This is a genomic window from Aquiflexum sp. TKW24L (assembly GCF_023502205.1).
Lineage (GTDB): Bacteria > Bacteroidota > Bacteroidia > Cytophagales > Cyclobacteriaceae > Cognataquiflexum.
On record NZ_JAMFLG010000006.1, the window covers coordinates 1 to 115343 of the forward strand.

Below are 115343 nucleotides of genomic sequence, written 5' to 3' on the forward strand. Positions count from 1 at the left end.
CTTTAATAAAAATGAAAGAAAGCTTGCAAACCTTCAGAAATGCCAATGTGTCTAGATTGGATATCGCCGTGGAGGTGGTGAGTTTATTGGTACTCATCCTTCTCTGGGGAGAGACTTATTTTTTCCAACATCAAAGTTTTGAATTAGCCCCTGAGGGATATGATTTCTTTTCAAATCCAAATGAATATTGGGCTAGCAAAATGACCTATTCTCTTCCTTTTGTCGCCACGATTTTATATGTGGGGTTGACTCTTTACAATCGGAGGGTGCAACAAGGGAATTTTGCAGTGGAAATCACTAAAGAAAAAGCGCCTGTCTTGAGCCAGATAAATAAAAGGTTATGGAGATGGCTTAAACTAAATATCCTGATCATGTTTGTCGTAGTGGAATACTTTTCTTTCCATACAGGATCAAATGCAGGTTCAGGAATTTCGGGCTGGTTTATATTTATGTTTCCCCTTTTACTTTTTATTCCTGTGATAATCTTCTTTATTGAATTTTCTAAAAATCAGCTAGAATAATTCAGTTTAGAATTATGAATTATTCACTAAGTCAGCAGACCAATCTTTCTTAATGTGGATTTTTGACCCAATATTCATTATATCTTTTTGTTTCTAGTAAGATAGATCGTAAACAATTAACCAAATAATCCTTAACCAAATAATCCTTTCCTAAATATTAAACCAATAATTCAGCTTCATCACCAAAGCCCGCTGTTTGGATACAAAAGTCGAAGGGAAGTAATTGTCAGTATATACAATAAAAAGATCCGAAACAGGTGCATACCGCCATTGGATTCGTGTATTAATGTTGATATTGTCAATCTGATTGTTGTATTGAAGGAAGGTTGTCCAAAACAGTGTTTTGGTAAATGTCAGATCTATCCTTGGCCCGATAAGGAATAAATCGGCATCATTTTGAGGCTCAGGAAGCCTAATATTGTTATAGCTCAGGTTCATCGAAATATTGGCAATATAGCCCATTCTCCAGCTCATCGTACCCTGCAAGGTTTTGATATTTCCCGTGAAATATTCCCCAATCTCTCCCCTCAACGAGACGTTAAACTTATTTCGTGGATTGCTGATATACCTAAACCCCCATAAGAAATTGTTGTAATCCGTTCCGGCCAAGAGCGGTTCCCCTCCGGTCCTGGTAGGATCAAAATCCGAAAACAGGTAAGTATACCGGTTGCCGGCAGTGACAGTCAAAGTGGACAGGGATTGGAATTGGATTCTATAAAATAGGGCATGCTGCCCATCTGTAATGCCGAGACTTTCATTCCATAATGTCTCTGTTTCAAAACCGGGACCATGCCTGTTGATCAGCTTTGATTTTGGGAAAAACTGGTAGGCAAAAGTCGCAAAACCCCTTTTGTAATCATTTCTAGGTGTGAAACCCACTGCAGGATTGTAATTTTCCCCAACCTGCGAAATAGCCACCGATGCGGCAATTGCTGGAGTGGCAAAGTTCAAGGCTGCATGGGCGGTGGCAGTATTGTCTAAATCTTCTTTTTCGAAAGTTTTGTGGTAAAAGAACTTACCCGTCCACTTGTTGTCCTTGGAGGCAAGGTTATAATCCACGCCGATCAATCTATTCGATAGGCTGTCATTGAACAATGGGATGTCCAATTGCTCATTCAAAGTCTCCCTGTTGACAAAGATGACCCCAATGTTTGACCTAGTAAAAACCCGTCTCTGAACTGCTGCTACTGAGAAGTTTTTGCCAACAATTCCCCTTTCTTCGTCATTGGCTGTTTGCATGTTCAAGGCTCCGATCCGCCAATTGTCATCCAATTTTCCACTGAGTCTCCCTCCAAACAGGATCTGGTTCTGCACATTTTGGCCGGTATTTTCATCCCTGTCCACACCTATCCTTCTGGAGAAAAACGGGCGGAGGTTGGTTGCACCAAAATCCGCAAACAAGTCGGCGTTTTCAAGGAAAAACTGCCTTCTCTCAGGGAAAAAGATCTCAAATCGGTCCAGGTTGGTCACCTGCTCGTCCACTTCTACCTGCGAAAAATCCGGATTGACCGTGAGGTCTAGGTTCAATGCCGGACCCACCCCGATCTTGGCATCGCCTCCAAAAGTCGGTGTCAAAGGATTGGAAGTCCCTTCTAAAAAATTCCTATCCGTTGCCATTGCCGCATAAGGGATCAGCGACAGGTTGGTGCCTTCCTTTTTGAGAGGCTCAGAAAAGATCAGTTTCCTATTAAATGCTAAATTGATGACATTGAAGTTTCTGGGAATCGGTGACCAAGTACTCCTTTCATTGTATTTGCTGTCGATTCGGTAAAAATTAACATTCCAATTGCTGGCGCCGTCATTATACCTCAGGGTAGAAAAAGGAATGGCTGCCTCGATGATCCAATGGTCTTCGTAAATCTTTGCCTCAGAATACCATTTGTTGTCCCAAGCGAGGTTGAGGTCGCTGGACTGCATGCCTCCATTGGCTATCAGGGATTCCCGCTGTACGCCAAATGGGTTAATGCCAAATTGAAAACCACTGCTGTAATCGTTGAAGGTGTCAAAGACAAAGCTGACACCATCGTTTTGCTCGCCTCGATAATCCCTTCTGAGTGAGGTGCTTACATATTCTTTGGGCGTACGGGGCCCCTGATTGTACATGATAGCAGCGATATATAAGAATTTGTCATCAAAGGCTATTTTCACTTTTGTCTTCACTTTTGCAAGAGAAGTGTCAGAAGGAAAGAACTGAGTGAAATCGGTAGCCCATCCTTCCTGCAGCCAGATTGGTTCATCCAACACCCCGTCAAGCTTGATCTCCATTTTGATTTTATCGGCAATGAGAGGGGGCAAGTCTTTTTTTGGTGACTGCCCAAAGCCAATTCCAATATTCACAAATAAGAGAAAGATTAATAAACGCTTCATTTTTCAGGCAATTCGTTCGAAAGTAGGGCAATTACTGAAGCTTGATTTGCTGAATTATATCAATGGCAAAAAATGATTTTAAGTCTGCGATCTGACATTTATGAATAGCTAAAATCGTAAAATCGCTATGACTGAAAATATATATAATTTCATGAAATCTCAAATCATGATGAATTTCAAGCGATACCAATTGCTATCAATGTTGAAGGTTGGAAACTTGGTTATTTTTTCGATCAATATTAGCCTTATAAACATATAGCTTTAGTATTTTTGGCAATGATGAATTGGGAAAAATTATTGAGTTCGGATAGGTTTGATTCTTCCAAAAAAGATATTGGTGCCTCTGAATCTTTTAGAAGTGAGTTTGAAATCGACTATGACAGGATTATTTTCTCAGCACCCTTTCGAAATCTTCAGGATAAAACTCAGGTTTTCCCCCTTCCTGAAAATGATTTTGTCCATACCAGACTTACCCATAGCCTTGAAGTATCGAGCGTAGGAAGGTCTTTGGGAAAGTCAGCAGGGGAATATTTGATCAAAAAATATCCTCAACTCGCAGAAAAAGGAATCCATTCCTCAGATTTTGGTGCCATCGTGGCAGCTGCGGCTTTGGCACATGATATCGGAAATCCACCTTTTGGACATGCTGGGGAGGAGGCAATCTCAGATTTTTTCAAGCACCATCCTTATGGCTACATCTGGCATTCCCATGTCAAACCATATGAATGGGATGATCTGACAAATTTTGAGGGAAATGCGCAGGGATTTAGGATGTTGGTTTCCAAGGACAATGGATTGAAACTATCGTATGCAACTCTCGCGGCATTTACCAAGTATCCAAGACCATCACACATTTTTAAAAGAGACCACAACCGCAGAAGTCAGAAGAAATTCGGCTTCTTTTCTGACCAACAAAAAGACTACGCCCAACTTGCCTCAGAATTGGGATTGATAAAAATAAATGCGGAATGTTGGCTGAGACATCCTTTGGCTTTTTTGGTAGAAGCCGCCGATGATATCTGTTACAGTATCATCGACCTTGAAGACGGCTGCACCATGGGTTTGGTGAGTATCGACCAAACCATCGCATTGCTTGCTGAGATCTTGGGGGACAAATTCAAACCTGAAAAATTAGAGAAATACAAAACCGACGCCCAAAAATTGGCCATACTTCGGGCCATGACAATCGGAAGTCTGATCACCGAAGCGGTTGAAGCTTTTTGTGCCAATGAAGAGGCGATGCTCACGGGAGATTTTGACAAGGCATTGACTGACATCATTCCCTCAGCAAGTGCGCTCGAAAAAATATCTAAACTTTCTGTGAAAAAAATCTACAGGTCCAAACCTGTTCTGGAAAAAGAAGCCGCGGGATTTCAGGTTTTGGAGGGATTGCTGGAAGTGTTTTCAAAAGCACTCAACCATAAATTCTATCAGACTGAGCTTTACTCAGGTAAAGACAAAAGTATCTTGAGATTGTTGCCTGAGGATTTTCCTTTAGACGGTTGGGAAATAAAAGTCAATCCCTATCCACTGCTTCGGGCATTGGTTGATTTTATCTCAGGAATGACAGACCGATATGCCCTGTCACTGTATAGACGGGTCAAAGGTATTGCCCTGCCGGGAACGTGATTTTGACAGACCAAACTGATTTTTAAACTCCAAATTGCCTGAGGTGGTGGTCCACATGTCTCCACACAAATATTCCCCATTGCTGATGTGTCAGAGGTCCAAAAACAGGATGAGACGCTTCCAATGTGTAATCTATTTGGGGGTATTTACTCAGGATATGCACAAATTTTGACTTTTCTTCCTCATAAGAAGCGTCGGGAGCATTTCCTGCTGTTTGAAATCTCTTTGGACCTTTGGCCAATTTTGGAAATTCACTTCTGATATTGAAAAATATAAACTTGAACATCAGCTGTCTGAATGTCGCACTTTTGTCAGATTTGGGAGCTTTGAGAATTCCCTGATGGGCCAAATTACAGTGGACAAGCATCTCGGTAGCGGTCATCAGACCCCAATTGGCTTTCGTAACAGGATTCAAATTATGGGCTCTCTCGATCAACTGTTGCGTATCGGTTTGGGTTAAAACACTTTTTTTCACAAAAATCAGGGATGTTACAATTCTAAATTTAAGCTTTTCTCATTTTGAAAAATTAATTCAAACCAAAAATTATCTGTCAAAAACCTGAATTCTGCGGGAAGCTATCCCTATTCGCCCAAAATCTCTTAACTTTGTGCCTGCTTTTGAAAGGGTTAGTTATTTGGCTCTTTTGATATAGACATATCCACCCAAGGATCAATTCAGAAATTAGGAGATTTGGCTGGGAAAAAATAAACCTCAAGGAATACCGTGAAAAAATACCAAGAGTTCAAACAAGTTGATTATCCCAAAATAGGAGTTGATATCCTCCAATTCTGGAAAGAGAATGACATTTTTAAAAAATCTGTGGACAACAGAGATGGTTTCGAAACCTTCACTTTTTTTGAAGGACCGCCTTCCGCAAACGGCACGCCGGGTATTCACCATGTGTTGGGGCGCACGATGAAAGATATTTTCTGCCGGTACAAAACGCTCAAAGGATTCCAGGTCAAAAGAAAAGGCGGTTGGGATACACACGGACTTCCTGTTGAATTGCAGGTTGAAAAAGAACTTGGCATCACCAAAGAGGATATCGGAAAGAAAATCTCTGTCGAAGAATACAACCAAAAATGCCGCGAGACGGTCATGCGTTTCAAACATGAATGGGATGACCTCACAGAGAAAATCGGCTATTGGGTGGATTTGGATGATCCTTACATCACTTTCGAGCCTAAATACATCGAAAGTCTTTGGAGCCTTTTGAGGAAGCTTTATGACAAAGGCTTACTATATAAAGGATATACGATTCAGCCTTTTTCTCCTGCGGCAGGTACAGGTCTGAGTTCGCACGAACTCAATCAGCCCGGCACCTACAAGGACGTCAAAGACACTTCCATCACGGCACAGTTCAAAGTCAAAGGACAGGACAATACCTACATCCTTGCCTGGACGACCACGCCTTGGACCTTGCCTTCCAACTCGGCTTTGGCCATCGGCGAAAAACTCGATTACGTCAAAGTCAGGACTTTCAATCCCTACACCTTTGAACCGGCAAATGTCATTTTGGCAAAAGCCAGAATGGGCGCTTACCTCAATCCAAAGGCGCAGGAAATCGCCATGGCGGATTTCAAAGCCGGAGACAAACTGATCCCTTATGAGATCATAGAAGAATATAAAGGCAAAGATTTGTTGGGTTGGGAATATGAGCAACTTTTCCCGATTGCAGGTTTGGCTTTGCCGCATCCGGCATTTACGGTAGTGGCGGGCGATTATGTGACGACAGAGGACGGTACCGGAATTGTGCACTTGGCAAAAGCCTTCGGTGCGGACGATTTTAGGACTTTGGTACAACAAAATATACCCGGTGTATTTGTCAAAGACGACTTAGGAAATGACATTCCTGTCGTAGACAGACAAGGAAAATTCTTGGCTGTCGTTGGTGAATACCTCGCTGCAAAAATGAAAGAACATGGCATCAGCGCCCACAAGGAATTGGGAGCGAATGATTTCTATGTCAAAAATTACCTCGAAGATGATGAGAGCAACAAGGAGTACAAAAGCACCGACGTGATCATCTCCATTATTTTGAAGAATGAAAACAAGGCTTTCAAAGTAGAAAAATACGAACACACTTATCCGCATTGCTGGAGGACGGACAAGCCAATCCTTTATTATCCTTTGGAAAGTTGGTTTATCAAGACCACAGCGTACAAGGACCGATTGGTCGAGCTGAACAAAACCATCAACTGGAAACCGGAAGCTACGGGAACAGGCCGATTCGGAAACTGGCTAGAAAATTTGGTGGATTGGAATTTGAGCCGCTCCAGATTTTGGGGTACGCCGCTTCCGATCTGGAGAACAGAGGACGGAATAGAAGAAATGTGTATCGGTTCGATCGCCGAACTGAATGAAGAAATGGCTAAGTCTATTTCCAAAGGATATATGAAAGCTTCTCCTTTTGAGGGAAAAGAAATTGACCTCCACCGTCCTTATGTGGATGAGGTGGTATTAGTTTCTCCCAAAGGCGAAAAAATGTTCCGTGAACCGGATTTGATCGATGTTTGGTTTGATTCCGGTGCGATGCCTTATGCACAATGGCATTATCCATTCGAAAATGAGGAAATCTTCAAAGCCAATTATCCTGCAGATTACATTGCCGAAGGCGTGGATCAGACTAGGGGTTGGTTCTTTACTTTGCATGCCATTTCCGGGATGCTCTTCGATTCTGTTGCATTCAAAAACGTCATTGCCAACGGTTTGGTCTTGGACAAAAACGGCAACAAAATGTCCAAGCGATTGGGCAATGCTGTGGATCCATTCAAAACCCTGAATGAATATGGCCCGGATGCGCTCAGGTGGTACATGCTGAGCAACGCCAATCCATGGGACAACCTCAAATTCAACCTTGATGGCGTGGCCGAAGTACAAAGAAGGTTCTTTGGTACCCTCCAAAACACCTATAATTTCTTTGCGCTGTATGCCAACTTGGATCATTTTGTCTATGATCCGGCCAAAAAAGTACCTGTAATCGAAAGAGCGGAATTGGACCAATGGATCATCTCCAAGCTTCAGTCCCTGATCTCCGAAACAGAGGCCGCCATGGACAATTACGATGCGACCAAGGCAACCCGTGCGATCATGAACTTCACCGTCGACCAACTTTCCAACTGGTACGTAAGGTTGGCAAGGAAAAGATTCTGGAGAGGAGAAATCAACAAAGACAAACAGGCGGCTTATGAGACTTTACATGAATGTCTTTCCACGCTGACTCAGTTGATGTCTTCTTTTGCGCCGTTCTATGCAGATTGGTTGTACCAAAACCTCATTGAAAGCAGCAGAGAAGCCGGACAGGTTTTGCCTGAATCCGTCCACTTGGGTGATTGGAATTCTGCTGATCCAAAACTGATCAAAGAAGACCTAGAAGCAAGCATGCAGTTGGCGCAGGATATTTCTTCTTTGGTCCATTCATTGAGGAAAAAGGAAAAACTCAAAGTCAGACAGCCTTTGCAAAAAGTCTTAATCCCTGTTTTGAATGAGAAAACAAAAGCGCAGATCCAACATGTGGATGACTTGATCAAATCAGAAGTCAACATCAAGCACATCGAATACATCGACGATACCTCGGGAATCTTGGTAAAATCCGTTAAGCCGAATTTTGCGCTTCTTGGAAAACGTTTTGGACCGAAACTGAAGCAAGTGTCTGCCGCGATCAATGCTTGGGGAAAAGAAGAAATTTCATCCATTGAAAAAAATGGTTTATTTGATATGACCTTGGATGGGGAAACGGTGAATTTGACCTTAGAAGATGTATTGATTTCTTCACAGGATATCCCAGGCTGGTCTGTTGCATCTGATTATGGTGTGACGGTTGCCTTGGATGTGACTTTGACTGAGGAGTTGAAACAGGAAGGAATCGCAAGAGACTTGGTCAACAGGATCCAAAATCTGCGCAAGGACATGGGACTCGAAGTTCAGGACAAAATCACCATCAAAGTCGCCAAGCACGATGACATGGTCAATAGCGCTTTGGAAAACTTTGCTTCTTATATCCAAACCGAAACGCAGGCGCTCTCGTTGGAAGTCAACGGTTCAGTAAGTGACGGAACCCTGCTTGATATGGACGATTTTGAATTGACGGTTAAAGTACAGAAAGTATAAAATTAAATAAACACGCCACAGATAGGGGAGATTCTACAAAAATTCCTTAAATCTGTGGCTTTATAATGCTATCGATGAAGTATTTAAAATATTTTGGAATTGCCTTATTGGTGATTATTATAGATCAGGCAGTTAAAATGCTCGTCCATTACGAGATGGATTTTGGAACTCCGGGTCAGATTAAGGTGATTGGTGAATGGTTTAAGCTGCACTACACCACCAATCCTGGAATGGCATTTGGAATGGAATTGGGATCTGAATATGGTAAGTTGATGTTGACTTCATTCAGGTTGATCGCCATGTTCGGTATCGGGTATTACCTTTACTACATCATCCAAAAGAATTTACATACCGCTTACATCGTATGCATTTCCATGATTTTGGGGGGAGCAATCGGTAATTTGATTGACAGCGTGTTTTATGGAGTATGGCTAAACAATGCACCTTACAACGCTCCAACACCTTGGCTTCACGGTCAGGTGATTGACATGTTTTACATTGATATCTGGGAAGGATTTATCCCAGAATGGGTACCTGTCTGGGGCGGGAGCTATACCGCTCTTTGGCCGATTTTCAATATCGCGGATGCATCGATATTTGTGGGAGTTACCATCATTCTGATATTCCAAGGGAAATTTTTCAAAGAAGAACTTTCTCCTAAAAAAGAAGAGGAAGTAGATGAAATCCAAAAGCAATTTATAGAAGGCGAGGAAAACGCCTGATTCTAAATCCCTTCTGATAAATTCTGAAGGGATTTTTTTTGACCATGAAAGAAAATGTAATAAATTGACGTAGACTTACGTTTTTTGCTTGTATTCAGACATCAGCTATGAGACGGTTATCAATTCTAATTCTGGTCTTTATCAATTTTTCCTGCATCAGGGATAATAATCCAGTGATAACCGAAGAAGTTATTGAAAAACCGGGAGAGGAAAGGAAGCGTGGGGTTTGTGACTTTGACCTTTCTGATAAAGAAGGGGAGTTCTCTTTTTTGAGAACTTGGGAGTTGGCCGGATTTCAAAACTTGAAGGATGGAAAATTGGATCATCTTATCTGCCTTGCGAGAGTTGCCGACTTTGCACTAAATGGAGAGGATTGGGATAACTTATATAAAGTCACTCTGACATTCACTGAAATCCCTTCTAAGTTTGAAAGTTGTCAATCAGATTTTACTTTTGAAGCCATCAGTTTTGGGAAGAAATTCACGGGATGTTACATTGAAAACGAGGGAAACATTTCTTTTCATGTTCCTGATAATGGGATTGAACTTTTACCCAATCCGGCAAGAAATACTTTGCCCATAGTACAATTTGATTATGATTTTTTAGAATACCTCAAAGAAGCAAAAGTATATCAGATCGAAAAGAACAAGCTTTACATTTACGGGAAAGCCGGTGATTATAGGATGACTTTTGTGGCTTTGGAAGATTAATTCCCCTTCAATAATTCCCCGCACACTTTACAATAATTCGCATCCAATTCATTCCAGTTATTGCAGTCCTGACATTTTTTCTTTTTCCCGTCTGCTTGGTCTCTTTTGGCTTGGGTCAGTTCAGAACTTACAATCCCCGTCGGTACAGCGATAATCGCATAACCCAACAACATGATCACTGCTGAGATGAATTTACCCAATGCTGTAACAGGAGTAATGTCTCCATAACCGACTGTGGTCAATGTCACAATCGCCCAATACATGGACATCGGAATACTCGTAAATCCACTTGTGGGTCCCTCCACAATAAACATCACAGTTCCTGCGATCAATACTATCGTCAAAACAGAACCAACAAAAAGTTGGATTTTTGTCCTGCTGCTTCTAAGTGCACTTTTTAGGGTTTCTGCTTCTTTGACATAGCGGCCAAGTTTCAGGATCCGGACAACCCGCAACAACCTCAACCCGCGGATGACGACCAAAAATTGGGTATTCAACAGAAACAAACTGAGGTAACTCGGGATAATGGCCAAAAGGTCTACGACTCCATAAAAACTGGTGACGTATCCCCACTTTCTACTGCTTAGCCAAAGCCTAAGGGCATATTCCATCGTGAAAAGAATTGTAAAAATCCATTCCAAAATATACAACTCATTGTGGTATTGTCTGTTGATCGATGGCTCCGAATCCAAGATGACTACTGTCACACTTGCTAAAATCAAGATCAAAACAGTCAGGTCAAAATTACGGGATGCTCTATCGTTGTGTTCAAAAACGATATGTGCCAAGCGGGCTTTGGAAGGAAAAATTGACATGGGGATTGGTTTATCCGAATTTAGTCTGATGGTGGTAGAAATCCAAAAAATAATTACCCTCCAAGGGTTCAAAACCCTTGGAGGGTTGCTGGTTAGTTGATTCCCAGCCTCAGAAAAGCAAGCTCATCATCGACATTTTCATAGATCCAGATTTTGCCGTCTTTGACGAAATGCTTTGCGGGGCTGCTTTGTAGTTCTTTGACAAAGGTTTCTCCCAAGACTTTGAAGTCCTGATCCAAAATCGTCAGGTAGACTTTACTTTTGGCTTTTTCTTCTTCATCCTGAAGATTCTCTTTAGGCAAGGCTTCAAATGAGAACCTATAGTATCGTTGGTTTTTGCTGTCCCAAACTGGAGATCTAAAATTGATTTCCTGACTGATTTCATTCATTGCATTGTTAAAATCCTTTTCGGATTCCACCTCCGTAATGTATTTTCCTGTTTTGCCGCTTTTGGTAAGCTTGTTTTCATAATTCACCTGATACAAGGAATCCTTTGCCATATCATAGACAATGATGGTATTGAAGGCCGAATTGGAAATTATCAGTTTGCCTTCGACCTCGGTGATGAATTGGTCTTGGGCGGAAATCATAGTCATTTGATTTGATTGGAGCGTAACAGAGTAGTCCGCTAATTTTTCAAAACCCGGAAGTTCATGTTTTTTTAAGGTTTTATTTTAGGTTTTTTTTCATGAAATAACATATTTAAGTTAATTTTCTATAAGGTATATTCGTCCTTGAAATTTTAATAGCCTCCTATCCTCCTTCTGTCTGTCAATACCAAAAATGATCCCAAAATCAAGACCAGCTGTACCTAGGTTTTATTGAAAATTGGAAAAAAAACCAATCTTATGTTCTATAATCTTTCGAAAAAGAAAATAACAAATGAGAAAGGAATTTAAGATGGCCATACCTAAAATAGACATAAATATGGCCAAAAAAATTAATAATCACTCCATGTTTTATTGTAAAACACAACCACCACTTCCTCCACACCTATTTAAAGTAAAACTTATCGCAGCATTCATACTGGGAAAATACCCTGCATTAGGATTGAATGTGTCGTTACCACTAATACATTTACAATAATAAACGCTCCACCCATACCCACCTGTAATCTTCTTCATCTGACTTCTTTGAAGCACTTCATCTGAAGTGAGCCTCAGCATTTCTAAACTTAACTTTTTCATGTTTTTTAAATTTATAAGTTATTTATAACTCCAGACATTTAGGTCAGCTAGAGCTTCCGACCATTCATCGCGATAGAATATTTTGAAAACCATGAAATTGAATCAATCAATAAGAGATCATGAAGTGTCTTTCTTCAGATTGATATGTAATGTCGATACCTTTTCTGGACTTGATTTATCAGTATGGAGTAATTCAACTAAGGTACTTCGGCAGAGTCCAGAAATACAGCACTCTAAGTTCTTTTTTTAAAAATCATTTGGAGTGTCATCACTCTTGGACAAAAATCCAAAAAAGAGCTTCATTCGCTTCTTTAAAAAAAAATATTTTTCTTTTCCTTATTGAATCAGAAATGTCCCTATTCTCGGAAGGATAATCAGCTTGGCAATTTACCCAGCGGTCAGTATAGTCGTGTTGATTGGAAAAAGGGGAATGCTTTAAACTTATAAATAAAAAGAATGGAAAGTTCAAAAATTAACACAATTAGTTCTAGGTAACCTCATTTAAGCTTCACAATCCCGATTATAGGATTACTCTCTTCTGTTTTAGAGTTTTCATATTTTACCTCTTTGACAAAGTAGAATATGTCTTTTGACAAATCAAGAGGCCTTAACAAAACCTTTTCTCCATCACTGTCTCTAATTCCGCCTTTTAAATTATATCCTACTTTTTTTTTCCTGTCGAACAAAAACAACATTATTTGATTTTCATTTTCATATTCGCAAAACAAATATGATTTTGAGTTTACAATGTTGTATACATTAGTAATTTTGAATCCCTCACTATTCAAAGATTGAGGTTTTTCAAATTTTAATTTTATATGGGGTATCAATTCCTTACCATTAATTTTATACAATGTATCCCGTATCAAATTTTCAGGAGTTAGGACAGGCTTATATAAAAAATTATCTTTTTCTACTACAGATATGTAATGTTTAAAAGGATAACCGGAAATGATTCTTTCCGGGAGAACTACGTTTCTGATTTGAAGACTATCAACAATTTTTAAATCACTATCCAATTCAAAAAGATTAGTCTGGTTCGCGAAACCATTAAATACCTTTGTCCCTAATGTCTCAGAAATTATGATTGGCCTATTATTTAAGATACTGATATATTGTAGAAGTATAGGAAATTTTTTTTCTTTAATAAATTGTAGATTAGAATTATAAACTTGAAGTTTCCTTTCTGATGCAACATAAATCAAACCGGATGAATGGTCAATAGCCACAGAATAAATAATACCATATTCCCCAGGTCCATCACCACTTTTTCCAAGAATATTTAAAAAATTTCCCTTTATGTTAAAAACGGAAATCTTATAGGAGTCATGAATAAATAGTTGGTCTTCTAGTTATTGAACATCTAAAACATAACCTAAAAGCCCATTTTTTATGGTTTCCAAAGGAATAAATTCTATCGATTCTGCTATTTCCGGTAAAAACAATTCAGAACTTACGTTGTTAGAAACATGTATGGTTTCCAATTTAGGATTAGATTCTTTTTTGCCTCGGTCACAACTTAAAATAACAATAATTAATATAAGAATAAGAAAAATTCGTTTCTGAAAAAGATGATTTATGGTCATAGGAAAAGAGAGATTTAATCTAATAATATTTAAAAACATTAAGGAACTGATTGATCAGATTGATTTCTAAAAATTAAATGGGGCATAGAAAATAATGCCCCATTTTTTTCATCTTACGGTTGAGGAGCAGGACGACAAGTTGATCCAGCTCCACCCGAACAATGAGTTGCTGCTGTTGGATCACCATCAGTCCAAACAGTGAACCAAGGCCCATCGTTTCCGCATCTACAATGCCATGTAGAGGTTCCTCCAACGATATGTTTCATCTGATTTCTTTGAAGCACTTCATCAGAAGTGAGCCTCAGCATTTCTAAACTTAACTTTTTCATGTTTTTAAAATTTATAAGTTTTTTGAAACTCCTGACATTAAGGTCACCAAGAGAATGTGACCATTCATCGCGACAGAATATTTTGATAACCATGAAATTGAATCAATCAATTAGGGATCATGGTGTGGTTCTCTTTAGATTTTAATGTAATCTCGATACCGTCTCTTGACAAGATTTATCAGAATGGATTAATTCAACTAAGGTACTTTGGCAGAGTCCAGAAATACAGCACTCTAAGTTCTTTTTTTAAAAATCTTTTGGGGTGTCATCACTCTTGGGCAAAAAACCAAAAAAGAGCTTCATTCTCTTCTTGTAAAAATAGGTTTGCCTCTTTTTATCATATTCAATCTCCGTTCCCAATTCCTTAAGAACATTCAACTCCTGCATCATCAAACTCCGGCTTATCCCAAGTTTATCCGCAAATTCCTTAGCTGTTCCAGTGGCTTTCATACTAATCATCTGATCCATCTGTTCCAACCGCTCGATATATTTGTGTATAGCCATATCAAGTAAATAATCTTTAAAAATAACCTAAGAAACCATAAATTGAATTAATCCTCATATGAATACTCGTCATAGAAAAAGGCTGATTTCCATCAGATTTTCTCCTGCCTATTTCAAGTATTCTTTTCAGGCAACCTTAAAATCAATACACCGCTATATCCCATAAACCTGATCGCTTCTTCCAGATAAACCAGGATTTGCTGTTCCCCAGTATTTTCAAAAAATGAATTCATTTCTTTAAAGACCTGAAAAATAGGAAGGAAATCATCTTTGGAAAGAAGCGACAAAAGATAAGCTTCAATAGGTCCTAGCAGGTATTCGATTATTTCTCCATGATGCTTATCAAACAGTAATAAGGTTTGGTAGTAATGTGGTGGAATCAGGAGATTATTTTCAAAACTATTCCCTTTGACACGGGTAAACAATACATGGTTTTGTGCCCAATCCCATTCTGATTCTATGGTATTGCAGAATGGAGATAGCCTTAATTCCGCACTTTCTAGGAAATTGTTTTCTTGGAATACCAGATTTGCCCCGTCAATGCACTTAGCTTCATTTTCCCAAATAATCTCATCTGAGGGCAATGATTGGATTAACCTCATTTTCTCTTTTTCAAACCCAAATACATCATCAAGACAGGCAACAAAGTTGGAATCAATCAATTCCTTAACCAAAAATTCTTTATACTGAAAAATTGTGAACCCACTAATATCCACAGAGATTGCTGCCTTTTCACATGTAGACATTATGATTTGCTCAGTTCTGTAAAACCTTTCACCCTCAGATTTTGCCAAATATTTCTCTTTTAAACTTGCACCTTCTGTATGAGGTTTCTCTGAAAGACCGGAATTGTCGCTTTCAACGAAATCGCTCCCTTGGGATTCAAAGAGTCTGAGGATTCTATAATAATATTCAGGATACTCGATCCTCAGTCTATTTGCCAGTTGGTCACAAACCCATCCGTTTTTCTTATAGTCCCCCAAAGCATGCATAAATGAAATGTCATTGGGCAAATAGTGAAAATTGGCAAAGGCTTCGAAAAAAGAAGGATCGTAAACAGTATCTAGCAGGTAATTTACCTCCACATTCCTATCACTGCTTAGGCAATGAAAGATATACTGCTCTACCACTGCATTGAAATTGACCATTTGGGAAGGGGTCAATTGGTTGATTTTTTCCTTGTTTTCTTTAACAAAGTCAAGAACAAACTTGTAATAAGCTGAAAAAAAACGGTAATCATTTCCTCCCAAAATTCCGGCATTACTTGCCTGAATGGGTATTAGGCTTTCAATCTGTCTTTTTATGGGAATCGGGACAAAGTCAAAGGAGTTATTAACCAAATTGACAAGTTCTTTGTAGTAGTCAAAATCCTGTTCAATATTTTGGGCAATTAAACCACCTGATAAAACATGTTTAGGAAAAGGTTTAAAAATAAAAACATCACCGTCAACATTTAGAAACGGTTCATCATGGAGGGTATAAGAATATATTTTTTTCATTACCCACAGTTGTGGGCTGCAATCAAAATCCAAGTCATCCAATTCTACCCTGACATTCTTATAGGGCAATTTGAGCTTATCTACCAAAAGTTCTTTTCCCTTCGAATCCGTTATCAATTCTACTTCGGTATAAAATTTAGTCAACTGAAGGCTACTAAGTGCCCAGCTCATGAGATGATATTTTGCACTGCACCAACCAAATGGTGATTCCAAAGGATTCTTCCCACTGTCAATCCAGAAAGTCTGTACAAATTTCATCTGATTAAATTTTATTTTATAATGGACAGATGGAACCTCGCACAATTGCCATTACTATTTTTCGTAATGTTATTGTAGCGCTCGGTTTCATATCAATACACGATCAATGACCTAAACTTGAAAAAAAGCCTTTCGGCAACACTCAATTCCTCTGTGATGATTTCTGCATTTCCCAAGAGCTCCTGGTCAAATGGGATTTCTCTTTTGTAGGAAGTCATCGTACCCTTTGGCAGGTTTGCATAAACCAAATAATTGAATTCATCATCAGGGGAAATAGAGATGTTTGTAATTTTTCCCGTCAAAGCCCCGAATTGCTGAAATGGATAATTGTCCAGCTTTATCAAGACGCGCTGCCCCACTTGTACCTTACCCGCATTTTGGGCAGGTATTTTCATCGAAGCCAAAAATTCGGTTTTGTTTTCCGGAAGAACAGTAAAGACGAGTTCATCCGAATTGACCTGTTGGTTGGTTCCCCAGATTCTCTGAAAGCTAACAATGCCATCTATGGAGGATGTCATAAGATAGGCATATTCCCAGTCTCTCACGGCGCGTTTAAGGCTATGGTAGGATTGTACCATATTTTTAAGTGTACGTGTTTCCTCTTCCTGCTTTTCGATTGCGGTGGTTCGCCGGGTTTGGTTGGCCATACTGAGTGCTTCCTGCATTTGGGATATCGCAATGACCATGTTATTGACCTGCTCTTGCATCTGTAGGTATTCTATCTCCTTGGATTCAAAGTCTTTGTCAGCAATAATCCCATCTTTGTGTAGTCCTCTGTTACGCTCATAGTCAATCTCTACAAGCCTAAGCCTTCGTTCCAATAATTCCTTTTGAGAGATCTGACTTTTGATCCTGTTATTGATTTCTATTAAGGATATCTGATTGCCTTCCAACTGACCTTTGTGTGGTTGCAGCTCCTTCAGCAACCAATATTCCATATATGCCCTTTCAAATTCCAGATAGGCAATTTCAACTTCCCCAAAAACAAGGTCTGAAAGAGAATCTATCGGAAAAAAATAATCATTGTCTTTCCCAAAAGGAGTGGATTCTATAGTTCTCTTAAGAATCAACAAATCATCCAATTTTGCGGTGCTTTTCAATCCGGCCAATGGCTGACCGGCTTGGATTTGTTGCCTATTCCCTACAAATAACTTTTCAATTTGGCCAGATACCCTTGCTTCTACCCGCTCAATGGGTTCCATTGTAGTCACCAATACCTTTGCCTGTACATAATCCGGATACTTGATCAAAAATGACAAAAAAAGAACCAGACAAATAAGGATAAATACAATGGTAATTCCCCAGCGGACCAGCCAGGTAGGAGGTGTAGCAATGATCTCTTGGACTTCCTCTGACCTTAGATGCAGGTTATCGGTGGGGTTGGATATTTCCGGCATGGTCAGGTTACATTAATATTTTCAAGTTCTAGTTGGTTTTTTACCAGGTCGAAGTAGACTCCTTTTGATAAAACCAATTGCTCATGTGTCCCCTGTTCTGATATTTTCCCTTGGTCGATGACTACTATTTGATCAGCGTTTTTTACTGTACTCAGTCTGTGGGCAATGATGAATACTGTTTTGCCCTGCATGAATTGATTCAGGTTTTCCATAACCTGCCGTTCATTTTTGGCATCCAAGGCCGATGTTGCCTCATCAAAAAAGAGAATCTCAGGATCTTTATATACCGCACGGGCTATAAATAGACGTTGTTTTTGTCCTGTGCTCATGCCAACACCTTCATTGCCAATTTTTGTGTTGAAGCCAAGAGGCAATGATTGGATGTAGTCAAGGATATTGGCGATTCGGGAAGCTTTCAGTAGCTTTTCCTGGTCTATCCGGTCCTGTCCAACAGCGATATTTGCAGCAATCGTATCATTGAAAACATAACCCTCCTGCATTACTACCCCGCAGTGGTTTCGCCAGCTTTTGGCTGCAATGGATTTCAGGTCATGGCTTCCATATAAGATATCGCCGGTGGTAGGGTCATAAAATTTCAATAAAAGTTTCATCAAAGTGGTCTTACCGCTTCCACTCGCTCCGACTACTGCTGTTATTTTTCTCGGTAGTACCGTAAGGTTGATTCCATTGAGCACATTTTCATCCGCGCCTTTATACCGGAAAGAAAGGTTCTTGAGCGACAACTCCTCATCAGGATTGATATTTCGGATAAAACGGTTATTCTTTTGATCCTCATCCTCTTCTTCCGTGTCATGGATTTCGTTGAGTCTCTCCAGACTGATGCTTGCATCCTGATATGCCCTGATAAATCCGACCAATTCGGCTATGGGACTGTTCAATTGCCCGATGATGTATTGGAGCGCCAACATCATCCCCAGGGTGAGGTTTCCTTCTATGACCAGGATAGCAGAGGTGAATGTGATCAGGATATTCTTCAGTTCGTTGATCACAGAGGAACCGACCTCCTGTGTCTGTTCAAGAGTCAGTGATTGGATAGAGACACTAAACAACCTTGCCTGTACAAATTCCCAGCTCCATCGTTTTTGCTTTTCGGCATTATGCATTTTGATTTCCTGCATGCCGTTGATCAGTTCTATCACTGTGCTTTGCTCCTGACTCAACTGGGCAAAACGCTTATAATCCAATTCCCTGCGCCGCTTCATAAAAAACAGGATCCATACAATATAAACAATACTGCCTCCCAGAAATATCAGGAAGATAGTCAGGCTATAGTAAATAAGGACAGCTCCAAACACGACAAGATTGAAAAAAGAAAAAAGGGTATTGAGGGTGGTTCCTGTAAGCAGATTTTCTATTCTCCGATGATCCCCGATTCGCTGCATGATATCACCGGTCATCCGGGTATCAAAGTAAGAAATGGGTAGGTTCATCAGTTTGATAAAAAAGTCTGACACAAGGGAAATATTGATCCTCGTGGTAAGGTGGAGCAAGATCCAACTCCTCAGCACTTCCACGCTGGTCCTTCCTACAAACAACATGATCTGTGCAAAAAGCACAAGGTATATAAAACCTATGTCCTGATTTTGAATCCCAACATCCACAATACTCTGGGTCAGGAAAGGGAAAATCAACTGCAAGAGACTACCCACCAATAATCCAATGCAAAGCTGAATAATCAGATTCTTATAGTTGGTCAGGTACCTAAACAGGAAGCCCAATGACCGCTTACTACTGTCCTCCCATTTTAATTTTTTGAAGTCGGGGGTGATTTCCAACAGTAGGGTGATACCTTCTTTGGAATTCTCATCAGCGTTGTTACCTATCCACCTTGCAATAAATTCTTCCTTTGACAAACTGATCAAGCCGTAGGCCGGGTCGGAAATAAAGACAACATCTTTCCTTATCCTATAAACAACAACAAAGTGGTTTTTATCATAGTGAACAATCAGGGGAAAGGGTGCATTTTTCAGCCTTTCAAAATTCAACTTAGCCCCGATGGTCCTGAATCCCATGGCCTCTGCAGCCTCACTCAACTTAAGCAAACTGCTACCCTCCCTTGTCGTCTCTGAAATATCCCTTATCTCCTGCAGTGATATCAGCTTGCCATAGTGCTTGGCAACGATGCGAAGACAGGTAGGCCCACAGTCCTTGGAATCGGGTTGTTTGTAGAATGGGAAGGTGGGTTTCAAAATGTGTTTGCTAAGTAAGTTTAAGAAAAAACCGAAACTATTTACCCTGTCATTTTATTTACTTAAGTTAATTCTAACAAAACCCATTTCGTCATCTAAATTTATAAATACCCATAAGCTCCCATTTTTCGCAAAATACAAACCTTGGGTATAAGATAAATCAGGTATTTCTAATTCGTTTATAAGATTAAATTCCGCATCAAACACAGACAAATAATTCTTTATTTCTTTTGTCTTTGGAACTAAAGCCAGATCATTATCAATCTCATGAAAAACTCTAGTAGATGACAGGCGCAAATATTGTTTATTTAATGAATCCCATACAGGTGGGTAATATTTTACTTGCTCTAAAAAAGATTGAAATTCTTTTTGCATATGCGCCCTGGAGGCGATGTTAATCCCATTCATGCTTTTTACGATTTTAGGAGTCTTTTTTGGACTATAATCTATAAATTTCAGAAAATCCTCTTTAGGATCGAACAATACGATTTCATTAGAAAATTCAAAACTCACAATTATGGTGTTGTTTTCGTATTTTAAATATACCTCGGGGTCAATAAAAATAGATGTATTTTCAATCGCCAAAATTAAATCAGCATATGATTTTTTCGAATTAAGGTTAAATCTTTTAAATGTGTCATGTTCAATTGACAACATATCCAGGTAAACTTCTTTTTTAATATTATCGTACCCAAGACCAAAAACCTTCAATTCGTTTGATTCCACAAAAACTTGATTACGTGGAATCTCACCATAAATGGCCCCACCCAAATCTTTGGAATTGATCCAATCCACACCTTGCTTTAAGCTTCCGTTGCAATCAAAGATCGAAGACTTTTCATAAGACATTATAAAAAATCGACAATCTTTCATAACATTGAAGGTGTAGAAGTATTCACCTGTTCCATTAGGCCCTTCTTTTTCAAATGAATATTTCTTTGCAAATGACAGTGTATTCAAATCCAATTCATCTACGGAATGATCAAATTCATTATAGGAGAAAATTGAGTTTCTTTCATTATCCAAATCCGAAATAGCAAGGAACCTAGTCAAATCCAGATTTTTACCATTTGAATTAATTCTCACAGTATCAAGTGAATAATTAAGTGATTGATACTCATTTTCAAGTTTACCTTTTGTACAAGAGATCGAAATCCATAGTATTGCAAAAATTTTTAAATATTTCATAAAGATTGTTTCAGCTAGAAAAAGAAGCCAAAAAAACCTGGCTTCTTTTTCTAATTTAAGAATTGGATTAAGTTTAGGCTTTCCTACACCACCCATTTTCGGAAGCATCACTACAAGTATCTCCAGGACAGCATCGAACCGTAGATGAACATCGTGTTACACTACATGGTGATCCAGAACCCCCATACCCTCCCGTAATCTTTTTCATCTGACTTCTCTGAAGCACTTCATCTGAAGTGAGCCTCAGCATTTCTAAACTTAACTTTTTCATAGATTTTTTTTTTTGATTGTTGAACATTTATTAAATCGGTATTCGACGCTAATCTTGCTCAGGTTATTTGGGTCACCCCGAGCTGTGACCATTCATCGCGATAGAATATTTTTAATACAATTATTTTAAACTTTTATACCAAGACATATTTCAGATCCTCCACAGTATAGCTCTCTGGCAGCTCATGCCCATTGATAAATATCGTTGGGGTATGGGTAATCTGCTCTGCTTCACACCATTTTTCCATCTTTTTTATGATTTCTTCCTGTCTTTTCAGTTCCCCATTCAAGGGGTATTTTGAGGCAAATACAGAGTAGTTCTTTTCCTTTGGGATATACCAATCATCCAAGGCCCGCATTGTATAAGCTAAATCCCCTTTGGATGCTACTCCCATCAAGTGCCTGACAGTATTTAGTTTAATTTCACAATCCCAATTATTGGATTTTTCTCCTCAATTGTTTTGTCTTCAAATTCAAATTTTTTGATATAATAAAAAAGGTCTTCCTTCAAGACCAATGGCCTCAAAAACACAGGATCACCATCTTCATCGATCAGCCCACCTTGAAGATTATAACCCTTCTTATTTTTTTTGTCATATAAAAACTTAAACCGCTCCCAATCTTGCTCATATTCCAAAATATAATAGGAGGTACTGTTGAATATATTAATAAGCAATAGGGTCTGGTATCCACTTTCGTCTAATGATTGCTTCCTTTCAAATTGGAACTTTACTGCCGGCACTACAATATTGTTCTCCATGACCTGATACAAAGTATCGCGGATCATGTTTTCAGGTGTAAGGACTGGCATAAACATATACAGTCCTTCTTCAATATCAGATAACCAAAATCTAAATCCCGCTCCTCCGATATGGACATGATCCAAAATGATGGTTCTAAACGGAATGGTATCAGAAATTTGGTAAGCATCATCCAGCTTGTAAATATTGGTTTGATTAGCAAAGTTATCACCAATCTTTATCCCAATCTCCTCAGAAACTGTCCACAGCTCTCCATCCAAAATTTTTAAATAGTTGAGGTGATAATCAAGTTTTCTTTCTTCGATCAACTGATAGTTCGAGTCATAGACCATCAATTTGTTCCATGCCGAAACATAAATATTGCCTGTAGCTTCATCAATATCCATAGAGGTAACACTCTTATACTCCCCAGGCCCTTCCCCTTGCTTACCTAAGAATTGGATAAAGTTCCCTTCCATATCAAAAATTGAAATTCTTTTGATGTCGGAAATTAATAACCTGTTCCGATGTAGCTTAACTTCAAAAATATGCCCTAAAAAAACTCCGTTTTTGGTTTCTAATTGAATTCTAGCTTCTTCTTGAGACATTTCAGATAAAAGAACCGGTGCATGAACACTATTGGGTATTGGTATGGTCACCAAGCCAGAATCAGGGCTTTCCTTACAACCTGCCATGACTATACTTATAATTAAATAAGTGCAAATTTTTTGTGAAATTTTTTTCTTTAGCATGTTTTCAAAGATTTTTTTAACTAAAAGGAGAGCTTACAAGCCCTCCTTTTATCATTTTTCAACTTTAATCTATTCCTTAAGATTGAGGAACACAATGACCATTAGATCCATAAACTACTCGACATATTTCCGTTGGGTTCGTTGTACAATCGTAAAGTGTAAAGAGTCCAGATCCACAACTGCAAACCCATTTACAAGTAAACCCCCATACCCTCCCGTAATCTTCTTCATCTGACTTCTTCCCAATACTTCATCAGAAGTAAGCCTTAGCATTTCTAAACTTAACTTTTTCATGTTTTTAAAAATTAAAATGTTATTTGGAACCCCAGACATTAAGGTCAGCTAGAGCTTCTGACCATTCATCGCGATCGAATATTTTTAATGCCATTATTTTAAACTTTTATACCAAGACATATTTCAGATCCTCCACAGTATAGCTCTCTGGCAGCTCATGCCCATTGATGAAGATCGTTGGGGTATGGGTAATCTGCTCTGCTTCACACCAGGCTTCCATCTTTTTTACAGTGTCTTCCTGTCTTTTCAGTTCTCCATTCAATGGGTACTTTGAGGCAAATACAGAGTAGTCCTTGACATTAGGCAAATACCAATCATCCAAAGCCTTCCTTGTATAAGCTGCATCTCCTTTGGATGCTACTCCCATCAGGTGCCTGACAGTATTCAGTTTGACTTCATCATTGCCGCCGGAAAGAAATAAAATCTGTAGGTCGATATTCCCTGCTTCATACAGTTCCTCTAACAAGGGATGGGTTTTGGCACAGGGACCGCAATAAGGATTGCATACTTTGAGGATATGGTACTTTGAAGATTCACCTTTTAGGAAGATTCCCAAACCTTCAGGATTTGACGTGATTTTTCTGGAACCGGAAGCTAAAAAATCGAATACTTCCCTATTTGACATAAACTTAGCCAATTTACTTTTATACCTATATTTCTCGCCTTTTGAGAGTAGGAAAGGCTTTAACTTTAACCAGATCAGGATACTTGCCAAGGAAAGAAAAGTAAATAGGCTCAACTCCATCAATCCTGTAGGATCAAGGTTGGTCAATAGCATCTGACTTGAGACAAACTCCAAGATCAGTACCCCGGAAATCCATAGGCAGAGCAGACACCATTTTTTGATTTTCACTCCCTGATAGTATAGCGAAATGGGTACAATTACCAAGCTTGCAAAACTTAGGGTTTTCAATAATTGCAAGGCTGATCCGGAAAATGAGGTTATCATCAATAAGGAAACCCCTGAGAAAAAATAAGCGAATGCTATACTGCTGAGACTGATTGATCCGCCGAGTGAAAATGAATCCAAAACTGTATTGCAGTCCACAGTTTTTCCCCCTGAGCAGAATTCTTTTATAGCAGCATTTTCCTTATCAATTTCGGTCCAGAGTAAGACTGCTGAGATCAGGAGGCCAGCGGATTTTAAGAAAAATAAAGACCACACACCGATCAAGTAGCTTACATTTCCATCCAAACTTCCCAATAATCCAATAAGCCACAAAATCCCTACTGTTCCCAGTAGGAAGATTAAAGAAAGATATGTCAGGTTTTCTTTTCTCCTTTTTTCATACCCCGGCTCCGAAGCATTTTCTTTTTTTTCTATAAGGAGGGTTATGCCTGTCCACTTTGTTACAAATTCCTTTCGGGAAATCTCAGAAATTTTTCCTTTTTCATCCAAATAAGTCACCTTATCTTCAGAGACTTTAGATACGCAACTGAAAATAGGATAGGAGTCTCCATTCATTTGGACCACACTAGGCAGGGGAATCTGATCTAGCTTATCTTCCCCGATCTGAATGGCGAGGCTGTCAACTTTGTATTTGGTAAGTGTATCTGAAATGGATAGTAGACTCTCTTGCTCTGGGTGTGAATCAATAAGATCATTTAAAAAATGGCTTGTAAAAGGGATTTCAAGCAGCTCAAGCAACTTTCTTGTGACTAAGTAGGAATTTTTCATACTATAACATTGCCTTTAAAAGAAGATGTTTTTGTAATAGAACTTGTTTAAACCACAAGTAACTAAACCTAAATATAATTTATAATATATCCAAAAGATGAACTCTAACCAGACTCTTTTTACCAGTCAAAAATGGACGTTCAGATTTCTAAAAACCAAACAATCTTCTAAACTCATCGTTGTACCCCCCCCCCACCAACAACTAAACAGGAAGTAAAATATGAGATTCCAGAATAAAACTTTTTTTGCAGTTGATCAAAATAAAAAATAGAAATATACCTTTGGTGAAATATGGTAGAGATAGGCTGCGCGAGATAAGTGGGAATAAGCAATGCGATATCATATTGTGAAACCCTCCAAGGGTTTCGAACCCTTGGAGGGTTAGTTATTCATAATTGATGCTCATTCTCACAAAACCCAATTCGTCATCTACATTGACGTAATACCAGATTTTACCGTCTTTGACGAAAGCATAAGTAGGCACACTTCCTAAATGGCTTAGATCGGATTCACCGAGAAGATTGAAATCTTCATCCAAAATACTTAAATACAATTTGGATAATGGTTTTTCCTCGGCTGATAGGAATAAGGGCCAATCAGTGTTTTCCATAGGGGATGTTTCGAAGGAAAACCTGTAAAATATTTTTTTTATTTCATCCCAAATCAGTGGCTGAAAGTTGATTTCTGCATGAATGCCCTGAATGACTTCCCTCAGATGCTCAACTGACTTGACTTCTGATGGATAGCCACCTTTCTTAGCTTTTGCCGATAGTTGAGGAGAATAATCAACATGGTAAACACTGTCATTTTCCAAATCCAAAATATATAGATCTGTATAGCCTGTGCTGGATAAAACCAGCTTGTTGCCAAATTTTTGGATGGTTTTTTCAGAAGTAATAGTCGTCATCATTTGGTCCGAATTTAACTCCACGGTATATTCCGGCAATTCCGCTTCACCAGGCAATGTCATTTTTTTGATGGTTTTGGATTCAAAATCTACTTTCGACATTGATTTTTTTGCGCTCTTCCAAGGGTTTAACAGCAAACCGTAAACCACACTTCCGCCTGCTATAGGAAAAGATTTGTTTTGAAAAATTTCTCCTTCTAATAAACTGTCTCCTTCAAATTTATCCTTCTCAAGCTTCAGGTCCGATAACTTTTTGCCATTAAGGTCAAAGATGCCCATTCCCTGAAAGTTAGCGAGGAGAATTTGATTATCGTCCAGCAAACTCATCCAATTGACATTGGACCCGACTCCATTTGGCCCTTCTTTGTCGAAAGGAACTTTTCTCTCCAATACCAATTCATCAAGACCGATAATGTCTAAAGTAAAAGCCTGAAAGTCCCATAGATAAAGCTTGGATTTATCCGAATTCATTGTGCTAGACCACAAGCCACCTTTCAAATTGATGATTTCATCACCTGAATCCACCACGACCGTGTCCATTGTCAGGGTGATTTTTGAGTAATCTTTGACATCTTCTTTTACTGAGTTATCACAGGAAAAAAGAAAAAGCATTGAAATCGGAAAGAGTATATTTTTCATGGGATAGGATTTTGATTGGTTAGATTTGATAATTGGATTTGGGCAAACCCTCCAAGGGTTTCGAACCCTTGGAGGGTTAGTTATTTATAATTGATGCTCATTCTCACAAAACCAAGTTCATCCTCCACATTGACATAGGACCAGATTTGGCCGTCACGGACGAAAACAGTATTGGGGACATGTTTCAATTCATCCAAGAGGGTCTCTCCCAACAGGTTGAACTTTTCGTCAAAAACACTGAGGTAAACCTTGGAAATGGGTCTTTGGTCTGCACTCCGTAACAAAGGACCTTCGTTGATTTCACTAGGGAGGGTTTCAAATGAAAAGCGGTAGAATTTTTGGTTTTTCTCATCCCAAACCGGCGGCTGAAAATTGATTTCTTCATCAATTTCTGCCATCAATTCTTTAAAGCGTTTTTCGGAATCCAGCTTTTCTGGATATCCTCCCTTTTTTCCCGTTGGTGTAAGCCTTGGGGAATAATTGACCTGATAAATCGAATCTTGTTTCAAATCCAAGACATATAATCTGTTATAAGCCGAACTGGAGAGTATAATCAAATCACCGACTTTTTTCACACTTTTCTCTGAGCCAATTATGGATCCCATATTTCCGGTTGTAAATACAATTCTATAATCCGGGAGTTCCTGAGATCCTTCTAAATCAAATCTTCTCAATTTCTTTTCTTTGAAGTCAGCCTTAGAAAAAACAAAATTATTATCCTTGAAATTGCTCAAATACCCGTAAAATATATCTCCGTTCTCTATTATAATTGGATTTTTGAGAAAATATTCATCTTCACTTAAACTGTCTTCTTCAAATATTTCTTTGGTGTTTTTATACTCCCGAATTTTTTCTCCCCTCAAATTGAATAGGCTGAATTTTCCCATACTTGACATCAAAATTGTATCTTCATTTAAAAAACTCATCCAGCCCATATACACGCCAACTCCATTTGGACCTTCTTTTTCAAACTGAATTTTTTTCTCCAACCTCAATTCTTCAAGGTTGATTTTATCCAAAGTGGTTTCTCCTTGATTCCACAAAAAAAGAAATTTGTTGTCTTCACTCATGGTATTGTTAAAGAGCCCATATTTCAGATTGATGATTTCATCACCCGGATCCACCACGACCGTGTCCATTGTCAGCGTGATTTTTGAGTAATCTTTGACTTCTTCTTTGACTGTGTTCTCACAGGAAAAGAGAAAAAGCATTGAGATCGGAAAGAGAAGATTTTTCATGGGATGGGGTTTGATTGGTTTTAGAAAACCCTCCAAGGGTTTCAAACCCTTGGAGCGTTACTCTTGGGAATCGATACTCAATCTGATAAAGGCCATTTCATCGTCGATATTTTCAAAAATCCAGATTTTGCCGTCTTTGACGAAGTGGAAATTAGGTCTTTTGTCCAACACATCAACCACTGTTTCGGAGACCAGATTAAAGTCTTGATCCAAAATAGATAAATAGACCACTGCCTTCTCATTGACACTTTTGCCTTCCTCTTCTTTGAATTCTTGCAAAAAGGAAAACCTAAAATATACCTGCTTTGCCGGATCCCAAACTGGATTCATAAAAGTAATGCCTTCACCAAAAGTCTTGTTTAAAACATCAAACTCTTCTTTGGATGCCGCTTCAGCCGGATAAGTCCCTGTTTTTCTATTGGCTGTCAATCTACTTTCAAAGGTTTCAAACCAAAGGGAATCAGATGCAAAATCATAAATATATAGATCAGAGGAAGCATTATTTCCAATAATAATCTTGCCGTTTTCCTTGTTTGCCCAAACCCAAGGAACTATAATTGCAATAGGATAACCTTGGTCACCATTTAAAACAGTTGTGAAATTCTTTAAAAAATCAAACTCTTTTATGGCCTTATCTAGATAGGTCTTTTGCCTAACATCAAGTATTCCAAAAGTAGTTTCACTATTAAACCAATCCCTGAAGACACCAATAATTTGGTTTGGCTTTTCATCAAATACAAACCCGTACGCCAACCGATTTTGAATCGGCAGGGAATCACCTTGGAGTTCCTCATACTTAAAATTCAAATCGCCAACCTTCACACCCTGCAGATTGAAAATGCCATTTTTGAGGTTGGAGTTGATGTAGAAGCGCTCTGCGGGTAAATACTGGATCAGTCCGATATAATCACCAATTCCATTCGGTCCTTCTTTTTCAAAAGGAAATCTCCCCACAAATTCAAGTAAATCAAGATCAATTTTTTCTATACTATGGTCATAACTGCTGAAATTGTAGAGGTATTTTTTGTCAGTAGAAAAATCAGATGACCAAAGCCCTGATTTCAGATTAAGTATCTCATCCTTCGAATCCACCATAACTGTATCCAAAGAAAAAGTCATTTGGGAGAAATCAGCTTTCTTTTCGGTATTGGAACTGCAGGAAAAGAGAAAAAGCATTGAAATCGCAAAGAGTAGATTTTTCATTGGATGGGGGTTTGATTGGTTTTAGAAAACCCTCCAAGGGTTTCGAACCCTTGGAGGGTTATTTGGAATCGATGCTTAAGCGGACAAAAGCCATCTCATCGTCGATATTCTCAAAAATCCAGATTTTGCCGTCTTTGACGAAATGGGTTGTTGGAGCTCTTTTAAGCTCGGGAACTTTAGATTCTCCTATGATTTGTAGATTTTCATCTAAAATCGTCAAATAAACTTCATCGTTACTTTCAGGTAGGTCCAGTGGTTGATCCCCTTCATTTTCTTTTTCTAAAAATCGTTTAAAATAGGAAAATCGATAGAAAATCCGATTCTCATTATCCCAAACAGGTTTACTGAAATTAATGTCTTCTAACGACTTTTTATAGAGTTCTGATAAAGCTTCAATAGACTCTACTTGGTTTATTGAATACTCTTTTTTTCTATTTGGTGTCAATGAACTTTCCAGCTTTACATATTTAAGTAAGGGTTCATTACTTGCCAATACATAAAATTCATTGGCAGTATCATTGCTCAAAACAACTTTATTATCAGAATTGGAGATACTTAAAGATGGTCCTACGCCACCTGCAGGGTTTCCATCCAAAACCAATTCAATCTGATATTTTTTCAGTTTATCAAACTCAGGAAGATCAAATCTTGTATTGGTGATTTTTTCGATATCGACTTTATTGAAGGCGTGTTTTTTGGTTTCCCAATCGACGGAAAATCCATAAAAAATTCTAGGATCTGATACTAATAATATCAAATCCATCATATACTCACTAGGCGGAAAACTACCTTCCTCAAAATCGGCATACACCAATTTCTCCAAGATTTTCAGCGCAGAATCCAGTATAAAAAATCCGGAATAACCCTGAACCAAAAACCTCTCACTCCCTAGAAGGTAAAATTTGGAAAAATTACCTCCTATTCCGTTTGGTCCTTCTTTTTCAACTTTGATTTTTCTTTCGAGTTCTAGCCTGTCAAGGCTGATTTTTTCCAGACTGAATTCCTGTTGATTGAAGTTGTATAAATATTTCAAATCCTGACTGAGGCTTGATTGCATCAGGTTGCCATTCAGGTATAATATCTCATCCTTCGAATCCACCATAACTGTATCCAAGGAAAAAGTCATTTGGGAGAAATCAGCCTTCTTTTCGGTACTGCTTCCGCAGGAAAAGAGAAAAAGTATTGAAATTAGAATAAGGTAGTTTTTCATAAAATTTGGGATAAAACTAAAAATAGTGGATTCGTAATGAAATCCAAAAATCAAACCGTTAAAAGTTGTTGGGTGCTCAAAATACTTCAATTCTTTCGATTGAAAATTGAGAGAGAAGCAAAAAATCAAACTTCCATTAAAAGCCATATCCGATATTTTTACTAGTCTACTAGGTAAATTATCCGATATTTTTACTAGTTGACTAGATAAATTATCGGATAATTTTACTACTCTTATAAAATTTCCATTTATGAATTCGTACATTTGACTAGGAAATCCTGCGAAAATGAAAAGGAAACTCTACGAAAAGCTACTCCAACATCTCCCCAAAAAGGAATTTACGATCCTGACAGGTGCAAGGCAAACGGGGAAAACCTCCTTGTTGCTAGACCTGAAGACATATTGTCAGGCACAGCAAATTCCCCAGATTTTTATCAACCTCGAAAACAAATCCTTATTGGCGGAGCTTGATGCCAATCCGCTGAACTTATTGGCATACCTCCCGGCGCAAGATCAAAAAACCGTGGTCTTTATGGATGAAATCCAATACTTATCCGACCCTTCCAACTTCCTTAAATTGATCTATGATGAGTACAGTCACCTGATCAAAATCGTCGCAAGCGGTAGCAGCGCTTTTTATATTGACAAAAAATTCAGGGATTCATTGGCGGGAAGGAAAAGGATTTTTCACCTCATGACCTGTGATTTTGAGGATTTTTTGATGCTTCAGGGCAAAGAAAATCTTTGGCAGGAAGTAGTCAGAATAAGAGAGCAACCTGAAGCAAAAAGCTTGAAAATAGATTTACTCCGCTTGGAATGGGAGGGATATATGCTGTATGGCGGTTATCCCGCTGTCATCACCGAACCTTTGGTCAGTGAAAAGATAGAAATCCTCAAAGAAATCAGGGATTCATTTATCAAAAGAGACATCATAGAAGCAGGCGTTCAAAATGAACTTGTATTCTATCAATTGTTTCAAATCCTTGCTTCGCAAACAGGCCAATTGGTCAATGTCAATGAATTGAGCAACACTTTGAAAGTCAGAAACGAAACCATTCTTAGCTACCTTGAAGTGATGGGGAAGTGTTTTCACCTGTCATTAGTAAAGCCGTTTTTTGCCAATATCAGAAAGGAATTGGTAAAGATGCCCAAAGGGTACCTGATGGATACGGGTCTGAGAAATTCCTTGCTCAACAATTTTACCCCTGTCAATCAGCGGCCTGACAAAGGCGAATTGTGGGAACAGACAGTATTTAGGGTGTTGGCCGACAGATTTGGAACTGATGGAATCCGTTTTTGGAGGACGGCAGATGGGAATGAAATAGACTTTGTTCTTCCTGATGAAAACCCACCTTTGGCCATAGAAGTAAAATTTGATGAAAGAATGGCCAAAATCAAAAAATACCAATTGTTTTTGGATACCTATCCGAATTTTAAATTTCAGTTTGCTACGATTCAGCCATGGACCGAAGATTTTTTTAGGAAGTTAAGCTGAGAATAAAGGACACTCTCCCTCCGGTACCAATGATATCACCGGAGCTGCGGACATCATAATTCTGTCTCATTGTTTTGGCTAAAGCCGATTTTTTGCGCGGCACTTATTTGTGAATGGGCTAAAGCCACATTCCTATTGACACTTGACACTTCGTACCCACCACCTCTCACCTCATCTTTTTCGTACTTCCGCCTTCCAACTTAACCCTTCAAAAAGATATCTCCCTATGGTCGATATGACAAGGAGAGGTTTATTTCACCAATTACCCTTTCCCTTTCGGATACTTTGTACTTGGTACTTGATACTTCGTACCCTCTTCCTCTCACCTTTTACCCTTTCTGACACTTGATACTTCGTACCCTCTACCTTTCACCTCTTACAAAAATCAAATCCAATATTTTCCACACTCCCTTACCTTCGAACTTTCTAACCCAAGTCAAGGCATGAACAATAACCGGACAAAAGCCAACTCATCGTCAATATTCTCATGGAGCCAAATGCCATCATCCTTCCAGAAATATACTTGGGGTATTGTGTTCATTTCAGACATGAATGTTTCACTTAAAAGCTTAAACTCCTTGTCGTAGGCCACCAAATGAATATCAAATTTTGCGGGTAATTCATCTGTCTTCTCTCTTACCTTCTGCATAGCAAATCTATAAAAATTGCCATTTGATGGATTTCTGACAACCTCCTTATATTCGATTTCAAAATACATCCTTGTAAAAATTTCAGCAAACTCATCAAAATTATCAATTTCCTTTTTGTACGTCCCGGATTTTCCTGCTGGTAATTTATTGGCTTCAATGGTTAGATTCTTGAGTTCTTGTGTTTGAATATGATATGTGAAAATGTCATTGTTGGCAGAATTGGAGATATAGATCAAGTCATCCACTTTTAACATGTTAACAGGTTGGATAATCGACCGCCGGGAGTTACCGCTTTTAAGAGTAACATTAAAGTTGTTGATTACTTTTAATTCCTCAAATTCTATTTTTTCCAATCGGTCTCCTCCAAGGTCCACCAATGCGAGGAATTTAAAATCATTCTCTTTGGAATATACAGGACTTATAAATTTTGCGCCTGAATTCAAAAAACAAAAATTATTGGTAAAATGATCTGCTGCCTCTTGTAGTTCTTTGAAAAATTCAAAATCAACGTATTTAATTCTTTTGACTTTACCGGATGATTTCTCTAAAAAACTCAAACCAAAATAATTATCAAAAACAAAGATGCTATCTCCTAAATAATAAAACCTGTGGACATTTTTTCCCACACCAGTCGGCCCTTCCGGCTCTAAATTTATCCCATCCTGTATGGATAAATTTCCAAGATCTATTACTTCAACTTCTGCAGTTTTATTGTTGTAATGGTAAAGAGTGGTTTGCTTTTTGTCAAAATCACTTAAAAACAGATTAGTCGCTCCCATGATTATTCCACCTTTGGAGTCGACGACCACCGTGTCCATTTTATAATCAATTTGTCCGTCAGTACCAGCCTTGGGACTGCAAGCTAATCCACACATCAAAAAAACAATCGCAAGGTTTCTCATAAATTAATTATTTCGGCTAACGTAAAGATATGTTTTTGAAAATGAAAGAGGAATACTTGCTAATTGGAAAAGGTGTTCACAAATTTCATTTGCTAGCAACTTTATACCCTTGAAACTTTTCAACTTTAAAACCCCACCACCTTTCACCTCTTACCCTTTCCCTCTCGGATACTTCGTACTTCGTACTTCCCTTTCATCCATCCAGCCATTCCTTAAAATCCCCTACCTTCTCCCTGCTGATCAGGATGTCGTTGTCGGTACAGTTTGCCAATTTGATTTTCAGGCGGCTGTTGGAGTAGGTGTGGATTTCAGCTATTGAGGAAAAGGAAGCTATATATTTTCTATTGAGTCTGAAAAATTTCCTTGGGTCCAACATGGCTTCCAACTGGTCAAGGGTATAGTCCAAAATATATTTTCTCCCTTCCACAGTTTGCAGGAAAGTGACTTTTTCTTCACTGTAAAAAATGGAAATATCCTCCGTCTGTACGCTTTGGATCTTTTCGCCAAACTTCACCAAAAACCTGCTTTTATGATGGCTTGAATTGGGGGAAAGCAATTCCCGTATCTGATGGAGTTCTATGCTCGGCTTAATTTGTAGAGACTGGAATTTTTGGATGGCTTGCGCCAATTCCTGTGGGTCAATGGGTTTGAGGAGATAATCTACCGAATTTAACTTGAATGCCTTGATCGCAAACTGGTCAAACGCCGTAGTGAAAATAATCGGAGAACTGACCTTTACCCTTTCAAAAATCTCAAAGCTCTGCCCATCGGCCAATTGGATATCGCAGAAAATGAGATCCGGGAACACATTTGATTCGAGCCACTTTACCGCAGAAGTAATGCTATCCAGATGCCCAAAAATCTCCGCATTTGGAAGCAAGTCTAAAACCAACTGCCTCAACCTGTTGGCAGCAGGCCGCTCATCTTCAATAATCAGAATTTTCATGATTTTTCAAGTTTGAGGAGTGGCAACTCGACAATAAATTCAGTTTCGGTCTTGGTGATTTTTGGGCTTTTGTCGCTGAGAAGTGCATAGCGCTTTTCGATATTCTCCAGACCAATTCCACTGTCATCCATTTCTTTAGTGAGTTTGGGTTGGAGGTTATTCCTGACGATCAGAGAATCCGGAGTTTGCTGGATAAAAATTTTCAATGGCAGCTCCATACTCGCAATGTTGTGCTTGATGGCATTCTCCAAAAGCAGCTGCAACGAAAGCGGCGGAATGTTCCAACCTTTCATCTGATGGACATCGATGAAATATTCCAGGCTTTGCTCAAAACGTATTTTCTGGAGACTCAAATAATTTTCTGCAAAAACCACTTCCTTCTCCAAGCCTACGAGTTCTCTGTTTTGGACATCGAGCACATACCGGTAAATCTTGGAAAGCTGTTGGATAAATTCCGCCGACTTGTCCGCACTTTCATAGACGAGGTTGGAAAGTACATTCAGGGAATTGAACAGAAAATGGGGATTGAGCTGGTCTTTGAGGGATTGGTATTGGCTGGCAAATTTTTCGGATTTGAGCTGTTCGGCTTCGATGGCCGCAGACCTCCATTCGTACAGCCAAGACCTTGAAATGAAAATAGTTATGATAATTAAGGCAACTGATATCGGCATCAGGGTATTATTCAACATCCGGATCCAACTGATGTTCGACAGCGTGACCCCCTCCACAGTGACCAAAACATACCCCAACACCAAAATAAAGCTGACGATAAAAGAGTAAACCATGTAAGCCAAAGCTGTTAGGACAAGTCTTTTTACAGGTTTCTCGATCCAGGATATCCTAGGGTCAAAATACTCCTCCACCTTGAATCCCCCCATACTCAAAGAAGCGGACATCAAAAATGAAAAAACCCAGTCCGGGATAATGGATGAAATGCCTTCCAAAGACAAAAAACAGCTTGGGCAGAAAATCAGCATTATTATCGTGGAAATCACAAAATTCAGGATGAAAAACCGCTTGGCGGAATTGAAGATAGTGGCCGAACTGTAGAAATTTTTGCTCATGGATTTTTCCTTAAATGAGGTTTATTTTGAGAAATTCCTATTTGAATCTAAATGTATCAATCCTTTTTTGCTTTGGAAGCCAAAATCCCCCAACCGCCGGAGCCGATCAGAAAACCCAACCCATAGAAAAACCCAGTATTGTTTACCGCAAACATGGCCACTTCCTTGTCAAACAGACTGATCACCAAACTGATCGGGGCGATGATCCCATGCCAGATTCCCCAAAAAAACCCGTAGGTCTGTCCGGTCAGGCATTGGTCTACAGGCACATTGTCAGCGCAAGAAGACATCAAAATCAGAAGTAATACTCCTGAAAGGATTTTGGTGGTATTCAAAATTTCAAGTCTCTTCTTCATTGTCATTAGGTTTTGAAAATTATCAATTATGTATCAATTTCGTTTAGATAAGCTTTTGCATTATACAAACCTTTTCCAAAGTTGGGACCAGTCCATGAAAATCTTAAAACATCCATTCGGAACTTTGGAAAAGTTTATCGAACCCCCTAACTAAACGACCTTGAATTATGTGTAGCCGTTCGTTGCACGAAGCCAAACCAATAATGGTTTGCGATCAATTTTGCGTGGCTGTCGACTGTCGTCTGTGGACGTTTACGCAAATTCACCCTTGCTTTTCTTTAGTTTTGGTATCGTTCCCATGATTTTCATCCATTTGGGCTTGTAAAACCCGAATACAATTCCGCCTATTACCATCACCCCACCCGTAGCCACTGCGACCATATTGTACAATGGAGTCTCGGGAATCCTCGTCATCATCTCACTTACAAATGCCCCATATAGGCCCATCACCGACCAATACATAAAGGAGAAATGAAGATAAGCCCAATTTTTGATTTGATTTCGCAAGAAAATCGGAATCATCCCCAAAGCCAAAGTGAGAGAACTGACCACTGCGAAATAATGAAAAATCCCCCATTTGCCAAATAAATTGTAAAGCATAAAGGCCGTCACCAACAAGACCGCCATGCTTGCCACATAGAGATATCCCATTCGGATATGGGTTTTGCTTCCTTTGGTCATCAGCAACACTGCCGAACCTAATCCCAAAGCCAAAACGGAGGCTATAAAATGGATTAAACCGATTTCATTATTGAAGATATGCTGCATTTTTGAAATTTCAGAAAGATAGAGAATGGGGCAGGTCCAGTTCGTGGCCTGCCCAAGTATTCATTTAATCAAAAGGGAAGTTGCCTTATCATGAGGCAAGACCACTCTCAAATCATTTGCAGGTTCTTTCTTTCATTTCTTCAGCCATGCCTTTTCCCCAAGTCGGATTGAGATTACCTTCTTTGGCTTCTGATGATTCCTTGGCAAAAAGTTCCAGACTAGAACCTACCAAGCCACAAGCTTTCTCAGGTCCCTGACCAAAAAACTGAGCCATCCCATATTCCATCTGAGCCATCAAAATGATCGCTCTTGGGTTTTGTCGGTTTAGTCCGATGGCTTTGCCGAAAGTCTGCATCGCCAAACCGGATAGGCTTTGTCCTCTAGAATTGGAGTCGGCTGCGAGTTCTCCCATGATGATATAGCCTTCCACAGCTACGATTTCAGAATTATTTGGGGAAATTGCATTGGCCTTCTCGATGTGTTTTTTGGCTTGGGCATAGTATCCGTCTTTTTCTTCCAATCCTCCCTCAGTCCTGAATCCCATATTGGCATAAGCCAAAGCAGCATAATAGTCCGGCAGCCATTCCCCGGCATTCATCTCTGCAATTCTTGCAAAAGAGTTGGCACTTTTTTGAAGTTCAGAAACAGGCCCTGCCTTACCCAAAGCTTGGATTTCTTTCAGCATGGCTTTTTCGTAGGCTTCATTTGTGGCGTTTGCAATAGAGGCAATGAACATCAATAATGCGATAAATAGGGTGTGCTTTTTCATGGTTTCTAGTTTTATAAGTTGTTTAAATTGTTTGCTGTTTTGTCTTTGGAAAGTGTCAGAAAGATGCCTACGAATATGAATCTTGGAGCAGTCTGTCTGATGGGAAGGCTCTCGTATTTGCCTGATTCATTTGGAGTGGGACTGAATTGGTAACCGAAAATATTGTCTCTGCCCAATACATTGGAGCAGGCAAAATGGATGATCAGATTCGGTTTTGGCAGGTAACTCCAGCTCAGACTCAAATCCCGGAATCCTTTGGTCTTGGCATTCATCTGCCCTGCAAAATTCGGATCCGTGTAAGTATAGCCATCGTTGATCGCAAAGGAACCTCCGAGTTGGGATTTCAATCCTGACACAAAATGCTTCACTACGATCGAGGCATTATGCCTTGGCGCAAAACCCGGCTGAACCATTTCTGTAAATTGCGCAAACTTTCGCCTGCTGTCCACAAAGCTATAAGTCACCCAGAAATCCGTGTTCTTGACGGTCTTCTGATCCCTGTAGAATACATCGAAACCCTGCGCATAGCCCGTTCCGTTTTGCTGGATGTTTCTGTAGAAATACTGTGTTCCTTCATAAGTCAGGATCTTTTTGTAATCCTTATAAAATGCTTCCGCGCGGATGGTCCTGCCGTTTTTGGTGAGGAAATAATTTAATATCAAATGGTTCGCAATCGTATTTTGAACTTCAGGGCTGGCAATCCTCAATTGTTCCACGGGCATTTGGCTGAATTGCCCGGCAGCCAAGGAAACCTGCCCTTCATTCTCAAACTTGTATGCAAGAGAAAACCTTGGATCCAACCAAGTCTGATCTGCCAACACGCTGTGGCCAGCCCTCAGTCCTCCTCTGAAGATCAGTTTGTTGCTGACATAATAATCTCCTTCGGTAAAAATATTTGCATGGAAATCATTGAAATCCCTGATCAGGTTTTCTGATTTCAATCCTTCCTCATAGCTGAAGAGATAGGTTTCCAAACCTGTCTTCAAGGAAAACTTATCCGAGAAACCTTTCAGTGCTACTGCTTTGCCATGGATTACTTGGTTTTGATTTCTGATATCAATTTGATCCAAAGTAAATTCATCCACATTGTTGGAATAAGAAATGCCACCGTAATAGCTCCAATCGTTTTTGCCGATTTGCTTAAAAGATCCAGAAGTGAAAGTGTAATGATTTTTAAGGTCAACCAATTGGCCGCGGCCTTCCGAACCGGGAATTTTCTGCCAGATTTTCATACCGCCCGACTCGGTGTGGGCATAGGCTTTGACCATGCCGCTTTTGCCCCACTTTTGTCTGAGAGATACTTCCGCATCGAAGCCGTAAGGAGCCCTTTCCCAATCAAAATTTTGAGTAACCATGGCTTGATAAGGTGACAAGTCCATGTAATTTGCTGTTGCGGTCAGGCTGTTTTTCTCCCCAACCAGAGTCTGAGAATATCCCACGCCAACGGACATCAAGCTGATATCTCCTTGGTTTCTGACCGGAATGTCCACCGTATTGAGAGCCAAAGCCGAAGAAAGCGCATGTCCATATTCTGCGGAATAACCTCCTGTACTGAAGAAAGAGCCCTTAAAAAGGTTGGGATTGAAACGTGTTCGGGTAGGGACATTGGAAGCCGTGGTGCCAAAAGCATTTCCGACTTTCATCCCATCGATAAAAATCGAAGTCTCCGAGGCATCTCCCCCGCGGACAAAAAGGCGTCCGTCATTTCCCACATTGGCAGTTCCGGGCAAAGTCTGAAATGCCCCGATGATATCTCCCATCGCCGAGGGCACAGTCACAATATCGATCGGTCTCAAGACAACCGCTCTTTTCTCATCTGAAGCTTCCATCGCTCCAGCGGTGATGGTCACAGCCGTCATTTCGTTGATGGTTTCTTTTAGGATGGGATTGAAGGTCTGTGCAGAACCGTTCAGGTCAATTTCAAATTCCTGGGATTTGAAACCCATTGCTTGAAAAACTAAAATGAACTTTCCTGTTTCGTCAGTTTCCAATTCATAGCTTCCATCGACTTCTGAGGAAGTTCCTTCGTAAGTTCCTTTTAGAAAAATATTCACGCCTGGAACAGTCTCTCCCTTATTGTCCTTGACAATCCCTTTGATCGTGGTTTGGGCCAAGGTCAGGTTGACGAGAAAAAACAAACAGATAGTGAAAAGTGCCTTCATTGCTTTGATATTTGATCCAAAAGTGTGGAGAAAGGCAAAGCCAAAAAATTAAAGCTGACTGAAGTGTAGGATTAGGTGGATGAAGTGTGGGAAATGCCGGATTGTCAATGGGAGTCCATAGTCTATGGTCCATAGTAGGTTTTATGGAAATTCAAAACCTATTTGATTTGGTTGGCGGTAAGGAAGAGGAAAAGTATTGATTACTGTAACCGCCATTACTGTAACGGTGGTTACAATAAATTTCAAAAATCATATGTACTTCCCGTATTGTATTTAAGAATTTATGTGTTTAACCTTTCGTGCAATTAACCATCTAAAACCCGAATTGAAGTTCCATTGTAGCAGCTATGGACTGTCAACTGTCGTCTATAGACTTTTTTTCAATCATAAAACAAAGAAGGAAGAAAAAGGGAAATTCCCGGCACAAAGGTCACGAGCATTAAGACAAACAAACTTACCAAAAGAAAAGGAACTCCAGCCTTGGCAATTTTTTCCATGGGAATCTTACCGATACTGGAAGCAACAAAAAGACATACCCCGACAGGAGGCGTGGTAAGTCCAATGACCAAGTTCATCACCATGATCATCGCAAACTGAATCGGGTCCACTCCGATATGTACAGCTACTCCGAGCAAAACAGGAAACAGGATCAGCAAAGACGCAATCGTCTCCATAAAAGCCCCGACTATTAGCAGCAGCAGATTGATGAGCAAGAGGAGGAAAATCTTGTTTTCAGTAAGACTCAATAAACTTTGAGCAATCATTTGGGGAATCTCCTCTACGGTCATGATCCAAGCAAAGAGATTGGCAAAGCCGACCAACACCATCAATGAGGCAGTCATCTTAGCAGAATCCAGGATAATCTTGGGAATCATCTTGAACTTGAGTTCACGGTAGACAAAAAGCCCAATCGCCATGGCATAAACCACCGCTACAATGGAAGCTTCTGTCGGGGTAAACACACCTCCAATTATTCCAAAAAGAATTAAGAGCGTCATCAAAATTGCCCAGAATGCCTGGTAAAAACTCATGGCCATTTGCACAAATGGGACACGGGGATTTTTGGGATATTTTCTTTTGACTGAAATGATGTAAGTGACAAGCATCAAACCCATTCCTAGCAAAAAACCTGGGATTATCCCAGCAACAAATAACTTCCCTACTGATAGTCCGGTCAAAGTGGCTGCAATGATCATTGGTAAACTTGGAGGAACAATTGGTCCGATTGTGGAGGAAGTTGCAGTTACTGCGCAGGAAAAGTCCGTGTCATAGCCTTCCTTCTCCATGGCTGGAATCATCACCGAGCCGATACTCGCCGTATCAGCAATAGCAGTTCCTGATATTCCGCCAAACAACATCGAAGCACCCACATTTGCCAATCCCAAACCACCCCGGATATGTCCGAAAAGCGCATTACACAATTGAATGATCCTGTTGGTGATGCCACTGGCATTCATCAGATTACCTGCCAAAATAAATCCAGGAATGGACAGCAATACAAAAACATCGAGCCCCGCATACATTTTTTGAGGAATGACAATCAAGGGCAAGTCCGAAAATAGGATATAAACAAAGGAGGCCAATCCCAAGGCAAATGCAATGGGAAATCCAAAAACCAACAACAGCAGAAAAAGTATGAATAGCAGGATAGTCATTGATTCTGAAGGATTTTTTTAAAATTTCTCTGAATCTCAATCATGGAATAATAGGCCACAAAGAAGGACATGCATGTCATAGAAAAATAAATGAAAGCCATATTGACCTTCATAGCAGCGGAATCTTGCAGACTTACAATCTTCATCAATGGAATGCTAAAACCAAACATGATCATCATCAATACGAAAATGGAAAGAAGGATTAGGGTATCCATCCAAATCCGGCTTTTTGTAGTCAGGCGGTCTAGAAAAATAGAGACATTGATATAAGCCCTATCCTTGACCGCTAGACCTGCACCCAAGCTGACCATATAGATAAAACAGAACCTTGCCATTTCTTCTGTCCAATGTGGTGACCAAGGCAAGGCATATCTGGCAATTACCTGTAACATGACTGTCAGGATCATCAATATGAAACTGATAGTGACTGCCCATTCCAATATTTTATCCATGGTAGTTTGTGAGATTTGAGACATGAGATACTAGATTTGAGATGTGAGAGTTGAGATAGGTGTGGCATTCTTGAAAATAGGTGCTTTCCTTTTAACCTAGCTGATTTTCATCTTACTTCCTGGATTCTTTTGTACAGCTCTTTTTGTTCCTCTGTAAAGCTTGCCATGACCGCAGCGCTTGCCATTTTTTCAAAAGCTGCTTTGTCTACTTCGATAAACTCCATTCCTTTTTCTTTCAAAAACCTGGAGTCCAATTCTTCTTGTTTTAGGTATAGCTCATGTTCATAAGCTTGCATGACATTGGCTGATTCCAAAATGATTTGCTTCAAATCAGGCGGCATACTTTCAAATTTCTTGTTCCCCATGACCACATAAGCCCATCCTTTGACATGTTCGGTCAGGTTACAATATTTCTGAACTTCATAAAGTCCTGCATTCCGGATCAAAGCAAAAGGATTCTCCTGACCGTGGATGGTCGATTGTTGCAAAGAAGTGAAAACTTCAGAAAATGCCATGGGTGTGGGTTTGGCTCCCAAAGCGCTCCAGGTAGCGACGTAAAGAGAAACATTGGGAACCCGAATAATCAGACCTTTGAGGTCGTCCGGATGTCGGATAGGTATATTCGTTGTCAGGTTTCTTGCTCCCCTTTCAAACCATGCGATGGGTTTTAATCCTGCCACTTGGGTGATATGGGCCTCGATTTCTTTGCCGATTTGCCCACCGGCTACTTTCTTGAGGTGATCCGAATCTCGGATAGCATATGGCGTGGCGCAAAGGATGGCCAAAGGAAGACTCCAATTTTCCAGAGATTCTGCAGTGACCATGAGGTCCACGCTCCCTCCCAATATCCCTGTCAGCATATCCATTTCCTTTCCAAGTTGCTCGTTGGGGTAGACCTTAACTTGTACCCTTCCTTCAGATTTATTATAAACTTCCTCTGCAAATTTTAAAGCTGCTTTGTGCCAGATGTTGTTTTCATTGGCAAGATGGCCAAATCGAAGGGTATATTCTGGTTTGGATTTTGAATCTTGTTGCTTACAGCCGATGAGGACTAAAGCAATTAAAAAAATGTAGGGAAGGCTTTTTATCATTCTGGGTTTTGTTGGTGATTCTTTCGCAGAAGCTAAGGATCAATAATTTATTGAAAAAAATCTGCTTTCTAAATAAATGGTAGACTATTCCCTGTTCTGTTGAAAAATATTGGATTTAAACCAATACCTCAAAATTTCAATCCAATCTCGGCAAACTCAATTTGTATCTGACTGCAATCAATCGGATACTGATAATCACAGAAATAGAAACCAGCAGGTTGATGTCCCTGTGAACACCAAAGTAATTCAAAACCAAATAAAGAATAGCTCCTGCCAAACATGCGGAGGCATAAACTTCTTTGCGGAAAAGTATCGGGATTTCATTGACCAAAGTATCGCGGATGACACCGCCCATCACAGCCGAAAACATGCCCATGATGGCTGAAATCTCAGGTCTGAATCCTAGACTCAAAGATTTTTCAACACCAAGGACTGTAAAAAACCCTATCCCAAGGGTGTCAAATAGAAACATGGTTTTCCTCAATTTCAACATGATTTTCGGGAAAACTAAAGCAGTAAAAATCCCTGCAAAAATTGCATAAAGAAAATAGACATCTCCTATCCAAACCAAGGGATAAGATCCCAACAACACATCCCGCAGTGTTCCTCCTCCGATAGCGGTGATGAATCCCGTGAATCCTGCTCCAAAAATATCATGCTCGCGATCCCTGACTGCCAAAGCACCGGAGATGGCAAAGACAAAAGTTCCAACCAATTCTAGGGGATATTGAAGATCCATTTCAACTTAAAATATTTATCAAAGGAAACTCATTTCGGGTCTTCATAAAAGTGATTGTGGGTTTTTTGAATTTATATGGTAAATTCCTAACTTGAACAAAGCCAAAAACCCCTAAATAATATGAGAGAAAGACTGAATGTATCGATCCAATCCGCTAGTTTGATTCTTGTTGCAGCCGGACTTGCTTGGGTGGTATGGTCCAATGATACCACCATGAAAGACATGTTGACTTATTTGATCATCCTCATTTTATTGATAGAGGGATTGAGTCTCTTTCTGATCGGAAAAGTATATCCTGAAAGTCACACCACTTTCAAAACAGGAATATTGGCTTCACTCCTGATACTTTTTGGCGTTAAAATCATGGTGCCGGATCTGTTTATTCCTTTGACCATCACCGTTTTCGCTATCAATTTTATGTATAATTTTTATACCAATGGAAAAAGAAGACAAGGAACCTTCAAAAGAAAAACAGGAAATAAATTAAAAACCAGGTAGGTCGATGATCGGCATAACTTTTGAAAGGAAGTAAGTAAATTAAAACCATAAAATGTTGAAAAGATACCTTTTAATTATTTTGTTCCTTGCTCCTTTCACCCTTTTTGCCCAAGCCAAATTGGATAATCTAGTATCCGAAAGGACCAAAATGCATGCTGCATGGAAAACCTCAGAATCCAAAAAAACAGGGATTTTTGGTAACCGCACTAAAAAAGACATGATCGAAACCAATGAATGGATGGAAAGGATCATCCAAAAGGACAATCAGATCATGGATGAATTGAAGATGCTCAGCGAGATCCAAAAAACTGAAATCACCTACGAAAAGAATGATTATAAATTTATCTCCCAAAAACAGGAAAGAGAAATCGCCATGCTCAAAAGGACTTTGGCTGAAAAAGAGGGGATGGTAACAGAGCAAAAATCAGAAGGAAGAACCTATGAGTGGTTGACATTTATCTTCTTCCTAAGCACTTTAGTTTTGGGCCTTTTGCAGTATAAAAGGGTAAAAGGTTAAGATTACATTAGCCTAACAATCGAAGTCCTTTCCCCCGCTTTCAATTCCAACAATAAGCCATTCAATTACATCTCCCAACAGGGCTTGAGTTTCTAAAAATAGCTTTGCTTTAACCCGATACTAAACACCATAAATGAGTAGTTGAAGGGTTGATTACTATGTAGAAAGAAATTGTAGCGCGTACTCAAACTAATTGAGGTTACTTTATCTATCGGTAGATCTATACCCGCTTGCGGGGTAAGGGAAAAACTCATGAATTTTCTTTGATCTTCATAAAATCCAACCCGCAGCACCTGATTGGAATGAGCGGTTCCGATTCCCATTCCCACCCATGGCAAAATACCTCCATCATCGATAATGGTGTAATGTACAGTTCCTTGAATCGGGAAGGTGTTTATCGTTCGAAACTGATTGCCATGGATAGCGGCATTGCCATTGTTTAGCTCTTGTGTATAATTATCAAAGCGCTGCGCAAAAACTTGCCAGCCAAGCAAAAAACCAACAGTAATTTTGGGTTTAACAGCCCAGCGATTTTCTATACTGACTCCTCGCCACGACATGCTGCTGATGAAATCATTAGACATTTGACCAAGAGGAACGGCGATATCATAGTTTATACGAAAGTTATTTTTCCTAAAATTGGGCACCCGAATTTTATTCGTTTGGGCATTTGCTGAAATTCCAAAAGCGATGATTGCGATAAAAACCAGAACTTTTTTCATCGTTTAACGAGTCAGGTAAGGTGATTGTAAAAACATTTGATCAATGGCTCCCAACGTGCGGTTAGTTAGGTTTGTGACGTTACCCCTAAATAGCCCGGTACCTACGCCATACCATACCTCAGGAATGACTTGGTTTCGTTTGGGGAGCGATTTTCCATCCAGTAGCTCCACTATAATAGCACCGGTGCGAATATTGGAAGTAGTGACTTGGGGTGGAAAGAAGCAACAGCCTCCCCAGCCCCAACCTCCCCAACCTCCCCAGCCGCCCCAACCTCCCCACCAAGTGGAGAAATAGTTATCGGAACGGTTTACACTTACTAAAACAAGGTAGTCGGCCTGTGTAGCCAAATTACTATCTGAAATTTCTGTGTAACCTGCTTGGTTCATATTAAATCGTACCCGATTTAAAACGAGACGCAGATCAATTTCAAGGTCCGTATTAGATGTACCAGGATCGGTTAAAACAATGACCGTATCTGCCAAATAATAAGTATCGATAGCGGGATTGCTGAAATCAAAATCAGGGTCTGATTTTTCGGTGAATACCGAATCATAATCTGATACAAATTCCGGTTCGATGGGGTAGCAACTGCTGAACAGCAGGATGGAAAAAAAAGTGAACCCTGTTAATAGATTGGAAAGTTTTTTCATTGAAGCATAAATTGATGCCAAATCTAAGAATAAACGCTAAATCCAATCTTAATTTTACTCCATTTCTTAAACTATTGATAATTAACCGTAAATCGCAGTCATTGTCAGAGGAATAAACCTTATCTAACAAAAAATATTTCTTTATCGACTCGGCGAAGTTTAAACGTTTATTGGGATAGAATTCTAATGAAATTTCAAGTTCTTTTTATCTGTCCTCGCGATTACAAATCACGAAGAGCTCAATCACTTTAACCTTGCAATCGGTGTTCTTCCACCTTTGGTTTTTTCATCCATGCTTACCAAAACCTCCGCATCCAAAGGTAGATAGACGTCTACTCTTGAGCCAAATTTGATAAATCCGAATTCCCCGCCTTGAGCTAATGGGGTTCCTTCCTTGACATACCATTTGATCCTGCGTGCCAATGCCCCTGCAATCTGACGGACAAGGATCTTCACCCCGCTTTTATGCAAAAGGACCATAGTGGTTCTCTCATTTTCAGTACTGGATTTTGGATGCCATGCTACAAGGTATTTTCCTGGATGATATTTAAAAAACTCCACGACACCGGCTATCGGCGAGCGGTTGACATGGACATTGATCGGAGACATGAATATCGAAACCTGCATTCTCCGCTCATTAAGGTATTCGGTTTCGGTAGTTTCTTCGATGACGACTACTTTGCCGTCGGCAGGAGCAAATACCAGTTTATCTTCGTTGGGAAGTGGAATGAATGGGTTTCTAAAAAACTGGAGTATAATTAAATAAAAAACAATACTGACCAATAATATAACATTGAGAACGGTCTCCTGCTCAGGTATCCACCTGTTCAACCCAAAATTGACCGCTACTAAAATTAGCAATAGCCAAAACAACAATGTCCTACCTTCTTTGTGAATACTCATGAGCTATAAAATTGAAAAGGCGTGAAAGTTGACTTCCACGCCCCAAATATAGTAAAAACTTTTTTTTGACCTTAAAAACCTCCCCTATAGGTGTAGGTTTTAGCTACTTTGTCTATCGCAACAATATACGCTGCGATTCTCAATGGAACTTGGTACTTAATAGAAGCCTCATACACATGGTCAAAGGCGTCTTTCATGATCCTGTCAGACCTTCTGTTGACCCTTTCGGCTGTCCATTTGTAACCGAGTCTATTTTGGACCCACTCAAAATAGGAAACCGTAACACCACCGGCATTTGCCAAAATATCCGGTACTGCCATGATGCCTTTGTCATTTAGAATGGCATCTGCCTTTGCCGAGGTAGGGCCATTGGCACCTTCGACGATCAGCTTAGCTTTGATTCTATCAGCGTTGGCAATGGTGATGACGTCTTCTACTGCAGCTGGAACAAGGACATCTACTTCCAATTCAAGCAAATCCATGGCGTCAGCTAATTTCTCAGCACCTTTGAAATTCTCAAGTGTCCCTTTATTGCTGTCTCTGTAGGCGATGGCTTCCTGTATGTTAATGCCATCAGCATTGTAATATGCTCCGGAAATATCAGAAATCGCTACAATTTTCAACCCTCTTTCTTCTAACAGCAATGAAGCCCATGAACCCACGTTTCCAAATCCCTGTACGGCACATGTTGCCTGAAAAGGATTGATTTTGAGTTTTTGCATGGCAGCCAAGGCGGTTACCATGACGCCACGACCGGTGGCTTCGGTTCTTCCCAATGAACCGCCCAATACCAATGGCTTGCCGGTAACGACAGCATTGACAGTCATGCCATGTGCTTTGGAATATTCATCCATCAGCCATGCCATTTCTCTTGGTCCTGTTCCCATATCCGGGGCAGGTATATCTTTATCAGGACCAAAGACATCGATCATCGCAAGGGTGTAAGCCCTCACCAATCTCTCAATTTCACCGGCTGACATTTCCCTTGGATTACACCTCACACCACCTTTACCTCCGCCATAAGGAATGTCCACGACGGCACATTTCCAAGTCATCCAAGCAGCCAATGCCCTGACCTCATCCAAGTGGACATCGGGTGCAAACCTAATCCCTCCTTTTGCAGGTCCTAGGATGTTGGAATGGATTACCCGGATCCCTTCAAAAACCTTGATTTTACCATTATCCATGGTAATCGGAAGGGAGACGATGACTTGTTTGGCGGGATTTTTTAGCACGTTGTAGATCTCTTCTGAAAGACCTAATTTTTCTGCTGCAATGTGAAATCTTTCCATCATGGACTCCAGCGGATTTTCTTTATCCTTGATTGGAGCCGGTTCAATGTAAGCCATATTGGGTTATTTTAGTTGACTGTTGATTAGGGTACAATATTAAGGAGTTTTTTAATATGCCATAGGTAAAATTAGAAGATTTTCAAAAAGGCGGCTATAAATGGGGCCGATAATAACAATCCGTCAAAACGGTCCATAAATCCACCATGTCCCGGAAGGGATTTTCCTGAGTCTTTGATCTCAATGCTTCTCTTGAAAAGTGACTCTATCAAGTCACCGTACGTGCCTGCGATGATGATAATGGTTGCCATACCCAGCCATTGCCATTCTTCGATGGACTTAAAATTTTTACCCAAAAAATAAGCAACGAGAAAAGCTGCGGCCGCTCCTCCCAAAAACCCTTCCCAGGATTTTTTTGGGGATACCCTTTCAAACAGCTTGGTCTTGCCAAATTTGGTTCCGGCAAAATAAGCGCCCGAATCCGAAGCCCAAAGAATGAAGAGCGCCCCAACAATAACCTCATAATGAAAGGACCCATCCACTGAAAAAGCCGCAACGTTTAAAAGAGAAAAAGGAACCGCCACATAAAATAACCCTAAGAAAGTAAAGGCAATTCCCGTAAAAGGTTTCTTGTCCGTTTTCCTGTACAATTTGATAAAGAAAACCAGAGAGGCTAATGGGAAAATCAGAAAATAATATTTCTCATTTAAGTGCTCCATCCCTATAAAAAACGAGAGAGTAAAAATACTAAGCCCCAAAAATGTTCCAAAGCTTTTGAGCGGCAACATGCCGTCGAGTCCAGAAAGCTTGTAGAATTCCATTTGGGAAAACGCCAATATTAACCCAAATATCAAGAAATAAAGCCAAGGACTGATGATCGAGCCTGCCACGATGATGCCCGCTCCGATGATCCCTGTGATTACCCTTTGGCCAAGATTACTGTAATTATTTATGTTAAATCGGTCTCTGACTCTAAAAGGAGATCTCATTCTTGACAATATTTAATGCTTTTGAAAACTCAACCTGGGGCACCATCACCTCATATTGTCCGTGTATCCTGTACACCGATTCTATTTTATTCATCACGACTGCAGGAATCCCGTTTTCCTCCAAGACTGATTTGACAATCTCTGCCCTTACCGGAGAGCCATCTGAAAATACTTTCTGCCAGTTATCCATCTGATTCAATAATTTGAGATTTCTCTTTAAACATTCTAAAACCAACAAGCAAAATCAACAATCCTAACATTGCGAGTGGTACCGATACCTGATCGGTCTCTTCTATATTAAAATCCAGTTTGCCCAATTTATTCAAATAAACCAACACCACTGTGAAAGTATTGTTGAGAATATGTCCGACAATAGGATATAACAGACTCCCCGAATATAAATAAAGGTATCCGAAAATTGCTCCAAGTACCATTCTTGGAAAAAATCCATAAAATTGAAAATGGATCGCTGAAAATATAAAAGCAGATAACCAAATCGCTATGTGTGCATTTCCGGTAAATAAATGAAGCTTAGGCTGTAGCACTCCCCTAAAGAGAAATTCTTCCCCTATTCCTGCCAAAACCCCGATTACCAAGATTCCCGCAAGAAACTCCCAAACATTTTCAAAATCTGTCAAATATTTGGTCAAAGCCATCAATTCATCCTCTTTGGACCTCATCATCTGTTCCAGTTCGCTCAGAAATTCCGGCAGGATGATTTTGGCATTCCAGTCAATCAACAAGCTATTGAATAGAATTGATCCCACCATGATCACTATAGTCAAAGCAAATCCCATGAACTTAAACCTTGACAATTGTTGTTGCCATCCAAAATCAGCCTTATCTATTACCTTGGCTATCAGAATACCTGCCACCAAAAAGCCAAGTCCGCCTCCAAGTCCCTGCACAAACAGAAAAGCCATTCGGCCATTTGGATGATTGGATTCTGCTGTGAATAAGGCTGTCAGCTCGTCAAGGGGGATATTAAAAAGGAAGGGAATAAGTAAAAGTCCGAGGCCTTGCAAAAGAATTAATACGCCAAAAGTAATCAAAACCATCACTACAATAGACAAAAGCCAATTACTTTTGGTTGTGATGGGTACTTGGGTTTTATATATATCCATAATTGGGGTAAATTTACACGAAAATTAGAATTAGGAAGTGGTTAAAATTGGAAACATAGAATTAGGGGATTTCCCCTTGCTACTCGCTCCCATGGAAGATGTGAGTGATCCTCCCTTTAGAGCTGTATGCAAAGACAATGGGGCGGACCTCATGTACACAGAATTTATAAGCTCGGAAGGATTGATCAGGGATGCTGCCAAAAGTATCCAAAAACTGGATATTTTCGAATACGAGCGTCCGGTCGGCATTCAGATTTTTGGGGCCGAAATAGAATCCATGAGGGAAGCAGCTGCCATTGCTGAGGCTGCCGGACCGGATATATTGGACATCAACTATGGTTGTCCGGTGCATAAAGTAGCATGCAAAGGTGCAGGTGCAGGGATTTTACTGAACATCGATAAGATGGTGTCCATGACAGCCGAAATCGTCAAGCGTGTCAATATTCCTGTCACTGTCAAAACCCGACTAGGTTGGTCTCATGATACAATTCGTATCGTGGAAGTTGCGGAGCGACTTCAGGATATCGGTATCCAAGCGATCAGCATCCATGCCCGTACCCGTCAGCAGATGTACAAAGGTGAAGCAGATTGGTCATACCTCAACTTGGTGAAAGAAAATCCAAGACTGCACATTCCTGTTTTTGGGAATGGAGATATTGATACTCCTGAGAAGGCAAAAGAATACCGAGACAAATACAATGTAGACGGCATGATGATCGGCCGTGCATCCATCGGCTATCCCTGGATCTTCAATGAAATCAAGCATTTCTTCGAAACAGGAGAAAAACTAGCAGGTCCTGATCTGGAACAAAGGATCAATGTCACCAAAAAGCACCTTGACTTTTCAGTCAAATGGAAAGGCGAAAAACAGGGAATACTTGAAATGAGAAGGCATTACACCAATTACTTCCGCGGCATGCCTAATTTCAAACCATACAGAAGTCAGATGGTCACAGCGGAAACCTACGATGAAGTAGCTGTTCTTTTGGATGAAGTAGGAGAAGTTTTTGCCGATTATCAATTTTAAAGCAGGATTCAGCGAAAATTTTCGGATTTTAACATTCCAAATCACTCCTATTCTTCCTATTTCATAAAATGACTAAAGACATCCAAGCAGAAGGCGCCTTGAAGGCATGGGGTTTTCTTATTGTATTGGCGCTGATCTGGGGAAGTTCTTTCATTTTGATCAAAAGAGGATTGGAGATTTTTTCGCCGGGAGAAGTTGGCGCATTCAGAATCGTGGCAGCAGGTATGGTCTTATTGCCGCTTTCATTGCCAAGATTGAAAACCCTGAAAAAAAGACAAGTCAAAAACCTGATCATAGTCGGGTTCATGGGCAGTTTTATTCCTGCTTTCCTATTTGCAAAAGCCCAAACCCAACTCAGTTCTTCACTTACCGGAGTTTTCAATGCGATGACTCCCTTATTTGTGGTCATTATCGGGGCGTTGTTTTTTCAGGCAAGGATTACCCGAAGAAACAGCTTTGGTTTGGCCATTGCTTTTGTTGGGGTCGTCATTCTGTTGATGGTGAAGGAAGGGACTTATTTTGGGGATTTTTCTGAGATCAACTCCTACGCCTTCTATGTATTGCTTGCCTGCCTGTGTTATGGGTTCAACCTGAATATCATCAAGTACCGCTTTGTTGAACTCAAACCTGTGGCGATCACAGCCATTTCACTGCTGATGGTTTTGCCGATGGCATTGATTTACCTGTTTGCCTTTACCCAGTTTTCCTTCAAGATCCTTCATGTCGAAGGCGCAGTCGAAGCAGCCGGCTACATTACCTTACTTGGGGTTCTCGGTACAGCCATTGCTTTGATCTTGTTCAATATCATGGTAAAAGTAGCAACTCCGGTATTTGCGAGTTCAGTTACCTACCTTATTCCGATTGTGGCCATCATGTGGGGATTGTTGGACGGAGAAGTATTATTGCCCGGTCATTATTTTGGGATAGTGGCTGTGATTTTTGGGGTTTGGATAGGGAATAGGAAGTGATTCCTATAAGTGGTGTAATTGATACAACTTTAGTAAAACAAAAAATCAAATGAAACTCAACTTTAGAAAAACCGGAACCGGTGAACCCCTGATTATCCTTCATGGACTTTTTGGATCAGCAGATAACTGGTTCAGTATCGCCAAGGAACTTGAAAAAGATTATACGCTTTACCTTGTGGACCAAAGAAATCACGGGGATTCTCCACACAGTGAGGACTGGAACTACCAAGTAATGGCAGAAGATATCAAGGAACTGATGGAAACGGAAGGCATTGAATCTGCTTACCTCATGGGGCATTCCATGGGAGGCAAAACGGTGATGGCTTTTGCATTACAGTTTCCGGAAAAAGTTAAAAAACTGATTGTGGCTGACATTTCACCGAGGTACTACCCGCTTCACCATCAGGAGATTTTAAAGGGACTCAATGCGATTCCCATTGAGGAAATCAAGTCCCGCAAAGAAGCAGATGATATTCTTTCCAATTATGTCAGCAATATGGGGATCAGACAGTTTCTGCTCAAAAGCCTTGGTAGAAATGAAAAAGGAGGATTTCAATGGAGAATCAACCTTAAAACCATCACCGAAAAAATTGAAATCGTAGGAGAGGAAATCGACTCAGACAATTCTTTTGAAAACCCGACGCTTTTTATGGGTGGGGAAAATTCAAACTATATTTCTGATACTGACAAAGTATCTATTTCCAAATTATTTCCAAACAGCAACATCATCCATCTCAAGAATGCAGGGCATTGGCTTCATGCCGAACAACCGGGGGCTGTGATCGAAACAGTCAGGGCTTTTCTGGGATAATGATTTAAATATTCATCCTTTTGTTCCCCGTACCATCTCATTTTTGCCGGGAGGGCCGGGGAGGGTTTCTACTGTCAAACCTAATTCTTGGAGGGTTCTTTTGAGTTTGCCTGTGGCGCAGTAGGTAACGAGGATTCCTCCGGGATTCATGGCGTCTATAACCTTATCCAAGATCTCTTTTGTCCACAATTCAGGTTGTTTTTTGGGTGCAAAAGCATCATAGAAGACGATATCTGAAGGGTACAGAATGGCTTCTTCCAAAGTGGTCTGATCCTTTTTCATGTTGAAATACTCGGAATAGACCAAGCCCTCATTCCACGGAGATTGGTGAAGTTTCTTGAAAAAATGGGCATAATGGTAGATAGAGGTATCTACTTCTGTGTAGTTCAATTGCTCATAGATTTCTTTTTCCAAAGGAAAAGGTTCTATGGTATGGTAGAGGACCGGTACTTTATACTGCTCTGCCCAGACGAGCGTAAGCCATGCATTCAGTCCCGTGCCAAATCCAACTTCAAAAATCCGGATGGGAAACCTGTCAGGATTGCGCATAAACCAAGCTTCGAGTCCATACAGCATAAAGACATGGATAGATTCTCGGTAAGCGCCATGAAACGAATGGTAAGATTCCTTCAATTCGGGAAGGTAGAGGGAATGTGACCCATCGTCAGTGGTGATGATTTTGACTTCTCTTGCCATACTTCAGGCTTTATGGATCAGCACTACGCAATAAGCGGAAATACCCTCCTGTCTTCCTACAAAACCCAATTGTTCGGTGGTGGTGGCTTTGATTGAAATGTTGGAAATATCCGTTCCCATCACTTCGGCAAGGCAGGTTTTCATGGATGGAATATGTGGATTCAACTTTGGAATCTGAAGACAGACTGTCGAATCGATATTTCCTATTTCATAGCCTTCTTTTCGGACAAGCGCCATCACTTCCCTGAGCAGGATTTTGCTGTCGATGCCTTTGTATTTTGGGTCTTTGTCCGAAAAGTGGTAACCGATATCCCTCAAATTGGCCGCGCCCAAAAGCGCATCACAGATCACATGGATCAATACATCTGCATCTGAGTGTCCGACAGCACCTTTTTCATGTTCCAATTTGATGCCTCCCAGCCAAAATTCATAGCCTTCCTGGAGTTGATGCACGTCATAGCCGAAGCCGATTCTGAAATTTGCCATAAAATAGACTTTAGTCCCGATAGCTATCGGGATGAGACAAAGGCTAGGTCTTTCCATTTTTAGCCTTGTAATAGACGACGGAAGAGTTTTCTTCGATAAGGATTTTATTCGCCTGTTTTATTATTTCTTCTGATGGGATTTTGATTTTCTTTTCGTATTCTATTTGCTGGTAATCAGGGTTGCCAAGGTGGGCATTATATGCCAGACTCATGGCCCTATTCAGCAGTTGTACAGATTCATAGGTTTTCATGGCCTCTGCCTGATTTTTGATTTTGGTTAGGGTATTTTCAGAAACGGTGGAGGTAAGAAATGCAGCCACGACTTCATCCAAAGCTTTTTCAGCAAGTTCGGCTGATTGTCCTTTTTCCATTTTACCTGAAAAAACCAACAATCCCGGATCCACTGTGCCGAAGATATAAGAGCCAATGGAAGCAAACAGGTTACCGTTTTTGACCAATTGCTGTTCAAGGATAGAGGAGCGGCCAAACCCAAGAATATCTGTGATCAAATCCGATTCAAGATAGCCATCCTGTAATTTTCCCGGCATGTGATAGACCTTGTACAAAGCATCTGTAGGTACATCTGCTTCTACAACTTTTGTTTTCTTGCTCTTTTGAGGCAATTCCTGTAAAACCGTATCCTTTGGAATTGGCGCTGAGGGAATATCTCCAAACCATTTTTCGGACAAAGCTTTTACTTGTTCCAAAGTCACGTCTCCTGCTACGACCATGACCGCATTGTCGGGACGGTAATGGGTATAGTAGAACTCTTCCACATCCGCTTTTTGGTAGTTGACGATGTCCTCTAGGTTTTTGCCGATGGTGGGCCATTGGTAAGGATGCCTTTCGTAAGCCAATCCCCGGATATGGTGGTGGACATCTCCATAAGGTTGGTTGATGTACCGCTGCTTAAATTCCTCGATCACCACTTTGCGCTGGGCTTCAATGGTTTTTTCTGAGAGGTTGAGGTGGAGCATCCTGTCCGATTCGAGCCAAAATGCGGTCTCAATATTGGTAGCAGGAAGGGTAATATAGAAATTGGTGATGTCGGTATTGGTAAAGGCATTGCAAGAGCCCCCGACTTTTTCTAGTTCTGTGTCAAATACGGGTACATTCTTGGAGCTGCCAAACATCAAGTGCTCAAAATAATGGGCAAGTCCTGTTTTTCCGGCAATTTCATTTCTTGAGCCTACTTTGTATAGGATGTTCAACACGGCTATTTTGGTACTCTTGTCCTCATGGACGAGCACCTGAAGGCCATTGTCCAGTACAAATTGTTGGTAGTTGATCATTGAAAATTTTCGGCAAAGCTAAGAAATAAAAGCAATTTGGAGGGCAATTGTTTTAGGAAAGCAGTTCCCCTTTGTATCCGGAGTTTTCCAGGGCCTGAATGATCTCGTCGGCATTTTTCTCGCTTTCTACAGTGAGAATCCTGTCTGGACTTGTCAGGTCAACCTGCCATGAACCGGCGGCGATTTTTTCCATTTCGGGAGTGATGGTGGCCACGCAGGCAGCACACTTGACGTTGGTTTTAAATTGATTTTTCATAAAAGAGATATTAAATGTGAGACGTGAGATTTGAGACAGAGTAAAATTCTGAATTAATAATGAAGAATGAATAATGGCGAACACAGAAGACGAAAGATTGTGAAAGATTTCACCTTGTCTTTTCGAAGGAGGTACGACTGAGAAATCTTAATTAGAACCAAGTCCTTCGACTTCGCTCAGGGACCAAAAGAACCCAGAGACAAGAGCTGGTATTAATATAGTTTGTTTGTTGAAAGTAAGTGTCATTTTCTAAGTCGAAGGCTATTGGTGACAACTGAGACTGAACTGAGTGCCATGGCTGCCCCGGCGATCATGGGGTTTAGCAGGAAACCGAACACCGGATACAGAACCCCTGCAGCAATTGGAATCCCGATGATATTGTAAATAAAGGCCCAAAAGAGATTCTGTCGGATAATTGTCACTGTTTTTTTGGTCAGTTGTAGTGTTTTTGGGATTTGAGATAAGTCCGAATGGACCAAAGTCACCTCAGCGACTTCCATCGCGATATCAGTTCCTTTTCCCATGGCAATACTGAAGTCAGCTAGACTGAGTGCCTCGCTGTCATTGATGCCGTCACCTGCCATGGCCACATGTTTTCCCTGTGCCTGCAAATCCTTGAGGTATGCTGCCTTATCCTGTGGCAACATTTCTGCCTTGAAATGAACGATACCTGTTTCTTTGGCTACCCAAGCTGCGGTTTTGGTTTGGTCACCCGTCAGCATGTGAATGGCAATACCCATTTGCTTCAATTCGGCAATGGCTTTTTTAGATGTTGCCTTGATAGGGTCTGCAATTTTGAAGACGGCTATCAGATCAGCATTTTTTGCTACGAATACGACGATGGCACCTTCTTCAAGGGCCTTCGCCGATTCGGTCATCAGTGATCCGGTCAATTCCACTCCCAAGCTTGCTAACCACTTCGTGGTACCTATGCGGTAGGTATCCTGACCGCCTTTTGCGCTTACACCTTTTCCTGTTTCACTTTGGAAATCAGTGATATCGTTTTCTAGATCTACTTTCTCAAAATAACCTGAAATGGCTTTGGCCAAAGGATGTTCGCTTTTGGATTCGATGGCTTTGATGACAGCGGCATCTTGCTCGGTCCATTTTTCACTGTAAAAGGCCCCGATGACTTTCGGGTTGCCTTCTGTAATTGTGCCAGTTTTGTCCAAAATCAAGGTGTCAATGGTTTTTCCTTTTTCAAGGCTTTCGGCATCTTTGATCAAAATACCCATTTCAGCGCCTTTGCCCATGGCAGCCATAATCGCTGTCGGCGTAGCCAATCCCAATGCACAGGGACAGGCAATCACCCACACGGTAATCAAGGCGAGCATCCCCCTCAACCAAGAATCCTCGATTCCACTGAAACCCCAAACAAAGAAGGTGATCAGCCCAATAGCCAATACCACAGGTACAAATATCCCTGCCACTTTATCTACCATTTTCTGGATTGGGGCCTTGGAACCTTGGGCGGCTTTGACTCTTTGAATGATTTGGGCTAGGAAAGTATCACTTCCAACTTGCTCTGCGGTGAAAGTGAAACTTCCCGAACTGTTGATCGTTCCGGCAAAAACTTGGGTGCCTTTTTCCTTTAATACAGGAAGCGGTTCGCCCGTAAGCATACTTTCATTTACATAAGAAGAACCTTCGAGGACTTTTCCATCCAATGGGATTTTTTGACCTGGTTTGATTAAAATAACCTCTCCTTTTTTGACCTCGCTGGTTTTCATGGAGATTTCCTTTCCATCTTTCAGGACAATCAGGTCTGTCGGCTGTAGGTCCATTAATTTTTTGAGTGCTGCGCCGGTACCGGCTTTGGCGCCTGATTCAAGGGTTTTTCCCAAAAGAATAAAGAAAATGATCACAGCCGCCGCTTCGAAATACACATGGACTTCAAGGCCTTTGGAAGCAAGGTATTCAGGAAAGAAGGTGTTAAAAGTGCTGTATATATAGGCTATCCCTGTACTGAGGGCGACGAGCGTATCCATATTCGCCTGTCGGTTTTTGGCTAATTTCCATGCTTGGATGAAAAATTGTCTTCCCATCACAAGCAATACCGGAGTGGTCAGGGCCCACATGATGTAATTGCCATAGGGCATGTGCATCCAAAACATGCCGATCAGGAAAACAGGCAAAGCTAAAATGCCTGCATACAATGTTTTTTTCTTGAGTTTTTGATATGCCTCGAGTTGCATTTTTTCCAAATCCTCCTGCAAGACATCTTCTATCATCAGGTCGTAACCTGTAGATTGGACTTCTCTCTGAAGTTTTTCTAAGGTTACAACATCATCTTCCCATTCTAGCAACGCCACGTGATTGGCATAATTGACGGAGGCAGATTTCACCCCTGGACTCGTGGAAAGCGTTTTTTCTATAGAAATCGCACATGCCGCACAACTCATTCCTGTAACAGGTATTTCTTTCTTCTTCATTTTTCTAGATTTTACTCTCAATACAATGTCATCAACTTCCTATTTCCTAACTCACTTCCTCTCCACTTCCCACCTTCACTCTTACCACTTACCTCTCACCATTAACCTCTCACCTTTAACCTCTTACCACTTACCTCCCGCCATTAACCTCTTACCATTAACCTCTTACCACTTACCTCTCACCACTTACCTCTCACCTCTTACCACTTACCTCTTACCTCTTACCTCTCACCCTAATCCCCCCCCCTCATCCTTTATTCTCACAAATCTACCTTACCAGAAGCCCTCCTCTGTCATACAATTTTTGAAAAAATTAAACGCCACTATTGCCATTCTTGTAATAAGAAAAAAAATGCGAACTTTATCATTTGTTGCGAAGTTACAAACACTTGATTCGTCAAAGAGAACGTTGAACCCCAAATCCATGATAAAAAGCACAGTTGATCCGGATTGTACCGGACAATTTTCGGCCCTATTTTTAGATTATATTCACCAAAAGCCCGAGATTTTTCCTTTCTACAACCAATTCCCCACAATCGAAAATTTCAAAAAACTCATAGAAGGAAAGAATTTTAAAGATGCACACCGAAAGGTATTGGTAGAGGCCTTGACCCAACAGTACCACGGAATCGGGGATAGTGAAATTACAAGTCACCAAATCAACTCCTTGGCAGATGCTAACACTTTTACAGTCACTACAGGACATCAGCTCAACCTTTTTACCGGGCCGCTTTACTTTATCTATAAAATTGTATCGACGATCAATCTTGCAGACAGGTTGAATGAGGCCTACCCGAATAATCATTTTGTCCCTGTCTATTGGATGGCGAGCGAAGACCATGATTTTGACGAAATCAATTATTTCAAACTAGACGGCAAAAAATACCAATGGAAAACAGATCAAGCGGGCGCTGTTGGAGATTTTGAACTGGATGAAAGTTTCAAGGCTTTTTTCAAGGAAGTATCGGGTTTTGTTCCAGATTTTTTTAAAGAAGCCTACCAAGGCTCCTCCAAATTATCGGAAGCAGTCAGAAAGTATGTTCACCACCTATTTGGCGAAAAGGGACTTTTGGTTGTTGACGGAAATGAACCGGCATTTAAAAAGATTTTTGTACCTGTCATCCAGGAGGACCTGTTTCAACATACTCCGCAAAGTCTTGCTGATTCCCAAACAAAAAAACTGGAGGACCTTGGCTATAAAAGTCAGATTTTTCCTAGAGAGATCAATTTTTTCTACATGGAAAAGGGAATCCGGGAAAGAATCGAAAAATCCGATACTATATATAAGGTGTTGAATTCAGAGATTTCATTTAGCGAAAATGAGTTGATGGAGGAAGTGGAGGCACATCCGGAGCGCTTTAGTCCCAATGTCGTGCTTCGTCCGCTGTATCAGGAAATGATCCTTCCTAACCTTGCCTATCTAGGCGGGCCGGCTGAAGTAGTGTATTGGCTTCAACTGAAAGGAATCTTCGATCACTTTGATGTGTCGTTTCCTACATTGATGCCACGGAACTTTGCGGTTGTTTTGGATAAAGCTGTCGAAAAAAAAATCGAAAAACTCAGTCTTTCAGATGAGATGCTGTTTCAATCGGTAGCTGAGTGGAAAAAGGATTTTATATCCGGCAATGCTTCGATGGATATCAGACTTAATGAGGAGAAAGAAGCCTTGTCATTGATTTTTGAAAAATCAGGAAAAACAGCAGCTGAGTTGGAGAAAAGCCTTGGCAATGCTTTTGAAGCAGCTAAGGTTCGTACTTTGAAGATCTTAGATCACTTGGGACAAAAGGTGAGGAAGGCGGAAGAACGCAAGTGGGATATTCAAATCAAACAACGGGAAGCCATCTTCCAATACATGAATCCGGGTGGAAGTCCTCAGGAACGGGTGGAGAATTTTATGAGGTTTTACCTCCAAGATAATAATTTCATGGACCAAATTCAGGAGATTTTCGATCCTTTTGACTTTTCATATATGGTTTTGAGAGTTGATCATGGATAAATCTGCCATTAGGAAAGAATACCTAGCCCTTCGAAAGGCGCTGCCAAATGAAAAAAGGGAAGCATATTCAAACATTATATGCAATCGGATTCTTGAATACCTACATGCCAATCCGTCTATCAGGCATATCCATATTTTTTTATCCATTTCCAGATTAAATGAGATTGACACTTTCCCCTTGGTGAAAAAGTTACAAGACCTTGGATACCAGCTATATACTTCCTATGTGAATCCCGAGAGCAAAGTTCTAGATACCTTGGATATTACCCATACCACCGAATTTGAATCAGACAGCTTTGGAATCCCCATTCCAAAAGACTTTGTTGTGGTCACAAGTGATCAGATTCAATTGGTGTTGGTTCCACTTTTGGCCTTTGATGAAAAGGGAAATAGGATAGGGTATGGCAAGGCCTTTTATGATATATTTTTAGCAAAATTGCATCATGAAGTAATTAAGGTAGGGTTGTCCTACTTTTCACCCGAAAAAGAAATTCCTGCCGAACCCCATGATATAAGGCTTGATATTTGCATTACGCCCGAAGAGATTTATCATTCTAGCCATTTTTGATGGTATTTATTAAAATTATTAATTTATTTCGCCCTCATTATTTATTTAAACTTAAATCCATTTGAAAATTTATGAAAAAACCAATTCTAATTCTCGCAGTCCTGTTTTCATTACTTTTTGTAAGTGAATCGAAGGCACAGTACAATACCGGAATAGGCCTAAGGCTCGGTTCAGGCAACGGTATCACGGTTAAGCATTTTATCAGTGATGGGGCCGCTATAGAGGGAATCCTTTACACAAGATGGAATGGATTTATCATCACAGGCTTATACGAAGTCCATAAAGACATTGATGGGGCCAAAGGTTTACAGTGGTTTTATGGAGGGGGTGCACATATAGGATCTTGGAATTCCAACAACCGTAATACGCCTTGGGGGGATAACAAATCGAGTTCAACTGTAGTAGGCTTGGATGGTATCATTGGTCTGGATTACAAATTCGACAATGCACCGATCAATTTATCCCTTGACTGGAAGCCTTCTTTCAATATCGTAGACAATGGAGGATTTTGGTGGGATGAAGTGGCATTATCTGTAAGGTTTACCTTCTAAAAGGCTATAATTTTGAGGATCGCATAAAGATGCAGAGGGAAGAAATCCTATCTGCATCTTTTTTTTGATATGTGCTTCAAAAAAGGCTTGTTCTGACTAAAAATGAATACCAAATATTATTTCGAAAAAATTAAAGTGCTAAAAGTGTCCAAAGATTCTTTTACGGATTGAAATGTTAACTCAAATACCATTGATTTTTACTAAAAATCGATTTTAGGTTAAAATATAGGGCCAAAACATATTTTTTTATGCCAGATCGAAAAAATCTAGTTCCAAACAGGTAAAATACTCAGATGGTAAAATATTTTTTGCATTAAGTAAATCAAAGAATCATTCCTTTTCTTTTTGATTCGATCTAATTTATGAATTATAATTATAATGGGTAAAAAATTATCAAATAATTAATTAATCGGCATATTCTATATCAGATATGCATTAACAGTAATTTTTTTTTATAAAAAGCTAAATTTTTTTTTCAAGCACAAACAGAATTAAATTCTGCGGATTAAGTTTGTATCTAATTTAAAAAAACTGATTGTTCTAAAATAAAACGAATTCCAAATAATTCACTTTTTAGACCGCTTAAATAAGAATTTGCCCGTAGGTGCCAGTAATTTTATGATATTTTAACTTTAACAATAATTAACATAAAGGATTATCATATGTATTTCCATTAAATATAAAAAAACAATTAAATAATAATAATTAAATAATATCAAAGGCCCTATTTTCCTTATTTTGAAATGTGACGGAAATAAATTTTATTTACAGATCAACTAAACTAAAATACCTTATGAGAAAAGCTTTACTCTTTGTTTTTGCGCTTTTCACCATGACACTAAGTATCGAGGTGTCGGCGCAACAACGGGTAATTACCGGAAAGGTAATTTCCGATGAAGATGGGCAGGGCCTCCCAGGCGCTACCGTCCTCGTGAAGGGTACAACAGTAGGTACTACCACCGATTTGGATGGTAATTACTCTATTAATGTACCTGCCGGATCCAATGTATTGATTTATTCTTTTGTGGGTTTAAAAGCCATGGAAGAAGCAATCGGTAACAGATCTGTGATCAATGTAACCCTCACTACTGATGCCTCCCAACTATCCGAAGTGGTAGTAACGGCTATCGGTATTGAGAAAGAAAAGAAAGCCTTGGGCTACGCAGTAACGACTGTAGGGGATGAGCAAATCCAAAACAGACCGGAAGCTGATGTTGCCAGGGTTCTTCAAGGTAAAGTAGCCGGTGTGAATATCACTGCTACAAACGGTATGTCAGGTGCTGGTACAAACATCATCATCAGGGGTTATTCTTCAGCAACCGGCTCAAACCAGCCTTTGTTTGTGGTTGATGGTGTTCCTTTCAACACCAATACGAATGCCACCAACGGTTTTACAACAGGTGGAGCAACTACTTCAAGCCGTTTCTTGGATATTGATCCAAACAACATTGAAAACGTTACAGTGCTGAAAGGTCTTTCCGCAACGGTATTGTATGGTGACCAAGGTAGAAACGGTGTAATTTTAATTACCACCAAATCAGGTGCAAACAAAAGGAAGTCTGCAGAAGTCACTGTGAACCAGTCCTTATTTACCAACCAAGCGGCGTCCCTCCCTACTTTTGGTAGCGAGTACGGCAATGGTTTCCATCAATTAGCGCCTCCTCCATTCTTTTTCTCTAACTGGGGAAATAGGTTGGACATTGGGCTTACACATGGGCACCCAATTGCATTGTCAAATATTGCGGGTATAAGAAACGCATTCCCTGAATTCTTTGTACCTAACCCTGATGGAACCCCTTCTACTACGCCTATTTCTTATGATTACAAGGCTTATGAAGATGTGAGTACTGCTTATTTCCAGACAGGCCTCGTTTCTAATACTTCTGTACAGATTGCAGGTTCTTCAGATAGGACGGGTTATTCTGCATCTTTCGGTTATACGGACGATGAGGGATTCTTACCGGGCAATAACCTAAAGAAATACAATTTTGGTTTGGGTATCAATTCTGCGGTGACTGACAAATTTTCCGTAAATTCTTCTTTCACTTTTGCAGTGACAGATTTGGTATCTCCTCCTGTCAATGCTGCTTTCGGTTCAGGCCCTAGTAATGGTATTCCTTCAGCTTTTGCAAATACACTATATGCACCAAGATCTTATGATTTGGCCAACCTACCTTTCGAAAATCCGGTCGATGGAGGTAATGTGTATTATCGTTCAGGTGGTGATCAATTGAATCCAAAATGGCTTTCAAAAAACTACGTGGAATCTTCAGTTGTAAACAGGTTCTTCAACTCAACCTCATTGAATTATGATTTCAATGACAACTTCTCTGTTACTTACAGGGTGGGATTGGACACTTATTCTGAAAACAGAGAAAATAAATACAACAAAGGTGGTGGAGGTGCAGTCAGTACCCTGATCAATACCGGTTATTATAAAACCCAGTATATCAGAAACACCATTTGGAACCAGGATCTGGTATTGAACTACAGAAAGACTTTGTCTGAAAAAGTTTCCATTTCTGCCCTATTGGGAGGAAACTCCAGGTATGATACCTATGAGCAGGATGGATTGGTTTCCACCGGTCAGTTGGCATTCAACCTTTTCAGACATTCCAACTTCCTTCAGGCTTCATCACGTGATCCGCTTAACGGCGCAAACATGCAATACAAGCAAGAAGAAAGAAGAATGGGTATTTATGGAGCAGTAACTGTTGATTATTCAAACTTCCTTTTCTGGAATATTTCAGCAAGAAATGACTGGACTTCTACAGTTGAGCCTGAAAATCAGAGAATACTTTATCCAGGTACTTCTGTTTCCTTCTTGCCTTCAGAAGCTTTCAATTGGAATTCAGCAGTGGTCAACGACCTTAAGTTGAGATTAGGTTATGGAACCTCAGCAGGTTTTCCTACTCCATATAATACCAGAAATATTTTGAATCAAAGTGCAAGAGCATTTCAAAATGCAGGCGGAACAATGTTTCAGACCCAATCAGTAAGTACAAATTTGGGAAATCCAAACCTGAGACCGGAATTGCATGAAGAAATAGAATTTGGTGTTGAGGCCACCATGTTCAATAATAAATTAAGATTTGACCTTTCTTTGTATCAGAAAAACACAAATGATCTGATCACAAGAGCCCCGATCGATCCTGCAACAGGATTTACCTTTACCAATATAAACATCGGTAAAATCAGAAACAGGGGGGTTGAATTCCAGGCAACTGCCACGCCAATTAGTACTGCGTCAGGATTTACTTGGGAATCTATTGTGAATTTTACTTTGTATAGAACGGTGACAATGGAATTGGGCGAAGGCCTTGAGGAAGTTGTAGTAGCCGGATTTACAGATTTGGGTAACTTTGCAATCCCGGGTCGTCCTTTCAACGTGATCAAAGGCTTTGGAATTGCAAAAGACGATCAAGGAAACAAAATTGTCCTTCCTAATGGTCAATATGAGCGTACCGCTAGTATCGTCGAATTGGGTGATCCAAACCCAAGATGGAATGGGTCATGGATCAACACCTTAAGGTATAAAGGCTTCTCTTTGAACTTCATGCTTGAATACAGACATAAAGGAGTAGTTGTTTCACAGACTGTAGCTGCTACTTTGGCTAGGGGTGTGACCAAAGATCCTGTGACTGACAGAGAGATGACATTTATCCTACCGGGTGTTAGAAATGTGGGGACAGCTGCGGAACCAAATTATATAGAGAATGATATTCAGGTGACTGCTGCTAACTACTTCTTTGACAATTATTTCTTTACGGACGAGGCGAGAACCTTTGATGGATCTACTGTTAGGTTAAGAGAGTTGTCTTTAGGGTATGATTTGCCAAGGACCGTGTTATCAAAGACTCCTTTCAAACGTGCTACAGTTGCCTTGAGCGGTACCAACCTTTGGTTTAGAGCCCTTAACTTCCCTCCAAATATGAATTTTGACACAGATGTGTTGGGTCTTGGAGTTGGTAATGGTCTTGGTTTTGACTTTGTAACAGGTCCTAGTTCAAAAAGACTTGGTGGTACAATTACTTTAGCATTCTAATCGCCAAAAGACACTACAATGAAAACAAAATTATATAGTTTATTTATCGCCCTTAGTTTATTGGTGGTAAGTGCCTGCGATTTGGATTTGCAAGATGATCCAAATGCTGTAACCGCCTCAACGGCAAATTTGAATTTGGTGTTGAATAGAATCCAATTGGATTTTGTGTCATTCTTTGATCAGACATCAGATAATGGAATGCGCTTGACCAGGATGTTGAACCAAGCAGACAACCTTTATGGACAAGCTTACCAACCCATTTCCTTCAATGGGATTTGGACTACGAGTTATGCGAATGTGCTCAACGACATCAAGTTTTTGGAACCATTAGCGGAACAGGCAAATTTTCAGAGACACTTGGGAATCGCCAAAGTGATCAAGGCTTATGTATTGATGACGTTGGTGGATAATTTCAATGATGTACCTTATTCTGAGGCCTTGGATCCTAATAACTTTAATCCAAAATATGACTCAGGACCAGCGGTATACGCGGCTGCGCTTGAGGCTTTGACTCAGGCAAGGGGACATTTTACTGCAACAACGGTAGGTGCTCCACAGGATTTGTTCTATGGTGGTGTTTATGCCAACTGGATCAAATTGATCAATACCTTGGAATTGAAATACCACTTGAACAGAAAATTGATTGACGCCGCAGGAAGTGCTGCTGCCATCAATGCTTTGATAGTGAGAAATGATTTCATCCAGCCAGGTCAGGAATTTGTGTTCCGATATGGGACCAACCTCACAGATCCTGATTCACGTCATCCTAGTTTTGGAGGTAATTATACACCTTCAGGTGCAGGAGATTATATGTCTACTTGGTACATGTATGCATTGACTGAAAGTAAAGTTTCGGGGGGAAATCCACTTATTGATCCCCGTGCGAGGTTCTATTTCTATCGTCAGCAATTAGTCAACCCAACCAATCCTCAGTTTTTAAGGTGTGTGGGAGAATTCGCTCCAGGACATTATTTGGCAGGCGGATTTCCATTCTGCTTACCCGGAACAAGAGGTTATTGGGGTAGGGATCACTTGAACGGCGAAGGTATTCCACCTGATGGCTTATTACGGACCACATGGGGAGTCTATCCTGCGGGTGGTCGATATGATAATGATACAGGTGCCCAAATCAGTCCATCAGGAGCAGCGGCTGGCTCACAAGGTGCAGGTATTCAGCCTATCATGTTGCCTGCTTTTGTTGATTTCATGTTGTCAGAGGCTGCGCAGACCATACCGGGTGTAACAGGTGATGCAAAGGCATTATTGTTAAGTGGAATTACCAAATCGATCAATTATGTAAGAGCTTTTAGCCTTGCATCCTCCACCACTGAAGCTGCTGCAATTAATTCTTACCTTCCGCAAGCCACATTCACAACACAATCTACAAATTACATTAACTATGTGACTGCGGAATTTGATGCAGCCCCGGCAAATAGGAAGATGTTTGTGATTGGAAGAGAATATTGGATTGCGCTTCATGGAAGTGGCAATGAGGCTTACAACCTTTACAGAAGAACTGGTCAACCTGACGGAATGCAACCATCTTTGTTGCTTGATGCTGGGGATTTTCCAAGATCCTTCTTTTATCCAAACAACCATGTTGCTACCAATACCAACGCGGTTCAGAAGGCTTCACAAAGGCTAAGGGTATTTTGGGATACCAATCCTGAAGGAAACGGTTGGGTTAATTAATTCTCTAAATGATCGATATTATGAAAATGATAAAATATAGTTTCGGATTGATCGTGACATTGATGTTGTTCATCACGTCTTGTGCCGATTTTGTCGAGCCTAATATTCCTTATGCCACCTTCAACAATGGGGCATATTTGAGGACAATAGCTAGGACAAGCACCTCTTTTAATTTCTTTGATTTGGCCAATGGCAAATTTGATATTACTGTAGAGGCTGTCGACAATGAAAATGGCGCCACTGTACAAACAGTGGAAGTAAGGGTGAGGCATAGAAGATTGGTACCGGGTGTGGGATTACAGTATATCCCTGCGGCTGGTGCCAACAACCTTGTAAACGATGTGCTTGTCAAAACTTTGACACTTGCTGATTTTAAACCAAATGACAAATCAAAATTTCTGAGGGCAGGCATTTTAATTACTTCGGCTGAAACATTGACTGCACTTGGAGTAACAGCAGCTCAGATAAACGGTGGTGATGCGTTTGAATACAGATTGAAATTGACAGATAAATTTGGCAGGGTATTCAATGATATCAATGCCAGTGGTGATGTCAAAGGCGGTGCTTTTTTCGCATCTCCATTCTTGTATAACGTTTCTGTAGTTTGTCCATCTGATTTAGGCGGAACCTTTCAATATTCATCGTCTGAAATGGATTCAGCGTTTGGATCCTGTCCTGGAACAATAACAGGAAATGTAACATTTACTCCTGTGGCAGGTTCCACTTCTTATACAGTTTCTGATGCTACTTTTGGTCTATGGGCTTGTTATGGTGACACCTTTGGTGGAAATGTTAGGCTCAATGATGCCTGCGGTGTATTGTCTTTCTCAGGTACGGATAAGTACGGTGACTCTTATACCTTTAACTTCATCAGTGTTACACCTGCTGAGCTAACATTTACATGGAAAAACTCATCCAATGAAACGGGCAGAGTAGTGTTAAAATCCAATGTGGGCAAACCATGGCCTCCAGGATTGAGATAAATTTAAATTATAATCTAATTGAAAAGCAGCATCTTCGGATGCTGTTTTTTTTTGTCTTTTCGTCAATTCAGTTTTAGATTCAGCCTCTGTATTTTATTCGTATGAGGTGGAATCAGATTGAAAAAAAATATTACATTTGGGAAAACGAATATACAGTTTTTAAATGTCTTTTTTTGAACTTACATTTGTCTGATTGACAATAATAACAATGGACAAATTTTCCTTTATCGCAAATGCACATGTGGCTTACATAGATGAGTTATATGCAGATTACAGAAACAACCCAGAATCAATAGACCCAAGTTGGAAGGATTTTTTTAATGGGTTCGATTTCGCAGTGACCAAATATGGTGAAGATGCTTCGACTGTAGCTGCTCCAAAAAATGGGGAATCTTCTAAAGAAGCTGTGAATGGCTCCTTGCTTACCCCCGGGACTATCATGGATATGGAGCAATTGCCGAAAGAAATTAAAGTCAGGGCTTTGATCCATGCTTACAGATCTAGGGGTCACCTCAGATCCAAAACCAATCCTGTAAGGGAAAGGAGAGACAGGAAAGCATTGTTGGATATTGAGGATTTTGGATTAAGTCAAAATGACCTCAATACAGAATTTCAGGCAGGGAAAGAAATTGGGATTGGTACGGTAAAACTGTCAAAACTGATCGAATCCATGAAAATCATTTATGAGGGAGCCATTGGTTTTGAATATACCTACATCAGAGATCCTGAGATGTTGGATTGGTTAAAGACCAAGTTTGAAATGGAAGCCCTGTCTTTCAATCCAACCGTAGAAGCCAAGAAAAGGATTCTTTTTAAACTGAACCAAGCCGTAGTTTTTGAAAATTTCTTGCATACCAAATACCTTGGACAAAAGCGATTTTCACTTGAAGGCGGTGAAAGTACCATTCCATTTTTGGACGCTGTCATCAATTCCGCCGCAGATCTTGGGGTAGAAGAAGTAATGATTGGTATGGCCCACAGAGGAAGACTCAATGTGCTTTCCAATATCATGGGAAAAACATACGAGCAGATTTTTTCGGAATTTGAAGGTACAGCGAAGCCTGACCTGACTATGGGCGATGGTGATGTCAAATACCACATGGGTTATTCCAGTGATATCATTACAACAGGTAATAAAAAAGTTAACCTAAAACTCGCACCTAACCCTTCACACCTCGAGGCAGTCAATCCCGTAGTTGTTGGATTTTTGAGGGCAAAGATTGATTCTCAGCATCAGAATGATTCCAATAAGGCACTACCAATATTGATCCATGGAGATGCGGCAGTTGCCGGTCAGGGGATCGTCTATGAGGTGACCCAGATGGCAGGCTTGAAAGGCTATAATACGGGAGGAACCATCCATTTTGTTATCAATAATCAGGTGGGATTTACCACTGATTTTGATGATGCAAGGACTTCAATATATTGTACAGATGTAGCCAAAATCATCGATGCTCCTGTAATCCACGTCAATGGAGACAATGCCGAAGCGGTAGTTTTTGCAGCCAATATTGCAGCGGAATTCAGGCAAAAATATAGAAAAGACATTTTCATAGACATGGTATGCTACAGAAGGCATGGCCATAACGAGTCCGATGAGCCAAAATTCACCCAGCCGGAACTTTACAATATCATCTCCAAGCACCCTAACCCACGTGAAATCTATGTCAAGAGATTGACTGAAAGAGGCGATATAGACGCAGAGATTGCAAGGGTGATGGATGAAGAATTTAGACAATTGCTTCAGGACAGGTTGAATATGGTCAAAGAGAAACCTTTGCCCTACCAGTTTACCAAATTTGAATCCGAATGGCAATCACTTAGAAGATCCACTCCTGAGGATTTTGACCAATCCCCGGAAACTGGTGTTTCCATCGAAAAAATCGAAAAAGTAGCGGAGGCGGTTACTACCATTCCGAAGGGATTCAGGCCGATCAAGCAGATTGAAGTACAGCTGAAACAGAGGAAAGACATGTATTTCACAGCCAAATCCCTCAATTGGGCAGCAGCGGAATTGCTGGCTTATGGATCCTTGCTTCTAGAAGGTAAAACAGTGAGAATCACCGGTCAGGATTGTCAAAGAGGAACATTCTCTCACCGACATGCGGTAGTCCATGATGCGAATTCTAACAAGCCCTTTAACTTCTTAAAAGAACTGAAAGACAGCAAAGGGCAGTTTCATATTTATAATTCCCTGCTTTCGGAATATGCGGTGCTAGGTTTTGAATATGGCTATGGCATGGCCAATCCGCATTCACTCACGATCTGGGAAGCACAATTCGGAGATTTCGCGAATGGTGCACAAACGATGATTGACCAGTTTATTTCTTCAGGAGAATCCAAATGGGGAAAAATGAACGGCATAGTCATGTTGTTGCCACACGGGTATGAAGGTCAGGGTCCAGAGCATTCCAATGCCAGGCCAGAAAGATTTCTTCAGCTTTCTGCAGAATACAACATGGTGGTAGCCAACATCACAGAGCCTTCCAACTTCTTCCATTTATTGAGAAGACAACAGACCTGGGATTTCAGAAAGCCTTGCGTAGTCATGTCTCCCAAATCTTTATTGAGACATCCAAAGGTTGTTTCTCCATTGGAGGAGTTCACAAAAGGCAGCTTTAGGGAGATTTTATTGGATAAATCAGTAAAAGCCGAAGAAGTAAAGCGGGTCTTGTTGTGTTCAGGCAAGATTTTTTATGACCTTGACGAAGTTAGAGAGAAAGAAAAAGTGTCCGATGTGGCTATCATTCGGATCGAGCAGCTACATCCTCTACCTAAAAAACAGATTTTGGAAGCCCTTCAGTCATATAAAGGTGCCGAAATCGTATGGGTACAGGAAGAACCAGAAAATATGGGTTATTGGAATTATATTCTGAGAATGCTTTATAAGGAGATTCCGATGGAAATCATTGCCAGAAAGCCATCTGCTTCCCCGGCCACAGGCTACAATAAAGTCCATGTGGATGAACAGGGTAAGATTGTAAGAAAGGCTTTGAAACTTTCCTAATCCACCTTTTGCACTGGAAAATTTCCTTGAACAGTGGATTGATTTAGGATATCAAGAAAAATTTGGCCGATTAGGCCTAAAAGAAATAAAACAATGAACCTAGAAATGAAAGTCCCCACTGTAGGGGAGTCAATAACCGAAGTAACCATTGGTCAGTGGTTTAAAAAAGACGGTGATCAAGTCCAGATGGATGAGGTAATCTGTGAGTTGGAATCTGACAAAGCTACTTTTGAGCTGACAGCAGAAGCTGCCGGTACTTTGAAAATCAAAGCCCAAGAAGGGGACACTTTGGAAATCGGAGCAGTTATTTGTGTGATCGATACCATATCAAATTCAGAAAGCAAAGAAGAAAAATCTACAGTTATGGAAGCATCAAAATCAAGCCAAGGAGGCAAAACAGGGGAAATCAAAGATATGATTGTACCTACTGTCGGGGAATCAATCACTGAAGTGACATTGGCATCATGGTTGAAAGCCGATGGTGATTATGTGACTTTGGATGAAATCATCGCTGAAGTGGACTCCGACAAGGCTACTTTTGAATTGCCTGCTGAAGCCAATGGAATCCTCCGCCATGTTGCCAAAGAAGGGGATACTTTAGAAATCGGTGGCTTGATCTGTAAAATCGAAGTAGTCGAAGGTGGTGCTCCGGCGACAGCTGCTTCTGCTCCCGCTGAAACAGAATCCGCTAAAACAGCTCCATCGGGAAATGAAACCTATGCCACCGGCCATGCATCTCCTGCTGCAGCCAAAATTATTGCCGAAAAAGGCCTTAATACTGGTGATGTCAAAGGAACAGGAATAGACGGACGCATCACCAAAGAGGATGCAATGAGTGCAGAAGCCAAACCTAAAGAAGCTCCAAAAGCTGTTGAGGTGAAACCTGTAGCTCCGAAGGCAGAAGCACCTTCTGCTCCCAAAATAGCCGGCAGCAGAGAAAGTAGGAGAGAAAAAATGACCTCTTTGCGAAGAACTGTTTCCAGAAGATTGGTGGCCGTGAAGAATGAGACTGCCATGCTGACCACTTTCAATGAAGTCAACATGGGTCCAATCATGGATATCCGTAAGAAATACAAAGATCAGTTTAAGGAAAAGCACGGCGTCAACCTTGGCTTCATGTCGTTCTTTACCAAAGCTGTTTGCGTGGCACTTCAGGAATGGCCCGCTGTCAATGCCATGATCGATGGCAACGAAATCATCTACAATGATTTCTGCGACATTTCCATCGCTGTTTCTGCACCAAAAGGATTGGTCGTGCCAGTCATCAGAAATGCAGAAGCCATGTGCTTTGACCAAATCGAAAAAGAAGTGGTAAGATTGGCTGTCAAAGCAAGAGACAACAAATTGTCGATAGAAGAGATGACCGGCGGTACCTTTACCATCACCAATGGTGGAGTTTTTGGTTCCATGATGTCCACTCCGATCATCAATGCGCCTCAGTCCGCCATTCTCGGCATGCACAATATCGTAGAGAGACCGATGGCTGTCAATGGCGAAGTCAAAATTTTGCCAATGATGTACCTTGCCCTTTCTTACGACCACAGAATCATCGACGGCAGAGAGTCAGTCAGTTTCTTGGTACGCGTCAAGCAATTACTCGAAGATCCGACAAGACTGCTTTTTGGAGTTTAAGGGAAGTATAAAGGATCAATGGTGAGGAAGAAGTAGGAGAGTAGGAGGTAAAAGGTGAGAAGTAAGAGGTGAAATTGAGTACAAAGTATCATGTACCAAGAACCAGGTATTTAAATAGTCGAATAAATTAGGTCCTTGAGAAAGTATAGGAGTGAAGGAAATTTAAAATTCAGTTAAATTATCCCTTCACTAAAATCCCAAGGAAAATGCACAGATATAAAGAGTTGAAAGTTTGGCAAAAGGCCATTGACTTAGCAGTTGAGGTTTACAAGCTCACTGAGAAACTGCCGAAAGATGAAAGATTCGGTTTGATAAGCCAAATGAATCGGGCGGTGGTTTCAATTCCTTCCAATATTGCTGAGGGTGCAGGTAGAAACGGCAAAAAAGAATTCCATAATTTCTTAGGAATTGCTCTTGGATCTTCAATCGTATTGGATACGCAAATGGTGATATCAAATCGCCTGAATTATCTGAATGATGAGGATTTCAAAAATATTGAAAAAGAATTGAAGCATGTGCAAAATATGATTGTAAAGCTTAAAATGAGTTTGAACATTTATACTTAATTCGAATCTTGATCCGGAATACATCAGCAAGATTTAAATATACTTGGTACATTGTACTTAGTACTTGGTACTATATATATCAACAAAATTCAATCTTCAGTGATACCAAGTCTCACGTTTTGTGTCTCATCCCGATAGCTCGGGACTAAAATCTAAAATAAATGTACGACGTCATAGTAATCGGTTCAGGCCCGGGAGGATACGTAGCAGCCATCAGGGCGGCACAATTGGGTATGAAAACCGCCATCATTGAGAAATACCCCACGCTCGGAGGAACATGCCTCAATGTAGGCTGTATCCCTTCCAAAGCACTTTTGGACTCTTCCGAGCATTATCATAATGCTGCCCATACTTTTAAAACCCACGGCATCAACCTCAGCAACTTGGAGGTTAACCTGGAGCAGATGATTGCACGCAAAGCTGATGTGGTCAAGCAAAACGTGGATGGCATCCAGTTTTTGATGAAGAAAAACAAAATCGATGTACACCACGGTTTGGGTTCTTTTGTAGATGCCACTACCGTCAAAGTCACCAAAGACGACGGTTCATCTGAAGAAATCAAAGGAAAAAATATCATCATTGCGACAGGTTCAAAGCCTGCTTCTTTGCCATTTATCAAAATCGACAAGGACAGGGTCATCACCTCTACCGAAGCTTTGAAACTGAAAGAAATCCCCAAGCACATGATCGTCATCGGCGGCGGAGTGATCGGAATGGAATTGGGTTCTGTCTATGGCAGGCTCGGTGCAAAAGTATCTGTAGTAGAATACCTCGATGCCATCATTCCTTCCATGGACCGCACGATGGGCAAAGAACTTCAGAAGTCTTTGAAGAAATTGAATTTCGACTTTTACCTGAAACACAAAGTGACGGCTGTGGAAAACACAGGAAAAGAGGTCATCGTCAAAGCAGAAAACAGCAAAGGGGAAACCATCGAAATTGTAGGCGATTATGTCTTGGTTTCCATTGGGAGAAAAGCATATACCGAAGGACTGAATGCCGAAGCGGCAGGAGTGAAGATCACGGAAAGGGGATTGGTCGAAGTGGATGCACATCTGCAAACAAATGTCCCAAATATCTACGCCATCGGAGACGTGGTCAAAGGAGCGATGTTGGCGCACAAGGCAGAGGAGGAAGGCGTCTTCGTAGCAGAGACCATCGCCGGACAAAAGCCGCATATCAACTACCTGTTGATCCCTGGAGTTGTTTACACCTGGCCGGAAGTGGCTTCAGTGGGATATACCGAAGAGCAGCTCAAAGAGCAGGGAGTCAAATACAAAACAGGGAAGTTCCCCTTCATGGCCTCAGGCCGCGCAAGGGCTTCCATGGATACGGATGGCGTAGTCAAAGTTTTGGCAGATGCCAATACGGATGAAATCCTCGGAGTACACATGATCGGACCAAGGACTGCCGACATGATTGCTGAAGCGGTTGTTGCTATGGAATTCCGTGCTTCTGCTGAAGACATTGCAAGGATGTCGCATGCGCACCCAACTTACACAGAAGCTTTCAAAGAAGCCTGCTTGGCCGCCACGGACAACAGGGCATTGCATATTTAGAACCTGAACCTTTGAGGTCTTTTTTTGACCTCGAAGGTTTAAAAAAAGACAGAAGACCATCGGTCTAACTTAGTTGAAAAAAACCTGTCAGAATTTAATTCTGACAGGTTTTTTTTTGGATAAAGAATTTCTAATTCTTAAGTTTAACGATGCTCAAACAGATCTGTATAATTTTCTTTTTTCTCATTCATATTCATAGTATTGCCCAAGAGAATCTGAGAAATGATTTTTTGAATCAAATATTTAATACCATTTCAGATGATCCAATAAAGTGTTCCTCAGAAATTCCTGATTGGACTTATCGTAAGGTAAAAGAAGTCTTGGAGACAGACGGCACTGGATTTTCCCCTAAAGGCCAAAACCAAAAATGTGATCTTTCAAATGAAGACCGAAAATTCCTTTTGGACTTAATAGAAAATAAAAAGATCAAGGCTGTCTATGAATATGGATCAAGATTGAGTGTGGCTTCCAATGAGGATAAAAAGAAGTTGGCTAATTGGGAGGGAAGTCAGATTTTCACTTTTTCCGAACCTGTTTTTTTCAGGGACAGTTCAATGGCCCTCTTCTTCCAATATCGATTTTGCGGTTCCAGATGCGGAGAGGGAAGATGGTCTGTCTATTTTAAGGATTCTGGAGAATGGAATGAATGTTTGATTCTTTTAAGCATGGTATCTTGAAATATTTCTTTTGATGAAAAAAGTCGAAGACATTCTCAAACTCGGTGATCCCCGCCTCTATGAAAACTGTGCGGCACTGACCCATGATGAACTTCCTTTGGTAGAAAATTGGGTGAAAGACCTGCACGAAGCCATGGAAGATATCCGGAGAAGATATGGATTTGGGCGGGGGATTGCTGCACCTCAGTTGGGGATCATGAAGCGCTTGTTTTACCTCCATCTCGACAGACCCTATATCATTATCAATCCTGAAATCGTCAATCCAAGTAAAGACATGTTTGAACTTTGGGATGACTGCATGAGTTTCCCGAATCTGCTCGTCAAAGTAAAAAGACACCAAACCCTGACCTTGGAATATTTGGATGAAAATTGGGAAAAGCAGTCTTGGAGCGTCGAGGGTGCGATCTCGGAACTTATCCAACATGAATACGATCACCTAAACGGCGTACTATGCACCATGCGGGCCATTGATGATAAGTCGTTTAAATGGAAAGAATGATTTATGAGGTTACGATAATTACCCCTTGCAGCTCTGCAGCCAGATTGCGCAGCGTTTTTTCTATTTTTTTTGCCTGCTCGATAGAAGGGCTTTTTACTCCTGAGACATATTGTCTTAGCAGCCCTGGATTCATTCCGGCATGTTCAGCTATGGTGGAGATTTTCAGAAAGTCAAACTTCTGAAATAATGCATAGATGTCATATTGGTGAGTGAATTCCACATATTCTGGAGCTAGTTCCTCAAAGTCCCACAAGAGTGCTTTGATTTTAGCTTCCAATTCTGATATAGTTTCAGCAAAGTCTGTGATAAGATTATCGTTGTACACGATTCGTCCCCAAAGTTCCTTGCCCGTCTGTCTTTCGATCGTCAATGGGATTTTTACAATTTCCATTTTTTCCTGCTTGTTATGTGTCTTGTTGTTGTATAGGGTATAGCGAAGTTGGCAAGGGTTACTTAAGTCCCGCTTGTTTCAGAATGGAGTTTAATGTACCTACTGGTATATCCCCTCCATGAATGGGGACAGTTACTTTTCCCGGTTTAGTTGGGTGGACAAGCTGGAGGTGACTTCCCTTTTGTGTTTTTTCTGACCAGCCATCTTGCTTGAGTAACTTCAGCAAGTCTTTAATTTTCATACGGTCAAAGTAGCAAATAAGTTACTTATTTGCAAATGACTCGGCATCTTTTCAGCTAATTATTCATGTAAAATTTTGTCTATTCTCTTTATAAATTGAGAATTAACCCAAACGAGTCACTATATCTTTAGCCCCGCGCAAGGTGCTTTTCTAATTTTTTACTTCAACCAATCGACTATCACCGCCTCCCCTTCGACCAACAGCCCCGAAGTGGGCTGAATAATAATAACCCCGTGCAAGGTGCTCCCCTTGTTTTTATACTTCAACAAATCTCCCTGCACCGCCGCTCGGGGTAATGAGAATGCAATATCTCTGGTTTTTGGGAGCATAAAGGTGAAGTGAGGAATTGTGTTTACTCCAAAAACAAGAATGCCTGATTGATCAGTTCTTTTTAAATTTCTCCCGCTAGCTACCCGCATGTTATTCCACCCTTTTATCCCTTCCATCCGCGTCATCGGGATGTAATTGGAATTACATCGCATATCCTAACCAAAAGGTAAATTTCCCACCTCCAACAAAAAACAGTTCCAAATATTCCGAATTGCAAATTCCACTCCATTCAAATAATCTTTCTGCCCTTTTTTTGGATACGGTCGGGCTACTTAAAATTATTTCCCTAATTTTGGACCAATTTAGCCGTAAGTATTTAAACCTCTTAAAACCTCTTTTGGAATGCCTAAGGAAACTAGCATCAAGCACACACTCATCATCGGTTCAGGACCCATTGTCATCGGTCAGGCATGCGAATTTGATTACGCCGGTTCGCAAGCTGCAAGGTCCCTCAGGGAGGAAGGTATCAAAGTCACTTTGATCAATTCCAACCCTGCCACGATCATGACGGACCCCGTGACTGCCGACAATGTGTATTTGCTGCCTCTCGACAAGAAATCCATCATCAAAATCCTCCAAGAGCATCCGGATATCGATTCGATTTTGCCTACTATGGGCGGACAGACTGCGCTGAACCTTGCCATTGATTGTGATAAATCAGGCATTTGGAAAAAATACGGTGTCAGGATGATCGGTGTTGACATCGATGCTATCGACACTGCCGAGAACAGAGAAAAATTCAAAGCGCTGATGGAAAAAATCGGGGTAGGTGTTTGTAAAGGAGACACGGCTACTTCTTTCCTTCAGGGAAAAGAAATCGCCCAGGAAATCGGTTTTCCCCTTATCATCAGAGCATCCTACACCCTCGGGGGTGCAGGTGGTGCTTTTGTAGAAAAAGAAGAAGATTTTGAAAAAGCCCTTGTTGCCGGACTTCAAGCTTCACCTGTCCATGAGGTGCTCATTGAGCAAAGTATTACAGGTTGGAAAGAATATGAACTCGAGGTCATGAGGGACAATATCGGCAACATGATTGTCATCTGTTCCATCGAAAACTTTGATCCGATGGGCGTGCATACCGGGGACTCCATCACCGTGGCGCCGGCGATGACATTGCCGGATACGGTTTACCAAAGGATGAGGAATTATGCCATCACGATGATGAACAGCATCGGGACCTTTGCCGGAGGCTGCAATGTGCAGTTCTCAGTCAGTCCTGACAATACCCAGATTATCGGAATTGAAATCAACCCAAGGGTATCCCGTTCTTCTGCATTGGCCTCCAAAGCCACAGGTTATCCGATTGCCAAAGTAGCGGCAAAGTTGGCCATAGGTTATAACCTTGATGAGCTGACCAATTCCATCACTGGAAATACTTCTGCGTTTTTTGAACCTGCCATTGATTATGTGATTGTCAAAATCCCAAGATGGAACTTTGACAAATTCAAAGGTGCTGACAGGAGATTGGGATTGTCCATGAAAGCTGTCGGTGAGGTGATGGGTATTGGGCGCAATTTTCAGGAAGCTTTGCAAAAAGCCTGTCAATCTCTCGAGATCAAAAGAAATGGATTGGGTGCCGATGGCAAAGAACTCCGCGACCAACAGAAGATTTTATATAGCCTTGCCAACCCAAGTTGGGACAGGCTTTTCCATATTTACGATGCCTTCAAATTGGGCATTTCCTTCAGGACCATCCATGACCTGACCAAAATCGACAAGTGGTTCCTCAGGCAGATTGAAGAACTCATCCACGTCGAGGACCAGATCAGCAAATTCAACCTCAATACCATTCCAAGGGAATTGATGGACACAGCCAAGAAAAAAGGTTATGCGGACCGTCAGTTAGCCCATCTATTGGGTTGTTTGGAGAGTGAAGTCTTCACCAAACGCTATGACGAAATGGGCATCAAGCGGGTTTACAAACTCGTAGATACCTGCGCTGCGGAATTTGATGCACAGACTCCTTATTACTATTCCACTTTTGGAGAAGAAAATGAATCTCCGGTTTCCAAAAGGAAAAAGGTGGTGGTTTTGGGTTCAGGGCCAAACAGGGTAGGACAGGGGATTGAGTTTGATTACTCCTGTGTCCATGGTGTTTTGGCTGCCAAAGAATGCGGCTATGAAACTATCATGATCAACTGCAACCCTGAAACGGTTTCTACGGATTTTGACATTTCTGACAAGCTTTATTTTGAGCCGGTCTTTTGGGAACATATTTATGAAATCATCCTGCACGAAAAGCCTTTGGGCGTGATCGTGCAATTGGGGGGTCAGACAGCCTTGAAGCTTGCGGAGAAGTTGGATAAATACGGCATCAAGATCATCGGGACAAGTTTCGAAGCTTTGGATTTGGCGGAGGATCGAGGGAGGTTTTCCACTTTGCTAAAAGATAACAATGTTCCTTATCCAGAATTCGGCACCATCCACGATACGGATGAAGCTTTGGAATTATGTAAAACAATTGGATTCCCACTTCTGGTAAGACCATCTTATGTACTCGGTGGCCAAGGAATGAAAATTGTCATCAATGAAAAAGAACTCGAAGAGCATGTTGTAACAGTGTTGCGGGATATTCCAAACAATGAGATCCTTTTGGATCATTTCTTGGAGAATGCCATTGAAGCAGAAGCAGACGCAATCTGTGATGGAGAAAATGTATACATCATCGGCATCATGCAGCATATCGAGCCGGCAGGAATCCACTCTGGAGATTCCTACGCGGTATTGCCTCCTTATAATCTTGGCGACTATGTAATGCGTCAGATTGAAACCTACACCAATAGAATTGCATTGGCGCTTAGAACAGTTGGTTTAATCAATATTCAATTTGCGATCAAAAACGACAAGGTCTATGTCATCGAAGCCAATCCACGGGCATCCAGGACTGTTCCTTTCATTTGCAAAGCCTATCAGGAACCTTATGTCAATTATGCCGTAAAGGTGATGTTGGGTGAGAAAAAAGTAACCGATTTTGAATTCAATCCTGTCAAAAAGGGTTATGCCATCAAAGAACCGATTTTCTCTTTCCACAAATTCCCCAATGTCAACAAAGAATTGGGACCTGAAATGAAGTCAACTGGAGAAGCCATTTACTTCATTGAGGATTTGATGGATGATTACTTCTTGAAGATTTATTCTGAAAGAAACCTTTACCTTAGTAGATAAAGAGCCGAGAACCGAGAGCCGAGAACCAAGATTTGTCTTGATTCTCGCTTCTAAAATCTAAAAGTCTAAAAAATGGGATTTATTTTCAAATTTCTTCTGATTGCCATTGCCTTGTCTTGGATCTTCTCCAAGTTGCTACAGTTTTTTGTAAAAAGTAAGCTGAAGCAGTTTGTCAATCATGCCAATGACTTGAAGCGAGAAGATGACAGAAGAAGAAAGCCTCCTGGGGCAAATGTCAATGTCGACCATATTCCAAAAGAATATGAACAGCAAAGGACAAAAGAAATCAAAGGCGGAGACTATATCGACTATGAAGAGGTGAAGGAATAATCCTTCACTTTTTTAATTTTTAATGGAATCCCATTCCGACTTAAGGCTTGAGAGGATTTTTGAAACTTCCTGAATCGTCTCTACCACAACAGTTTTATTTTCCTCATTAAGGACAGTCAACAATTCGACACCTGTGGAGGTGGCCACCAAATTCTTAAAGTCAAGATTCAGGCCTACCCCTTTTAACGCGTGTCCGGTTTGCTTTACCCCATGCAAGTTATTCTCATCGAGGTGATTGATCAGAGTCAATTGAAGTTTCTCAATATTTGAGATACTTACCTCTAGCAATTCCTTATAAAACTCAGGATCGGAAAGCCTATATTCTTCAAATTTGGAGGAAGCAAGAATTTGGGAGGAATCAGGGGAAGAGTTCAGGTATTTTTCGATCATTCCTGATATATCCGAAACCAACACAGGTTTGCTCAAATAATCATCCATGCCAGCTTCAAGACAGCGTTGGTGTTCACCTTTAACAGTTCCCGCCGTCAATGCCACTATTGGGGTCCTGACATCTTTTTCTATTTTCCTGATTTCTTTTGTTGCCTCATAGCCGCTCATTTCAGGCATTTGAATGTCCATAAAAATCAAGTCAGGCTTTTCTTTTTTGTACTCTTGCAAAGCTTCTAGGCCATTGAATGCTTCAAAAACCCGAGAGCTCGGTAATAACTTTTTTACAATAGCTTTGGCGAGTAACATATTGACGGGATTGTCATCTACGAGCAAAATTTTAAAAACCATAGTAGATCCATGATCCTTTTTCGAATTAGACGTCAAGTTACTGCCGTGCATTTTCTGCTCGCTTTTTGAAATGACCATTTCTTCCGACACAGGCATATCAAGCTTGAAATAAAACTTACTTCCTTTGCCAAGGGCAGTTTGAAGTTCGAGTTTGCTTTCCATCAACTCCAGTAATTTGCTACAGATCGTAAGTCCGAGTCCTGTTCCTCCGTATTTTCTTGTGGTCGAATTGTCTTCCTGCGCAAAAGCTTCAAAAATTGTACGTTCTTTTTCTTTGGAAATACCTATTCCGGTGTCTTGAACTGAAAAAACAATAGGCAAACTACCATCTTGCGAGACTAGGCCATCTACTGTTACAGACAGAATAATCTGCCCTTGATGGGTAAATTTCCCTGCATTGCTCAAGAGATTGATCAATATTTGTTTGATCCGGGTAGAATCGACAAAAACAGATTTTGGAAGTTTTTCATCGAGAACTAGGTCAAGCTTTAGGTTTTTTTCACTTGTAGTTGGGTGGATGATTTTTAAAGTGTCGGTGGCCAAGTCTTTGATATTGACCCATTCAGGACTCAATTCAAGCTTCCCTGCTTCGATTTTTGAAAAATCCAAAATGTCGTTTATCAAATCGAGGAGGAGTGTGCCTGACTGTAAGATGGATTTTAAAAATCCTTTCTGATTTTCATCCAGGTTGGTTTTCATCAATAAGTCAGAAAAACCAATTACACCGTTTAGAGGAGTTCTGATCTCATGGCTCATATTGGCCAAAAATTCAGATTTGGCTATACTCGCTTCATTGGCAGCTTCCATGGATTTAACAAGATTACGCTCCATGTTTTTTCTTTCGATGGCATTGGAAATACTGTCCGCAAAACTTATGAGCAACGCTGTCTCTGCCTCACTCCACTTCCTCTCATTAGTACAATCATCAAATCCAACAAAACCCCAAAAGTAATCCTCAACATAGATTGGGATAAGGAGAATGGATAGGATATCCTGGCTCTGCAACAATTCCTTTAACTCCGGATCATCCTCCATATTATCCACAATAGCCTGATAAAGGTTGCTTTGGGCCATCACCCTAGAGCCCTCTCCAAAAAGCCCAATCGGTAATCCCTGAAGATTAGGATTATCTATTTCAGCCGGAACACCCGATGCACTCCATTCAAATCGCTGTGAACTTAAAATATTCCCGTTTTCATCCAGACTATTTTCAAAAAGGTAAGCCCTATCTACTCCTGCACCATCTCCAAGTAAGGTAATCGCTTTTTGGGTGGCTGTGGCAAAATCATGGTTGGAGAGCAATTCCTTGGTTGCAAAAGCAATTGAGGTAAGCATTTTTTCATTTCTGATAAGGTTGCTGTTGACATTTTGTAGTGTCAATTCGTTTGCCTTAATCAAATCCTCAGTGGATTTTTGCTCAGTGATATCCCTTAAAAAAAGATACTGGAAGTTAGGCGCATCTATACCCACTGTTTCCTCTACAATACTTTTTAGATAAATCTCAAAAGTTTTTCTCTCATTAGGGAGGTATAATTCAATTTTCTTATTGGGTGAATTGGAATGAAACAAGTCCTCAAACTCTTTGGAGACCTCTTCCAGCTGACTTCTTTTGTAGATTTTTCGTGGACTTAATTTTGAGAAAAATTTTCTTGCCGTATAATTCATCGCCACTACGTCCCCAAGCCTATCTAAAATCAGAATCCCGTCAGAGATGTTTTCAAAAATAGTTTTGAATGCTATTGGATTGGCTCGAAATAGTTGGTATTGAAACAATGCCCAAAACAATGTGACTCCACTTATAGCCAAGCAAAAAGGAACAGGATCAAGTCCAAATGGATAAAATCCGAAGACTACAAATAAGTAAGCAATCCATGGGATTAAAGTTCCAAAAAACATAATCAGTACCTGTCCCCTATAAATCTCAGGGATAGAAAAAAGCATCCTGAAAAGCAGAAGATTGGAGAATATGATCAAGATTGAGTTGTAACTCGCATACATCCAGTGAAGTATTCCCCTATCGAGGGAAACCGACATAAAATATAAATTATTTGCTGCCGAAATTTCCTTGTAAAAAAGGTTGTGGTAATCGTTGGTAAATACCATCAAAAGGAAAAATGCAGATATCCCAAAAATCAAAACGAGCCAGTTTTTATTTATAAGCTTTGCCCGGTCTGTGTATTTTAAAACAAAAAGAAACAAAAACGGAGTAACGAAAGCACCCCCCAAATACTCCAAAATATAGAATAATTTTATTCCTTCAGGTGTAATAGAAAGTAACTCAATGCCGTAAAAAAACGAATAAACGAAGCAGCTTAATAGGAAAAATGCAAAATAGCGTTCTCCGTGCTTGTTATTTTTGTTAAAAGAAAAAAATGCCAATACCAAAAACAGCAAACTCGTCAGAAATATTGGAGTAGCAAATGGGTTAAAAGAAAATTGAATGTTCATAAAATGCTTATGTTCAAAAGAAAAAGAATTTGTCTTCTGGGGTTCAGGTGATTAAACATAGTAAAAATAATTCTTTTACCTTCTTAAAAAAACATTATTATGCCAAATTTAATTATTACAAAATTGTTGGTTTGATTAAAGAAACTTTCATTTATAAAAGTAACCAAAATGAAAATTATAGTATTTATTATTTTGTCGGTACCAAGAAAGGATACCCATTATCTCAGGTTTCCCACACCTTAGAAGTACACGTAACTATATAGATTGAAGAAAAATTATGACAATAAGGCTGATTATTGCAGCCTTTTCTTGATTTTTCAGACATTTTTTCAGCTTTTTATAGTTTTTATGTTTTGGTTAATGATTTGATGAAGTGTCTGAGAGACTCTTTCTGATGCTCAAAAAATGCTTTAACCAACCTAACCAACTATAAAATGGACTTTAAACAATTCACCATCAAATCGCAGGAAGCCATTCAAAAAGCTGCTGAGCTTGCCATGGCCGAACAGCAACAGGCCATAGAACCGGCACATATCCTGAAAGGTATTTTCTCCGAAGATGAAAATGTCACAGATTTTATTTTCAAAAAGCTCAATGTCAACAAAGGTCTTATTGCGCAAAAAACAGATGACATCATCAAATCTTTGCCCAAAGTAAGCGGTCAGCAACCCTATCTTTCAAACGCCTCAAACCAGGTATTGGCCAAAGCAAAGGATTATCTCAAAAACTTCGGGGATGAATTCGTAGCCATCGAGCATTTATTGTTGGCCATATTAGGGGGATCGGACAAAACGGCCCAATTATTAAAAGACAATGGTCTATCGGAAAAACCGCTTATTGAATCAATCAAGGAACTAAGAAAAGGAAATAAAGTGACTGACCAAAACGCAGAATCTAAATATCGGGCTTTGGAGAAATACTCCAAAAACCTGAATGAACTGGCCAAAAAAGGGAAAATTGATCCTGTCATCGGAAGGGATGAGGAGATCAGAAGAGTCTTGCAGATTTTGGCAAGACGAACCAAAAACAATCCGATTCTCCTTGGTGAGCCGGGTGTAGGAAAAACTGCCATCGTGGAAGGACTGGCACAAAGGATCGTCAGCGGTGATGTGCCCGAAAATCTTAAATCAAAATTGCTCATATCTCTTGACATGGGTTTGTTGGTGGCAGGCGCCAAATACAAGGGAGAGTTTGAAGAAAGATTGAAAGCAGTGATCAAGGAAGTCACTGACTCCGAAGGTGAAATCATCCTATTTATTGATGAAATCCATACCCTGATCGGCGCTGGAGGCGGAGGAGAAGGTGCGATGGATGCCGCCAATCTGCTGAAGCCTGCTCTGGCAAGAGGAGAATTGCATGCCATCGGAGCCACAACTTTGAAGGAATATCAAAAATACATTGAGAAAGACAAAGCCCTTGAAAGGAGGTTTCAATCAGTGCTGGTCGATGAACCGGATGCAGCTGATGCCATTTCGATCCTTAGAGGGATCAAAGACAAATATGAACTTCACCATGGTGTGAGGATCAAAGATGATGCTGTCATTGCAGCCGTAGAGCTTTCCCAACGCTATATCTCGGATAGGTTTCTTCCTGACAAAGCCATCGACTTGATGGATGAGGCCGCCGCCAAACTGAGAATGGAAATAGATTCCCTTCCCCAAGAGCTTGACGAACTCAACAGAAGAATCATGCAACTCGAAATCGAAAGGGAAGCAATTCGAAGGGAAAACAACAAAGACAAAGAAACAGTCCTGAGCAAGGAGATCGCAGAACTCGGGGAAAAAAGGCAAAGTGTAAAAGCCAAATGGGAAAGTGAAAAAGCGGTGATCGTCGGTATCAGAAATGAAAAAGAGAATATTGACAAACTGAAACTCGAAGCTGAACAAGCCGAAAGAGCAGGAGATTTCGGGAAAGTCGCGGAAATCAGGTACGGCAAAATTGTTGAATCTGAGAAAAGACTCGAAGGATTCAAATTCCAGCTTGAGGAAATGCAGCAAGGTTCGCCGTTATTGAAAGAAGAAGTAGACAATGAAGACATAGCCGCTGTAGTTTCCAAATGGACTGGCATACCGCTTTCCAAAATGATCCAAAGTGAAAGGGAAAAACTCCTACACCTAGAGGACGAACTTGGCAAAAGAGTTGCCGGACAACAGGAAGCCATTGTTGCCCTTTCGGATGCTGTCAGAAGAAGCCGGGCAGGATTACAGGATCCGAGAAGGCCGATTGGTTCCTTTATCTTTATGGGTACCACAGGCGTCGGAAAAACCGAATTGGCGAAAGCCTTGGCAGAATACCTCTTCAATGATGACAATGCCATGGTGAGAATTGACATGTCTGAATACCAGGAAAGGCACTCCGTCAGCCGCTTGGTGGGAGCGCCTCCGGGATATGTGGGCTACGATGAAGGAGGTCAATTGACCGAAGCAGTAAGGAGAAAGCCCTATTCTGTGGTACTATTGGACGAAATTGAAAAAGCCCATCCTGATGTATTCAATATCCTGCTTCAGGTGTTGGATGATGGTAGATTGACTGATAACAAAGGAAGGATTGCCAACTTCAAGAATACAATTATCATCTTGACTACCAACATCGGTTCTCATTTGATCCAAGAACGCTTTGCCGAAATGGAAGAATGGAACAAAGAGGAAATCATGGCGAAGACCAAAGCTGAAGTTTACGATTTACTCAAGAAATCCGTCAGACCTGAATTCCTCAACAGGATCGATGAGACGATCATGTTTGAACCGCTTAATAAAAAAGTGATCCGAAAAATCGTCGATATCCAGTGGAGAGAAATCCAACAGCGATTGGCAGAATCCAATATCGAGATAGATGCTACTAAGGAAGTTTTGGATCATTTGGGAGAAGTTGGATTTGACCCGAACTTCGGTGCAAGGCCTTTGAAGAGAACCATTCAAAAGTTGATTCTGAATGAACTTTCCAAGCAGATTCTATCCGGATATATCAAAAACGATTCTGCGGTTTTGGTAGATTTGGATGCTGAAAGTCAAGTCTATTTCAAGAATGTAGAGCATGCCGAGATGGTATAACCCACTGGATTGTAAAAGTCAAACAATAAATAAAACCTGCACGGAATCAGATTCTGTGTAGGTTTTTTGTTTGGTCCCCAAACCAATATCTTCGGATCAGGTTTACATCCTGAATCAACAAATCAAAATATATGCTATTCACTCAAAAGAATTCAGTAGAGGAAGTTTTTCAAACAGTAAAGCATGAACTGCACCGTGGCGCATTGGACGCCAAGCATCCTTTTCGTTTTGTTACGCTTGCAACACAATCAGAAAATGGAGTTGATGCCCGGTATGTGGTTCTCCGAACTATCGATCAAGAAATGAATTTTTTTGTTTTTACAGATGCGCGGAGCTCAAAAGTGGCTCACCTGCACACCAATCCAGATATGGTTCTTTTGTTTTATCATCCTCACAAACGCACCCAAGTCAAGGTGAAAGGCAAAGCAGAAATCATATCGGGAGGGAAGACGAAAGCTGCATTTTGGTCAAACATCCAAGGCGAAGCCCAAAAATCCTACAACCAGATGTTATCGCCCGGCACAGTCATTCGAGATCCAAGTGGGGCCTACAGCTGGAATGAACCTATGACGGATTCAAATTTTACTGTCATCCAAATCAGGCCATTCGAAATCGAAGCGCTACAACTGAATGGGAACGAACATTTAAGAATCCTCTTTTCTTTGGAAGGGAATGATTGGAAAAAAAACTGGATCGCACCCTGAATAATCATTTTGTTTTTGGATAGAGATTTGTTGGAAAATTATTTTGTATTTTCATGATTGACAATTCATCAATCTATGGAAGAAAATATCACTGAAAAGAAAATAAAAGATAAAACGGAAAGAGAGAGACAGACTTTCTTTAGAGTCACTTTCAAAAACAACTGCAACTTGCTTCAGATTGCCGATAATAAGGCAAATATGATCATCAGTATCAATGCACTTGTGATCTCCTCCATTATCGCCATCACCGGCTACGGCACCATTTCCAACCAATTGGATATTAAGGGTCCGCTAACCCTCATTCCGATTTTACTTTTGCTTTGCACCTGCCTATTTTCCACCATTTTGGCAGTGCGTGCAGCTAAACCAAAAATCATTGGCAAAAATCAAAGAACACAGGAAAAGGGAAAATCCAGCATGCTGTTTTTTGGGGAAAGTTCTACCTATAACCTCGAGGAATACCTGGAAGAAATAGACCGTATCCTTCCTTCTAAAAAAGAAATACACCAACAAATGTCCATTGCCCTATTTTACCAAGGCAAAGTTTTGAACAGGAAATACAAACTTCTAGGCTATGCTTACAATGTATTCATTTTAGGATTAGTTGTAGGGGTCATTACTTTTTTGATCTATATGTTGGTGTTCATGTAATTTGATTATGGATTAGGATTGCTTCAGAATTTTAGTTGTGATGAAAAAAATTGAAACCTTATGAAAAAAATATTTTCAATACCCGCATCTCCGGAAGGTTCTTGTTCCAAAAGAACTTTCAAAAATTCAACAAGTAGCCATTCGGAAAATAAGGCTCTTCACTATAAGATAGTGCTCCCAATTTTTATTATTGCTTTTCTTTTTTCAATCTCTGATTCCTTTTCTCAGGAGAAAGAAGACGTTTCCAAACTTTTCAGGAGTGAAGAGGTCTTGGATCTTAAATTGGGCTTTTCATTCAAAGACATCAAGAAATCAGACAAAGAACAAGCTGTATCACAAGAATGGCTTTACTACAAAGACAAAACAGGCGAATGGGATTCCCTGAAAATAGACTTGTTTGCCCGGGGAAACTTCCGAAAAGACCATTGCTTCTTTACACCACTCAAAATCAAGATTGCTAAAAAAGATAGAGAAGGGTCGATTTTTAAAGGCAACAAAACCCTGAAACTGGTCATGCCCTGTCAAAACAACAAGATGGCAGCTGACCTGACTTTAAAGGAATACATGATTTATAAAATGTATGAGGAAGTTACTCCCTATCATTTCCATACAAGATTGGTCAATATCACCCTCACAGACAGAGGCGGAAAGCAGGAAAAATCATTCGAAATCAAAGCATTTCTGATCGAAGATGATTCCGAAATCGCAGATAGGTTTGAAGCAACCATGAAAAAAGAGATGGAGATCAACCCCTTTAGATTTATGGACACAGTCACTATCAGGCAGGAATTTTTCCAGTTTATGATAGCCAATACCGATTGGTCGACAACGGCCCAACATAACGTTGCCGTCATGCAACTGCCCAACAAATCCTACATTCCGCTGTGCTATGATTTTGACATGGCCGGATTTGTAAATGCCCCATATGCCGTGGTCAATCCCCTGATTCCGATCAATTCCGTGACCGAACGGTATTATAGGGGATTATGCAGAGAGGAGGGCTTGTTTCAAAATACAAGGGAACATTACCTGTCCATCGAAAACAACATTTGGAATGCCTACGGCAAAGTCTCCCCCATGCTGAGTCCCAATGAACAGGAGACCACCAAAAAATTCCTGACCGCCTACTTTGACATCCTAAAAAATGACAAAAAATTTAGGGACAATATTTTTTCTAATTGTAGGAAGTAGGGGATAAGCGGCCTAATATTTCTAGCTACCACGACAAAAAAAAGACCCACATTTCAGTGAGTCTTTGGTGGAGGATAACGCCTGCACTACGACAGGCAGGGATTCGAACCGATGACCCCTGCACTGGCAGCGTTTGCTAATTATTTTTTTGAATGCATAAAAAAAAGACCCACATTTCTGTGAGCCTTTGGTGGAGGATAACGGATTCGAACCGATGACCCCTACACTGCCAGCGTAGTGCTCTAGCCAGCTGAGCTAATCCCCCATTTACGTTTTGTTCTAGCCATCCCGATGGCTATCGGGACAATCCCCCTTTTTTAATTGGTCTGCAAATATAGAAATGCTTTTGGATCAGACAAAAGAAAATCACTATTCGGCAGAATAATTTACACGTGTCAGGATACTCCTTCCCAGGGTCACCTCATCGGTATATTCCAATTCTCCGCCGACAGGAATACCGCGTGCAATGGTACTCACATTGACTCCAAATTCCTTGAGCCTTCTGGTAATGAAGAATGAAGTGGTATCCCCTTCCATGGTAGCCGGCAAGGCAAGGATGACCTCTTTTACCTTTTCATTTTCCGGACTATTTGCAATCCTTTGTATCAGCGATTCGATCTGCAAATCATCCGGCCCAATCCCCTGAATCGGGGAAATCACACCGCCTAGGACATGGTAGAGACCGTTATATTGAGAGGTATTTTCGATGGCAAGGACATCCGGGATGTCTTCTACGACGCAGATGATACTTCTTTCCCTCCTTCTTCCCGCGCAGATACTGCAAATCTCAGTATCTGAGATGTTGTGACATAGGCTGCAATACTTGATGTCTTTTCTGAGGGAAAGCAAGGATTTCGTCAGCTCTTCGGTGACGGTTTCTTTTTGCTTGAGGAGATGGAGGGCAAGCCTGAGCGCCGTCTTTTTGCCGATTCCGGGCAGACGGCTGATTTCATTGACTGCTTCTTCAATCAGTTTGGAGGGGAAATTCACTTTTCCTGTAAAAGTTAGACGATGGTAGCTTGGATTCCTGCGTCCAAAATCGCCTCGCACATGGGCTTCAATTTGGAACGGCTACCCTTTTTGACGGAACATTTTCCTTTGTAGTGTATGATCAAAGTGCACTGCTCGGCCTGTTCAGGGCTATGCTGACATACTTTGATAAGGATCTTGGCTACGTGTTCAAAAGTATTGAAATCATCATTAAACACCACCAATTCGCATTCGTCTGTGTCGATCATTTCCTCTACAAGGACCTCGACCTCTTCTAACATGGGATATGTCTGAGTATGGTAATTCATTTTGCAAATTTAATAATTATGGGCAATTTAGCGAAATCTACCCTTAAGCCACTATGGATCCAAAGTTAGTTCTAATCGTAATAAAATCATATTTTGCGCTCTTGTTTTTGATATCTTGGTTTACTTCAAGAAATGTTTCCAAAGACACTTTTTTTACAGGAGACAGACAATCACCTTGGTTTTTGGTTGCTTTTGGGATGATCGGCGCTTCACTATCGGGAGTAACTTTTATTTCAGTTCCGGGTGAAGTCGGCAATACCAGTTTTCATTATTTCCAGGTAGTATTGGGTTACACATTGGGATATTTTGTCATCGCTAAGGTACTCCTTCCGCTGTATTACAGGATGAACCTTGTTTCTATTTATGCCTACTTGGAATCCAGATTTGGTTTTTGGTCATATAAAACGGGCGCCTTCTTCTTTATTTTATCAAGGACTTTGGGTTCCTCTATCCGGGTATTTTTGGTAGCAGGGGTACTTCAATTGGTTTTGTTTGACAATTGGGGAATCCCATTTTGGGTCTCTGTATTGATCACAGTATCATTAATATGGCTGTATACACATCGCGGAGGGATCAAAACAGTAGTCTGGACAGATACTTTGCAGACATTGTTTATGTTGTTGGCAGTTGTCATCAGTATTTATCTGATTGGTAAAGACCTTGGGATTTTGACAATCAAACAGTTTATAGGCACCATTGCCGATGATCCCCGTTCCGAAATTTTCAATTGGGATTGGAAATCGGGAACCAATTTCTTCAAGCAATTTGCCTCCGGTGCTTTTATCACCATCGTCATGACAGGATTAGATCAGGACATGATGCAGAAGAACCTGACCTGCCGCAATATCGGAGATGCCCAGAAAAACATGTTTTGGTTTACCATTATCTTGGTAGTAGTCAACTTGCTTTTCTTGTCTTTGGGAGTTCTTTTGTACCTCTATGCGGAGACAAATGGCATCGCACTTCCCACCAAATCCGATGATTTGTACCCTCTACTTGCCACTACCTATTTCAGTTCCTTTGTTGGGATTGTATTTATCTTGGGTATTACCGCAGCTGCCTATTCGAGTGCTGATTCGACTTTGACAGCATTGACCACCTCATTTTGTTTCGATTTTTTGGAAATAGAAAAGAAATTCAAAAAAGAAGATCAGGTCAAAGTACGCAAGCAGGTTCATATTGGCTTTACGGCATTGATGTTTTTGGTAATATTGATGTTCAGATGGATCAATGACCAAAGTGTCATCAATTCAGTGTTTATCATTGCGGGATATACCTATGGTCCATTGCTTGGATTGTATGCTTTTGGCTTGTTTACCAAGTGGGAAATAAAGGACAAATTTGTGCCATACCTTGCAGTGGCCGCACCATTAATCGCATTTACTATCAGTCAAAACTCTCAGGAGTTGCTTTGGGGATATAAGTTTGGTTTTGAAGTCCTGATTTTAAATGGATTATTGATGTTTACAGGACTGTATTTGATCAGAAAAAAGTAATCAGAGTTCCTGCTTTGCGATAAGTTCATTGATTTTCTTTAATTTTTGAATGTTGCTTTCCAGTTTTCCGGAGCTTCCGTCAAGGTCAACCAAAATAGAAACCAAGCCACTTTGATTTTTTTGCGACTCCTGTAAGTGGTTTACGGTTGGTATTTTTGAAATCAATTCCTGCACGTCCACCTCGTACAAGTCGGCAAGCCTGATGGCATCCTCCATTTTGAGGTTAGATCTACCCTGTTCGTATCTGGAATAGGCAGTATAATCTTTCTTGCCTAAATATTCTGCTATATATTCCTGTGTATACCCTCTCAAAACCCTATGCTTACGGAGGTTTTCTGCGATGTGACTTTTCAATGCTGTTTCCATATTCTTAAGATTTAGAATAGATATTGCAAAAAGCATACACATTTGTTCAGGCTTGGTAAAAAATCTATAAAAAAAAACGAATTATACGTTTTGAAGCCGAAAAAATGAGGATTTAGTCTTCCAATTTTATTTCGATAGGATTCCAAAAATGATGGTCAAAATTCTGAATCTTATCGTTTACAACCACAATCCCTTCCGATTCCAAGAGCTGTTGCATTTTATATGGTGGGGAGAAATGATGCTTGCCTGTCAGCAATCCATTCCTATTGACAACCCGATGTGCAGGAATATCTGGATGCGCATGGCATGCGTTCATCGCATATCCTACCATGCGGGCACCACTCTTCAAGCCAAGATAGTTGGCAATGATTCCGTAGGAAGTCACCCTTCCTCTTGGGATCAATCTGACTACTTGATAGACCAGGTCAAAATAGTTTTCTCTTTCAGGCTTCATTCAGAAGATTTAACAATGACTGATGCAGTTCCATTTTGATATCTTGTGCTTGGGTCAAAGAGGAATCCAAGGAAACTAGGATACTATAAACTTCCTTTTGGATAGAAACCAATTCTACTTTGATATTGCTTACTTCATTGTTTTTAATCCTTTTTTCAAAAGCTGAAGTAAGTTGGGATTCTATTTCGGCTAAGGTAAATTTTTGGTGATAGGGTAATTCCATTTGAAAATTAATTTTTCTATGGTCCAATCTGCTTAAATTAGTGACTTGAAGTCCAAGGACAAGGTTGTTCGGGATTATCGTTTTATACCCATCTTCCTTCAGAATGACCACATTGAGCAATGTAATATCCTCAATGACACCGGTGTTTTCGCCGATTTTGATGGTATCTCCCAAAGCAAATTGGTCTGTAAACATGATAATCAGGCCATTGATGATGTTATTGACATAATCCTTGGTGAGGATGGCAATAGCCGCAGCTACGATGGTCAGGCTAGTCAAAAATTCCAAAGGCTGGATATCAAAAGCAAGCATTACTGCTATGACAAAAACGACTGAATTGAGTATATTCGAAATCCAGGCAATGCCGAGTAGGAAGTTGCCATGAACCTTTTCATCAATTGTTTTCCTTATATATAGTCGAGCTGTGATAATCCTGCCAAGTGAAATAAGGATATTGCCGCCCAATAAAAACAAAACGGCACGATGGATGCTGTTTAAGCCTGGAAACTTGGAAAGAGAATACTGGATTTCAGGGATAAATTTTGCACCAAGAAGAAGGAAAAGGTAAATGACCAATTTTAGGATAAAGACCCTTTTCTTTTGGGACTCAATAGTCTGGATAAGGGATTTTTGTATTTTCATAGAAAGAAAAATATAGGCTAATTTTGGCAAAAGTAATAGAAACTCAAAAACTTTGATTTATGGAAAGGAATTTAATTATCACGGGTGCTGCCGGGAATTTGGGAAAAGCAGTCGTTGAAAAATTTAAGAGGGAAGGTTATAGAATTATAGCTACGGTTTTGCCCGGTTCAGGGGAAACAGTAGAAGAAGCGGATGATGTATATGAGGTAGATGTTACGGATGAAAATGGTGTCAAAGATTTTGCAAATGACTTTATTATGCAATATGGAGAAGTAGATGCCATAGGATTGCTTGTAGGAGGATATGCAGGTACTGATATTGAACATACGGGTCTTGAAGATCTTGACAAAATGATCAAACTTAATTTTTATTCTTCATTTAACATGGTCAAAAATTTTTTGCCATTAATGAAGAAAGCTGATTTTGGAGATTTTTTGTTCATTGGAGCGCGGCCTGCCTTACAACCTGAGGATGGAAAAAACGTTGTGGCATATGCTTTGAGTAAAAGCCTTGTCATACAACTTGCCAATTATGTTGCGGAGGATGTGAAAAATACAAAGATCCGGGCTCATGTATTTGTCCCAAGCATCATTGATACTCCGGAAAACAGAGCTTCCATGCCTGAAGCTGACTTTAGCCAATGGGTAAGTCCGTCAGAAATAGCAGAGGCTATGCACTATGCGGTCAATAATCCATCCCTTAGGAATATGACATTCAAATTATATGGAGGAATCTAAACCAATCGTTAAATATGAAAATGAAAATTAAACTTATTCTTGTTGCCCTGATTGCTTTCGTCGGAGTCAGCAATGCCCAGACCCAAAAGGACACCAGGCCTTTAAGGGAATTCAATGTGGTAAAAGTTTCCAATGCCATCAAAGCGGAATTGATTAGGGGTGAAGAAAATAAAGTTGAGATAACCGCAAGCGGAATCGATGTGGGAAAAGTAGAAACATCTGTCGTTGGAGATGTTTTGGAAGTAAGACTTGCAAGGGGTAATTATAGAAACCATGCTGTAAGAGTGGTGGTTACTTATGTGGATATTCAAGGCATAGAAGCAACCTCAAGTGCTCAGGTAGTTGCAAAATCTAGGTTGGATGCCAAAGAAGGTTATTTGATAACGTCCAACAATGCTTACCTGGAAGCCACAATCGAAGCAGATAAGTTAAATTTGAATGCTTCTACCAATTCCCGGATTTTTGTTAATGGAAATGTCAAGCAATTGGAGGCAAATGCATTTACCAATGCTCAAATAGACGGATTTAATTTAGTTGCTGAAAACGTAAATGTATTGGGGAATACCACTGCTAGTATCAGTTTTACGGCAAAAAACTCCATCAATGGATCGTTGGCGACTGCCGCAAAAGTAGAGTATGATGGCAATCCCGCCGAAATTAATGTAAAAACCGGTACAGGCGGAAGCATCAAGAAAAAATGAAAAAAATTCTAATTGCTTCACTGATTTTATTTTCACTTTCATCCACCTCCCTTTTTGCACAGCAAAATGAGGAAGTAAGGAAAGTGATTGCTTCTTTGTTTGAGGGAATGAAATCAAAAAATATTGACCTGATCCAAGCCGCTTTCCATCCTGATGCTACCATGCAGACAGTAAAAACCTCTGAAAATGGTTCTGAATTGGGTTCTAATTCAGTAGCTGATTTTATTACTAGGATAAGTTCTACTCCGGCTACCACAATTTTGGATGAAAGAATCCTTGATTATCAGATCAAAGTGGACGGAGATATGGCAGCAGCTTGGACGCCTTATGAATTTTATGTCAATGATAATTTCAGTCATTGTGGTGTCAATTCATTTCAATTGATCAAAACACCGGAAGGTTGGAAGATCACTTATATCATCGATACCAGAAGAAAAGAAGGCTGTAAATAAAATCTAACAGACCTCAGATTTTTATAGGTAATATGAGTGACTTAGATTTCTTAGTATAAAAAAAGGAGAGGTTTGACCTCTCCTTTTTTTACGATTTTTTTTTAGAATAGCCGAAACGGAGCTTTTTCCTCTTGGAAATTTCTATTCATTGATTCCAATTACTTTGAATTCGGTCCTTCTATTGGTCTGATGTTCCTCTTCAGTTTGGGCATTTGCGATAATCAACTGTCGCTTGCCATATCCTTTGGCCACCATTCTGCTTGCATCGATTCCTTGAGATACCAGATATGCTACAGCTGATTCAGCCCTTCTTTGTGTCAGGGCATCGTTATATTCATCTGTTGCACGTGCATCAGCATGCGAGCTCAGCTCAATACGGATACTCGGATTGTCTTTCAGGATTTTGACCAGCTTATCCAACTCAAGCGCTGCGTCCGGTCGGATATCTGCTTTGTCAAGGTCATAATAAATATTCTCCAGAACGATTGACCTTTCCAATATCAAGGCATCTAAGACTACTGTAGTATCAAGGGTGATATTGGTGACCTCTTGGATCAAATCCTCTGGTTTGGGAGTTTTGCCAATTGTCGTGTAGGTAATGCTTTTGCTGAAATAGCCACTTTTCGAGGCGATAATAGAGAAATTCTCCTCGGGGGTTAATGTAAACCTGAGTCTTCCGTTTTGGTTAGAGAAATCGCCTCCGACGTTTTTATTGGTTCGGTCATACAGCACCACTCTTGCTTGGGGTAGAATGACTTCTGTTCCATCGTCTTTTTTCTCCTTGGTAGTTACATTGAGGAACACGTTGACGATTTTTGGTTTTGGAGTTTTGTCCTCAAAAAAGTAGATATCATCATCCCCTAAGCCCCCTTCCCTGTTGGAAGAAAGAAATCCCTCTATGGGATATTTGGTAAAGAATATTCCAAAATCATCCGCCACAGAATTGATATTTGATCCCAGATTCTTGATTTCCCAGCCATTTTCTGTCCTTTCTGCTACAAATAGATCCATTTTTCCAAATCCGGCATGTCCGTCTGAAGCGAAAAATATCTTTCCATCGGAAGCGATATAGGGGAACATTTCATTGCCCGGAGTATTGATCTGATTTCCCATATTGACGGCATTTCCAAAATCTCCGTTGGCAAGCTTGGTAGCTTTATACAAATCCAAGCCTCCTTTTCCATCAGGTCTGAGAGATGAAAAATAGAGCTCGTTTCCATCTGGACTAAAGGCCGGAGTGGTATTGGTGTAAAACTCATCTTCATTGACCGGCATCCAAATCGGTTGGGTGTAGCCACCGCCGCGAAAGTAGGATACAAACAACTGAACATCAGGTAGGTCTTTTGTAGAAGTTGAGTTTCCCCTGGCGTAGATCAAGGTGTTTCCATCAGGACTCACAGCCATCGAGCCTTGGTTTAAATTGTCCTCATTACGGAATTCTGGAAGTTGCTGTATACTTTGGACATCTACTTTTATACCCTCGGCTCTAGTACGGAACATTTTCAAGTAAGGCGTTCCTGTGGAGGCATATATGCCACTGCTTTGTCTATTGCTTGTGAAATACAGAAAGCCTGCATTTACTACCGGGGAATATTCTGCGAGTGGAGTATTCAAAAGTTTGTAATTTTCTACCTGAACAAACTCCCAATAATTCTGGATTTCATCAATTTTCTTGAGATTGGAAAGCTCAAGGTTGACAAGTTGGAGAAATTTATCATCCAAAGTCAGGCCTTTGGCTTTTTCAAATGCTTCTGTAGCCTGATCGTATTCGCCTTGGCTTTTTAGACTTTGACCCAATCGAAAATAGGTATCGAAAGTTTCTTCCTCCGCGACTACCTTTTCATAATAGGCTTTTGATTCCTCAATCCTATTGGAAAGCCTGTAGCTTTCTGCTACATAAAAATTAGCCTGCTTGTTTTCCGGTTCTTTTTCAAGAATTTTCGAAAAAGTATTGATTGCGATTTGGTATTCACCTGACTGGAACTGGTTTTGGCCTTTTTGGTACATGCTAGTGCAAGCACCTAGCAGTATGGGTATCAAAACAAGAAATAAAGCAATTCGCTTCATAGGTATCTTGGATGTTTCTTAATGATTTAAATATAGGGTATTTATCAAAATTAATTTTCAAAGAATTTGTTCAGCCAACTTTCTTTTGCGCTGATTTTCCAATTTTTTTCCAAATCGGACTTTCTTTGGATTACAGGATTCAATACGATGGTTTCGGCATGAAGGATGCCTGTTGTCACTTTTGACTTGATTCCAAGAATTGGATTTACTTCGAGATTATTAGCTTCGTTAAGAAAAGAAACCTTTCCCTGATTGAGAAGATCGATGTTCATTTCAGTTTCGATTTCCCTTAGCAACCTAACTGAGGAGTCAATGGAGCAACCGCTTGCTCCCAATTGGCTTTCATCGACTGCTAAAATAATCACCTGATCAAACCTGATATCATAAGAAGTGGGCATCAATGCACCATGGGTATTCCATTGCTCACAAAATTTTGAAAGCCTGGAAGAAATGATTTCCAATTCTTTGTTATCGAATTTTCTAGTAGATGTATAAGTCCAGATCCTGGCATCGCTTGGCATCTGATCAAAAGGTTTGTACATGATTCGGAATTTTTGGCTAAGATAAAAGCGTTTGGAGACTATTTTTGTTCCCTTAACCTAACGCTTATTTTTTACTTGCGGGTACTCTTTATCAAACAAAAATCAAAATAAAACCCCAACTTTCAAGATTGGGGTTATGTAAAAATAATTTGCAACATCCTAGATGCCCATGTCCTTGGCGAGCATTTCTGCCAAGTCATAGACTTTAACTTCATGTTCTTTTTCTTTATTCTTGACACCATCGGACATCATCGTCAAGCAGAATGGACAGCCAACGGCAATCGTGGTCGCCCCCGTTGCCAATGCCTCCTCAGCTCTTTCTACATTTATATCCTTCTTCCCGGGTTCAGGTTCTTTGAACATTTGAGCCCCACCGGCCCCACAGCAAAGCCCTTTTGTCTTGCAGCGCTTCATTTCTACCAACTCTACATCCAATGCCCTGATGACATCACGTGGTGCTTCATAGACATCGTTGGCCCTTCCGAGATAGCAAGAATCGTGAAAAGTGATTTTCTTTCCTTTGAATTCCCCTCCGCCTTGTAGGACGATTTTCCCTTCATTGATCAATTGCTGGAGAAATTGCGAATGGTGGATCACCTCATAATTTCCGCCAAGGGCAGGGTATTCGTTTTTGATGGTATTGAAACAATGGGGACAGGCTGTCACGACTTTCTTAACCTCATAGCCATTCATTACCTGAATATTGGCAACTGCCTGCATTTGGAAAAGAAATTCATTTCCGGCTCTTCTTGCTGGATCGCCGGTGCAAGCTTCCTCAGGTCCGAGGACGGCAAAACTTACCCCGACTTTGTTCAGTATTTTGACAAAAGCCTGTGTTACGGCTTTATACCGCTCGTCAAAGGAACCCGCACAGCCCACCCAAAAAAGAATTTCAAGGGCTTGTCCGGAGGCGGCCATTTCGGCCATGGTTGGTACTTTATATGTTGACATTTATTTAGACCTTAGATATGAGATGTGAGATATGAGACCTTAGAAACAAGAAGCGAGAACCGATTAACAAGAAATTAAAATAATTAATTAATGAAACGTACTTCACGTAATTTTTTTTAGAATTAATGAAAAAGAGCAATTGGAATGGAGTTCAAGGAAATTAAGCCTCAGTGGCGTAAATTCTCAAATCTCAAATCTCAGATCTCTTTTATTTCTTCATTTTTTACTTTTTCTGCCCAATTGAACCTGTCAGATGGTGGGAATTTCCATGGGGAAAATGCCGTTTCCATATTTTGAAACATGGCGTTCCATTGTGCAGGCGCAGCTGATTCTTCCATCGACACATACCTTCTCATTTGAAGAATAATTGACAATGGATCTATATTAATGGGACAAGCTTCCACACAGGCGTTGCATGAGGTGCAAGCATTGATTTCTTCTTTGGTTATATAATCTCCAAGGAGTGACTTGCCATCAGCCAATCCCTGTCCTCCTGAATCCAAGCTTTTCCCTACTTCTTCAGCCCGATCCCGGACATCCATCATAATCTTTCTTGGAGAAAGTTTTTTGCCTGTGATATTGGCAGGACATTCCGAGGTGCATCGGCCACATTCTGTGCAGCTATAGGCATTCATCACATTGACCCAACTGAGGTCATTGATGTCCTTAGCTCCAAACCTTCCGATTTCGGCAGGAGGTTCGGTATTTGACTCTGTGGCAATCCCAAGCATCATATTGACTTCGTTGGTTACTTCAGGCATATTTATCATTTCTCCCTTTGGCTTCAGATTGGAATACCAAGTATTGGGGAATGCCAGGAAAATGTGCAAATGTTTGGAATAGGTGACATATACTGCGAAAGCTAAAATCCCAATGATATGAAACCACCATGCAAACCGCTCAATAAAAACCAATGTACTATCAGACATTCCTTGGAAAATGGGCTGAAGAAAACTGCTGAAAAACAGTCCATTTAATAAGGTATAATGCTCAACGCCTCGGGAAGCCAGGATTTGGTCTGTGGCATTCATCGTCAGAATGGCAAACATCAGAATGATTTCAATAACCAAAATCAAATTGGCATCCATTGCCGGCCACCCTTTCAGTTCCGGTTTGTTGAAGCGCTCCACTTTCATGACATTTCTTCGGATCAAAAATGCCACGCAGGAAACCAACACGGCGATTGCCAAAAATTCAAAGATGTTCATTGCGACACCATAAACCGATCCTAAAAAGGGAGCGAATATCCGGTGCGTTCCGAATATTCCGTCGATGACAAACTCAAGCACTTCAAGATTGATGATGACAAAAGCCACATATATCATCAGGTGCAAAATTGCGGGTGTAAGCCTTTTGAACATCTTCTGTTGTCCAAAAGCCACCAACAGCATGGTTTTCCATCGCTGATCCGGGAGGTCATTACGCGTCTCTCTTTTTCCTAAGAATATATTTCGGCGGAGGTAGCTTACTCTTTTGAATAGAATATAGCCTGCTACCGCAAAAATAAGGAGAAAAATTACTTGGGGTAATATGCTCATATTGTTTGTATTAGCGTTTTTGGGTTAGTTTATACCTTTTTTTTTTAACCAAATGGTTTGGATCAATGTTTCAAATACCTACATTTGCATCACTTTAACGGAATCGGTGATATAGCTCAGTTGGTAGAGCATCGGACTGAAAATCCGTGAGTCGGTGGTTCGAGTCCACTTATCACCACAAGCCCTGAATTATTCGGGGCTTTTTTTATGCCCAATTGGTTCACATTTAGGGTTTGGTCGGTCTTTATCTGCTGAAACATTGCCATGCAAAATAATAAATAGTAGGCATGCATACTATTTTATAGGTAATTTAAATTCAGTCTAAAGTTCAGATTTATTTCGAAATTGCTGTAACATTCCCTTTTCCCAATCATCATCTACCCGAATGAAGTCTTTTTTTGAAGCACACATCTGGTCTCTAAAAAACAAACTGTACCGCATGGCTTTTCTCTGGGTCAAAGACAGAGAAGTGGCTCAGGATGTATTACAGGCTGTTTTTGAAAAAGCTTGGCTAAGAAAGGAGGAGCTTCAAAAAATGGAAAACCCCACAGGATGGATGGTCAGAAGTCTAAAAAACGAAAGCCTTCAGCACTTTCGGGTTTCAAAAAAGTTTGATCCTTTAGGAGACTTTGATTTTGAAACAAAAGAAGAAAAAAGTCACGACAGAAGTGAGGAAGTAAAGATGGTTTTCAGGTTTTTGGAATCCCTTCCGGAGAAACAACGGGAAATATTTCAACTGAGGGAGGTGGAGGGATTGACTTATGAGGAAATCGCCGAATACCTCGAAGTTTCATTGGATCAGGTAAAAGTCAATTTGCACAGGGCAAGAAAGACATTGAAGGAATATTTGCTAAAGCATAAAAATGAAAAATAGGTTGAGCGCATTATTGGAAAAATATTGGGAAGGGGAGACCACTCTTGAGGAGGAAAGGGAAATCAAAATTCTTCTTCAAAAAGTCGAAGGTTTTGATGCCGAGAAGAAATTTTTCCTTGGAGTCAAAATGATTTCTACCATTCATCCCACAGACTTTCAAATAAAAAATAGCAAGAAAAAGCCAACAATATATTGGCTAAAAATTGCAGCACTGTTCATTATTTTCTTTGCTGTAGGTTCAGCTAGTTACAGGTATCACGAAAAAAAGGCCGAAAGAGAAGCATTTGAACAGGTCATGCATGCCTTTAACCTCATCCAAACCAACATGCAAAAAGGAACAGAGAGTCTTAGTGCCATGGAGGAGTTGAGGCATTTGAACACCACACAAGAAATTTTCAACCTTAAAGAGCTAAAACAATGATAAAAAGATTAATCCCAATGATCATGCTGACTCTCCTCGTATCGGGAGTTCAAGCACAGGATGATGCCATCTCAAAGTTCTTTTCCAAGTACATGGAGGATGAGAATTTTTCGAGGGTTTACATCAGTCCTAAAATGATGCAGATGGCAGGAGGTTTTTTGAAATCCTCAAGTGAGAACTCGGATCAGGATGCTAAAGATTTGGGAGAACTGATATCCAAAGTCCGGGGAATCAGGATCCTTTCTACAGACACACCCAACGGAAAAAATCTCTACCAGGAAGCCATGGCTACACTCAATAAGAACAAGTATGAAGACTTGATGGACGTAGCAGACAAAGGCTCCAATGTCAAATTTATGGTGAGGGAAGAAAATGGCTTGGTCAAAGAGTTTTTGATGATTTCAGGTTCAGGTGAAAGTTTTACCCTTCTGAGTATGTTGGGAAGTTTTACCTATCAAGACCTCAACATCCTCTCGGAAAAGACGAATATGCCAGGCATGAAAGAATATCAAAATGGAAATAAAAAGAAATAAACAAACCATAAACCAATGAAAAAACTACTCTTAATTGTCTCTCTTGTCATGTTTGCACACATGGCTCATGCCCAAAGTAAAAGTGTGGATGCGCTTTATCAAAAATACAAGTCCAATGATGACTTCTTCCATATGGACATTGGGGGCAACTTCATGAATTTTGCTGAAGGATTTAATGTGAAATTAGATGAAGCAAAAGTTGAAGGAATCATTAAATCCTTAGATAGGGTGAAGTTGTTTAAGTTACCTGAAAGTACCACGACCGGAAAAGTGGAATTCAAATCGCTTTATAAGGCATTAGAAAAAGAGAGGTATGAATTGATGATGGAGACAAGCGATAAAGGAAATGGGATTTTGATTTTCACCAAAGGCGATCGTACTATCAGTGATGTCGTGGTTCTTCTCAATGACAAAAGTGGTGACCTGATGGTCGTCGAATTGCTTGGAAGTTTTGACTCAAAAGCGCTAGCCGAAGCAGGGAAAAGCATCAAATAATTTAAGATTCTGACCAACTTTTATTGAAAAACCGGGGAGCATAGCAGTCATGTTATGCTCTTTTTTTAATTTTTTGGATGGCAAATATTTAATACTTTAATATTTTATATATATTTAATAAAAAAATATTATTTGGTTTTTTAGAAGTAAACAACATTTAAGTTCTTTATGCTATCGATTCCGTAGAAATAAAACGTAATTATTGAATCATTAAAATTTATTTTATTTCATTGCCAAAATCGCAATTAAAATATTTTTTGTTGAAATATTTGCAATGAATAAGCATTATGTCTAAGTTTGTATCGAAGTCAAATACAAAACGGCTTCAACTCGCCCCCGAGTAACCGACCTCAGATTGTTTAAAAAAGGAGAAATCCACCCGAGGTAAACTTCATAAAAAATTTCTTAACCAACTAAATTTTATTACTATGAAAGCATTCATTGCAACAATGATTCTTGCTGCAAGCGTTTCAGTTAGCGCTATGGCAAACGAGGCAGTTTCTGAGAAGACTGCAAAAATGGTAACACTTAGAAAAGTGGATGAAAGCAGAGTTCAGCTTATATATGGACTGAACCAAGCCAAAACAGTTACAGTAAAGATTTTTGATGAAAACAATTTCCTTGTCCAAAAAGACAAAATTGTTTCAGAAAATGCCTTTGCGAAGTATTATGATTTTTCAAAACTTAGGGCAGGAGTGTACTACATGGCTGTTTATGAAAACAATGTTGTCATGGACCAATTGGAAGTGGATCTCAATGAGACCGTAACCTCTCCTTTGGTTTATACCAAACTTGAGAAAATCGAAGGAAATAGCTACAAGCTTCTTGTAAATGCTCTTTTGCCTTCTGATCTATCAGTTATGGTATATGAAAATGACAAATTGGTCCATGAAGAAAGAGTTAACAATTCTGTTGGCTTCCAGAAGTTATACAGGTTTGAGCGTTTGAATCCTTCTTCAAGGGTTGAATTCTTCGTCAAAAGCAGCGATGGCTTTGCTGAATTGCTTGCAACGAAGTAATTTGAGAGCTAAACCAATTACAATAAGAAAGGCCTTGGAGAGATCCAAGGCCTTATCTTTTTATTTGCTATATATCAAAGGAAGTATTTGAGTTGGATGACTTCTTTTTCTGATAGGAATCTGTATTTGCCTCTTGGAAGATCTTTCTTATCCAATCCCGCAAAGATTACCCTATCCAAAGCTTCTACTTCGTATCCAAAGTGAGCGAATATCCTTCTCACGATCCTGTTCCTTCCAAGATGGATTTCCAAACCAAGAATAGTCCTGTCTTTGGAAAGGACCTGCAGTCATCAACTTTAGCAGGACCGTCCTCCAATGTGATACCTTCAAGGATTTCCTTTTCGTCATTGGCAGTCAATGGACGATTTAAGGTAACTTGATAGATTTTCTTGACATTATTTGATGGGTGTGAAAGCTTGGCTGCGAGCTCACCGTCATTGGTAAACAACAATAGACCTGTTGTATTTCTATCTAATCTCCCTACCGGAAAGACCCTTTCTTCGCAGGCATTGGAAATCAAGTGCATGACAGTTTTCCTGTCCATCGGGTCTTCCGTCGTGGTGATAAAATCCTTGGGCTTGTTCAGCAACAAGTAGACAGGCTTTTCCGGATTGATATTTTTTCCTTTGTAGATTACTTTATCTGTCCTGTTTACCTTATGACCTAACTCTGTGATCACTTCTCCATTGACCTGAATTTCTCCATGTTGGATCAAGACATCCGCTTCTCTTCTAGAACAGATTCCCGAGTTGGCGATAAATTTATTCAACCTCAAAGAATCAGAGGCTACTTTGGGACCGTGATTTTTCTCCAGTTTTTCAAAGTTATAGTTTGGCCGCTGTCCGGAAATATCGTCAGTAAATGGCTTTCTTAATTTCTTCTGAAATCCTGTTTCTTTTGGAAGATCAGATTTGAGGATTTTTTCATAGATGGGTTTTTCATCCTTTCCTCTACCTCGGTATACACTTTTGAATTCCTCTTCTGACGCAGGTTTTTTGTTAAATCCCCCTTCTGAGTTTCTCTTTCCAAAAGCAGGTTTTTCATCTTTGGAAAACCTTTTGGTTGAATTAAAATCCTGCTTTGATGATTCCTCTTTGGGAATTTCTTTTGCAGAATCTTTACTTGAATCATACCTGGATTTTTTCGGACCTTTCTTTTCTGAGAGGTCCCTGATTCCTTCAAATTCCTGTTCTTCTGTAGGTTCGGATTTCTTTTCCAATCTTGGGAATTGAGTCCTGTTTTCAGCTCTTCTTACCGATCTATCCTCATCCAATCGTGGTTTTCTAGGACCTTTGTTATTTGATGTTTCATTGAAATCTTCAAACTCATCAAATTCGTCAGACCTTTTGCTACTTAAAGGTGAATCACTCCTGCTGCCAAAGCGTCGTTCAGGTTTTTCACCTGATGATTTCGCAAATGGTTTTTTATCAGAGTAGTCTTTTTTTCCCTCATACCTTCCCTTGTCTCCGTATGGACGTGGGGAGCCTTCACCCTTGGAATAATCTGGTTTTTTGTCAAATTTTCTATATCCGTCAGGCTTGTAGCTTTTAAAATCTTTTTTGTCGGAATAATCTTTCTTTCCTTCAAATTTCCCTCTATCTCCGTAAGGACGGGCAGAACCTTCCCCTTTGGAGTAATCAGGTTTTTTGCCAAACTTTCTTTCTCCTGATGGCTTCGAGCTCCCAAAATCTTTCTTGTCAGAATAGCTCTTTTTACCGTCGGATTTATTCGCTCCTTTGTAAGGCTTGGAGCTGCCTTCGCTTCTTGAGCCCGTACTTCTGTTATTGTCTTTTTTCATTATGTTGCAGCATCTCTGCTGTATTAAGATTTGTCCTTTTGGATCTGATTCTAAGTCGCTGAATCTAAAAGGGATGCAAAGATAGGTAAAGTTCTATTATTTTCAGAGCCCCGGCGTACTCTTATTGAAGAAAGCCTCGACTCCCGTGCGGACGGATCCAAATTTTAACAATAAATCTTTGGCTTCATTCTCATCCACTCCTGTAGCTTCCATGATCATCCGCGTTCCACGTTGGACAAGTTTCTTGTTTGAGAGTTGCATGTCCACCATTTTGTTGCCTTTGACACGGCCCAATTTGATCATGGTCGTTGTTGAGATCATATTCAAAACCAATTTTTGGGCTGTACCGGATTTCATCCTTGTACTTCCGGTCACAAATTCCGGCCCCACCACGACTTCTATCGGAAACTCCACTTCTTTTGCAAGGGGGGAACCGCTGTTGCAGGTGATGCAACCGGTAAGCAATCCTGCAGTTTTGGCTGCCTTTACGCCACCGATGACATACGGAGTGGTGCCCGACGCCGCGATTCCGATGACCGTATCCTCTTTATTTATTCCGAATTTTTGAATATCCAACCAAGCTTGGTTAGGATCATCCTCCGCATTTTCAACAGCTTTTCGGATAGCTGTATCACCGCCTGCAATAATTCCCACCACCCAATCATGGGGAACACCGTATGTTGGTGGGCATTCGGATGCATCCAAGATACCAAGCCTCCCGCTTGTACCGGCTCCGATATAAAAAAGCCTTCCTCCTTTTTTCATCCGAGGAACGATCTCTTCGACTAGGGCTTCAATTGCTTTTATTTGTTGTTCTACAGCGGATGCCACCTTTTTATCCTCATCATTGATTTTTACCAACAATGAAATGATATCCATCTTCTCCAGGTTGTCGTAAAGGGAGCTGCTTTCGGTAGTGTTCATAGTAGTTCTTTGTGATATAGAGTTAACCCTGCAATAGGTCCTTCCAAAATGAGGCTGACATGGATGCCTGCATCATACGCCGCATTTCTGAGGATGTCACTGTTGTAAAAGGCTATCGATCCAACGAAACTCACCGGCTTATTTTTGTAATCATCATATTTCATGATGGTTTTTTTGAAAAAATCCTGAAAGGAATTGTAGTATAGCATATAACAATACGGATCTGAGCTATGCTCCGAAATAAACCTGCAAAAACTCGCCATATACCTTCCAGGGAAAGGTCTTTGGTACACATTCTCAATAATCGTCTGAGGGTCCAATTGGAATATATCGATAACTTTTTCTCTCAACTTGTTAGGCATTTCTTCATGGATAAAGTCCTGAAGGAATTTTCTCCCTATATAAGCGCCTCCACCTTCATCACCCAAGATATATCCGGGAGCAGGTCTTTTGTTGATAATAAATTCTCCATCATAGTCACAGCTATTGGATCCTGTACCCAAAATACAGGCTATTCCGGGCTTGTTTCCGCAAGTAGCCCTTGCGGCTGCCATGAGGTCATGGTCAACATTGATGTCGGCCTTTTTGAAAATACTACGGAGGGCATTTGAAACCTGAAGCCTGTTTTTGGGTGAAGAGCAACCCGAACCATAGAAATAAATGGTATCGATCTCGTCTCTCATGTCTATTAAATAATCCTCCTGAAGTTCCTTCGCCATCTCTTCGGTTGTTTGGTAATTGGGATTAAATCCAATACCTCTGTGTTGGCTGATTTCTCCATTATTGTTTATTACTCTCCAGTCTGTCTTGCTGGCACCACTATCCGCAATCAGGATCATATCATTCGGTCAAATGTCCAATTGTTTTAAATTTTCGAAACACCTCTGAGGTGTGTGGAGCATCAGGTAATTCGTCAGTGAGGTCCTGTCCTGCCCAATGCTCATAATGTTTGCCATTTTTCCAAAGTCTGGATTCTGACACATCGTAGATTTCACCCCTATAAGCAACCCAAATTTCAGGTTTGTCCTGTCCATTGCGAAGAGCCAATTGCTGCTTGGTATAAGTTTTCATCAAAGAAGCTTTAACTGCGCATTGATCCATCTTTCGGGAACTTCACCCGCCTGTGCCATTTGATAATCTTGGTAGCTACAGGGTATGATCGTATTCCGTTCAAATCTATCCTGATCTTGATGAGGGATTTCCATCCACCATTTTTCACTTCTTTTGCTTTTATAGAAAACCAAAGTGGATGGCTTTAGGTCTAAAGATACTGTATATTTCAAATAGTCATTTCCCTTAAATGACAATGTGTCCTTTCGGTCATAAAAGCCCTCAATGAAATACCAAATCATAGTGGCAATGACAGAAGCGGTTTTATTTCTACTGTCATCATAATAAGGCTGGTAACCAAAAATCCCAATAGAGGAAAGCTTTTCATTCATTCCGGCAAACCTACATATCTGACAGGCTTCCTCTCCTGATAGTCCAAAGGGTTGTGCTTCTGCGGCACCTGGTGCGTCGGAGGATTGAATCGCACTCACATCAAAGCTCAATAAGTCCGCATTCCTGATGATTGGTTCTATTTCCTTGAAATTACTCCTCAGATGCCCTAAGCGTATATGGTCAAAGTATAGTTTTTCCATTACCCCAATCAGGTCCTTATCCACCAAAAAACTCTGGTAACCAATGTGGCTATAATTGAATAGGAAATTGGGCTGATGTAATATGATCTCCTGTGAATGATTTTCAAAAGCTTTACCTTCCTCTTCCATATCCACCTTTGCATCTACAGTTACCATCGATACCAACTTCTCAAGGTTTTGATAGGAGAGATATTGTCCAAGATCCAAGTCGTGAGTTCCACCGATAAATATTGGTAATATTTGTTTTTTGATCAGGTATTCTCCAACGATAGCAATATTTAGGACGGTTTCTTTGACAGAACTCCCATTCTTCAAATCACCCATATCAGCTATTTTATATAATCCGTGACCTTTTTTGAGATGGTATAATTTTTCGCGGATTTCAGAAGCACTTCTTTCTATACTCTCACCTTTGGGCATTCCACGATTTTCAAGAAGTCCAATAATGGCTATTTGTAGGCCTTTCAAATCAGGGAATGTCTCTCCATGTAAATGTATAAAATTGAAAAATGAATTGGAGCTGTATTTTTGGGAGGTGATGAATTCAGGAATCGGGTCAAAGTATTGGCGAATATTCATGGACTTGATTTAAAGGCTGTCCAAAAATAATTAAAAAATCCAGAGGGAAATAAAAAAGTCCCGCTATTGCGGGACTCTATCTTTTGGATTAACCTCCGAAGTCATCAAACCTAATATTCTCTTTTGGTATGCCCATGTCATCAAGTAGTTTTAATACTGCTGCATTCATCAATGGAGGACCACATAAGTAGTATTCAATTTCATCCGGTTCAGGATGATTCTTCAGGTAGTTGTCATAAAGTACTTGGTGGATAAATCCTACATATCCGTCTCCTTCAACATCATCGATGCCTTTTTTAATTTTCCAATTATCCTCAGGCAAAGGCTCTGATAATCCGATGTTGAAGGTGAAATTTGGAAAATCTTTTTCAATGTCCCGGAATTGAGGTGTGTAGAACAATTCTTTTTTGGACCTTCCTCCATACCAATAAGAAACTTTTCTATCTGATTTTTCCGTATGAAACAGGTGGAAAATGTGGGATCTCAAAGGAGCCATTCCAGCACCACCACCAATGTAAATCATTTCTCTTTGCGTAGGGTTGATATGGAACTCTCCGTAAGGCCCTGAAATGGTCACTTTATCTCCAGGTTTTCTTGCGAAGACATAAGAAGAACAGACACCCGGATTTACATCCATCCATTTGTTATTCGCTCTATCCCAAGGTGGAGTTGCTATACGGATAGTAAGCATGACTATATTACCTTCAGCAGGGTGGTTTGCCATAGAATAAGCTCTAAAGAGCTCCTCATCATTTTTCATCACCAAATCCCAAAGGCCAAACTTATCCCAATCACTTTTGTACACGTCAGCAGGGTGACCCAATTCAGGATGTGGAGTGATATCCATTTCTTTGAAGTTAACAGTGGTCACTGGTACATCAATCTGGATATATCCACCGGATTCGAAATGAAGCGTTTCACCTTCCGGAAGTTTTACTTTAAATTCTTTGATGAATGTAGAGACGTTGTAGTTAGAGATAACTTCACATTCCCATTTCTTGATTCCAAAAATTTCTTCAGGAATCCTGATTTTCATGTCCTGTTTTACCTTTACCTGGCAAGAAAGTCTCACGTTGCCTTGTTTTTCAGCCCGGCTTAGGTGACCTTCTTCGGTTGGGAGAACTTCACCACCACCCTCTTCAATGACACATTTACACATGGCACAAGTACCACCCCCACCACAAGCTGACGGCAAGAAGATTTTTTTTCCTCCAAGAGTGCTCAATAATGTCGAGCCTGCTGAGGCTACTATCGGGTTACTTTCATCCCCGTTTACAATGATTTTGACATCACCTGAAGCCACAAGCTTGGATTGGGCAAACAACAAGATAAAAACGAGTAGCAAAATGATAAGCGTAAATGCTACTATTGAGGTAATAATTACTGAACCCATTTAATGATTGTTTTACTTTTTAATTTCAGTATGAAGCCCCGATTTGGGAACACAAATATATTTATTAATCGAGATAATCGACCAAAAAGAACCTGATTTTTGAGCTAGGTTCTTTTTTCAATTTAAATGGATAACTTCCTAATTCCTCAGAAGGTTTAGAAGAGTTGTCAATCTGTTTTTCAACTGCCTCCTATCGATGATAAAATCCAAAAATCCGTGATCTAACACAAACTGGGAACTTTGGAATCCTTTTGGAAGATCTTTACCGATGGTCTCACGGATAACCCGAGGCCCGGCAAATCCAATAAGCGCCTCAGGCTCTGCGATATTAAAATCCCCTAACATGGCGTAAGATGCTGTAACGCCTCCTGTAGTCGGATCAGTCAAAAGAGAAATATAAGGTACAGCTGCCTTTTCTAATAAAGCTAATTTGGCTGAGGTCTTGGCCATTTGCATCAAACTGAACCCTGCTTCCATCATCCTTGCGCCGCCGGATTTGGAAATCATCAAAAATGGAACTTTGTTTTTTAATGAATAATCAATAGCCCTTGCGATTTTTTCTCCGACTACCGAACCCATTGAACCACCGATAAAATTGAAATCCATGCAGGCGATGACAAGGTCGAGGTCATTCATTTTCCCAACTGCTGTCCTGACTGCATCATTCAATTCTGTTTTTTGGATCGTCGCAGTTATCCGGCTTTTATACGGTTTGGTATCTACAAAATTCAAAGGATCGCCTGACTTCATTTCAGCATCAAGTTCTGTGAACTTGTTCCCATCAAAAAGAATTTCAAAGTATTCTTTAGATCCGATTTTGACATGAAAATCATCATCCGGACATACGTATGAATTGTTTTTGAGCTCTCTCGTATGGATGATATTTCCTTGGGGTGTTTTAAACCACAATCCGTCTGGGGTATCTTTTTTTTCCTCAGTGGAGGTTTTTATTCCTTTATCTGTCCTTTTAAACCAAGCCATATTGTCTTTTATTTACGCCCAAACCTGCGTTTCGCGGACCACAAATTTATAGGTATTATCCATTAAATAAAATTTGTCTGGGAACTTCATTTTTTTCAATCACATATTGTGGAAGAGTTTCCAATAAAAAATGAGCAACATTTTAGTGCTTCGATCTTAAATCCTGAGATATAAATTTGTTATTTGACTGAATTGCAGGAAATTCAAGGTTTATTAACCCAAAATAGGATGACACTTCCAATTCTTCTGGTACTTTCAGGTATAATTCTTATCGTAGCTTACTTTTCTTATGGAAAATTTGTCTACAAAAAATTCGGTCTTGACGATAAAAGAAAAGCCCCATCGCATCTTTATGAAGACGGGATCGATTATGTGCCAAGCAAGCCTGTTGTTGTTTTAGGGCACCATTTTGCTTCGATAGCTGGGGCAGGACCCATTGTTGGCCCCATCATAGCAGTGACTTTTGGTTGGATTCCTGCAGTTATTTGGATTTTGGTTGGAGGGATTTTCTTTGGTGCCGTACATGATTTGGGAAGTATGGCGGCTTCCTTGAGAAATCAAGGCAAATCCATCGGTGTAATTATCCAAAATAATATTGGCAAAAAGGGTAAGCAGTTATTTATCGTCTTCAGTTTTTCAACCTTGATTCTTGTCATCGGCGTGTTCTCTGATATCATTGCAAAGACGTTTGTCAGCAATCCGGGAGTTGCCTCTGCTTCAATTTTATTTATGCTTCTTGCGATTGTTTTTGGGTATGTAAGTAAATTTTTTGGCAGTAACAAAACGGCATTTATCATCAATACCATCATCGGGGTGGCGTTGATGTATTATTTTGTGTATCTCGGGATGCAGCTTCCATTTGCTTTGGATTACCAGTTGTGGATCTATTTATTGTTGGGATATGCATTTTTGGCTTCCGTGACGCCCGTTACGCTTTTGCTTCAGCCAAGGGATTATTTGAACAGCTTTTTGCTGTATGGCTTGATGATATCGGCAGTAATTGGAGTTTTTATTTCCAATCCAGAGATCAAAATGGATAATGATATACACATCAGCGCCGATAATTTAGGCTATTTGTTTCCTGTTTTGTTTGTAACCATCGCTTGTGGCGCAATCTCAGGATTTCACTCGTTAGTTGCCTCAGGAACAACTTCCAAACAATTGGATAAAGAAAGCGATGCCAAAATTGTAGGTTATGGAGGGATGTTGATTGAATCTTTCTTGGCAATTATTTCTGTAGGTGCCGTGGTCGTTTTGAGTAGGGGAGAATATTTGAGCCGGTTGGGAGAAGAAGGTCCGGTCAGTTTGTTTGCAACAGGTTTGGGTAATATGATTTCATCTCTTGGGATTTCTGAACAGTTTGCAATTGGATTTGTGGCACTCACTGTGTCTGCATTTGCCTTGACCACTTTGGATACCTGTACTAGATTGGCAAGATTTACTTTGCAGGAATATTTTGAGGATGTAAAAAACCCCGTAGGTAATATGCTATCACAAAATAGGTATATATCTACCTCGGTGGTGGTGGTCCTTTCAATTTTGCTCTTGGCTTCGGGAAGTTTTACCACTTTATGGCCGATTTTCGGTTCTGCCAATCAATTGTTGGCAGCATTAGCCTTATTGACAATCGCCGTTTGGCTGATCAGACAAAAGGTCAATGCCACTTTTGTGACTATACCCATGTTTTTCATGTTTACAGTTACCTTGACTTCATTAGGGTTATTTGCTTGGAAAAATTTTCAAAATGAAGTTTATGTTTTGGCCATTATTGCTGCTTTGCTTTTTATACTTTCGATTGCTTTAATTGTATTGGCCTCAAAAAGCCTAAGGAAAGAAATAGAGCAGCCAGTCAAAGTAGGATAAAAAAACAGCCCCGACCTACTTCCTTCGAATGGTCGGGGTTGTATATCAATCAAACCCTATGTTTTTTATTTATTGTGCACCATCAGATTTTGCCCTTTTGACAGCATAAGTGCCTACGTTTTTACCTTGGGCAACACCAACCTCTGCGTCAAACCTATAATGGATTCCTCCATACAATCTGGAAACTGCTGCTTCTTCCGCCCGGGCTCTGAATTGTGCTGCATCAGCAGGGAAGAAGTGTGCAAGCACTTCTGCGCCGGCAGCTGAAAATGTGCTATGTCCGGAGGTGTATGCAGGGAAGTTGGGAGTACCAAGAATGGTTTTAAATCCTGTAATCGTTTGGATTGGTCGTGGATAATGATAATAATATTTTGTGTCCCAACATGCCACTCCCGCATCCATGATGGCAGTGTTCATATAAGCAAAGACCCGTGCGGATCTTAATGGATTAAGCTTTGCCTTCACTATTGCTTCTTTCGCAAACTTGTTCCAATGTCCCGGCGGGGTATATGAACCCAAGCCATCTTCCCACCAATTGGCGATCCTGCGCTGACTGATGGTCATGTGGGAAGCAAATTTTCTGAGCTCGGCAGCATCAGCTTCAAATTCTGCTGAACCGGGAGCTGGAGGAGGTCCGGGCCTGACTTCTTCGACAGTCGGAACATTCCACATTCTTACCTTGCCAAATAGAGGAGTTAATCCTACAGGCCTTTGTGGTGTTTCCATATTTTTCCATTTCCATCCAAATCTCTCAAAAGCAGCATTGGCAATTGAATCCGATATGGGCTTAGGAGTTTGGGCTTTTGCCATGCCATCTGTGGATGCACGTTGTTTTGCTAGTTTTACTACTTCAGATCCAATGGCTGTTCCTGCTACAATGTCACTTTGGACGTTGATGCCTGCATGGATTAGGCTTCTGATATGCTCTTGGTATTTGCTTTCTAGGTAAGCCCCTTCGAGTGGAAACATTACTGCTAGAATTTCTTTGGAAACAATGGCAATAGCAGCACCATTTGAGGGATAAGAAGGGAGTTCATTTTTGGCGTAGGCAGGTTCTATGTTAGTATCGACACGGTAGGGACCGGGTCGGTTGTACTCATATTTGTAATGCCAGGCCACTACCAATGCGTCAAATTGGGACACACTCAAATAGGCAAGCATTCTACTTGTATAGGGTGGATGGGCAAAAGGAAAAGCGGGAGGTCCTGCAGGGTTGGCTGCATTGGGAAGTGTGTAGGTTCCATCTGCATTAGGGCCGGGGATCAAGTTGTATTTTGCTGCAAGTTCCAAGGCGATTTCATTCCACCTAATAATAGGATTACTAGTCCAATACTTCACTGCCTCTTTTTCTTTAGGGGTGAGGCTGGACATTTGCTGCTTTAGGTTTGTTAACTCTGCCTGATAGGCAGCTGAACTTGTGGCTTCCGGTTGAGAAATGCTGATCTGAGCCGGAGAGGTGACTAGTATGGTTTTCCACGTTCCCCCATTTTCGTCGAGTTTTTCGAAACCATAACCGTCAAATTGGTAATAATTTGGGGTCTCCTCAATGCAAGAGCTTGTAATCAGGATTATTGAAAACAAGGTTATATATATTGTTTTGAGATTTTTCATTTTGATGAATGTTAATATGCTTTAAACTGATAAGTGATACCGGCACCTATAGTGGTGGCTTTTCCCATGTTTCTACCACTTAAGGTTTGGTTGAAATATGCCAATGCTCCAAACCCCTGATCTGACTTGATAAAGTATTGCACCCAGGCACCCACTTGGCTTACTTCTGTTTTATTGGTTGGTTGTGGCCTATTGTACGATCGGATATCGTCGCCGGTCAGACAATTGAGGTTCATGTAAGTCGCTTCCATTCTGAGCCTGTTGTCAAACGCCCAATATCCGATCGCTCCATGAAAATTCAGCGCATTAGGCACGTTCATAAAGGAAGAATAGACGCTGCCTTTCTCATAATAATAATCCCTCTCCACTTCGGTTTGTCCTCTCCAGAGATATGCAAGGGAAGCGCGAAAGACGAGCCCATTATCCATTTTATAGCCTCCGATTCCTCTAAATCCAAGTTCTGGAGCTCCCGCACCAAGACTGAAGGGCATGTAATCGGATAGGTAATTCCCAACAGGAGTGCTAACGTGAGCATTGGTAAGAAACAGTAATCTTCCACTTCCGAGTTGTTTTTGAAGCCAATCTACTTTTACAGAAACACTAAGGTCCTGAAAACCAGATTGACCGGCCTGGGTCCCTCCGGATGCTTTTGTGTTAATATAAGGAAGGCTGGCAATGATGTTGATTTTTTTAGTAAGGCCTATGGCTACCATCGGCATCCCCATTTGTCGGGTAAATGTTCCGATATTCGCATTTTCACGAAGGTAACTTCCTTCCCAATATTGATCCCAAGAGGAATGTTCATAGATCAGAGCGGTACAGATTTCTCCTTTGCCCATCATGACTTCATCCCATGGAGTCTGGGCTTGAAGTGTAGAAAACCAAAGTTGGAATAGAGTCAACAGAACGATTGACTGTAAATATTTTTTCATTTTGATCGAGGGGATTTTGTTTGACTTTGAATAAAGATGAAAATGCAGACCAAAGCCATATCGGATAAATAGGTCTTACCCACGTGATATGGGCAAAACAAAGCCCATCAGTGAATTCAGGATTTG

Annotated in this window: 104 protein-coding genes, 2 tRNA genes and 2 pseudogenes; 40 read left to right on the forward strand and 68 right to left on the reverse strand. The window is 40.4% G+C overall.

What is annotated here, in order from left to right; all coding sequences use genetic code 11:
- Positions 1–521: hypothetical protein (locus M3O96_RS05500; RefSeq protein ID WP_249719301.1), on the forward strand; the 521-nt coding region annotated here is incomplete at its 5' end.
- A 150-nt stretch (positions 522–671) separates the two neighbouring features.
- Here M3O96_RS05500 and M3O96_RS05505 read toward each other — a convergent pair.
- A complete protein-coding gene (locus M3O96_RS05505; RefSeq protein ID WP_249719302.1) occupies positions 672–2888 on the reverse strand; it encodes a DUF5916 domain-containing protein in 2217 nt (738 codons plus the stop codon).
- 276 nt (positions 2889–3164) lie between these two features.
- Between M3O96_RS05505 and M3O96_RS05510 the strand changes: the two genes are divergently transcribed.
- Positions 3165–4517, forward strand: a complete 1353-nt coding sequence (locus M3O96_RS05510; RefSeq protein WP_249719303.1) for a deoxyguanosinetriphosphate triphosphohydrolase — start codon at positions 3165–3167, stop codon at positions 4515–4517.
- Positions 4518–4539: 22 nt separating this feature from the next.
- On the opposite strand, the gene M3O96_RS05515 is transcribed toward M3O96_RS05510, so the two are convergent.
- On the reverse strand, positions 4540–4992 hold the full coding sequence (locus tag M3O96_RS05515) for a DUF1569 domain-containing protein (RefSeq protein WP_249719304.1): 453 nt from the start codon (positions 4990–4992) through the stop codon (positions 4540–4542).
- 249 nt (positions 4993–5241) lie between these two features.
- Here M3O96_RS05515 and ileS point away from each other — a divergent pair, with 249 nt between their 5' ends.
- From ileS to M3O96_RS05530, 3 genes are all read left to right on the forward strand, one after another.
- Positions 5242–8628 carry an isoleucine--tRNA ligase gene (ileS, locus tag M3O96_RS05520; protein WP_249719305.1) on the forward strand — a complete coding sequence of 1129 codons (3387 nt, stop codon included), beginning with the start codon at positions 5242–5244 and terminating at the stop codon, positions 8626–8628.
- A gap of 74 nt (positions 8629–8702) precedes the next feature.
- Positions 8703–9350, forward strand: a complete 648-nt coding sequence (locus tag M3O96_RS05525) for a lipoprotein signal peptidase (RefSeq protein ID WP_249719306.1) — start codon at positions 8703–8705, stop codon at positions 9348–9350.
- 107 nt (positions 9351–9457) lie between these two features.
- On the forward strand, positions 9458–10060 hold the full coding sequence (locus M3O96_RS05530; protein WP_249719307.1) for a hypothetical protein: 603 nt from the start codon (positions 9458–9460) through the stop codon (positions 10058–10060).
- Here the strand turns inward: M3O96_RS05530 and M3O96_RS05535 are convergent.
- The 19 genes and pseudogenes from M3O96_RS05535 to M3O96_RS05625 all read right to left on the reverse strand — a co-directional run bounded on the left by M3O96_RS05535 (position 10057) and on the right by M3O96_RS05625 (position 29964).
- The gene (locus tag M3O96_RS05535) at positions 10057–10875 is read right to left on the reverse strand and encodes an ion transporter (protein WP_249719308.1); all 819 of its coding nucleotides are present in this window, start codon (positions 10873–10875) and stop codon (positions 10057–10059) included. The two genes, M3O96_RS05530 and M3O96_RS05535, sit on opposite strands and share 4 nt — an antisense overlap.
- A gap of 92 nt (positions 10876–10967) precedes the next feature.
- Positions 10968–11534, reverse strand: a pseudogene (locus tag M3O96_RS05540) (DUF4221 family protein); the annotation flags it as partial.
- Between the two features lie 300 nt (positions 11535–11834).
- On the reverse strand, positions 11835–12062 hold the full coding sequence (locus M3O96_RS05545; RefSeq protein ID WP_249719309.1) for a hypothetical protein: 228 nt from the start codon (positions 12060–12062) through the stop codon (positions 11835–11837).
- Positions 12063–12559: 497 nt separating this feature from the next.
- Positions 12560–13399, reverse strand: a pseudogene (locus M3O96_RS05550) (DUF4934 domain-containing protein); the annotation flags it as partial.
- A 15-nt stretch (positions 13400–13414) separates the two neighbouring features.
- Entirely contained in the window at positions 13415–13687 is a 273-nt protein-coding gene (locus M3O96_RS05555) for a hypothetical protein (protein WP_249719310.1), read from the reverse strand.
- Positions 13688–13761: 74 nt separating this feature from the next.
- Positions 13762–13977: a hypothetical protein gene (locus tag M3O96_RS05560; RefSeq protein ID WP_249719311.1), complete on the reverse strand. Its 216-nt coding sequence runs from the start codon at positions 13975–13977 to the stop codon at positions 13762–13764.
- Positions 13978–14223: 246 nt separating this feature from the next.
- A complete protein-coding gene (locus M3O96_RS05565) occupies positions 14224–14481 on the reverse strand; it encodes an HTH domain-containing protein (RefSeq protein ID WP_249719312.1) in 258 nt (85 codons plus the stop codon).
- Between the two features lie 113 nt (positions 14482–14594).
- The gene (locus M3O96_RS05570; RefSeq protein ID WP_349630833.1) at positions 14595–16238 is read right to left on the reverse strand and encodes a DUF6734 family protein; all 1644 of its coding nucleotides are present in this window, start codon (positions 16236–16238) and stop codon (positions 14595–14597) included.
- Between the two features lie 92 nt (positions 16239–16330).
- On the reverse strand, positions 16331–17635 hold the full coding sequence (locus M3O96_RS05575) for an HlyD family secretion protein (RefSeq protein ID WP_249719314.1): 1305 nt from the start codon (positions 17633–17635) through the stop codon (positions 16331–16333).
- Between the two features lie 2 nt (positions 17636–17637).
- Positions 17638–19845: a peptidase domain-containing ABC transporter gene (locus M3O96_RS05580; RefSeq protein WP_249719315.1), complete on the reverse strand. Its 2208-nt coding sequence runs from the start codon at positions 19843–19845 to the stop codon at positions 17638–17640.
- Positions 19846–19899: 54 nt separating this feature from the next.
- Positions 19900–21129, reverse strand: a complete 1230-nt coding sequence (locus tag M3O96_RS05585; RefSeq protein ID WP_249719316.1) for a DUF4221 family protein — start codon at positions 21127–21129, stop codon at positions 19900–19902.
- A gap of 308 nt (positions 21130–21437) precedes the next feature.
- On the reverse strand, positions 21438–21698 hold the full coding sequence (locus M3O96_RS05590) for a DsbA family protein (RefSeq protein ID WP_249719317.1): 261 nt from the start codon (positions 21696–21698) through the stop codon (positions 21438–21440).
- Between the two features lie 17 nt (positions 21699–21715).
- Positions 21716–22795 carry a DUF4934 domain-containing protein gene (locus M3O96_RS05595; protein WP_249719318.1) on the reverse strand — a complete coding sequence of 360 codons (1080 nt, stop codon included), beginning with the start codon at positions 22793–22795 and terminating at the stop codon, positions 21716–21718.
- A gap of 114 nt (positions 22796–22909) precedes the next feature.
- Positions 22910–23089: a hypothetical protein gene (locus tag M3O96_RS05600; protein WP_249719319.1), complete on the reverse strand. Its 180-nt coding sequence runs from the start codon at positions 23087–23089 to the stop codon at positions 22910–22912.
- Positions 23090–23195: 106 nt separating this feature from the next.
- On the reverse strand, positions 23196–24767 hold the full coding sequence (locus M3O96_RS05605) for a cysteine peptidase family C39 domain-containing protein (RefSeq protein WP_249719320.1): 1572 nt from the start codon (positions 24765–24767) through the stop codon (positions 23196–23198).
- A gap of 385 nt (positions 24768–25152) precedes the next feature.
- Complete coding sequence (locus M3O96_RS05610; protein ID WP_249719321.1) at positions 25153–26313, reverse strand: DUF4221 family protein; 1161 nt, start codon at positions 26311–26313, stop codon at positions 25153–25155.
- Between the two features lie 80 nt (positions 26314–26393).
- A complete protein-coding gene (locus M3O96_RS05615; RefSeq protein ID WP_249719322.1) occupies positions 26394–27551 on the reverse strand; it encodes a DUF4221 family protein in 1158 nt (385 codons plus the stop codon).
- Between the two features lie 57 nt (positions 27552–27608).
- Complete coding sequence (locus tag M3O96_RS05620) at positions 27609–28754, reverse strand: DUF4221 family protein (protein WP_249719323.1); 1146 nt, start codon at positions 28752–28754, stop codon at positions 27609–27611.
- Between the two features lie 58 nt (positions 28755–28812).
- Positions 28813–29964, reverse strand: a complete 1152-nt coding sequence (locus M3O96_RS05625; protein WP_249719324.1) for a DUF4221 family protein — start codon at positions 29962–29964, stop codon at positions 28813–28815.
- A 286-nt stretch (positions 29965–30250) separates the two neighbouring features.
- Between M3O96_RS05625 and M3O96_RS05630 the strand changes: the two genes are divergently transcribed.
- Complete coding sequence (locus M3O96_RS05630) at positions 30251–31459, forward strand: ATP-binding protein (protein WP_249719325.1); 1209 nt, start codon at positions 30251–30253, stop codon at positions 31457–31459.
- A 436-nt stretch (positions 31460–31895) separates the two neighbouring features.
- Here M3O96_RS05630 and M3O96_RS05635 read toward each other — a convergent pair whose 3' ends face one another.
- The 11 genes from M3O96_RS05635 to M3O96_RS05685 form a co-directional block, all read right to left on the reverse strand.
- The gene (locus M3O96_RS05635) at positions 31896–33011 is read right to left on the reverse strand and encodes a DUF4221 family protein (RefSeq protein WP_249719326.1); all 1116 of its coding nucleotides are present in this window, start codon (positions 33009–33011) and stop codon (positions 31896–31898) included.
- Positions 33012–33204: 193 nt separating this feature from the next.
- On the reverse strand, positions 33205–33957 hold the full coding sequence (locus M3O96_RS05640; protein WP_249719327.1) for a LytR/AlgR family response regulator transcription factor: 753 nt from the start codon (positions 33955–33957) through the stop codon (positions 33205–33207).
- On the reverse strand, positions 33954–35021 hold the full coding sequence (locus tag M3O96_RS05645; RefSeq protein ID WP_249719328.1) for a sensor histidine kinase: 1068 nt from the start codon (positions 35019–35021) through the stop codon (positions 33954–33956). Before M3O96_RS05645 ends, M3O96_RS05640 begins: the two co-directional genes overlap by 4 nt.
- A gap of 56 nt (positions 35022–35077) precedes the next feature.
- Entirely contained in the window at positions 35078–35377 is a 300-nt protein-coding gene (locus M3O96_RS05650; protein ID WP_249719329.1) for a hypothetical protein, read from the reverse strand.
- Positions 35378–35629: 252 nt separating this feature from the next.
- Positions 35630–36145, reverse strand: a complete 516-nt coding sequence (locus M3O96_RS05655; protein ID WP_249719330.1) for a DUF2306 domain-containing protein — start codon at positions 36143–36145, stop codon at positions 35630–35632.
- Between the two features lie 112 nt (positions 36146–36257).
- Positions 36258–36914 carry a hypothetical protein gene (locus tag M3O96_RS05660; RefSeq protein WP_249719331.1) on the reverse strand — a complete coding sequence of 219 codons (657 nt, stop codon included), beginning with the start codon at positions 36912–36914 and terminating at the stop codon, positions 36258–36260.
- Positions 36915–36925: 11 nt separating this feature from the next.
- The gene (locus M3O96_RS05665; protein ID WP_249719332.1) at positions 36926–39076 is read right to left on the reverse strand and encodes a TonB-dependent receptor; all 2151 of its coding nucleotides are present in this window, start codon (positions 39074–39076) and stop codon (positions 36926–36928) included.
- 380 nt (positions 39077–39456) lie between these two features.
- On the reverse strand, positions 39457–40731 hold the full coding sequence (locus M3O96_RS05670; protein ID WP_249719333.1) for a TRAP transporter large permease: 1275 nt from the start codon (positions 40729–40731) through the stop codon (positions 39457–39459).
- Positions 40728–41207: a TRAP transporter small permease gene (locus tag M3O96_RS05675; protein WP_249719334.1), complete on the reverse strand. Its 480-nt coding sequence runs from the start codon at positions 41205–41207 to the stop codon at positions 40728–40730. Before M3O96_RS05675 ends, M3O96_RS05670 begins: the two co-directional genes overlap by 4 nt.
- A gap of 83 nt (positions 41208–41290) precedes the next feature.
- A complete protein-coding gene (locus M3O96_RS05680) occupies positions 41291–42274 on the reverse strand; it encodes a TRAP transporter substrate-binding protein (protein WP_249719335.1) in 984 nt (327 codons plus the stop codon).
- Positions 42275–42410: 136 nt separating this feature from the next.
- Positions 42411–43013, reverse strand: a complete 603-nt coding sequence (locus M3O96_RS05685) for a trimeric intracellular cation channel family protein (RefSeq protein ID WP_249719336.1) — start codon at positions 43011–43013, stop codon at positions 42411–42413.
- Positions 43014–43133: 120 nt separating this feature from the next.
- Here M3O96_RS05685 and M3O96_RS05690 point away from each other — a divergent pair, with 120 nt between their 5' ends.
- On the forward strand, positions 43134–43511 hold the full coding sequence (locus M3O96_RS05690; RefSeq protein WP_249719337.1) for a hypothetical protein: 378 nt from the start codon (positions 43134–43136) through the stop codon (positions 43509–43511).
- A gap of 52 nt (positions 43512–43563) precedes the next feature.
- Positions 43564–44028, forward strand: a complete 465-nt coding sequence (locus tag M3O96_RS05695) for a Clp protease ClpB (protein WP_249719338.1) — start codon at positions 43564–43566, stop codon at positions 44026–44028.
- Between the two features lie 92 nt (positions 44029–44120).
- On the opposite strand, the gene M3O96_RS05700 is transcribed toward M3O96_RS05695, so the two are convergent.
- From M3O96_RS05700 to M3O96_RS05730, 7 genes are all read right to left on the reverse strand, one after another.
- Complete coding sequence (locus M3O96_RS05700; protein WP_249719339.1) at positions 44121–44750, reverse strand: hypothetical protein; 630 nt, start codon at positions 44748–44750, stop codon at positions 44121–44123.
- Positions 44751–44753: 3 nt separating this feature from the next.
- Positions 44754–45401, reverse strand: a complete 648-nt coding sequence (locus tag M3O96_RS05705; protein WP_249719340.1) for a DUF4136 domain-containing protein — start codon at positions 45399–45401, stop codon at positions 44754–44756.
- A gap of 243 nt (positions 45402–45644) precedes the next feature.
- Positions 45645–46304, reverse strand: coding sequence for a phosphatidylserine decarboxylase family protein (locus tag M3O96_RS05710; protein WP_249719341.1), 660 nt, complete (start codon positions 46302–46304; stop codon positions 45645–45647).
- A 71-nt stretch (positions 46305–46375) separates the two neighbouring features.
- Complete coding sequence (locus tag M3O96_RS05715; RefSeq protein ID WP_249719342.1) at positions 46376–47653, reverse strand: Glu/Leu/Phe/Val family dehydrogenase; 1278 nt, start codon at positions 47651–47653, stop codon at positions 46376–46378.
- Between the two features lie 71 nt (positions 47654–47724).
- Positions 47725–48582 carry a phosphatidate cytidylyltransferase gene (locus tag M3O96_RS05720; RefSeq protein ID WP_249719343.1) on the reverse strand — a complete coding sequence of 286 codons (858 nt, stop codon included), beginning with the start codon at positions 48580–48582 and terminating at the stop codon, positions 47725–47727.
- Complete coding sequence (locus tag M3O96_RS05725) at positions 48566–48772, reverse strand: putative signal transducing protein (RefSeq protein WP_241125481.1); 207 nt, start codon at positions 48770–48772, stop codon at positions 48566–48568. The genes M3O96_RS05720 and M3O96_RS05725 overlap by 17 nt, the downstream gene beginning before the upstream one ends.
- The gene (locus tag M3O96_RS05730) at positions 48765–49706 is read right to left on the reverse strand and encodes a CPBP family intramembrane glutamic endopeptidase (protein WP_249719344.1); all 942 of its coding nucleotides are present in this window, start codon (positions 49704–49706) and stop codon (positions 48765–48767) included. The genes M3O96_RS05725 and M3O96_RS05730 overlap by 8 nt, the downstream gene beginning before the upstream one ends.
- Positions 49707–49743: 37 nt before the next feature.
- Here M3O96_RS05730 and dusB point away from each other — a divergent pair, with 37 nt between their 5' ends.
- The 3 genes from dusB to M3O96_RS05745 all read left to right on the forward strand — a co-directional run bounded on the left by dusB (position 49744) and on the right by M3O96_RS05745 (position 52512).
- Positions 49744–50733, forward strand: a complete 990-nt coding sequence (gene dusB, locus M3O96_RS05735) for a tRNA dihydrouridine synthase DusB (RefSeq protein ID WP_249719345.1) — start codon at positions 49744–49746, stop codon at positions 50731–50733.
- Positions 50734–50801: 68 nt separating this feature from the next.
- Entirely contained in the window at positions 50802–51701 is a 900-nt protein-coding gene (locus tag M3O96_RS05740; RefSeq protein WP_249719346.1) for a DMT family transporter, read from the forward strand.
- A gap of 49 nt (positions 51702–51750) precedes the next feature.
- Positions 51751–52512, forward strand: coding sequence for an alpha/beta fold hydrolase (locus M3O96_RS05745; protein ID WP_249719347.1), 762 nt, complete (start codon positions 51751–51753; stop codon positions 52510–52512).
- Positions 52513–52524: 12 nt separating this feature from the next.
- Here the strand turns inward: M3O96_RS05745 and mnmC2 are convergent, their stop codons facing one another.
- The 5 genes from mnmC2 to M3O96_RS05770 form a co-directional block, all read right to left on the reverse strand.
- Entirely contained in the window at positions 52525–53208 is a 684-nt protein-coding gene (gene mnmC2 / locus M3O96_RS05750; protein WP_249719348.1) for a tRNA (5-methylaminomethyl-2-thiouridine)(34)-methyltransferase MnmC2, read from the reverse strand.
- 3 nt (positions 53209–53211) lie between these two features.
- On the reverse strand, positions 53212–53694 hold the full coding sequence (ispF, locus tag M3O96_RS05755; RefSeq protein ID WP_249719489.1) for a 2-C-methyl-D-erythritol 2,4-cyclodiphosphate synthase: 483 nt from the start codon (positions 53692–53694) through the stop codon (positions 53212–53214).
- Positions 53695–53737: 43 nt separating this feature from the next.
- A complete protein-coding gene (locus M3O96_RS05760) occupies positions 53738–54985 on the reverse strand; it encodes a M16 family metallopeptidase (RefSeq protein ID WP_249719349.1) in 1248 nt (415 codons plus the stop codon).
- Positions 54986–55037: 52 nt separating this feature from the next.
- The gene (locus M3O96_RS05765) at positions 55038–55241 is read right to left on the reverse strand and encodes a heavy-metal-associated domain-containing protein (RefSeq protein ID WP_249719350.1); all 204 of its coding nucleotides are present in this window, start codon (positions 55239–55241) and stop codon (positions 55038–55040) included.
- Positions 55242–55483: 242 nt separating this feature from the next.
- Complete coding sequence (locus tag M3O96_RS05770) at positions 55484–57673, reverse strand: heavy metal translocating P-type ATPase (RefSeq protein WP_249719351.1); 2190 nt, start codon at positions 57671–57673, stop codon at positions 55484–55486.
- 424 nt (positions 57674–58097) lie between these two features.
- Here M3O96_RS05770 and bshC point away from each other — a divergent pair, with 424 nt between their 5' ends.
- From bshC to M3O96_RS05830, 12 genes are all read left to right on the forward strand, one after another.
- A complete protein-coding gene (gene bshC, locus M3O96_RS05775; RefSeq protein WP_249719352.1) occupies positions 58098–59669 on the forward strand; it encodes a bacillithiol biosynthesis cysteine-adding enzyme BshC in 1572 nt (523 codons plus the stop codon).
- Positions 59662–60237, forward strand: coding sequence for a 5-formyltetrahydrofolate cyclo-ligase (locus M3O96_RS05780; protein WP_249719353.1), 576 nt, complete (start codon positions 59662–59664; stop codon positions 60235–60237). The genes bshC and M3O96_RS05780 overlap by 8 nt, the downstream gene beginning before the upstream one ends.
- Before the next feature lie 71 nt (positions 60238–60308).
- The gene (locus M3O96_RS05785) at positions 60309–60788 is read left to right on the forward strand and encodes a hypothetical protein (protein WP_249719354.1); all 480 of its coding nucleotides are present in this window, start codon (positions 60309–60311) and stop codon (positions 60786–60788) included.
- Positions 60789–61581: 793 nt separating this feature from the next.
- Positions 61582–64833 carry a SusC/RagA family TonB-linked outer membrane protein gene (locus M3O96_RS05790; RefSeq protein WP_249719355.1) on the forward strand — a complete coding sequence of 1084 codons (3252 nt, stop codon included), beginning with the start codon at positions 61582–61584 and terminating at the stop codon, positions 64831–64833.
- A gap of 18 nt (positions 64834–64851) precedes the next feature.
- Entirely contained in the window at positions 64852–66525 is a 1674-nt protein-coding gene (locus M3O96_RS05795) for a SusD/RagB family nutrient-binding outer membrane lipoprotein (protein WP_249719356.1), read from the forward strand.
- A gap of 20 nt (positions 66526–66545) precedes the next feature.
- Positions 66546–67508 carry a hypothetical protein gene (locus M3O96_RS05800; protein WP_249719357.1) on the forward strand — a complete coding sequence of 321 codons (963 nt, stop codon included), beginning with the start codon at positions 66546–66548 and terminating at the stop codon, positions 67506–67508.
- Between the two features lie 208 nt (positions 67509–67716).
- Entirely contained in the window at positions 67717–70515 is a 2799-nt protein-coding gene (locus M3O96_RS05805) for a 2-oxoglutarate dehydrogenase E1 component (RefSeq protein WP_249719358.1), read from the forward strand.
- Positions 70516–70608: 93 nt separating this feature from the next.
- Positions 70609–72147, forward strand: a complete 1539-nt coding sequence (odhB, locus tag M3O96_RS05810; protein ID WP_249719359.1) for a 2-oxoglutarate dehydrogenase complex dihydrolipoyllysine-residue succinyltransferase — start codon at positions 70609–70611, stop codon at positions 72145–72147.
- 206 nt (positions 72148–72353) lie between these two features.
- Complete coding sequence (locus tag M3O96_RS05815) at positions 72354–72713, forward strand: four helix bundle protein (RefSeq protein WP_249719360.1); 360 nt, start codon at positions 72354–72356, stop codon at positions 72711–72713.
- 161 nt (positions 72714–72874) lie between these two features.
- Complete coding sequence (gene lpdA / locus M3O96_RS05820; protein WP_249719361.1) at positions 72875–74272, forward strand: dihydrolipoyl dehydrogenase; 1398 nt, start codon at positions 72875–72877, stop codon at positions 74270–74272.
- A gap of 230 nt (positions 74273–74502) precedes the next feature.
- Positions 74503–74949, forward strand: coding sequence for a hypothetical protein (locus M3O96_RS05825; protein WP_249719362.1), 447 nt, complete (start codon positions 74503–74505; stop codon positions 74947–74949).
- A 13-nt stretch (positions 74950–74962) separates the two neighbouring features.
- Complete coding sequence (locus M3O96_RS05830) at positions 74963–75448, forward strand: peptide deformylase (RefSeq protein WP_249719363.1); 486 nt, start codon at positions 74963–74965, stop codon at positions 75446–75448.
- 1 nt (position 75449) lies between these two features.
- Here the strand turns inward: M3O96_RS05830 and M3O96_RS05835 are convergent, their stop codons facing one another.
- The 3 genes from M3O96_RS05835 to M3O96_RS05845 form a co-directional block, all read right to left on the reverse strand.
- Positions 75450–75839, reverse strand: coding sequence for a helix-turn-helix domain-containing protein (locus tag M3O96_RS05835; RefSeq protein ID WP_249719364.1), 390 nt, complete (start codon positions 75837–75839; stop codon positions 75450–75452).
- A 58-nt stretch (positions 75840–75897) separates the two neighbouring features.
- Positions 75898–76080, reverse strand: coding sequence for a type II toxin-antitoxin system HicA family toxin (locus tag M3O96_RS05840; protein WP_249719365.1), 183 nt, complete (start codon positions 76078–76080; stop codon positions 75898–75900).
- A 158-nt stretch (positions 76081–76238) separates the two neighbouring features.
- Positions 76239–76535, reverse strand: a complete 297-nt coding sequence (locus M3O96_RS05845) for a hypothetical protein (RefSeq protein ID WP_249719366.1) — start codon at positions 76533–76535, stop codon at positions 76239–76241.
- Between the two features lie 217 nt (positions 76536–76752).
- Between M3O96_RS05845 and carB the strand changes: the two genes are divergently transcribed.
- Positions 76753–79572 (forward strand): carbamoyl-phosphate synthase large subunit, encoded by a 2820-nt coding sequence (carB, locus tag M3O96_RS05850; protein ID WP_249719367.1) that lies wholly within the window; start codon positions 76753–76755, stop codon positions 79570–79572.
- A 72-nt stretch (positions 79573–79644) separates the two neighbouring features.
- Positions 79645–79902: a DUF4834 family protein gene (locus M3O96_RS05855; protein WP_249719368.1), complete on the forward strand. Its 258-nt coding sequence runs from the start codon at positions 79645–79647 to the stop codon at positions 79900–79902.
- A 12-nt stretch (positions 79903–79914) separates the two neighbouring features.
- Here M3O96_RS05855 and M3O96_RS05860 read toward each other — a convergent pair whose 3' ends face one another.
- Positions 79915–83088 carry a histidine kinase N-terminal 7TM domain-containing protein gene (locus tag M3O96_RS05860; RefSeq protein WP_249719369.1) on the reverse strand — a complete coding sequence of 1058 codons (3174 nt, stop codon included), beginning with the start codon at positions 83086–83088 and terminating at the stop codon, positions 79915–79917.
- Positions 83089–83522: 434 nt separating this feature from the next.
- Between M3O96_RS05860 and clpB the strand changes: the two genes are divergently transcribed.
- From clpB to M3O96_RS05880, 4 genes are all read left to right on the forward strand, one after another.
- Positions 83523–86138 (forward strand): ATP-dependent chaperone ClpB, encoded by a 2616-nt coding sequence (clpB, locus tag M3O96_RS05865; RefSeq protein ID WP_249719370.1) that lies wholly within the window; start codon positions 83523–83525, stop codon positions 86136–86138.
- Positions 86139–86269: 131 nt separating this feature from the next.
- A complete protein-coding gene (locus M3O96_RS05870; RefSeq protein WP_249719371.1) occupies positions 86270–86842 on the forward strand; it encodes a pyridoxamine 5'-phosphate oxidase family protein in 573 nt (190 codons plus the stop codon).
- 75 nt (positions 86843–86917) lie between these two features.
- Positions 86918–87493, forward strand: a complete 576-nt coding sequence (locus M3O96_RS05875) for a Pycsar system effector family protein (protein WP_249719372.1) — start codon at positions 86918–86920, stop codon at positions 87491–87493.
- Positions 87494–87553: 60 nt separating this feature from the next.
- Entirely contained in the window at positions 87554–88684 is a 1131-nt protein-coding gene (locus M3O96_RS05880) for a hypothetical protein (RefSeq protein ID WP_249719373.1), read from the forward strand.
- Between the two features lie 188 nt (positions 88685–88872).
- On the opposite strand, the gene M3O96_RS05885 is transcribed toward M3O96_RS05880, so the two are convergent.
- The 3 genes from M3O96_RS05885 to M3O96_RS05895 form a co-directional block, all read right to left on the reverse strand.
- Positions 88873–88949: transfer RNA gene (locus M3O96_RS05885), tRNA-Ala, on the reverse strand.
- A 104-nt stretch (positions 88950–89053) separates the two neighbouring features.
- On the reverse strand, positions 89054–89674 hold the full coding sequence (gene recR / locus M3O96_RS05890) for a recombination mediator RecR (protein ID WP_249719491.1): 621 nt from the start codon (positions 89672–89674) through the stop codon (positions 89054–89056).
- A 14-nt stretch (positions 89675–89688) separates the two neighbouring features.
- Positions 89689–89982, reverse strand: coding sequence for an ATP-dependent Clp protease adaptor ClpS (locus M3O96_RS05895; protein ID WP_249719374.1), 294 nt, complete (start codon positions 89980–89982; stop codon positions 89689–89691).
- Between the two features lie 53 nt (positions 89983–90035).
- On the opposite strand from M3O96_RS05895, the gene M3O96_RS05900 reads away from it, so the two are divergent.
- Positions 90036–91478 carry a sodium:solute symporter gene (locus tag M3O96_RS05900; protein WP_249719375.1) on the forward strand — a complete coding sequence of 481 codons (1443 nt, stop codon included), beginning with the start codon at positions 90036–90038 and terminating at the stop codon, positions 91476–91478.
- On the opposite strand, the gene M3O96_RS05905 is transcribed toward M3O96_RS05900, so the two are convergent.
- The 3 genes from M3O96_RS05905 to M3O96_RS05915 form a co-directional block, all read right to left on the reverse strand.
- Positions 91479–91844, reverse strand: a complete 366-nt coding sequence (locus M3O96_RS05905; protein ID WP_249719376.1) for a helix-turn-helix domain-containing protein — start codon at positions 91842–91844, stop codon at positions 91479–91481.
- Positions 91845–91956: 112 nt separating this feature from the next.
- Positions 91957–92298, reverse strand: a complete 342-nt coding sequence (locus M3O96_RS05910) for an MGMT family protein (protein ID WP_249719377.1) — start codon at positions 92296–92298, stop codon at positions 91957–91959.
- Positions 92288–93163, reverse strand: a complete 876-nt coding sequence (locus M3O96_RS05915; RefSeq protein WP_249719378.1) for a mechanosensitive ion channel family protein — start codon at positions 93161–93163, stop codon at positions 92288–92290. The genes M3O96_RS05910 and M3O96_RS05915 overlap by 11 nt, the downstream gene beginning before the upstream one ends.
- Positions 93164–93222: 59 nt before the next feature.
- Here M3O96_RS05915 and M3O96_RS05920 point away from each other — a divergent pair, with 59 nt between their 5' ends.
- From M3O96_RS05920 to M3O96_RS05930, 3 genes are read left to right on the forward strand one after another with little or no spacing between them, the layout of a single operon-like run.
- Positions 93223–93900, forward strand: coding sequence for an SDR family NAD(P)-dependent oxidoreductase (locus M3O96_RS05920; RefSeq protein ID WP_249719379.1), 678 nt, complete (start codon positions 93223–93225; stop codon positions 93898–93900).
- A gap of 20 nt (positions 93901–93920) precedes the next feature.
- A complete protein-coding gene (locus tag M3O96_RS05925) occupies positions 93921–94601 on the forward strand; it encodes a head GIN domain-containing protein (protein WP_249719380.1) in 681 nt (226 codons plus the stop codon).
- On the forward strand, positions 94598–95053 hold the full coding sequence (locus tag M3O96_RS05930) for a nuclear transport factor 2 family protein (RefSeq protein ID WP_249719381.1): 456 nt from the start codon (positions 94598–94600) through the stop codon (positions 95051–95053). Before M3O96_RS05925 ends, M3O96_RS05930 begins: the two co-directional genes overlap by 4 nt.
- Before the next feature lie 141 nt (positions 95054–95194).
- On the opposite strand, the gene M3O96_RS05935 is transcribed toward M3O96_RS05930, so the two are convergent.
- The 4 genes from M3O96_RS05935 to M3O96_RS05950 all read right to left on the reverse strand — a co-directional run bounded on the left by M3O96_RS05935 (position 95195) and on the right by M3O96_RS05950 (position 100151).
- On the reverse strand, positions 95195–97120 hold the full coding sequence (locus M3O96_RS05935; RefSeq protein WP_249719382.1) for a CHU_0125 family OmpA-like outer membrane integrity protein: 1926 nt from the start codon (positions 97118–97120) through the stop codon (positions 95195–95197).
- A gap of 50 nt (positions 97121–97170) precedes the next feature.
- Positions 97171–97662, reverse strand: a complete 492-nt coding sequence (locus M3O96_RS05940; RefSeq protein ID WP_249719383.1) for a hypothetical protein — start codon at positions 97660–97662, stop codon at positions 97171–97173.
- A gap of 159 nt (positions 97663–97821) precedes the next feature.
- Complete coding sequence (locus M3O96_RS05945) at positions 97822–98613, reverse strand: (Fe-S)-binding protein (RefSeq protein ID WP_249719384.1); 792 nt, start codon at positions 98611–98613, stop codon at positions 97822–97824.
- A 197-nt stretch (positions 98614–98810) separates the two neighbouring features.
- Positions 98811–100151: a 4Fe-4S dicluster domain-containing protein gene (locus M3O96_RS05950; protein WP_249719385.1), complete on the reverse strand. Its 1341-nt coding sequence runs from the start codon at positions 100149–100151 to the stop codon at positions 98811–98813.
- Between the two features lie 105 nt (positions 100152–100256).
- Between M3O96_RS05950 and M3O96_RS05955 the strand changes: the two genes are divergently transcribed.
- The 6 genes from M3O96_RS05955 to M3O96_RS05980 all read left to right on the forward strand — a co-directional run bounded on the left by M3O96_RS05955 (position 100257) and on the right by M3O96_RS05980 (position 103493).
- Positions 100257–100329 (forward strand) — tRNA-Phe (locus tag M3O96_RS05955).
- A 207-nt stretch (positions 100330–100536) separates the two neighbouring features.
- Complete coding sequence (locus M3O96_RS05960) at positions 100537–101025, forward strand: GFO_1088 family ECF-type sigma factor (protein ID WP_249719386.1); 489 nt, start codon at positions 100537–100539, stop codon at positions 101023–101025.
- Entirely contained in the window at positions 101015–101446 is a 432-nt protein-coding gene (locus tag M3O96_RS05965) for a PG0215 family putative anti-sigma factor (protein WP_249719387.1), read from the forward strand. Before M3O96_RS05960 ends, M3O96_RS05965 begins: the two co-directional genes overlap by 11 nt.
- Entirely contained in the window at positions 101443–101979 is a 537-nt protein-coding gene (locus M3O96_RS05970) for a DUF4252 domain-containing protein (RefSeq protein WP_249719388.1), read from the forward strand. The genes M3O96_RS05965 and M3O96_RS05970 overlap by 4 nt, the downstream gene beginning before the upstream one ends.
- Positions 101980–101994: 15 nt before the next feature.
- A complete protein-coding gene (locus M3O96_RS05975) occupies positions 101995–102474 on the forward strand; it encodes a DUF4252 domain-containing protein (protein WP_249719389.1) in 480 nt (159 codons plus the stop codon).
- A gap of 428 nt (positions 102475–102902) precedes the next feature.
- A complete protein-coding gene (locus tag M3O96_RS05980) occupies positions 102903–103493 on the forward strand; it encodes a hypothetical protein (RefSeq protein ID WP_249719390.1) in 591 nt (196 codons plus the stop codon).
- Positions 103494–103567: 74 nt separating this feature from the next.
- On the opposite strand, the gene M3O96_RS22185 is transcribed toward M3O96_RS05980, so the two are convergent.
- The 8 genes from M3O96_RS22185 to accD all read right to left on the reverse strand — a co-directional run bounded on the left by M3O96_RS22185 (position 103568) and on the right by accD (position 110811).
- Positions 103568–103714: a hypothetical protein gene (locus M3O96_RS22185; RefSeq protein WP_502798900.1), complete on the reverse strand. Its 147-nt coding sequence runs from the start codon at positions 103712–103714 to the stop codon at positions 103568–103570.
- Positions 103711–105291 carry a pseudouridine synthase gene (locus tag M3O96_RS05985; protein ID WP_502798901.1) on the reverse strand — a complete coding sequence of 527 codons (1581 nt, stop codon included), beginning with the start codon at positions 105289–105291 and terminating at the stop codon, positions 103711–103713. Before M3O96_RS05985 ends, M3O96_RS22185 begins: the two co-directional genes overlap by 4 nt.
- Positions 105292–105393: 102 nt before the next feature.
- Positions 105394–106215 (reverse strand): N-acetylmuramic acid 6-phosphate etherase, encoded by an 822-nt coding sequence (murQ, locus tag M3O96_RS05990; protein ID WP_249719391.1) that lies wholly within the window; start codon positions 106213–106215, stop codon positions 105394–105396.
- Positions 106212–107054 carry an N-acetylglucosamine kinase gene (locus M3O96_RS05995; RefSeq protein WP_249719392.1) on the reverse strand — a complete coding sequence of 281 codons (843 nt, stop codon included), beginning with the start codon at positions 107052–107054 and terminating at the stop codon, positions 106212–106214. Before M3O96_RS05995 ends, murQ begins: the two co-directional genes overlap by 4 nt.
- Before the next feature lies 1 nt (position 107055).
- Positions 107056–107286 carry a cytochrome b5 domain-containing protein gene (locus M3O96_RS06000; protein WP_249719393.1) on the reverse strand — a complete coding sequence of 77 codons (231 nt, stop codon included), beginning with the start codon at positions 107284–107286 and terminating at the stop codon, positions 107056–107058.
- The gene (locus M3O96_RS06005) at positions 107286–108437 is read right to left on the reverse strand and encodes a formimidoylglutamase (protein ID WP_249719394.1); all 1152 of its coding nucleotides are present in this window, start codon (positions 108435–108437) and stop codon (positions 107286–107288) included. The genes M3O96_RS06000 and M3O96_RS06005 overlap by 1 nt, the downstream gene beginning before the upstream one ends.
- Before the next feature lie 88 nt (positions 108438–108525).
- Entirely contained in the window at positions 108526–109830 is a 1305-nt protein-coding gene (gene nqrF / locus M3O96_RS06010; RefSeq protein WP_249719395.1) for an NADH:ubiquinone reductase (Na(+)-transporting) subunit F, read from the reverse strand.
- 138 nt (positions 109831–109968) lie between these two features.
- Positions 109969–110811 carry an acetyl-CoA carboxylase, carboxyltransferase subunit beta gene (gene accD / locus M3O96_RS06015; RefSeq protein ID WP_249719396.1) on the reverse strand — a complete coding sequence of 281 codons (843 nt, stop codon included), beginning with the start codon at positions 110809–110811 and terminating at the stop codon, positions 109969–109971.
- Positions 110812–111039: 228 nt separating this feature from the next.
- Between accD and M3O96_RS06020 the strand changes: the two genes are divergently transcribed.
- Positions 111040–112674 carry a carbon starvation CstA family protein gene (locus M3O96_RS06020; protein WP_249719397.1) on the forward strand — a complete coding sequence of 545 codons (1635 nt, stop codon included), beginning with the start codon at positions 111040–111042 and terminating at the stop codon, positions 112672–112674.
- 69 nt (positions 112675–112743) lie between these two features.
- Here the strand turns inward: M3O96_RS06020 and M3O96_RS06025 are convergent, their stop codons facing one another.
- Together M3O96_RS06025 and M3O96_RS06030 are read right to left on the reverse strand one after the other, a co-directional pair.
- Positions 112744–114285: a vanadium-dependent haloperoxidase gene (locus tag M3O96_RS06025; RefSeq protein ID WP_249719398.1), complete on the reverse strand. Its 1542-nt coding sequence runs from the start codon at positions 114283–114285 to the stop codon at positions 112744–112746.
- Between the two features lie 11 nt (positions 114286–114296).
- Positions 114297–115217 (reverse strand): transporter, encoded by a 921-nt coding sequence (locus tag M3O96_RS06030; RefSeq protein WP_249719399.1) that lies wholly within the window; start codon positions 115215–115217, stop codon positions 114297–114299.
- Positions 115218–115343: the final 126 nt, after the last annotated feature.

Coding starts and splice junctions, on each gene's coding strand:
- M3O96_RS05505 (WP_249719302.1), bottom strand. CDS start 2,888: ATGAAGCGTTTATTAATCTTTCTCTTATTTGTGAATATTGGAATTGGC.
- M3O96_RS05510 (WP_249719303.1), top strand. CDS start 3,165: ATGATGAATTGGGAAAAATTATTGAGTTCGGATAGGTTTGATTCTTCC.
- M3O96_RS05525 (WP_249719306.1), top strand. CDS start 8,703: ATGAAGTATTTAAAATATTTTGGAATTGCCTTATTGGTGATTATTATA.
- M3O96_RS05530 (WP_249719307.1), top strand. CDS start 9,458: ATGAGACGGTTATCAATTCTAATTCTGGTCTTTATCAATTTTTCCTGC.
- M3O96_RS05535 (WP_249719308.1), bottom strand. CDS start 10,875: ATGTCAATTTTTCCTTCCAAAGCCCGCTTGGCACATATCGTTTTTGAA.
- M3O96_RS05545 (WP_249719309.1), bottom strand. CDS start 12,062: ATGAAAAAGTTAAGTTTAGAAATGCTGAGGCTCACTTCAGATGAAGTG.
- M3O96_RS05555 (WP_249719310.1), bottom strand. CDS start 13,687: ATGTTTTTAAATATTATTAGATTAAATCTCTCTTTTCCTATGACCATA.
- M3O96_RS05560 (WP_249719311.1), bottom strand. CDS start 13,977: ATGAAAAAGTTAAGTTTAGAAATGCTGAGGCTCACTTCTGATGAAGTG.
- M3O96_RS05565 (WP_249719312.1), bottom strand. CDS start 14,481: ATGGCTATACACAAATATATCGAGCGGTTGGAACAGATGGATCAGATG.
- M3O96_RS05570 (WP_349630833.1), bottom strand. CDS start 16,238: ATGAAATTTGTACAGACTTTCTGGATTGACAGTGGGAAGAATCCTTTG.
- M3O96_RS05575 (WP_249719314.1), bottom strand. CDS start 17,635: ATGCCGGAAATATCCAACCCCACCGATAACCTGCATCTAAGGTCAGAG.
- M3O96_RS05585 (WP_249719316.1), bottom strand. CDS start 21,129: ATGGGTGGTGTAGGAAAGCCTAAACTTAATCCAATTCTTAAATTAGAA.
- M3O96_RS05590 (WP_249719317.1), bottom strand. CDS start 21,698: ATGGGAGTAGCATCCAAAGGGGATTTAGCTTATACAATGCGGGCCTTG.
- M3O96_RS05595 (WP_249719318.1), bottom strand. CDS start 22,795: ATGCTAAAGAAAAAAATTTCACAAAAAATTTGCACTTATTTAATTATA.
- M3O96_RS05600 (WP_249719319.1), bottom strand. CDS start 23,089: ATGAAAAAGTTAAGTTTAGAAATGCTAAGGCTTACTTCTGATGAAGTA.
- M3O96_RS05605 (WP_249719320.1), bottom strand. CDS start 24,767: ATGAAAAATTCCTACTTAGTCACAAGAAAGTTGCTTGAGCTGCTTGAA.
- M3O96_RS05610 (WP_249719321.1), bottom strand. CDS start 26,313: ATGAAAAATATACTCTTTCCGATTTCAATGCTTTTTCTTTTTTCCTGT.
- M3O96_RS05615 (WP_249719322.1), bottom strand. CDS start 27,551: ATGAAAAATCTTCTCTTTCCGATCTCAATGCTTTTTCTCTTTTCCTGT.
- M3O96_RS05620 (WP_249719323.1), bottom strand. CDS start 28,754: ATGAAAAATCTACTCTTTGCGATTTCAATGCTTTTTCTCTTTTCCTGC.
- M3O96_RS05625 (WP_249719324.1), bottom strand. CDS start 29,964: ATGAAAAACTACCTTATTCTAATTTCAATACTTTTTCTCTTTTCCTGC.
- M3O96_RS05630 (WP_249719325.1), top strand. CDS start 30,251: ATGAAAAGGAAACTCTACGAAAAGCTACTCCAACATCTCCCCAAAAAG.
- M3O96_RS05635 (WP_249719326.1), bottom strand. CDS start 33,011: ATGAGAAACCTTGCGATTGTTTTTTTGATGTGTGGATTAGCTTGCAGT.
- M3O96_RS05640 (WP_249719327.1), bottom strand. CDS start 33,957: ATGAAAATTCTGATTATTGAAGATGAGCGGCCTGCTGCCAACAGGTTG.
- M3O96_RS05645 (WP_249719328.1), bottom strand. CDS start 35,021: ATGAGCAAAAATTTCTACAGTTCGGCCACTATCTTCAATTCCGCCAAG.
- M3O96_RS05650 (WP_249719329.1), bottom strand. CDS start 35,377: ATGAAGAAGAGACTTGAAATTTTGAATACCACCAAAATCCTTTCAGGA.
- M3O96_RS05655 (WP_249719330.1), bottom strand. CDS start 36,145: ATGCAGCATATCTTCAATAATGAAATCGGTTTAATCCATTTTATAGCC.
- M3O96_RS05660 (WP_249719331.1), bottom strand. CDS start 36,914: ATGAAAAAGCACACCCTATTTATCGCATTATTGATGTTCATTGCCTCT.
- M3O96_RS05665 (WP_249719332.1), bottom strand. CDS start 39,076: ATGAAGGCACTTTTCACTATCTGTTTGTTTTTTCTCGTCAACCTGACC.
- M3O96_RS05670 (WP_249719333.1), bottom strand. CDS start 40,731: ATGACTATCCTGCTATTCATACTTTTTCTGCTGTTGTTGGTTTTTGGA.
- M3O96_RS05675 (WP_249719334.1), bottom strand. CDS start 41,207: ATGTCTCAAATCTCACAAACTACCATGGATAAAATATTGGAATGGGCA.
- M3O96_RS05680 (WP_249719335.1), bottom strand. CDS start 42,274: ATGATAAAAAGCCTTCCCTACATTTTTTTAATTGCTTTAGTCCTCATC.
- M3O96_RS05685 (WP_249719336.1), bottom strand. CDS start 43,013: ATGGATCTTCAATATCCCCTAGAATTGGTTGGAACTTTTGTCTTTGCC.
- M3O96_RS05690 (WP_249719337.1), top strand. CDS start 43,134: ATGAGAGAAAGACTGAATGTATCGATCCAATCCGCTAGTTTGATTCTT.
- M3O96_RS05695 (WP_249719338.1), top strand. CDS start 43,564: ATGTTGAAAAGATACCTTTTAATTATTTTGTTCCTTGCTCCTTTCACC.
- M3O96_RS05700 (WP_249719339.1), bottom strand. CDS start 44,750: ATGAAAAAAGTTCTGGTTTTTATCGCAATCATCGCTTTTGGAATTTCA.
- M3O96_RS05705 (WP_249719340.1), bottom strand. CDS start 45,401: ATGAAAAAACTTTCCAATCTATTAACAGGGTTCACTTTTTTTTCCATC.
- M3O96_RS05710 (WP_249719341.1), bottom strand. CDS start 46,304: ATGAGTATTCACAAAGAAGGTAGGACATTGTTGTTTTGGCTATTGCTA.
- M3O96_RS05715 (WP_249719342.1), bottom strand. CDS start 47,653: ATGGCTTACATTGAACCGGCTCCAATCAAGGATAAAGAAAATCCGCTG.
- M3O96_RS05720 (WP_249719343.1), bottom strand. CDS start 48,582: ATGAGATCTCCTTTTAGAGTCAGAGACCGATTTAACATAAATAATTAC.
- M3O96_RS05725 (WP_241125481.1), bottom strand. CDS start 48,772: ATGGATAACTGGCAGAAAGTATTTTCAGATGGCTCTCCGGTAAGGGCA.
- M3O96_RS05730 (WP_249719344.1), bottom strand. CDS start 49,706: ATGGATATATATAAAACCCAAGTACCCATCACAACCAAAAGTAATTGG.
- M3O96_RS05740 (WP_249719346.1), top strand. CDS start 50,802: ATGACTAAAGACATCCAAGCAGAAGGCGCCTTGAAGGCATGGGGTTTT.
- M3O96_RS05745 (WP_249719347.1), top strand. CDS start 51,751: ATGAAACTCAACTTTAGAAAAACCGGAACCGGTGAACCCCTGATTATC.
- mnmC2 (WP_249719348.1), bottom strand. CDS start 53,208: ATGGCAAGAGAAGTCAAAATCATCACCACTGACGATGGGTCACATTCC.
- ispF (WP_249719489.1), bottom strand. CDS start 53,694: ATGGCAAATTTCAGAATCGGCTTCGGCTATGACGTGCATCAACTCCAG.
- M3O96_RS05760 (WP_249719349.1), bottom strand. CDS start 54,985: ATGATCAACTACCAACAATTTGTACTGGACAATGGCCTTCAGGTGCTC.
- M3O96_RS05765 (WP_249719350.1), bottom strand. CDS start 55,241: ATGAAAAATCAATTTAAAACCAACGTCAAGTGTGCTGCCTGCGTGGCC.
- M3O96_RS05770 (WP_249719351.1), bottom strand. CDS start 57,673: ATGAAGAAGAAAGAAATACCTGTTACAGGAATGAGTTGTGCGGCATGT.
- bshC (WP_249719352.1), top strand. CDS start 58,098: ATGATAAAAAGCACAGTTGATCCGGATTGTACCGGACAATTTTCGGCC.
- M3O96_RS05780 (WP_249719353.1), top strand. CDS start 59,662: ATGGATAAATCTGCCATTAGGAAAGAATACCTAGCCCTTCGAAAGGCG.
- M3O96_RS05785 (WP_249719354.1), top strand. CDS start 60,309: ATGAAAAAACCAATTCTAATTCTCGCAGTCCTGTTTTCATTACTTTTT.
- M3O96_RS05790 (WP_249719355.1), top strand. CDS start 61,582: ATGAGAAAAGCTTTACTCTTTGTTTTTGCGCTTTTCACCATGACACTA.
- M3O96_RS05795 (WP_249719356.1), top strand. CDS start 64,852: ATGAAAACAAAATTATATAGTTTATTTATCGCCCTTAGTTTATTGGTG.
- M3O96_RS05800 (WP_249719357.1), top strand. CDS start 66,546: ATGAAAATGATAAAATATAGTTTCGGATTGATCGTGACATTGATGTTG.
- M3O96_RS05805 (WP_249719358.1), top strand. CDS start 67,717: ATGGACAAATTTTCCTTTATCGCAAATGCACATGTGGCTTACATAGAT.
- odhB (WP_249719359.1), top strand. CDS start 70,609: ATGAACCTAGAAATGAAAGTCCCCACTGTAGGGGAGTCAATAACCGAA.
- M3O96_RS05815 (WP_249719360.1), top strand. CDS start 72,354: ATGCACAGATATAAAGAGTTGAAAGTTTGGCAAAAGGCCATTGACTTA.
- lpdA (WP_249719361.1), top strand. CDS start 72,875: ATGTACGACGTCATAGTAATCGGTTCAGGCCCGGGAGGATACGTAGCA.
- M3O96_RS05830 (WP_249719363.1), top strand. CDS start 74,963: ATGAAAAAAGTCGAAGACATTCTCAAACTCGGTGATCCCCGCCTCTAT.
- M3O96_RS05835 (WP_249719364.1), bottom strand. CDS start 75,839: ATGGAAATTGTAAAAATCCCATTGACGATCGAAAGACAGACGGGCAAG.
- M3O96_RS05840 (WP_249719365.1), bottom strand. CDS start 76,080: ATGAAAATTAAAGACTTGCTGAAGTTACTCAAGCAAGATGGCTGGTCA.
- M3O96_RS05845 (WP_249719366.1), bottom strand. CDS start 76,535: ATGACGCGGATGGAAGGGATAAAAGGGTGGAATAACATGCGGGTAGCT.
- carB (WP_249719367.1), top strand. CDS start 76,753: ATGCCTAAGGAAACTAGCATCAAGCACACACTCATCATCGGTTCAGGA.
- M3O96_RS05855 (WP_249719368.1), top strand. CDS start 79,645: ATGGGATTTATTTTCAAATTTCTTCTGATTGCCATTGCCTTGTCTTGG.
- M3O96_RS05860 (WP_249719369.1), bottom strand. CDS start 83,088: ATGAACATTCAATTTTCTTTTAACCCATTTGCTACTCCAATATTTCTG.
- clpB (WP_249719370.1), top strand. CDS start 83,523: ATGGACTTTAAACAATTCACCATCAAATCGCAGGAAGCCATTCAAAAA.
- M3O96_RS05870 (WP_249719371.1), top strand. CDS start 86,270: ATGCTATTCACTCAAAAGAATTCAGTAGAGGAAGTTTTTCAAACAGTA.
- M3O96_RS05875 (WP_249719372.1), top strand. CDS start 86,918: ATGGAAGAAAATATCACTGAAAAGAAAATAAAAGATAAAACGGAAAGA.
- M3O96_RS05880 (WP_249719373.1), top strand. CDS start 87,554: ATGAAAAAAATATTTTCAATACCCGCATCTCCGGAAGGTTCTTGTTCC.
- M3O96_RS05895 (WP_249719374.1), bottom strand. CDS start 89,982: ATGAATTACCATACTCAGACATATCCCATGTTAGAAGAGGTCGAGGTC.
- M3O96_RS05900 (WP_249719375.1), top strand. CDS start 90,036: ATGGATCCAAAGTTAGTTCTAATCGTAATAAAATCATATTTTGCGCTC.
- M3O96_RS05905 (WP_249719376.1), bottom strand. CDS start 91,844: ATGGAAACAGCATTGAAAAGTCACATCGCAGAAAACCTCCGTAAGCAT.
- M3O96_RS05910 (WP_249719377.1), bottom strand. CDS start 92,298: ATGAAGCCTGAAAGAGAAAACTATTTTGACCTGGTCTATCAAGTAGTC.
- M3O96_RS05915 (WP_249719378.1), bottom strand. CDS start 93,163: ATGAAAATACAAAAATCCCTTATCCAGACTATTGAGTCCCAAAAGAAA.
- M3O96_RS05920 (WP_249719379.1), top strand. CDS start 93,223: ATGGAAAGGAATTTAATTATCACGGGTGCTGCCGGGAATTTGGGAAAA.
- M3O96_RS05925 (WP_249719380.1), top strand. CDS start 93,921: ATGAAAATTAAACTTATTCTTGTTGCCCTGATTGCTTTCGTCGGAGTC.
- M3O96_RS05930 (WP_249719381.1), top strand. CDS start 94,598: ATGAAAAAAATTCTAATTGCTTCACTGATTTTATTTTCACTTTCATCC.
- M3O96_RS05935 (WP_249719382.1), bottom strand. CDS start 97,120: ATGAAGCGAATTGCTTTATTTCTTGTTTTGATACCCATACTGCTAGGT.
- M3O96_RS05940 (WP_249719383.1), bottom strand. CDS start 97,662: ATGTACAAACCTTTTGATCAGATGCCAAGCGATGCCAGGATCTGGACT.
- M3O96_RS05945 (WP_249719384.1), bottom strand. CDS start 98,613: ATGTCAACATATAAAGTACCAACCATGGCCGAAATGGCCGCCTCCGGA.
- M3O96_RS05950 (WP_249719385.1), bottom strand. CDS start 100,151: ATGAGCATATTACCCCAAGTAATTTTTCTCCTTATTTTTGCGGTAGCA.
- M3O96_RS05960 (WP_249719386.1), top strand. CDS start 100,537: ATGAAGTCTTTTTTTGAAGCACACATCTGGTCTCTAAAAAACAAACTG.
- M3O96_RS05965 (WP_249719387.1), top strand. CDS start 101,015: ATGAAAAATAGGTTGAGCGCATTATTGGAAAAATATTGGGAAGGGGAG.
- M3O96_RS05970 (WP_249719388.1), top strand. CDS start 101,443: ATGATAAAAAGATTAATCCCAATGATCATGCTGACTCTCCTCGTATCG.
- M3O96_RS05975 (WP_249719389.1), top strand. CDS start 101,995: ATGAAAAAACTACTCTTAATTGTCTCTCTTGTCATGTTTGCACACATG.
- M3O96_RS05980 (WP_249719390.1), top strand. CDS start 102,903: ATGAAAGCATTCATTGCAACAATGATTCTTGCTGCAAGCGTTTCAGTT.
- M3O96_RS05985 (WP_502798901.1), bottom strand. CDS start 105,291: ATGAAAAAAGACAATAACAGAAGTACGGGCTCAAGAAGCGAAGGCAGC.
- murQ (WP_249719391.1), bottom strand. CDS start 106,215: ATGAACACTACCGAAAGCAGCTCCCTTTACGACAACCTGGAGAAGATG.
- M3O96_RS05995 (WP_249719392.1), bottom strand. CDS start 107,054: ATGATCCTGATTGCGGATAGTGGTGCCAGCAAGACAGACTGGAGAGTA.
- M3O96_RS06000 (WP_249719393.1), bottom strand. CDS start 107,286: ATGAAAACTTATACCAAGCAGCAATTGGCTCTTCGCAATGGACAGGAC.
- M3O96_RS06005 (WP_249719394.1), bottom strand. CDS start 108,437: ATGAATATTCGCCAATACTTTGACCCGATTCCTGAATTCATCACCTCC.
- nqrF (WP_249719395.1), bottom strand. CDS start 109,830: ATGGGTTCAGTAATTATTACCTCAATAGTAGCATTTACGCTTATCATT.
- accD (WP_249719396.1), bottom strand. CDS start 110,811: ATGGCTTGGTTTAAAAGGACAGATAAAGGAATAAAAACCTCCACTGAG.
- M3O96_RS06020 (WP_249719397.1), top strand. CDS start 111,040: ATGACACTTCCAATTCTTCTGGTACTTTCAGGTATAATTCTTATCGTA.
- M3O96_RS06025 (WP_249719398.1), bottom strand. CDS start 114,285: ATGAAAAATCTCAAAACAATATATATAACCTTGTTTTCAATAATCCTG.
- M3O96_RS06030 (WP_249719399.1), bottom strand. CDS start 115,217: ATGAAAAAATATTTACAGTCAATCGTTCTGTTGACTCTATTCCAACTT.